We start from the raw sequence: 115,343 nt of genomic DNA on the forward strand, positions 1-115,343 counted from the left end.
GGGCGCGGGGAACGGCGCGAGACCCCACGACGCTCCCGCACCCGACCGCCGACCTGGCTGCCCCGCTTAGGGGCGCGGGGAACTGCGCGACAAACCACGACGTTCCCGCACCCGACCGCGGACCTGGCTGCCCCGCTTAGGGGCGCGGGGAACGGCGCGAGAACGCACGACGCTCCCGCACCCGACCGCGGACCTGACTGCCCCGCTAGGGGCGCGGGGAACTGCGCGAGAAACCACGACGCTCCCGCACCCGACTGCCGACCTGGCTGCCCCGCTTAGGGGCGCGGGGAACTGCGCGACAAGCCACGACGCTCCCGCAGCCGACGATGGACCTGTCACCCACCCATGACGATCGAACCCGCACCCCGGCGGAGCCGCTAGCGGATCACCACCACGCGCACCCCGATCGTCGCGAACTTCCACATCGCCTCGCCGTCCCGCCGCGTCTCCCGGATACCGCCCGTCTTCACGGAGGGATCCGGCACCGACGGCGAGTCCTTGACCGCGGCGCTGAAGCCGACGACCACGCCGCCCACAGCGGCGAACCGCACCACGTGCTCGACGAGCGCCCCGTCGGTCCCGGTGATCGCCTTCGACCGGGACGTCACCTCGTACGAGCCCGGCTTGGGGTCCACGGTGCCCGGCGTCACCGCGAACGTGTGCTGCACCCTGCCGTTCGCGCCGACCAGCCACACCCGGTCGTCGTCCACCGAGTACACGACCCGTTCACCCCTGCCGGAACCGGCGGGCAGCGCAGCGGGGTCCTTTCTGTCCCGGGGCGCCTTGCTGGCGGCCACCGAGGGCGACGCGCTCGCGCTGGGCCTGCCGCCGAGCCCGGGCGGTACGTTCGCGGAGGCCTGGTAGGCGAGGAAGCCGACCGTTCCCACGGCCACCGCGGTGAGCCCGGCCACGATCGACGAGCTGGTCCCTGCCACGTCTGCCCACCTCTGCTTCGCGCCATATGTCGTACTTCGTGCCGACCGTAGCAGTCAGTGACCGCCCTACCGGGGCGGGCGTGCACGGGGCCCGCGGAGCCGTAGGCTGTTCGCGTGCTCTTGCTCGCTCTGGATACCGCCACCCCCGCCGTCACCGTCGCGCTGCACGACGGCGACGCCGTCATCGCCTCCTCCAGCCAGGTCGACGCGCGCCGGCACGGCGAGCTGCTGCTGCCGGCCGTGGACCGTGTCCTCGCCGAGGCGGGGCTCCGGCTGGACGCCGTCACCGGGATCGTCGTCGGCACCGGCCCCGGCCCCTACACCGGGCTGCGCGTGGGCCTGATGACCGCCGACACCTTCGGCCTCGCCCTGGGCGTCCCCGTGCACGGCCTGTGCACCCTGGACGGCCTCGCCTACGCGGCCGACATCGAGAAGGGCCCCTTCGTCGTGGCGACCGACGCCCGGCGCAAGGAGGTCTACTGGGCGACGTACGCGGATTCGCGCACGCGGCTGACGGGCCCGGCCGTGGACCGGCCCGCGGACATCGCCGAGCGGGTGGCCGGGCTGCCCGCCGTCGGCGCGGGCGCGCTGCTGTACCCCGGCACCTTCCCGCAGGCCCACGAGCCCGAGCACGTCTCCGCCGCGGCCCTCGCCGCGCTGGCCGCCGAGCGGCTGGCCGCGGGCGAGCCGCTGCCCGATCCCCGCCCGCTCTACCTGCGCCGTCCCGACGCGCAGGTGCCCAAGAACTACAAGGTGGTCACCCCCAAGTGACCGAGTCCGTGAAGCCCGCGCTGCGCGAGATGCGCTGGTGGGACATCGATGCCGTCCTCGGCATGGAGAAGGACCTCTTCCCCGAGGACGCCTGGTCGCGCGGCATGTTCTGGTCCGAGCTGGCGCACGCCCGCGGCCCGGAGGCGACCCGGCGGTATGTGGTGGCCGTCGAGGGCGACCGGGTCGTCGGGTACGCGGGCCTGGCCGCCCAGGGCGAACTGGCCGACATCCAGACCATCGCCGTCGCCCGCGACCACTGGGGCACCGGGCTCGGCCGGCTGCTGCTGACCGAGCTGCTGCGGGCCGCCACCGCCTTCGACTGCGCCGAGGTGATGCTGGAGTGCCGCGTGGACAACGTCCGCGCACAGAAGCTGTACGAGCGCTTCGGCTTCGAACCGATCGGCTTCAGACGCGGCTACTACCAGCCGGGGAACGTGGACGCCCTGGTGATGCGCCTGACGGACCCGTCCGCATCCACTTCCGTACGAGGAACCGAGAACAATGGCTGACGAACCTCTGGTCCTGGGGATCGAGACCTCCTGCGACGAGACCGGCGTCGGCATCGTCCGCGGCACCACCCTGCTCGCGGACGCCGTCGCGTCCAGCGTGGACGAGCACGCACGCTTCGGCGGGGTGGTGCCGGAGGTGGCGTCCAGAGCGCACCTGGAGGCGATGGTCCCGACGATCCAGCGCGCCCTGAAGGACGCCGGCGTGCACGCGCGTGACCTCGACGGCATCGCGGTGACCGCGGGTCCCGGCCTGGCGGGCGCGCTGCTGGTCGGGGTCTCGGCGGCGAAGGCGTACGCCTACGCACTCGGTAAGCCCCTGTACGGCGTGAACCACCTCGCCTCGCACATCTGCGTGGACCAGCTGGAGCACGGCGCGCTGCCCGAGCCGACCATGGCCCTGCTGGTCAGCGGCGGACACTCGTCGCTGCTGCTGTCGACGGACATCACCTCGGACGTCCGGCCCATGGGCGCGACGATCGACGACGCGGCCGGCGAGGCATTCGACAAGATCGCCCGGGTGCTGGACCTCGGCTTCCCCGGCGGCCCGGTCATCGACCGGTACGCACGCGAGGGCGACCCGGAGGCGATCGCGTTCCCGCGTGGCCTGACGGGACCGCGTGATCCCGCGTACGACTTCTCCTTCTCCGGTCTGAAGACGGCGGTGGCCCGCTGGATCGAGGCCCGGCGGGCGGCCGGCGAGGAGGTCCCGGTGCGGGACGTCGCGGCGTCCTTCCAGGAGGCCGTGGTGGACGTGCTGACCCGCAAGGCCGTACGGGCCTGCAAGGACCAGGGCGTCGACCATCTGATGATCGGCGGCGGTGTCGCCGCCAACTCCCGGCTGCGTGCCCTGGCGCAGGAGCGCTGTGAGGCGGCGGGCATCCGGCTGCGGGTGCCGCGGCCCAAGCTGTGCACCGACAACGGCGCGATGGTGGCCGCCCTCGGCGCGGAGATGGTGGCGCGCAACCGGGCCGCCTCCGACTGGGAGCTGTCGGCCGACTCCTCCCTGCCCGTGACGGACCCGCACGTCCCGGGCGAGACCCCCGCCCGCGCCCGCACCCACGCCCACTCGCACGACCATGTGCACGAGATCAGCAAGGAGAACCTCTACTCGTGACGGTCGCGCTGATGTGGGAGGCGCGGGCGGCACAGGGCCGGGGCGGGGAACTCCTCGGCTGGGCCCGGGCGCAGCACCCGTCCGGGAGCCCGCTGCGCCGCGAGACCTTCCGCGCCCCGCAGGACCGGGTGCTGGTCATCACCTGGTGGGACGCACCGTACGACGCCGACCTCCCCGAACTCCCCGACCCCCCACCCGACCTGGTCTCCCGCCCGGTCCACCGCTGGCGCTTCGAGTCGGTCGCCGAGGACTGACCTCGCCCGCCGGCCCGGGGAAGTCCACGATCCGCCCGGACCGTCGTCGACCCGCCCCGCCGGCCGGTACGTCCAGGGCGCCCGAACCGGCCGTCCGCGGGCCCGGCGGCGGGTGGCATCCGGCTCGCCGTGATCCGCCCGTCGGTCACGACCGTGACGGTAGGTCCGGGGGCCGCCCCGGGTGTGACCTGGGAGCCCGGGTTCCGGCTGGCGGCCTTCCCCGACTGCTGGGCAGGGCGGAGGCGACTGCTGGGCAGGGCGGAGGCCCGGCGGGCCCTCGCCGGACCGCCGTTGCCGTGGCGTGAGGGGCCGGGTGTCAGTCGTGCTCTCGTGTCTCGCAGTGGAGGCGTCTGTCGGGGCCGAGGGCCCGTGCCGGGCCTGTCAGGGTCAGGTGGGCGGTGTGCCGGATGTCCGCGCTGGACGTGGCCAGGCGCAGTTCCAGTGCGCCCGGCTCGACCACCCGGATGCCCGCGCGGTCGGTGAAGGCGGAGAGGTCGGCGTGGAAGCGGAAGGTCACCCGGCGGGACTCGCCGGCGGCCAGGTCCAGCCGGTGGTAGCCGATCAGACGGACGTCGGGGCGGGTCACCGAGGCCACCGGGTCGTGCAGATACAGCTGGACGACCTCGGTGCCGTCCCGGTCGCCGGTGTTGCGGACGGTCACCGACACGTCGTACGCGCCGTCCGTGCCGATCTCCGCCTGCGGGCCGGTGAAGTCCTCCCAGGCGAACGTCGTGTACGAGCGGCCGTGGCCGAAGGCGTACAGCGGGGTCGGGTCCAGGCTGCTGACCTCGCCCGCCAGGCCCAGCGGCGGCTGGAGATAGGTCCACGGCTGACCGCCCGGGGTCCGCGGCACGCTCACCGGGAGCCGCCCTGACGGGTTCACCCGGCCGGACAGCACGCCCGCGACGGCCGGGCCGCCCTCCGCGCCCGGGAAGAACGCCTGCACCACCGCCCCGAGCCGGTCCCGCCAGCGGCCCAGCGCGTAGGGGCGGCCGGTCAGCAGCACCAGGACCACCGGGACGCCGGTGCCCACCAGCGCGTCGAGCAACGCGCCCTGGACGCCGGGCAGCCGCAGGTCGGCCACGTCGCAGCCCTCGCCCGAGGTGCCACGGCCGAACAGCCCGGCCCGGTCGCCCAGCACCGCCACGCACACGTCCGCCTCCGCGGTCCGTGCCACGGCCTCCTCGAAGCCGGCCGTGTCCGGGTCCGACACCCCGCACCCTTGCGTGAACGTCACCTTGGCGTCCGGGAGTTCGGCGCGCAGCGACTCCAGGACGCTGGGGATGTCGAGGCCCATCGGCACCTCGGGATGGTGCGGGAGCACATGGGACGGGAACGAGTAGCAGCCGAGCATCGCCAGCGCGTCCGCCGCGCGCGGCCCGACGACCGCGATCCGGGTGTCGGGGGCCAGCGGCAGCAGCCCGTCCGGGTTGTCCAGCAGCACCACCGACTCCTCGGCCAGCCGGCGGGCCAGGGCGCGGTTGGCCGCCGAGTCCAGGTCGACCGGCCCGGCCGGCTCCGGCCGCCAGTCCTCGTCCAGCAGCCCCAGCTCGCACTTCTGCAGCAGCACCCGGCGGGCCGCCCGGTCCACCAGCGACTCGGGGACCAGTCCCTCCCGCACGGCGGCCACCAGCGGCTTTCCGTAGCACTTCAGGGTGGGCAGCTCGACGTCGACGCCGGCCTCCAGCGCCGCGCGGGCCGCCTCCGCCGGGCTGCCGGCCACCCGGTGCAGCGTCTCAAGGAAGCCGATGCCGAAGTAGTCGGCCACCACCGTGCCGGTGAACCCCCACTCCTCGCGCAGGAGTCCGGTCAGCAGGTACGGGTCGGCCGACGCCGGGACGCCGTCGGTCTCGTTGTACGCCGCCATCACCGAGCGGGCGCCGCCCTCGCGCAGCGCCATCTCGAACGGCGGGAGCGTGACGTCCGCGAACTCCCGTACGCCCGCCCGCACCGGGGCCAGATTCCGGGCGCCCGCCGAGGACGCGTACCCGGCGAAGTGCTTGAGCGTGGCGATCACCCCGGCCGACTCCAGTCCGCGCACATAGGCCGTGCCGACCGTGCCGACCAGGTACGGGTCCTCGCCGATCGTCTCCTCCACCCGGCCCCAGCGCGGATCGCGGACCACGTCGAGGACGGGCGCGAGCCCCTGGTGGACGCCGACCGAGCGCAGGTCCTCGCCGATGCGCCGGCCCAGCTCCTCGACCAGGGCGGGATCGAAGGTCGCACCCCAGGCGAGCGGCACCGGGTAGGCGGTGGCGCCCCAGGTGGTGAAGCCGGCCAGGCACTCCTCGTGGGCGACGGCCGGGATGCCGAAGCGGCCCGCAGCGGCGATGCGCCGTTGCGCGCGGGCCAGCGCCTGCGCGCCCAGCGCCGGGTCGACGGGTGCCGTGCCGAAGGAACGGGTCAGCTGGCCGAGGCCCAGCGTGATCAGCTCGTCCCAGTCGTAGTCGGCGGTCATCTCGCGCTGGAGAGGGGCGACCCCGTCGCCGTCCGTGGCGGCGCCCACCCATACGCCGTACAGCTGGGCGGTCTTCTCCTCCAGCGTCATCCGGGAGAGCAGGTCGTCGACGCGGTCGGCGGCGGCCAGGGCGGTGTCCCGCCAGGGAGCGGTGGTCATGTAACTCCTGTCAGAAAGGGGGGAGAGGCTGCCGCGGGTCGGTCGTCCTCACTTGCCGCCCACGCCCATCAGGCCGCCCACCAGGGCGCGCCGGGCCACCAGATACACGGCGAAGATCGGGATGCCGGAGAGGACGACCGAGGCGAGCAGGGCGGGGATGTTCACGCCGAACTGGCTCACGTAGGTGAACAGGCCGAGGGTCAGCACGCGCGGGCCGTCGGACTGGGTGAAGATCAGCGGGAAGAGGAAGCCGTTCCATGCCTGGAGCGCGGAGTAGATCACCACGGTGCTGATGCCGCCCTTGGCCATCGGGACGACCAGCTGGAACAGCATCCGGGTGGCCGAGGCGCCGTCCAGGGCCATCGCCTCGTACAGCTCCTCGGAGATGTCCCGCAGCGTGCCGGTGAGGATCAGCACCGACACGGGCATCGCGAAGGCCGCGGTCGGCAGGATGATCGCGAGCAGGCTGTCGTACAGGTCGAGCTTCGCGATCATCAGATAGAGGGGCACCACGACGGCCTGCGCGGGGATGGCCACCCCGAGCAGGAACAGCCGGAAGGCCGCCGTCGACCATCGGCTCCGGGTGCGGACGGCCACATAGGCGAGCGGGACGCACAGCACGAGGACGATCACCACGACCGCCGCCGCGACGATCGCCGTGTTCGCCAGGAAGTGGCCGAAGCCGTTGTGCAGGACGGTGTTGTAGTTGTCCAGGGTCGGACGGGCGGGCGGCTTGAGGGCGTTGTTGCCGAGCGCCTGGTCCTGGTGGGTGAGCGAGGCCGAGATCATCGCGTAGATCGGGACGATCACGATCACCAGCCAGATCACCGAGCCGAGGCCGGCGAGCGGGTTGGGGCGCCTGCTCCAGTGCCGGCGGCGGCGTCCGGCGTCCGGCAGGGCCTGCGGCCGGTCGGTCCTCACGGGACGGGGCAGCGTATCGTGTGACACTCCGTCACATTCCTTCCCGGGTGCTGCGCATCGCGCCGAAGCCGGACAGCCGCACGAGCAGCAGGGACAGTGCGGTGGCGGCCACCACGAGGAACGTCGCGATGGCGCTCGCGTAGCCGAAGTCGTAGCTCTTGAAACCCGCCTCGTACATCAGGTACGGCAGGATCGCCGTGTCGGTGCCGGGGCCGCCCTGGGTGAGGATCAGCACGGTCTCGAAGTACGTCAGCGAGCCGACGACCATCAGCACGCCGGACGTCGTCGCCGTGTTGCGCAGCTGGGGCAGGGTGATCGAGAAGAACTGGCGGTAGCGGCCGGCGCCGTCGATCGCCGCCGCCTGGTACAGCACCTCGGGGATCTGCCGTGCCCCGCCCTGGTAGATCAGGGTGTGGAACGGGATGAACTGCCAGCCGCCGACGAACACGATGGCGAGGAAGGCGCCGCTGGTCGAGCCCAGGGTGTCCTTGCGGATGATGCCGAAGTTCGGGTCGAGCAGGGCGTAGAACAGCAGCGAGATCGCGGTCGAGGAGAGCAGGAACGGCACGAAGAAGACCGCGGAGAGGACCGCCCGGTTGCGCTGCCGGCCGGCCGCCCAGACGCCGAGCAGCAGGGAGATCGCCGTCTGGAAGACCCAGCTCGCCACGGTGAGCAGGACGGTGACCGTCAGGGACTGGGTGAGCCGGTCGTCGCCCAGCAGCTTGCGCCAGTTGGCGAGGCCCACCGGTTCCGGGTCGCCCAGGCCGTTCCATGTGGTGAAGGACAGGCAGAAGGCCAGCACCATGGGGACGACCGCGAAGAACGCGAAGAACAGCACGCCGGGCAGGGCCCAGGAGACGTGCGGGCGGCCCGCCCGCGTACCCGGGCCGCCCTTCGCCGTGCTCGTGCTCACTTCAGTCCCTTCAGCGCCGACACGAACTGGGCCGGCGAGGACTTCCCGACGAACAGCTTGTTGATCTCGGTGAGCATCGGCGTGGAGACGTTCGGGTCCACGGCCTGGTCCCAGCTCAGCGTGAACGCCGGGGCCTGCCGCACCATCTGGTACTGGAACTTCGCGAACTCCGGGTTCGGCGAGGCGTCCAGCAGTTTCTCCGCGTTCGCCGTGGCCGGGATGTCGCCGTTGGCGACCAGGTCCTTGGCGTAGGACTGCGAGGCGCACTCGCGCAGGAACGCGATCGCGGCGTCCTTGTTGGAGGTACGGGCGTTCACGGACCAGTAGTTGGTGGGGTTGCCGACGACGTTGCGGATGTCGCCGGCGCCGCCCTCGATCTTCGGGAAGGCGAACCAGCCCAGGTTCTTCCGGGCGAAGTCCGGGAACTTGCCGAGCTGCGTCGAGTACTCCCACGAGCCCATCAGATGCATCGCCGCCTTGCCCTTTGCGAACACCGCGGGCGCGCCGCCGTTGGTGTACGCCACCGAGCTGAAGCCCTTGCCGAAGGCCCCGTCGTCGATGAGCTGCTTGACCGTCTCGGCGGCCTTGAGGACGGCCGGATCGCCCCAGCCGGCCGCGTCGCCGTTCTTGACCCGGTCGAAGACCTCGGGGCCGCCGATGCGGTCGACCAGGTACTCCAGCCACATCAGCTCGGGCCAGATGTCCGCGCCGCCGAGCGCGAACGGGGTGATCCCGGCCTTCTTCAGCTTGGCGTTGATGTCGAGCAACTGGTCCCAGGTGGTGGGCGGCCGGAGCCTGTGCTCGGCGAAGACGGCCTTGTTGTAGAAGAGGATCACGGGCTGCATGCCGCGCATCGGTATGCCGTAGTCGCGTCCGTTCAGGCCGCCGGCCGCGAGGACCGAGGGCAGGAAGCCGTCCTTGAGGACCGCGTCGGACGCGATGGTGTCGGTCAGGTCGACCAGCTGGTCGGCCTCCTGGTACGCCTTGATCGAGCCGCCGCCCCAGTTGAAGAAGACGTCGGGGGCGTTCGGTGAGCCCATCGCGGTGCGCAGCTTGGCCGGATAGTCGGCGCCGGGCACCTTCTCCAGCTTGATCCTGCCCTTGGTCTGCTGGGCGGCGGCCGACGCGTTGAACCGGTCGACGGCCTTGGTCTGCACCTTGACCGCGTCGTCGCCGTACACGAATGCGGTGAGCGTGCCGCCGCCGCTGCCGGAGCCGCCGGAGGAGCCGCAGGCCGAGAGTCCGGCGGTGAGCAGGGTGGTGGCACCGGCGCCGAGCACCCAGCGCCTGCTGAAGGTACGCCCGCCGTTGGACGTCTGGGACTCCATCACAGCACCTCTCGTCCGAATGTTTCGAGTAAGGCATCGAATGTTCCGGGAAGGTATGGCCCGGCGGAGGCTTCGTCAAGAGGTTGCGCAGGGATTACGATCGCGGGCATGAAGCCTGGGAAGTCCGCAGAAACGCAGACGGCGACGCTCGCCGAGATCGCCCGCGAGGCGGGAGTTTCCGCTCCGACTGTTTCGAAGGTCCTCAACGGCCGCGCCGATGTCGCCCCGGCGACCCGGACCCGCGTGGAGGAACTGCTGCGCGCCTACGGCTACCGCCGCCGCCGGGCCGAGGCATCCCGCTCGCCCCTGATCGACCTGGTCTTCCACGAACTGGAGAGCGCCTGGGCCATGGAGGTCATCCGGGGCGTGGAGAACGTGGCCAGCAACGCCGGTCTGAGCGTCGTGCTCTCCGAGTCGGCCGGGCGGCTCACCCCCGGCCGGACCTGGGCCGACCAGGTCGCCGCGCGCCGCCCGCACGGCGTGGTCCTCGTGCTGTCCGGGCTCGACGAGTCGCAGCGCGCGCTGCTCACCAGCCGCTCGATCCCGTTCGTGGTGATGGATCCGGCGGGCGACCCGGGCGCCGACGTGCCGTCGATCGGCGCGACCAACTGGCAGGGCGGCCTGGCCGCCACCCGGCACCTCGTGGAACTCGGCCACACCCGCATCGGCGCGATCAGCGGGCCGTCCCGGATGATGTGCAGCCGGGCCAGGGTCGACGGCTACCGGGCCGCGCTGGAGACCGCGGGGCTGCCCGTCGACTCCTCGCTGATCGTCACCGGCGACTTCCACCACGAGGCGGGCTACCGGCTGGGCCTGGAACTGCTGCGCCGCCCGGACCGGCCCACCGCCGTCTTCGCCGGCAACGACCTCCAGGCGCTCGGACTGTACGAGGCCGCGCGGGAGCTGGGGCTGCGCATCCCGGAGGACCTGAGCGTGGTCGGCTTCGACGACCTGCCCGTGGCCCGCTGGGTGGGGCCGCCGCTGACCACCGTCCGCCAGCCCCTGACGGAGATGGCCGAGGCCGCGGCCCGGCTGGTCCTCGACCTCGGCCGCGAGGAGGAGTCCCCCGTGGCGACCCGCGTGGAACTGGCCACGACCTTGGTGACCCGCACCAGCACCGCCCCACCGGCGGCGCCTTAGCGTCGCTCGACCGCACCGACGGCGATGCCGAGCCCCCGACTCCGCAGGGGACTCGGGACCACGCACCCCGACCGCGTCTCCCTGCGAGACGCTGCCTGCGATCCCCCGCGACGACTCAGCCGCGGCAACGCGGAGGCGGGTCCACCCCGGGGACGAACCGCCCCGCACCACAGGAAGCCGAGCGCGCCCACCCGCGCGTACCCGGGGGCAGGAGCCGCGGGGACGGGGACCGGCGGGTGCGCCTGGTGTTGCGTCGACCGTTGGGGCGACTCGCCCATCGTCGCGGGGGAGTCGGTGGCGGACGCCTCGGGTGTACCGGGTTCCGAGGGGGTGCCGGCGAAGCCGCGGGGCGGGGCCGCCGCGGCCTGGACGGGGCGGGTGTGTCGTCGGTCCCGGGGTGGCGGTGCGGTCGGGGCCGTCGGGTGCCCCCTGGCGGTGCATCGAGGGTGGGTGCCAGCTGGTGGGTGCCGGATGTGTCCCGAGCGGGGGCGCGGCGGGGCTGCGGCCGTCGGGGGTGGCGGGCCGGCTGGGAACGCCGGGCGCTGCGCGGGGGCGAGCGCATCCTCGGGGCTTGGCCCGACCCCCTGCGGCGGGGCGCGGTGTCGCCTCTTCCGTGGGAGCCCCCGGTGGCCTGAGTTCTGGCGGCCGTCGCGACAGGGAGCCGGTGGTGGGCGTGTTGTTGTATTGACGGGGGTTCCCTCCGCCCGCACACTGCTCCGAAGCCAGTCGGTTATCGAACCGAAACTTTCGGAGGCACCCGCATGAGATCTCTGAGAACGGGCTTATCCCTGGGGTCGCTGCTCACCGGCGTCACGGCGCTCGGCGCCCTGCTGGTCGCGACCCCCGCCGCACACGCCGCCGACCCCCCGCTGCGCGACCTCGGCGCCGCGAAGGGCAAGGTCATCGGCACGGCGGTCACCGGCTCCAAGCTGACCGGCACCTACGCCGCCATCGCCGGGACACAGTTCGGCTCGCTCACCCCGGGCAACGCCATGAAGTGGGGATCCGTCGAGCCCACCCAGGGCACCTTCAACTGGGCCGAGGCCGACCAGATCGTCGCCTTCGCGCAGGCCCACGACCAGCAGGTACGCGGCCACACCCTGGTCTGGCACAGCCAGAACCCGAACTGGCTGACCAACGGCAGCTGGACGCCCGCCCAGCTCAGCGGCCTGCTGCAGAACCACATCAACACGGAGGTGGGACGCTACAAGGGCAAGATCGCCGCCTGGGACGTGGTCAACGAGCCCTTCAACGAGGACGGCACCTACCGCTCGACCCTCTGGTACAACGGCCTCGGCACCGACTACATCGCCAACGCCCTGACCTGGGCGCACGCCGCCGACCCGGCCGCCAAGCTGTACATCAACGACTACAACGTCGAGGGCGTCAACGCGAAGAGCACCGCCCTGTACAACCTGGTCAGGTCCCTGAAGCAGCGGGGCGTGCCGATCGACGGCGTCGGCCTCCAGGCCCATCTGATCCTCGGGCAGGTCCCGTCCACCCTCCAGCAGAACATCCAGCGCTTCGCCGACCTGGGCGTGGACGTGGCGATCACCGAACTGGACGTACGGATGGCACTGCCGGCCGACAGCGCCAAGCTGGCCCAGCAGGCCGCCGACTACAAGTCGGTCGTCGCGGCCTGCGCTGCGGTGACCCGCTGCGTCAACCTCACGGTCTGGGGCTTCACCGACTCCGACTCCTGGGTGGAGAGCACCTTCCCCGGCTACGGGGCGGCGACGCCGTACGACGCGAACTACGCGCCGAAACCGGCGTACTACGGCATCGCGCAGGCGCTCGGCGGCGGTGGCGGCCCGACCGAACCGCCGACCGGCGCGTGCACGGCGGGGTACGCGGTGACCAGCCAGTGGAACACCGGCTTCACCGGGCAGGTGACGATCTCCTGCTCCGGCGCAGCGCTGTCGTCCTGGAAGGCGACATGGGCGTTCGGCGCCGGCCAGCAGATCACCCAGGCGTGGAACGCCACCTGCACCCAGTCCGGTTCGGCGGTCACCTGCTCGAACGCGTCGTACAACGGATCGGTGCCGGACGGCGGTTCGGTGACGTTCGGCTTCAACGCCTCATGGAGCGGCAGCAATCCGCTCCCCACGGTCACATTGACGTGACCGATCGACGGTCCGGTGGACCGAGCCGGGGGCCGGAATCGTGAGATTTTCCCAAGAAATCGGTCTCGCGGCCCGTCCGCTAACAGTCCGCTAATAATTCGGACTTACGTTCTTCTTGTGACCGGACACGACGAGAACGGCGACGAGGACAGACACACGGGCCGGCGGTCGAGAGCGCTCAGGGCCGCCGGTCTCGCGCTCGCCGGCGCGCTGGTGCTGGGGATCGGGGCGGCGGGCTGGGTCTACTGGCACCTCGACCACAACATCAAGAGCGTCGACATCAACAGCGCGCTCGGCGACGACCGCCCGGCGAAGCCGCTCGTCACCCCGTCGGCGAGCGCCGAGCCGACCGCGTCACCGCTGCCCACCGAGGCGGTGAACATCCTCGTCCTGGGCTCGGACTCGCGCAGCGGCAAGGAGAACCGGGAACTCGGCGGCGGCGACAGCTCGGGTGCCCGCTCCGACACGGCGATGGTGGTGCACATCGACGCGGGCCGCACCCGGGCCACGGTCGTCAGCATCCCCCGCGACACGCTGGTGACCCGGCCGTCGTGCCCGCTGCCGTCCGGGGGTTCTACGGCGGTGGCGTACAACGCGATGTTCAACAGCGCCTACTCCGTGGGCGGTCCGGTGTGCGCCGTGAAGACGGTCGAGTCGCTGACGGACGTGCGCATGGACCACTACGTCGAGATCGACTTCTCGGGCTTCGCCAAGCTGGTCGACGCCCTCGGCGGCGTCGAGGTCACCACCGACGAGGACATCGACGACGACCAGAGCCATCTGCACCTGGACAAGGGCACCCATCACCTCGACGGCACCGAGGCGCTGGCCCTCGCCCGCACCCGGCACGGCATCGGCGACGGCAGCGACCTGGGCCGGATAGGTCTCCAGCAGAAGCTGGTGAAGGGCCTGCTGGAACAGATGGCCGCGACCAACCTGCTCGGCGACCCGACCCGGCTCTACCGGGTCGCCGACGCGGTCACCGCGAGTCTCACCACGGACACCGGGCTCGACTCCCTGCCCGAGCTGATGCGCCTCGGCCAGAGCCTGAAGGGGCTGACGGCGGACCGGGTGACGACGGTGATGATGCCGGTGGTGACGGCGCCGTACGACCGCAACCGGGTGGTGGCCCGCGAACCGGCCGCGACCGACCTGTGGGCGTCCCTGCGCTGAGCCCCCTGCGCTGAGCCCCCTGCGCTGAGCCCCCTGCGCTGAGCCCCCTGCGCTGGTGCCCCTCGTGCCGCCTCCTGCGCCGGCCTCCCAGCGCTCCCTGCGCCGAGCAGGGCCGCCGAGTGCGATCTCGTAACCTGAAATAACAACTCTGTTCATTCGCAACGGCGTTCACCCCGTACCGGTTGGGTACTACAGTTGCTCAGCCGCTGTGGAACGGCTGTGTGGTCGCCTGGGGGACAGACGCCGACCCGGCCGCGCGCGGCAACTCGACTGACATGTCATCCGACCGTGGGGGGTCGACAACTTGAGACTGTTCACGCGCCGCCGTGCCGCGGCGCTCGCGACCGCGGCGGTGCTCGCCGCGGTGGGCACCCTGGCGACCGCGCCGGGCGCCACCGCCGACGACGCGGGGCCCTGGCCCGGCACCGAAGGCAAGATCCTCGTCGACGGGGGCACCCTGATCGACCCGGCGACCGGCAAGACCACCCAGATCCCCAATGTGGGGGGCGACCACGCCGCCTGGGCACCGGACGGCAGCCGGCTGATCACCAGCTCGGGCCGGATCTCCAGCTTCCGCCCCAGCGGCTCCACCAAGATCACCCTGCCGTGGGCCGAAGGCGTGCGCTCCAGCGCCCCGTACGAGGACCTGGCCTTCGGCTGGAGCGGCGGATACGTCGTCTTCTCCACCGGCGGTCAGCTCGCCTACGGCCCCTCGGACGGGTCGTGGGCCCCGCAGCCGCTGCTGACCAACGCCCTGGAGCCGTCCACCGTCTGCGACACCCACCCGACGGTGAGCACGACGGGCCTGGTCGCCTTCCAGCGCAACACCAGCAACTGCCACGACAACGCCGGCGTCTACGTCTACGACGGGTCCGCGCGGACGGTCAAGCGCGTCCTCACCGACGCCCGGCAGCCCGACTACTCGCCCGACGGCACCAAGCTGGCCTTCGTCCGCCCGGACGCCGACGGCAACACCCAGATCTTCACGGCCGACGCCGACGGCACCGGCGTCAAGCAACTGACCACCGGCCCGCGGCAGTACGCCAACCCGTCCTGGTCGCCCACCGGCACCCGGATCGTCTTCGACGCCCACACCTCGCCGAACAGCGACGACGTGCACACCATCGAGTACGTCGACGTGGCCACCGGCGAGCTGACCAAGGTCGCGGGCGGTGCGGGCCTGCGTATCGGCGACAACCCCAGCTGGCAGCCGCTGCGCAAGAACACCACCGGCCGGGTCTGGGGCGCCGACTCCTACGCCACCAACGTCGCCTCCTCCCGCTGGAGCTGGAACACGGTCGGCACGAGCCGGCCCGGCCTGCTGGACGCGAAGTCCGCGGTGCTGGTCAACCGGGACGACTCGGCGTACTCGCTCGCCGCGCCCGCGCTGGCCGGCAAGAAGCAGGGCCCGGTGCTGATGACGCCGAAGACCGGGCTGTCGACGGCGGTGAAGAACGAGCTGAAGCGGGTGCTGAAGCCGGGCGCGAACGTCTGGATGCTGGGCGGCACCTCCGTCCTGTCCGGCGATGTCGCCGCCCAGTTGCGGACCCTCGGCTACGTCCCGAAGCGGATCTCCGCAGCGGACCGCTACGCGACCTCCGTCGCGGCGGCCAAGGTGGTGACCACCAGCCCGAAGTACGTCTTCCTGGCCAGCGGCACCGACTACAAGGCGGCCCTCCCGGCGGCCGCGGCGGCGGGCGCCGACGGCCCGAGCGCCGCGGGCAGTCTCGTCCTCACCAGCGGCAACACGCTGTCCTCGGCGGTGAAGTCGTACCTCAACGGCCTGAACCCCGACAAGACCATGATCATCCCGGTCGGCTCGGCGGCGAAGTACGCGGTGACGCACACGTCCTTCTCCAAGTGGCCGTCGACGTACTACTACTACCCGGTCACGGCGGGCAGCGCCGAGGCCCTTTCGGTGGCCCTCAGCAAGCTCTGGTGGACCACGCCGCGCACGGTCGCCGTCGCCTACACCGGCTCCTGGCGCGACGGGATGTCCGCGGGCGCGGCGATGAACGTGTACGGCCCCATCCTGTGGACCACACGGCCCGGCCTGTCCGACGACACGAAGAGCTATCTGCTGCGCCAGTCCGCGGGCACCCAGTCCGTCATCGCCTTCGGCGACACCGGCTCGGTCACCCTGGGCGGGCTGAACACGGCCGGCTCGTCGATCAGCGCCAGCGGGAACGACTTCGTGTACCGGCCGTTCTACAACGGCGTGGAAAGCGCGGGCACGCAGTCCTTCGCGCTGCGCGCCGGCGGCGACGGGCCCGCCGCCGCCCCGGCCAAGTCCGGCCGGCCGGACGCGGAGCCGAACCTGGACTCGCTCAGGACGGCCCGGCACCAGTAGCGGTCGCCGTCGCGGGGGCGCCGACCAGCATGGTCGGCGCCCCCGCGACACGCGTGAGGAACACCGTCGCCGCGTTCGGCCCCTGCGGCCTGACCTTCCTGCGCAGTTCCTCCGGCTCCACCGCCGACCCCCGCTTCTTCACCGTCAGCGTCCCGACCTGACGCTCCCGCAGCAGCGCCTTCAACTTCTTGACGTTGAAGGGGAGCCGGTCGGTGATCTCGTAGGCCGTGGCGTACGGCGTCGCCCGCAGTTCGTCCGCGGTCACATAGGCGATGGTCGCGTCGATCAGCCCGCCGCCCAGTTCGGCGGCGACCTCGGCCACCAGGTGCGCGCGGATGACGGCGCCGTCGGGTTCGTACAAGTACCGCCCCACGGACCGCACTTCGGGGTCCGGCAGGCCCCGGCCGAGCAGGGTGCGCGGACCGGGCAGCAGGGTGGCCCGCACGGCGCCCGGTGCCCCGGTGCCGAACCAGAGCACCGCCTCCTTCACCTCCCCGCCGTCCGAGATCCACTCGGCCTCCGCCCGGTCCGGGATCGCCTCGTGGGCGATCCCCGGCGCGATCTTCAGCGCGGCCGTGCGCGCCGCCGACGCCGCGCCCACCGCCCAGGACAGCGGTGGGGAGTAGCCCTCCGGGTCGAAGATCCGCCCACCCGCCGCCCGGCCGCCGCCCGTCGCCGACGCGCCCCGCGCGGCTCCTCCCGTCCGGCCGCCGCGCCGGGCCGGGTCGACGAACACGGCGTCCCAGCCGGAGGTGTCGACCTGGGTGACATCCGCCTCCCGCACCTCGATCAGCTCTTCCAGGCCCAGGGCCGCCGTGTTCGCGCGGGCGACCTCGACCGTCAGCGGATCCCGGTCCACGGCGAGCACCCGGATCCCGGCGCGGGCGAACGCGATCGCGTCGCCGCCGATGCCGCAGCACAGGTCGGCGACGGAGCCGACGCCCAGGTCGCGCAGGCGTGCCGCCCGGTACGTCGCCACGCTGGTCCGGGTCGCCTGCTCGACCCCGTCGGGCGTGAAGTACATCCGCCCCGCGTCCGCGGCCCCGAACTTCGCCGCCGCCCGCTGCCGCAGCCGGGCCTGGCCGAGGGCCGCCGAGACCAGTCCGGCCGGGTGTGTGCGGCGCAGGCGGGTGGCGACGGCGAGTTCGTCGCCGGGCCGCGTGTCGCGTACCTCGTCGAGGAGGGCACGGCCCTCGGGGGTGAGCAGTGAGCGGAAGGGGAGCAGGTCGTTCACCGGGTCATTGTGGGCCAGTCGGTGGATGCTGCGCCCGCGGCGGCGGTGTCGGACCGGATCTCCGGCCGGTGACTGCGAGGATCCGGCACCATGCGAGTAGTAGTACAAAATGACAAAAATAGTGCACATCGTGGCAGGTCGTCCGTCCGGGGCGGCATCGCCCTGCTCGCCGTCACCGCCGTCGTCTCCGGCTGCACGGCGCCCGGCGGTGACGCGGACGTCCGCCCCGCCTCGGGCCGGCAGCCGCACCAGGCGCCCCCCGCCCCCCGCCTGGACGACTACGACGCCCGGCGCGCCGCCGACCGTGCCACCCTGGCCGCCGCCGCCCGCCGCTGGGGCCTGGACGAGGTACCCCTGACGCCCCCGCGGCCCCCGGCGCACAAGCCGCGGATCACCGCCCGCGACGGCTTCGAGGTCGAGGGCCAGGAGGAACTGGGCCTGCCCCCGGTCTTCACCACGATCCCCACCCGGCAGAAGGTCGTCTTCCTCACCATCGACGACGGCGCCGAGAAGGACCCGGCGTTCCTGCGCATGATGGCCGACCTGAAGATCCCCTACACCGCCTTCCTCAGCGACTACCTGGCCAAGGACGACTACGGCTACTTCCGGACGATGCAGTCGCAGGGCGTCACGCTCAACAACCACACCCTCCACCACCCCTACCTGCCCGGCCTGTCCTACGAGGAGCAGCGGGACGAGATCTGCGGCATGCAGGACATCCTGGAGAAGCAGCTCGGCAAGCGCCCGGCCGTCTTCCGCCCGCCCTACGGCAACTACAACCGGGACACCCTGGTCGCCGCCAAGTCCTGCGGCATCAAGTACGCGCCGATCTGGGACGAGGAGGTCTTCGTCGACCACTGGGAGTACCGCGAGTGGGACCGCAGCCTGCACCCCGGGGACATCGTGCTCACCCACTTCCGGGGCCGCTCCGACTGGGACGGGTCCATGACCGACATGGTCAGACGGTTCCTGAACAAGGTCACCCGCGAGGGCTACGCGGTGGCACGCCTGGAGGACTACCTGTGAGGCGCCCGGGGCGGTCCACGGCGGCGGCACGGTGCAGGACGCCGGCCGCCGCCGCCCTGGCCTGCGTCCTGCTCCTGGCCGGCTGCGCCCAGTCCGTCGACCCCATCGAACGGCTCGGCAAGAAGGCCGCCCAGGGCGTGCGGTCGCACGGCCCGGCCACCCGGCAGCCCTACCGCCAATGGGGCCTGAGCGCCCCGCTCGCCCCGGCTCCTGAGCCCGCCGCGCGCCCCCTGCCGGCCGGCACCGCGGGCCGCTCCCTGCCCCCGGTCGTGGACCATGTGACGACCTCCGACCCGGTCGTCTTCCTCACCTACGACGACGGCGCCGAGCGGGACCCCCGGTTCATCGACATGGTCCGCGACCTGCGGCTCCCGGTCAGCTTCTTCCTCACCGACAGCGTCGTCGGCCCGGGCTACGGCCACTTCGCCCGCCTCCGCTCGGTCGGCGCCGACGTCCAGAACCACACCCTCGACCATCCCGCCCTGCGCGGACTGCCCTACGCGGGGCAGCGCGCCGAGATCTGCGGCCAGCAGGACAAGCTCAGGTCCCGCTTCGGCATCCGCCCCCGCCTCTTCCGCCCGCCCTACGGCACATACGACACGACGACCCTGACCGCGGCGGCCGACTGCGGCATCGCCGCGGTGGTCCTGTGGCGGGCCGCGATGGGCGCCGACACCCTCGACTACGTCCGGGGCGACAAGCGCCTGCGCCCCGGCGACATCATCCTGGTCGGCCCCGACGAGTCCACCGGACCCACCCTCAGGGAGCGCACGACGCGCCTGCTCCGGCGGGTCCAGTCCGCGGGTCTGACCGTGGGCCGCCTGGAGGACTACCTGTGAGCCGTCGGGGCCACCTCGGCGGACGCGCCGCCGCGGATTGGCACTCCGCTTGACCGAGTGCTAATCGCAGTCATAGTCTCGGCTCTGGCACTCCCCCATGGAGAGTGCCAACAACGCGACGGGCAGGTCCGGCACCCGCGACGACGGATCGACCTGGTCGCCACCTCAGACAGTTAACCCCGTGAGATCTCCGAAGGGGGAGGTCGGATCGTGACGACCGCCAGCTCCAAGGTTGCCATCAAGCCGCTTGAGGACCGCATCGTGGTCCAGCCGCTGGACGCCGAGCAGACCACGGCCTCGGGCCTGGTCATCCCGGACACCGCCAAGGAGAAGCCCCAGGAGGGCGTCGTCCTGGCCGTGGGCCCGGGCCGTTTCGAAGACGGCAACCGTCTTCCGCTCGACGTCAGCGTCGGCGACGTCGTGCTCTACAGCAAGTACGGCGGCACCGAGGTGAAGTACAACAACGAGGAGTACCTCGTTCTCTCGGCCCGCGACGTGCTCGCGATCATCGAGAAGTAATTCACCCCGAAGCACTCGTGCTGTGAGCTGCGCCCCTGGCCCCGCCATCAAGAAGCCGGGCGCCCGGGGCGCAGCGTCTTTATCACCAGATTTCCGAGAGGGCTCCCGCTGCCATGGCGAAGATCCTGAAGTTCGACGAGGACGCCCGTCGCGCCCTTGAGCGCGGCGTCAACAAGCTGGCCGACACGGTGAAGGTGACGATCGGCCCCAAGGGCCGCAACGTCGTCATCGACAAGAAGTTCGGCGCTCCCACCATCACCAACGACGGCGTCACCATCGCCCGTGAGGTAGAGATCGAGGACCCGTACGAGAACCTCGGCGCCCAGCTGGTCAAGGAGGTGGCGACCAAGACCAACGACATCGCGGGTGACGGCACCACCACCGCCACCGTGCTGGCCCAGGCCCTGGTGCGCGAGGGCCTGAAGAACGTCGCCGCCGGCGCCTCCCCGGCCGCCCTGAAGAAGGGCATCGACGCCGCCGTCAAGGCCGTCTCCGAGGACCTGCTCGGCTCGGCCCGGCCGATCGACGAGAAGTCCGACATCGCCGCCGTCGCCGCGCTGTCCGCCCAGGACCAGCAGGTCGGCGAGCTGATCGCCGAGGCGATGGACAAGGTCGGCAAGGACGGTGTCATCACCGTCGAGGAGTCCAACACCTTCGGCCTCGAACTGGACTTCACCGAGGGCATGGCCTTCGACAAGGGCTACCTGTCGCCGTACTTCGTGACGGACCAGGAGCGCATGGAGGCCGTCCTGGAGGACCCGTACATCCTCATCAACCAGGGCAAGATCTCCGCCATCGCGGACCTGCTGCCGCTGCTGGAGAAGGTCATCCAGGCGGGCTCCTCCAAGCCGCTGCTGATCATCGCCGAGGACGTCGAGGGCGAGGCCCTGTCGACCCTCGTCGTCAACAAGATCCGCGGCACCTTCAACGCCGTCGCGGTGAAGGCCCCGGGCTTCGGCGACCGCCGCAAGGCGATGCTGCAGGACATGGCGATCCTCACCGGCGCCACCGTCATCTCCGAAGAGGTCGGCCTCAAGCTGGACCAGGTCGGTCTCGACGTGCTCGGCACCGCCCGCCGCGTCACCGTCACCAAGGACGACACCACCCTCGTCGACGGTGCCGGCGACAAGTCGGACGTCGAGGGCCGCATCGCGCAGATCAAGGCCGAGATCGAGAACACCGACTCCGACTGGGACCGCGAGAAGCTTCAGGAGCGCCTTGCGAAGCTGGCCGGCGGCGTGTGCGTGATCAAGGTCGGCGCCGCCACCGAGGTGGAGCTGAAGGAGAAGAAGCACCGTCTGGAGGACGCCATCTCCGCGACCCGCGCCGCGGTCGAGGAGGGCATCGTCTCCGGTGGTGGCTCCGCGCTCGTCCACTCCTCCAAGGTCCTCGACGGCAACCTCGACAAGTCCGGCGACGAGGCCACCGGTGTCGCGGTCGTCCGCAACGCCGTCGTCGAGCCGCTGCGCTGGATCGCGGAGAACGCGGGCCTTGAGGGCTACGTGATCGTCTCCAAGGTCAAGGAGCTGGACAAGGGCAACGGCTACAACGCCGCCACCGGCGAGTACGGCGACCTGGTCAAGGCCGGCGTCATCGACCCGGTGAAGGTCACCCGCTCCGCCCTGGAGAACGCCGCCTCCATCGCCTCCCTCCTGCTGACGACCGAGACCCTGGTCGTCGAGAAGAAGGAAGAGGAAGAGCCGGCCGCCGCGGGCCACGGCCACGGCCACGCCCACTGACACCCGGCAGCGAAGGCCCGGCACCCGAAAGGGCGCCGGGCCTTCGCGTTGCCCGTCGCGGTCACTGCTCCAGCTGGTCGAGGGCGCCCAACTGCTGCATCAGCCCCAACTGGTCGTGCTGCCACCATGTCTCGGCGATCCGGCCGTTCGCGCCGAACCGGAAGACGGTGGTACCGGTCGTGGTCACCCGCCTGCCCGTGGCGGTGATCCCCAGGAACTCCCCCCGGTGCGTGGCGTTCCAGGTCCAGCGGGCACAGGCCCGGTCACCCTGGACGATCAGGTCCTCCACGGTGAAGGCGGCCTCGAAGGCGGCCCGCCACATCCGGTACTCGGCGCGAACCGAGTCCAGCCCGATCGTGTCCTGCGGATTGAGGGGATCGTGGCTGTGCACGTCCTCGTCGAGGAGATCGTTCAGCGGCCCCAGCTCACCCGGCGCCGCGAGCGTCGCGAAGAAGCGCCGCACCGTCTCCGCGCCCAGCGGCTCGTCGCGTACGACGTCCAGGTCGATGAACGTCGGCATCTCGTCGCACAGGGCCACCAGCTGCCGGTACACCTTGTCCGTCTCGGGAAGGTTCGAGTTCCGCATCGCGTCCGCGTACGAGGGGAACTCCACGATCTCGACGATGTGCGACGCGTCGGACCGGTCCTTGCCGACCAGGTCGTATGTCGCGGTCCGCTTCCCCTTGGTCTGCTGGACCCATGTGTCCAGCAGCCGGTTCATCTCGTCGAACCGGCTCGTCCTGCACTCGATGAGCTGTACGAACGTCATGACGCCGCCTCCGGCCCCCCTGGGTCCGGTTCCGTCCCGCCCATCCTCCCACCGGAGCGGCGCCCTCACCTTCGGCGCGCGAGGGTTCGCCGGGGGCTCAGCGCGGTCCGTACCTGCGCCCGGTCCGGGAGCTGATGCCGCCCACCAGTTTGCGCGGGGCCACCTTCGCCAGCCCCATCAGCGCCTTGTACCGCGGATCCGGAATGGACAGCGTCCTGCCGCGCGCCAGGTCCGCGAGCGCCGTCTCGACCAGCTTGTCCGCGTCCAGCCACATCCACCCGGGGATGTTGTCCGTGCCCATACCGGCCCGCTGGTGGAACTCGGTGCGCACGAACCCGGGGGCCAGCGCCATCAGCCGGACGCCCGTACCGGCCAGATCCCTCGCGACCCCCTGGGTGAACTGCACGACCCACGCCTTGGACGCCCCGTACGTGCCCCGCGGCACGAAGGCCGCCACCGAGGCCACGTTCACGATCCCGCCGCGCCCGCGCTCCCGCATCGCCTCGCTCGCCGCCGACGTCAGCCGCAGCACCGCCTCGACGTGCACCTTGAGCATCCGCAGCTCGTCGGCCAGCGGTACGTCCAGATAGCGGCCCTTGTTGCCGAAGCCGGCGTTGTTGATCAGCAGGTCGACGGGGTTCTTGCGGTCGCCGAGCCGGGCGGCGACCGCCTCGATGCCCTCGTCCCGAGCCAGGTCGGCCGTCAGCACCTCCGCCTCGATGCCGTGCCGGTCGTGCAGCTCGGTCGCCTGCTCGCGCAGCCGTCCGGTGTCCCGTGCGACCAGGACCAGGTCATGCCCGTCCGCCGCCAGCCGCCGCGCGAACGCGGCGCCGATCCCCGCCGTCGAACCCGTAATCAGAGCCGTTGTCATGGCCCAAGAGTAGTTACCCGCAGGGACGGCATCCGTTCCGTGCGCGCGGCCCTCCAGCCGGTGCGACGCCCGTTCGCGGGCCGACCATCGCGGCCGCTCACACGCCCTGGCCGCCGTGCTTCGCCACGTACGCGCGGGCCTCGGCCAGGGCCTCCGGGTGCAGGGCGCGGCCCGCCGCGAGGATGCGGGGCAGCAGCTCCCGCTCGGTGGTCTCCGCGCGGAACTGCACGGCGACCGTCACATCGTGGTCCGGCCGGTACACGATCCGCACCGGGTCGCCCGCCTTGATCTCACCCGGCTCGATCACCCGGAGGTAGGCACCGGGCGCACCCTTCCGCGTGAACCTCCGCACCCACCCCCGCTCGCCCAGGTGGGCCTGGAACGTCCGGCACGGGATGCGCCCGCAGGTGACTTCGAGCACGACGTCCGGGCCGATGCGCCAGCGCTCGCCGATCAGCGCGCCGGAGACGTCGAGACCGCGCGTCGTCAGGTTCTCCCCGAAGGCGCCGTCGGGGAGCGTCCGGCCCAGCTCGCCCTCCCAGTCGTCCAGGTCCTCGCGCGCGACCGCGTACACCGCCTGGTCGTCGCCGCCGTGGTGGCGCAGGTCACAGACCGCGTCCCCGGCGAGGCCGCTTCCGCCGCTGCCCTTCGGGCCCGGCGCGGCCACCCGCACCGGCCCGTCCACCGGACGCTTGTCGATGCCGGTCAGCCCGTCCGGCTGGTCCGTGTAGTCGACGGCCTTCGGGCGCCCCACATTCACCGAGAGAAGCTGCATGCCGGGCACCGTACGGCAGCGCGCTCAAAGCGTCGACGCAATATCGGGCGCTTCGCCCAAGGTCGGCTTATGCTCGAAGGGTGATCGAGGCCCGTCATCTGCGCGCCCTGCGCGCCGTCGCCACCACCGGCTCCTTCTCGGCGGCCGGCCGGGAACTGGGCTGCACCCAGCCGGCCGTCAGTCAGCAGATGAAGGCCCTGGAGACATCGGTCGGCACCCCGCTGCTGGTCCGCAGCGGTCGTGAGATGCGTCTGACGGAGGCGGGCGAGGCGCTGGTACGGCACGCGTCGGGAATCCTCGCCGGGCTGACCGCGGCCGAGGAGGAGGTCGCCGCGATCGCCGGGCTGCGGGCCGGCCGGGTCCGCCTGGTGTCCTTCCCGAGCGGCAGCTCCACCCTCGTCCCCACCGCCCTCGCCGCGCTGCGCGCCGCCCACCCCGGCACCCGCGTCTTCCTTGAGGAGGCGGAGCCCCCGCACTCGGTGGATCTGCTGCGCGCCGGCGACTGCGACGTGACCCTGGCGTTCCGGTACGCGGACGCGACGGGCGCCGAGGAATGGGACGACCTCGTCGTACGGCCGCTGCTGACGGACCGTCTGGTGGCGCTGGTGCCCGAGCGGCACCGGCTCGCGGGCGCGCGGTCCGTCGCCATCGGCGACCTCGCCGCGGAACCGTGGATCGCGGGCTGTCCGCGCTGCCGCGGTCAGCTGGTCGAGGTGTGCGAGGGCGCGGGCTTCACCCCCCGTATCGACTTCGCCACCGACGACTATCCGGCGGTGGTCGGCCTGGTCGGCGCCGGACTGGGGGTGGCTGTCCTGCCGCAGCTCGCGATCGAGTCGGTCCGCCCGCGGGGCGCGCGCACGGTGGCGCTGGAACCGGCGGTACGCCGGGAGATCGTCGCCCTCACGCTGCCGGACCTGGCCCAGGTCCCGGCGGTGGCGGCGACGCTGGAGCAGTTGGCGCGGGCCGCCCGCCGGCAGTGAGGGGTACGGGCGCGGGCAGGCGTGCGCGTGCCGCCACGCCCAGTAGGCGGGGCGCAGCGGTATGGGGTTGCAGAAACGTTCCTTCAGGTGTTGGGTGCGGTGTCCCCACTGGTCGACGAAGCCGACACCAGCCGGTTCCGCGCCCGTCCCATCAGCTCCTCGCGCTCGTCCTCGGTCAGGCCGCCCCACACGCCGTACGGTTCGCGTACTGCCAGCGCATGCGCCGCGCACTCCGCGCGGACCGGGCACCTCATGCAGACCTCCTTGGCCGAGTTCTCGCGAGCACTCCGAGCCGCCCCGCGCTCACCCTCCGGGTGGAAGAAGAGCGAACTGTCGACCCCACGGCAGGCAGCCAGCAACTGCCAGTCCCACAGGTCCGCGTTCGGTCCGGGAAGGCGGGAGAAATCTGCCATTACGTGACCCCTTGTCGCCGTTCTGGGCGGATACGGTGCCAACGACCGTACATGTCCGGTCTAAGAAGATGAAAATATGACTCATTGCGAATCTAGCCCCAGACACCGTGAAATGGGAAGAAAAGGGGCTAAATGGGGCATAGGTTGTGATGAAAACTTGAGAGTCTGTCGGGCATGTATGCACCGTGTGCGCGCCCTCACGTAGAGTGCCGAAGATTGCACGCAGCCCCGTAACTCTTTCGAGTGACCGTCGTTGAGAGTGCGGAGGCGGTTGAGAACACAAGCGCTCGGGCAGGCGTCCGAGACGGTCGACCGCACAGGTGACGATTCCGTACCAGCCTGGAGGCTCAAGGTGACGCGCATCAGCTGCGGAGGGCGGCCATGACATCCGTCCTCGTCTGCGACGACTCCCCGCTTGCCCGAGAAGCGCTCCGCCGCGCGGTCGCGACCGTGCCCGGCGTCGAGCGTGTGACGACGGCGGCCAACGGCGAGGAAGTCCTCCGCCGCTGGGGTGCCGACCGCTCGGACCTCATCCTCATGGACGTACGCATGCCCGGACTGGGCGGCGTCGAGACCGTGCGGCGGCTGCTGTCCGCCGACCCCGGGGCCCGCATCATCATGCTCACCGTCGCCGAGGACCTCGACGGCGTGGCGCTCGCGGTCGCCGCCGGCGCCCGCGGCTATCTGCACAAGGACGCCTCGCGCGCCGAGTTGCGCGCCACGGTGACGCAGGCCCTCGCCGACCCGACCTGGCGGCTCGCCCCGCGCCGGCTGCGCTCGGCGGAGATGGGCGCCGCGCCCACCCTCACCGCGCGCGAGATCCAGGTGCTCGAAGGCATGAGCCACGGACGCTCCAACGCCGAGATCGGCCGCGAGCTGTTCCTCTCCGAGGACACCGTGAAGACCCACGCCAGGCGCCTGTTCAAGAAGCTCGGCGCCTCGGACCGCGCACACGCGGTGGCGCTCGGCTTCCGCTGGGGACTGGTCCGCTAGTGCCGCGGCAGGCACCGTCTGCCCGTCAAGGAACGGCGTCCGGTGCGTGCTTTCGGCGTGCCGGACGGAAGTCCACCTACCGGGCGTACTGGACGTACGTGGGCTTTCGGCCGGTGCAGCGAGAATGCGTGCAGGGCGTCGCGACGGGGTGAACGTTGCCTGTCGCGGCACTGGACCCCGCCGCCGGGTGTGCGCACGCCCTGGTGGCCCAAGGGTCGCCCAGGTCTTCGCGGTCGGTGAACTGCGGGCCGTCCGTGGCTGGTCACGCGGTTCCCCGCGCCCCCTCGGGGGCGCGGACACCGGTCCGGGCGGCACCGTCCGGCGGGTGCCCGCTGCTCGTTTCGCCGCGGATGCCGCATCCTTGAGGTGTGGAGTCTCTCGGGGACGAGTCGGTCGAGCGGAAGGGGAGGGCGCAGGAGATGAGTGCCGGCGCACCTGCTCATAACGCTTCGGTGCACAACCATCAGCACGATGCGACGGACCGGACGGCCACAGGGCACCATGGTCCGATGCGCGACGACGAGGCGGGCACGGCCCATGGGGCGATCGGTGCGCTCGTGCATCGCGCCGTCGACGGGGACGAGCAGGCCACGCACGACCTGCTCGCCCATGTCCACCCACTGGCGCTGCGCTACTGCCGCACCCGGCTGTCCCGGCTCCCCGGCGACGCGCGTCACTTCGTCGAGGACCTGGCGCAGGAGGTCTGTGTCGCCGTCCTCCTCGCGCTGCCCCGCTACCGGGACACCGGCCGCCCCTTCGAGGCGTTCGTCTTCGCCATCGCCTCGCACAAGGTCGCCGACCTTCAGCGGGCCGCGATGCGCCACCCGGGCTCCACGGCCGTACCCTCCGACGAGATGCCCGAGCGCCCGGACGACTCCCTGGGCCCCGAGGAGCGGGCCCTGCTCAGCAGCGACGCCGAGTGGGCGAAGAAGCTGCTGGCCAACCTCCCGGAGAACCAGCGCGAGCTGCTGCTGCTGCGGATCGCGGTGGGCTTGACCGCGGAGGAGACCGGTCAGATGTTGGGAATGTCACCCGGTGCGGTACGGGTGGCGCAGCACAGGGCGCTCAGCCGCCTGCGGGCGCTGGCCGAGCAGTAGCCGGCGGCCGGGGGCCAGTGTCTGAACGGGCCGGACGCACGGTCCGTACGAACATACGAAGCCCGGGGCCGCCCCGGACCGTGGAAACCGTGGAATGGGACGGCCACGCTTCCCGTTAGCATGGACATCCGCACCGATCAAGGCCATTGGGGAAGGTGTCATGACTGCGAACGTCGACGGAGTGCCCGGTAAATTCGCGACACTCGGGCTGACCTACGACGACGTGCTGCTGCTGCCGGGCGCATCCGATGTACTCCCGGGCGCGGTCGACACCTCGTCCCGCATCTCCCGCAACGTCCGGGTCAACATCCCGCTGCTGTCGGCGGCGATGGACAAGGTGACCGAGTCCCGCATGGCGATCGCGATGGCCCGGCTCGGCGGCGTCGGCGTGCTGCACCGCAATCTCTCCGTCGAGGACCAGGTCAACCAGGTCGACCTGGTCAAGCGGTCCGAGTCCGGCATGGTCAGCGACCCGATCACGGTGCGCCCGGAGGCCACCCTCGCCGATGCCGACGCCCTGTGCGCCAAGTTCCGGATCAGCGGCGTCCCCGTCACCGACCCGCAGGGCCGGCTGCTCGGCATCGTCACCAACCGGGACATGGCCTTCGAGAGCGACCGCTCGCGTCGGGTCCGCGAGGTCATGACGCCGATGCCGCTGGTCACCGGCAGGGTCGGCATCTCCGGGGTCGAGGCGATGGCGCTGCTGCGCCAGCACAAGATCGAAAAGCTTCCGCTGGTCGATGACGAGGGCGTGCTCAAGGGCCTCATCACGGTCAAGGACTTCGTCAAGGCCGAGCAGTACCCGAACGCGGCCAAGGACGCCGAGGGGCGGCTGCTCGTCGGCGCCGCGGTCGGCGCCAGCCCCGAGGCCCTGGAGCGTGCCCAGGCACTCGCCGAGGTCGGCGTGGACTTCCTGGTCGTCGACACCTCGCACGGTCACAACAGCAACGCCCTCAGCTGGATGTCGAAGATCAAGTCGAGTGTTTCCGTCGACGTGGTGGGCGGCAACGTCGCCACCCGGGACGGCGCGCAGGCCCTCATCGACGCCGGTGTCGACGGGATCAAGGTGGGCGTGGGCCCCGGTTCGATCTGCACGACCCGCGTGGTGGCCGGCATCGGCGTGCCGCAGGTCACCGCCATCTACGAGGCGTCCCTCGCGGCCCGTCCGGCCGGTGTCCCGCTGATCGGCGACGGCGGTCTGCAGTACTCCGGCGACATCGGCAAGGCACTGGCCGCCGGCGCCGACACGGTGATGCTGGGCAGTCTCCTCGCGGGCTGCGAGGAGTCGCCCGGGGAGTTGCTGTTCATCAACGGCAAGCAGTTCAAGTCGTACCGCGGCATGGGTTCGCTGGGCGCCATGCAGTCCCGCGGCCAGGCCCGCTCGTACTCGAAGGACCGCTACTTCCAGGCCGACGTCGCCTCCGACGACAAGCTCGTGCCCGAGGGCGTCGAGGGCCAGGTCCCCTACCGCGGCCCGCTGGCCAATGTGCTGCACCAACTGGTCGGCGGCCTGCGCCAGACCATGGGCTATGTGGGCGCGGCCACCATCGAGGAGATGGAGTCCAAGGGCCGCTTCGTCCGGATCACCTCCGCGGGCCTCAAGGAGAGCCACCCGCACGACATCCAGATGACGGTCGAGGCGCCCAACTACAGCCAGCAGTGACCCACGCGCGCGTGCGCCGCGCGTGACGGACGTCCCGAGGGCGGCCCCGGATCTTCCGGGGCCGCCCTTGTCGTGCCTGGCCCCCGCCGTGTCCGGGAGCGGGCGGTGCCCGGCCACCTGAGCGGGGGCGGTGTGCGGCCCGTCGGCGATACTGGAAGACGCTGAACGCATCAGGGAAAGGCCACAGACGTGACTGAGATCGAGATCGGGCGCGGCAAGCGCGGCCGCCGGGCGTACGCCTTCGACGACATCGCCGTCGTACCGAGCCGCCGTACGCGGGACCCGAAGGAGGTCTCGATCGCCTGGCAGATCGACGCCTACCGCTTCGAGCTGCCCTTCCTGGCCGCCCCCATGGACTCCGTCGTCTCCCCGGCCACCGCGATCCGCATCGGCGAGTTGGGCGGCCTGGGCGTGCTGAACCTGGAGGGGCTGTGGACGCGGTACGAGGACCCGCAGCCGCTGCTGGACGAGATCGCCGCCCTGCCCGCCGAGGCGGCGACGCGGCGGCTCCAGGAGGTCTACGCGGCCCCCATCCAGGAGGAGCTGATCGGCGCGCGCATCAAGGAGGTGCGTGACTCGGGCGTGGTCACGGCCGCCGCGCTGTCCCCGCAGCGCACCGCCCAGTTCTCCAAGGCGGTGGTGGACGCGGGCGTCGACATCTTCGTCATCCGCGGTACGACGGTCTCCGCGGAGCATGTGTCCTCCTCGCACGAGCCGCTGAACCTGAAGCAGTTCATCTACGAGCTGGACGTCCCGGTGATCGTCGGCGGCTGTGCCACCTACACGGCGGCCCTGCATCTGATGCGCACCGGCGCGGCCGGTGTGCTGGTCGGCTTCGGCGGCGGCGCCGCGCACACCACGCGCAATGTGCTCGGCATCCAGGTGCCGATGGCCACGGCGGTCGCGGACGTGGCCGCCGCGCGCCGGGACTACATGGACGAGTCCGGCGGCCGGTATGTGCATGTGATCGCGGACGGCGGTGTCGGCTGGTCCGGGGACCTGCCCAAGGCGATCGCCTGCGGCGCGGACTCGGTGATGATGGGCTCCCCGCTGGCCCGCGCCACCGATGCCCCCGGCAGGGGCCACCACTGGGGCATGGAGGCGGTCAACGAGGAACTGCCGCGCGGCCAGAAGGTCGACCTCGGCACGGTGGGCACGATCGAGGAGATCCTCACCGGCCCGTCCCACAGCCCCGACGGTTCGATGAACTTCTTCGGCGCCCTGCGCCGGGCCATGGCGACCACCGGTTACAGCGAGCTGAAGGAGTTCCAGCGGGTGGAGGTCACCGTGGCGGACTCGCAGCACCGGCGGTGAGCTGACACCGCGCTCGACCTGAGGCGCCGGCAAGGGCTCGGCCGCTCCTAGTGGGGGTGGCCGAGCCCTTCTGTGTGCCCAAGTGGCTCGGCGGGGGCGCGCGTTGTGTGTGCGGGGCGCGCGGTTGCGTTCGGGGCGAATATGGGCTGAACGGGCGAACCGAGCAGGTAGCGTCAGTGATCGGCGACCCCGTTCTCTGGGGCGCCCCCTTCCAAGGACACGGTCCGGACCCCGCCCTCGGGGCCCGGCCCGAATTCCGACGGACCGCCCTACCGGGCCTCTGGGCGGCATCGTGGAAGGGGGCGCGCCCATGGGCCGTCACCGCAAGCCCACCCGCTGGGACCGCATTCGGCTTCGGCTGGTGAAGTTCCGGAGGAGGTGGATCTTGCGGATTTACGGCCGGTGAGCGGCCGCCCCCAGGAGAATTAGGGGCGGACACCCGTAAACCGGTCAGGAGCCCGCTGCAGTAGCCCTCTGCGGTGGGCTCCACCCTTTTGTACGGTACCGGATCCGCTGTGGGGCGGTCCGGTTCCGGAGGAGGTGGATCTTGCGGATTTACGGCCGGTGAGCGGCCGCCCCCATGAGGACTAGGGGCGGACACCCGTGAACCGGTCAGGAGCCCGCTGCAGTGGCCTCTGCGGTGGGCTCCACCCTTTACGACCGGGGTGAGCGGCCGCCCCCATGAGAGCTAGGGGCGGACACCCGTGAACCGGTCAGGAGCCCGCTGCAGTGCCCGCTGCGGTGGGCTTCACCCTTTACGACCGGGGTGAGCGGCCGCCCCCATGAGACGTAGGGGCGGACACCCGTGAACCGGTCAGGAGCCCGTTGCGGTTGGCCGCTACGGTGGGGCTCCACCCGATTTCGTACGCTACCCGTCGGCCGGCGCCCTGTGCCACCGGCTCTGGAGTGAGCCCCCGCCGCGTGCGCCCCCCTCACAACCGGTGCGCCGCTCCCGTGGGTGTGGCGCCCCGTGTGTCCAGCAGCAGTTGAGCCTTCACCGACAGGCCCTGCATGTCGTACGTGCGGTGCTGCTGGAGGAGGATCGTGAGGTCGGCGTCGGCCGCGGCCTCGTACAGGGAGTCGGCGCGCGGGACCGGGCGGTCCAGGACGCTCCAGGACGCGATGTGGGGGTCGTGGTAGCTGACGGAGGCGCCCAGTTCCATCAGCCGGATCGCGACCTCGTGGGCCGGGGTGCCCTGCTGGTCGGCGAGGTCGGCCTTGTAGGTGACGCCCAGCAGGAGCACGCGCGCGCCGCGTGCCGATTTGCCGTGCTCGTTGAGGAGGACGGCGGCTCGCTGGACGACGTACCGGGGCATGCGGCCGTTGACCTGCTGGGCCAGTTCGACCATGCGCAGCGGGCGGCCGGCGTGGCCGGTCAGGTCCTGCGGGACGCCGTGGCCGCCGACGCCGGGGCCGGGCCGGAACGCCTGGAAGCCGAACGGCTTGGTCTCCGCGCAGCGGATGACGTCCCACAGGTCCACGCCCAAGTCATGGCACACGACGGCCATTTCGTTGACCAGGGCGATGTTGACGTGCCGGAAGTTCGTCTCCAGCAGTTGCACCGTCTCCGCCTCGCGCGGTCCACGCGCGCGTACCACCTTGTCGGTCAGCCGTGCGTAGAACGCCGCGGCGGATTCGGTGCAGGCCGGGGTGAGGCCGCCGATGACCTTGGGCGTGTTGGCCGGGGTGTGGTCACGGTTGCCGGGGTCGACACGGCTGGGCGCGTAGGCGAGGTGGAAGTCGCGGCCCGCGCGCAGCCCCGAGCCCTTCTCAAGGAGGGGCCGCAGGAAGTCCTCGGTGGTGCCCGGGTGCACCGGCGACTCCAGGATCACCGTGGTGTGCGGGCGCAGCCGGGCCGCCAGGGTGCGGGCGGCGGACTCCACCTGGCTCAGGTCGAGCCCGCCGTCCACGCCCCGTGGGGTGGGCGCGCAGATCACCGCGGTGCGCACCCGGCCGAGCCCGGCCGGGTCGGTGGCGGGCCGGAAGCCCCCCGAGAGCATCCGGCGCAGTTCGGCGGGGCTGAGCGAGCCGGTCTCGGGCCCGGTGGCGTAGCCGAGCGTGGGGATGCCGGCGGCGACGGCTGCCTGGGCGAGGGGCAGGCCGTAGGGGCCGAGTCCGATGACGGCGAGGTCTGCGGGCATGCGTGGGCCGTCCTTCCCAGTAGCCGAAGCGGGACAGGTGCGCAAGCCCGGTGGACAGGACGGGCGAGCGCAATGTCACACTAGGAGTAAATATGACCGTGATGTGGGATTGTGTTCTTGTGTCTTGCGGTGGTCTTCCGCTGGCCACGCGGTCGTTGTCCACAGGCTGGGGGCGAGTGGTGGCTGAAGTCGGGCAAGCCGGTCAGAATTTGGGCATGAGGAGGGGACGAACCGGGCTTCGCCCACCGGGTGCGGCCGACGCGACCGACAGCGGGAGGCAGCGGTGAGGACAGCGGCACTGGGGCCGGCGCAGCGCGCGGAGTCACTGGCGCGCATGGCCGAGCGCGAGCTGGACATATTGGTGGTGGGCGGCGGAGTGGTGGGCGCGGGCACCGCGCTGGACGCGGTCACCCGCGGTCTGTCCACCGGCCTGGTCGAGGCGCGCGACTGGGCGTCGGGCACGTCCAGCAGGTCCAGCAAGCTGATCCACGGCGGCCTGCGCTATCTGGAGATGCTGGACTTCGCGCTCGTCCGCGAGGCGCTGAAGGAGCGCGGCCTGCTGCTGGAACGCCTCGCGCCGCACCTGGTCAAGCCCGTGCCGTTCCTCTACCCGCTCCAGCACAAGGGCTGGGAGCGGTTGTACGCCGGTTCGGGCGTCGCGCTCTACGACGCCATGTCGATGGCACGCGGCCACGGCCGTGGCCTGCCCATGCACCGGCACCTGAGCCGACGTCAGGCCCTGCGCGTCGCCCCCGCACTGCGCAAGGACGCCCTGGTCGGCGCCCTCCAGTACTACGACGCCCAGGTGGACGACGCCCGTTATGTCGCCACCCTCGTGCGGACCGCGGTGTCGTACGGCGCGCAGGCCGCCAACCGCGCGCGGGTGACCTCCTTCCTGCGCGAGGGCGAGCGGGTGGTCGGCGTCCGGGTGCAGGACGTGGAGGCGGGCGGGGAGTACGAGATCCACGCCAAGCAGGTCGTCAACGCCACCGGTGTGTGGACCGACGACACGCAGGCGATGGTGGGGGAGCGGGGACAGTTCCACGTCCGCGCATCCAAGGGCATCCACCTGGTCGTGCCCAAGGACCGCATCCACTCGACGACCGGGCTGATCCTGCGCACGGAGAAGTCCGTCCTGTTCGTCATACCGTGGGGGCGGCACTGGATCGTCGGCACGACCGACACCGACTGGGACCTGGACAAGGCCCACCCGGCCGCGTCCAGCGCGGACATCGACTACCTGCTGGAGCACGTCAACTCGGTGCTCTCGGTGCCGCTCTCCCGCGACGACGTCCAGGGCGTGTACGCGGGACTGCGCCCGCTGCTCGCCGGCGAGTCCGACGCGACCAGCAAGCTGTCGCGCGAGCACACGGTGGCGCACCCGGCGCCGGGACTCGTCGTGGTCGCCGGCGGCAAGTACACGACGTACCGGGTCATGGCGAAGGACGCGGTGGACGAGGCGGTGCACGGCCTGGACATGCGGGTCGCCGAGTGTGTCACCGAGGACGTCCCGCTGCTGGGCGCGGAGGGCTACGGGGCGAGGTGGAACGCGCGGGCGCGGATCGCCGCCCGCACCGGGCTGCACGTGGTGCGCGTGGAACACCTGCTCAACCGGTACGGCTCGATGGCGGAGGAGGTCCTGGACCTGGTCGCCGCCGACCCCTCGCTGGGCGACCCCCTGCAGGGCGCCGACGACTATCTGCGCGCCGAAGTCGTGTACGCCGCCACGCACGAGGGCGCGCGGCACCTGGACGATGTGCTGACCCGCCGGACCAGGATCTCCATCGAGACCTTCGACCGCGGTACGCGCAGCGCCCGTGAGGCCGCCGGACTCATGGCGGCGGTCCTCGGCTGGGACAAGGACCAGATCGAGCGTGAGGTCGAGCACTACGAGAAGCGGGTGGAGGCCGAGCGGGAGTCCCAGTTGCAGCCCGACGACCTCACCGCGGACGCGGCGCGGCTGGGGGCGCCGGACATCGTGCCGCTCTGAGCCGGCCGGGGCGACTTCACTCGAACGGGTGTGGTGAGCCGGGATCTCCGTGTGCGGCCCGTCCGTTTCAACAGGTGCGAGGGCGGAAGTCGGCCGGGAGCGGGGCGGGTTCGCGGCTCGGTTCCGCCGTCGCGCCCCGTCCCGGCGCGGAGGGCCGGGGGCATGGCGGCAGGGGGAGGAATCGCAAGGAACGGGAGGGAGGAGCGCGGGACCCGGGGCATCAGGAGGGGCACCCTGGGCGTCGGGCACTTGTCGGGTGAGGGACAATGGAGGCTCTGTCAGGGCGGGTTGCATGAGGGGACGCATGTCGGAGGCGGAGCGGGCGGGGACATCCCGTCAGGACAAGAGCGGACGTCTCCTCGCCGGGCGGTACCGGTTGGGAGAAGTGCTCGGCCGCGGCGGCATGGGTACGGTGTGGCGGGCCGAGGACGAGACCCTGGGCCGGACCGTCGCCGTCAAGGAGCTGCGGTTCCCGTCGAACATCGACGAGGAGGAGAAGCGGCGCCTGATCACGCGGACCCTGCGCGAGGCCAAGGCGATCGCACGGATCCGCAACAACAGCGCGGTCACCGTCTTCGACGTGGTCGACGAGGACGACCGGCCCTGGATCGTGATGGAACTGGTGGAGGGCAAGTCCCTCGCCGAGGTCATCCGGGAGGACGGCCTGCTGGAGCCCAAGCGTGCGGCGGAGGTCGGGCTCGCGATCCTCGACGTGCTGCGCTCGGCGCACCGCGAAGGCATCCTGCACCGCGATGTGAAGCCGTCCAACGTGCTGATCGCCGAGGACGGCCGGGTCGTGCTCACCGACTTCGGCATCGCCCAGGTCGAGGGCGACCCGTCCATCACCTCCACCGGCATGCTCGTCGGCGCGCCCTCCTACATCTCCCCTGAGCGGGCCCGCGGGCACAAGCCGGGCCCGGCGGCCGACCTGTGGTCGCTCGGCGGCCTGCTGTACGCGGCGGTGGAGGGCGTCCCGCCGTACGACAAGGGGTCGGCCATCGCGACGCTGACCGCGGTGATGACCGAGCCCCTGGAGGAGCCCAAGAACGCGGGACCCCTCAGGGACGTCATCCACGGGCTGCTCACCAAGGACGCCGCCCAGCGGCTGGACGACGCGGGTGCCCGGGCCATGCTCAACGCGGTGATCCACGCGCCCGAGCCGGAGGCGATGGACGCCACACGGGTCGTACCGCTGCCGGCGCAGCCCGGCGGGTCCGCGGACCGGGCCGCCGCGGGCGGTGGCAAGCGGGGCGAGGAGGCCGCGGAGAAGCTGCGCGGGGCGCTGCGTTCCGTGCGCAAGGCCGCGGGGGTGGCCACGGCCGGGGCGGCGAGCCGGACGGCCCCGAGCGCGGGCGGCACGGCGGCGGGCACGGGGGCGGGCGCGGGGGCGGGCGCGGGCGAGTCCCCGGCCTCCGGCGGTGCGGGTCCTGTTGGTGCGGGTGCCGTCGGTGCGGGCGCAAGCGGCAGCGGGGCTGTTGGTGCCGGCTCAGCGGGGGCGTCCGGGGCCGCTTCTCCGTCGGCCGCGGCCGGCGCGGCGGCTCCGGGGGCGGGCGCGCCGTCGGGTGCGGCGCAGTCGAGTGCGACCACGTCGGATGCGATCAAGTCGGGTGCGGCGAAGCCGAGTTCCGGGTGGCCCGTGGTGCCGCCGCCGGATCTGCCGCCGCGGCCCGCGCCCCGGGCGCCGCTCACGGACGTGGTGCCGAAGCGGACGCTGGTGATCATCGCGGTGGTCCTGGTGCTCGCGGTGGTCGGCACGGTGCTGGCCCTCACCCTCGGCGACGACAACGGCTCCAACGGCGCCGCGGACGGCGGCGGCAAGCCGGTGGCGAGCGCGGGCGCGAGCGCCGGCACCAAGCAGGACAAGGACGGCGGCACCCGCACGGACGGCGAGACCTCGGCCTCTTCCGGTACGGGCGCGGCGACGGACCCCGCGACGGGCTCCGCGTCCGGGGCGGGGAGCGAGCCCAGCGCGAGCGCGTCCGGCGACGGCGGCTCCGGCGAGTCGAACTCCAGTGGCAGCAGCGGTGCGCCCGCGGCGCAGACACACAAAGGGCGCCAGGGGTACTCGATCGGGCTGCCCGAGGGCTGGAAGTACGGGTCCTCGGACGCGGCGGGGGACCGGTTCACCGGGCCCGACGGGCAGAAGCTTCTCGTGGCCTGGACCAGCACGCCCAAGGACGACCCGGTGGCGGACTGGAAGAGCCAGGAGCGCTACATGGTGCGTCCGCAGTACCAGCGGATCCGGATAGAGCAGGTGGACTACCGCGGCTGGAACACGGCCGACTGGGAGTTCACCTACACCGACGGCGGCACGAAGTACCGGACCATCGACCGCGGCTTCGTCATCGACGGGCGGGTCGGTTACGCGCTGATGTACACCGCGAAGTCCGCGCAGTGGGACGGCGAGTTGCGCAAGGGCACCTGGAAGACGCTGACGCGGTCCTTCCAACCCAAGGCGTGAGGCAGCGGTCCGGGTTTCGGGGCGTGACAATACGGTCAAGCCCTCAATGCGGGTTGCCTCCGGCACGTATCGTGAGGGTTCGCGGACCGTACGCATCCAGGAACGCCTGCCGAACGGGCCGTAAGGCGAACCGAATTGACCGACAGGGCTGCCGGGGGAGGCAACGTGGACGACTATGCGGGTCGGGTGCTCGCCGACCGCTACCGCCTGCCGCTGCCGCCCTCCGACGAGTACGAACTCACCGAGACCCGCGCCTTCGACACCTACAGCGGGCAGGAAGTCCTCGTCAGGCAGGTGCCGTTGCCCGAGGTCGTCGAGGCGGAGGTGCTGGACGCGGACGGGCTGCCCGACGGTTTCACCGCCCGTGACCGCGGCTCGCGGCGGCCCCAGGCGGCCCGGTCGGCGACGCGGCGGCCCACGGATCCGGCGGTGCGACGTGCCGTCGAGGCGGCGCAGGCCGCCGCCCGCATACCCGACCATCCGCGGCTCGACCAGGTCTTCGACGTGTTCGCCGAGGGCGGTTCGCTGTGGATCGTCAGCGAGTGTGTGACGGCGCGCCCGCTGTCCGCGCTGCTGGCCGAGCATCCGCTGACGCCGTACCGGGCCGCCGAGGTCGCCTCCGACGTCCTGATGGCGCTGCGCGTGCTGCACGCGCACGGCTGGGTGCACCGCAACATCACCGCCCGCACGGTCCTCGTCTGCGACGACGGCCGTGTGATGCTGACCGGTCTCGCGGTCGGCGCGGCCGAGGAGGCACTGTCCGGATACGACCCGGTCCCGGCCCCGGAGGAGCCGGAGGGCGCCGGTCCGCAGGGTCTCGCCGGGCCCGTCGGGTCGGGTGGCGCCGCAGGCCCCGGCGGGCCGGGCGGGCCAGGGGGCCCCGTGGGTCCGGTCGGATCAGCGGCGCCCGGCGTGCCCGGCTACGGCGCCGGCCGGCCCGGTCGCCCCGGAGGCGTCGTGGGCGCGCCCGGTGACGGTGTCGGTGGTGGGGCGCCGGAGGGCGTGGACCCGGAGACAGCCCGGCGTGCCGCGATCCAGGCGCGGGCCGTGGGCGGCCGGCCGGTGCCCGGCGCGGAGGGCGCGGACGGAGCCGTGACGCCCGGGGCGCCGGGCCGCCCCGCGCTGGAGGGCGGCGGGGACGTCCGGGCCGCCCGCGCGGGGGCGATCGCCGCGTACCGGGCGGGCGCACGCGCCGCCGCCCGGGTGCAGGAGGCACAGCAGAACGGGCGGGCCGCGCTGCCCGGCGCCCGGCCGCCCACCGAGGCCGACCCCGGCGCCGCCGCCCGCGAAAGCGGCCCCGTTCCGGCGCCGTACGCGCCTGGCCCGGGCGCGGACCCACGCCCCGGCAGCACGCCCCCCGGACAGATAGCCGACCCCTACGGCGTGCGCGCCGCCCCCTGGCACGGGGCGTCCCCCAGGAGCGCACCGGGCGAGGACCGGCAGCGGACGGCGCTCCCCCCGGCCGGCGCCACCCGCGCGACCGCGCACGCCTCCGGCGCGCAGGTCGGCCCCGCCCCCGCGCTGCCGCCGGCCGCCGCCGACGGGCGCTCGCTCCCGGCCGCCACCGTGCCCCCGCAGGGCGGTCGTGCGCCGGTGCCTCCCGCCGGTGTGCCGCCCGTTGCCGACACCCCGCCGTCCGCCCGCTGGGGTGAGCCGGCCGCCGGTGCACCCGCCCGGCGGGGCCCCGCCACCGCGCTCGCCGCGGAACGGGCACGGCAGGTGCGGATGACCGTGGTGGGACCGGTGACCGAGCGCTGGGCACCCGAGCAGGCCGGGCCGGTGCACGAGAACTGGCAGCTGGCCGCCCCGATCGGTCCCGCGACCGACCTGTGGGCGCTCGGCGCGCTGCTGTTCAGGGCCGTACAGGGACATGCGCCCTATCCGGAGGAGTCCACCGCCGAACTGGTTCAGTTGGTGTGCGCGGAGCCGCCCGCCTTCGCGGAGGAGTGCGGGCCGCTGCGTCCGGTCGTCGAGTCGCTGCTGCGTCAGGACCCCACCGAGCGGCCGGACTTCGAGGAACTGCGCGGCTGGCTGCGCTCCCTGGTGCGGTCCGCGCCCGAGCCGGACGCCGGCACGCATGTGGTCGCCGCGCCGCCCGCCGACCCGAAGCGGCTGCCGATCGTGCGGCGCCGCGGCGAACTGGTGCGCAGACGGCGTGCCGGACTGCCCGCGACCAGCGCGCACGGGCGGCACAAGCGGGCCCGGCAGGAGACCGCCTCCCCACGCCGCCTGGGACGCACCCTGCTTCTGCTGATCCTGCTCCTGCTGGCGGGCACGATCGCGTACGCGGTGCTGTTCATGCCGAAGGCGGGCAGCACCGACGGGGCGGACGGCGAACGGACCGGGGCCGCCGGCCAGGTGAGCCAGGCACCCGCGCCCTCGGGCGGGACGAGCACCGCGCCCTCGACGGACGCGTCCGAGAAGACCTCGTCGGCGCCCTCCACCGAGACGCAGACCACCGAAGGACCCTCCGCCGCCAACGGCTTCACGCTGCGCAAGGACCCCGAGGGCTTCCGGATCGCCGTCGCCGACGGCTGGGACCGCACGCCCCGCAACGGCCTCGGGCAGGTGCTCTACACGCACGGCGACTTCCAGCTCGTCGTCGTGCCGGGCCGGGACAGCGCGGCCAAGTACGGCAGCGACCCGATGGTGTACCAGCGGGACAAGGAGAGCGAACTGCAGCCCTACCGCGACTCCAGCTGGGCCACCGCCGCCGGGCTGCGGACCATCGAGGTGGGCGGCCGGACCATGGCGGAGGGTCAGTTCACCTGGACCGACGACCAGGGGCGCGACCTGTTCGTACGCAATATCGCCCTGCTCCTCGACGGCCGCTACCACGTGGTGCAGGTGCGCGGCCCGGAGGCCGAACGGGACGAGGTGACACGGCTGTACGAGCAGGCGTCGCAGACGTACCAGTACACCCGCTGACGCCGCTTCGCGTTCGGTTCCCGCGGGCTTGCGGAAGCGAAAACCGTCACAGTGCGGTCTCCTTGGCACCCCGCCCGTTCCATGAACGACTGCCGGTCCCTAGTCTGACCCTGTCAAGAGCATTGCGGGGCAACGTGAATCAGATGCAGGGCCTGCTCGTGGCGGGCCGCTACCGGCTCGTCGACTCCATCGGCACCGGGGGCATGGGCCGAGTGTGGCGCGCACACGACGAGGTGCTGCACCGGGCGGTCGCCATCAAGGAGTTGACGGCGGCGTTCTACGTCTCCGACAGCGACCAGGCCGTGCTGCTCGCCCGCACCCGGGCCGAGGCCCGCGCGGCGGCCCGCATCAACCACTCCGCCGTCGTCACCGTGCACGACGTGCTGGAACACGACGGCCGCCCGTGGATCGTGATGGAGCTGGTCGAGGGCAGCTCGCTGGCCGACGCGGTCAAGGAGCGGGGCCGCATCGAGCCGCAGGAGGCCGCGCGCATCGGGTTGTGGGTGCTGCGGGCGCTGCGCGCCGCGCACACCGCCGGCGTCCTGCACCGTGACGTCAAGCCGGGCAACGTGCTGCTCGGGCGGGACGGCCGGGTCCTGCTCACCGACTTCGGCATCGCCCAGATAGAGGGCGACTCCACCATCACCCGCACCGGAGAGGTCGTCGGCTCGGTCGACTACCTCGCCCCGGAACGGGTGCGCGGCCACGACCCGGGCCCCGCCTCCGACCTGTGGGCGCTGGGTGCCACGCTGTACACGGCGGTGGAGGGCCGGTCGCCGTTCCGCCGCACCTCACCGCTGAGCACCATGCAGGCGGTCGTCGAGGACGAGGCCGAGGAGCCCGGGTCCGCCGGTCCGCTCGGCCCCGTCATCACCGCCCTGCTGCGCAAGGACCCCGCGGAGCGGCCGGACGCCGCGGAGACGGAGCAGCTGCTCGCGGAGGCGGCGGAGGGGCGGCGGCCCGGTGCGGCGCAGGCGTTCGTGCCGACACAGAACGTGGCGTCCCACCCGGCCGAGCCCACCGGGTACGGTCCGGCCGAGTCCACCGGGTACAGCCCGCCCGAGCCAAGCGGATACGGTCCGCCCGAGTCCACCGGGTACGGCTCCGCCACCGCCGCCCCGTACGGGACGCAGGTGACCTCGCCGGTGCCGTCCACGGCGCCGACGGCCCTCGCGCCGGCCGCGCCGCCCGCCCGGCCCCGGCGCCGCCGCCTGCGCACCTTCGCGGTCGTGATCGCGTTGGCCGCCGTCGTGGGCGGCGCCGCCGCGGTGGCACTGCAGGAGCTGGGCAGCGGACGGCAGAACGACGACGCGCACGTGACCACGCCCGACCCCACGGACTCGGCCACCACCCGAGCCACTGACCCGGCCACCGCCGGCCCCGGCGGCACGCCCACCGAGGACGCGACCGTGCCCTCCGACTGGCAGCGCGTCAACGACCCGCTGGGCTTCACCCTGTCCCTGCCCGAGGGCTGGAAGCGACAGGTGTACGGCATAGAGGGCGACCTGAAACAGGTCGACTACACACCCGACGGCGGCAAGCACTTCGTCCGCATCTCCATCGACGGCTCACCGGACTTCGCCGACCCCCACCAGCACCAGCAGGACCTGGAACAGCAGTTGCAGCGGCTGGTGGACTACGAGCGGGTGACGATGGAGGAGAACACCTACCGCGACCGCAAGGGCGCGCTGTGGGAGTACACCTGGACCGCGCTGGCCAAGGACCCGCCGTACGTCGCAGGTCCGCGCCGTGCCATCGAGGAGACGTACATCGGCCGTGACGGTGTCGAGTACGTGATCTACATGTCGTCGCCCGCCGAGGACTGGGCGACGGCGAGCCGGCAGTTCACCTGGGTGCTGCAGAGCTGGCAGCCGCCCGAGGGCTGACACGCTTGGCCGGTCGACGCCCCGGAAGCAGAGCGTCCGGGGCGGCATGATGGGCCCATGGGGACCGAGGGGGACGCCTTCCGTGTGATCGCGGGCCGTTACCGCCTGGAGGCCCGGCTCGGGCGCGGCGGGATGGGCGTGGTGTGGCGGGCGGCCGACCAACTGCTGGGACGCCGGGTCGCGGTCAAGGAACTCACCCAGGACGCCTCCCTCTCGGACGACGACGCCCGGCTGCACCGCGAGCGCACCCTGCGCGAGGCACGCGCGGTGGCGCAACTGCACCATCCGCACATCATCGTCGTGCACGACGTCGTGGAGGACGACGAACGCTCCTGCATCGTCATGGAGCTGATCGACGGCGACTCGCTCGCCGAGCGGATCGCGCGGTGCGGACCGGTCGACGCCGCCGAGGCCGCCCGCATCGGCATCGCCCTGCTCGGCGCGCTGCACACCGCGCACGCGGCCGGCGTGCTGCACCGCGACCTCAAACCCGCCAACGTGCTGATCGAGTCGGGCACCGACCGGGTCGTGCTCACCGACTTCGGCATCGCACAGGTCGCCGGCGCCACCACGCTCACCGAGACCGGCTCCTTCGTCGGTTCGCCCGAATACACCGCGCCCGAGCGGATGTCCGGGAACCGGGCCGGGCCCGCGTCCGATCTGTGGTCGCTGGGCGCGCTGCTGTGCGCGGTGCTCAGCGGCGAGTCGCCGTTCCGGCGCGACTCGCTCGGCGGCATCCTGCACGCCGTCGTCGCCGCCGAGATCCGGCCGCCCGCCGAGGCCGAGCCGCTGCTTCCGGTCATCCGGGGCCTGCTGGAACGCGACCCGGCCCGGCGGCTGGGGGCGGCCGAGGCGGAGCGGATGCTGCGCGCGTTCCTGGAGACCGGCCGTACGCCGCCGCCGGCCGAGGGGTCGCGGCAGGCCGGCCCGTATCCGCCGACCCAGCGGGACGTGCCGGGGCCGGTGCCGGCCGGCCGGACGCCGTTACGGCTGTCGCGGCGGCGCGTGCTGGTGGCGGCGCTGCTGGTCGCGGCGATGGCCGGGGCCGGCATCTCGGCGGCGGCACTGCTGATCAACCGTGACGGCGACGGCGGTGGCGCACCGACGCGTCCGGCGCCCGGCACGTCGGCGAGCACGGCACCGGGCACACCGGCGCCCGGCACACCGGCGCCCGGCACACCGGCGCCCGGCGCGTCGGCGCCCGGGACATCGGCGCCCGGGACGTCGGCGGGCGCGTCGCCTTCGCCTGGCGCGTCCACCGCCTTGGGCGCCCGCCCGGCACCCTCGGGCTATCGCACCGCCCGGGACCCCGCGGGCTTCTCCCTCGCCGTGCCCGAGGGTTTCACCCGCGATCCGCAGGACGAGCGTGTCTTCTATCTGTCGCCGGGGGCGACCTTCCGGCTCGGCATCAAGGTCACCGAACCCGGGCCGGGCGGCCCGCTCGGGGTGCTGCGCCGGGCGGCGGCCGAGGGTCCGCGCACCAACCCCGGGTACCGCGACGGCCGGGTGACCGAGGCCACGCACCGCGGACGACCGGCCGCGCTCTGGGAGTTCAGCTGGAGCGGCTTCAGCGCGGTGGAGGGGCCACGGCACACCTACGACCTGTGCTGGGAGGAGAACGGCCGGCTGTACGACGTATGGGTGTCGGCGCCGGTGGGCGAGACCCGCACGGCCCGCGCACACTTCGACGTGGCCCTCGACACCTTCGCACGCGACTGACGCCGGTCCCGACGCACGCCGTCCACCCATGCGTGGGGAGCCGGTGGGTCACGGGTCTGTGACCGGTTGGCGCCGAGTGTGGCTGTTTCGCCGCGTGGCGCGGTATGGATGGACGCATGAGCAGCAACGGGGGAGCCCATCAGCGCGCCGACGAGCCGACGAGTTTCGGTCTGCAACCGCCCAACCCGCCCGCCCACGTGCCGCATCCGGACAATCCGTATGCGGCGCCGGCCCAACTGGCGCCGCCATGGCCCGAATCGCCACGGCCCGAGTCGGCGCGGCCCGAGCCGCCACAGCCCGCGCGGGACCTCGGCGCGGGGCGTCTGATAGCCGGGCGCTACCGGCTGTTGTCGAAGCTCGGTGACGGCGGCATGGGCACGGTGTGGCGGGCCAAGGACGAGACGGTGGACCGTGAGGTCGCGGTGAAGGAGCCGCGGGTCGCGGAGCATCTTCCCGAACAGGAACGCGCGAACGCCTTCGAGCGGATGCGACGCGAGGCGCGCGCGGCGGCCCGTCTCGACCACCCGGCGGTGGTGAACGTCCATGACGTGGCGGTCGTCGACGGCCGGCCGTGGATCGTGATGGAGCTGGTGCGGGGGCGTTCGCTGGGCAGCGCGCTCCGGGAGGGCACCCTGGACACGCGGGAGGCGGCCCGGGTCGGCCTCCAGGTGCTCGGCGCGCTGGAGGCCGCCCACGCGGCGGGCGTGCTGCACCGTGACGTCAAGCCCGACAACGTCCTGCTCGGCCGGCACGACCGGGTCGTCCTCACCGACTTCGGCATCGCGCAGATCGAGGGCGAGACCAATCTGACCGACACGGGCGGCTTCGTCGGATCACCCGAGTACATCGCGCCGGAACGGGTGTTGGGCAGGCGCCCCGGGCCCGCCTCGGACCTGTGGTCCCTCGGCGTGGTCCTGTACGCGGCCACGGAGGGCGTCTCGCCCTTCCGCCGCAGCAACACCGCCGCCACGCTCCAGTCGGTACTCAACGCGACCCCCGCCCCGCCCGCCGCCGCGCACGGCCCGCTCGCCGAGGCCGTGAGCGGGCTGCTGGAGAAGGACCCCACGCGCCGTCCGGACGCGGCCCGGGTGCGCGCCCTGCTGGAGGCGGCCGCGCGTCCCCCGGCCGCGGTGCCCGCCGGGCCGCCCTCGGCCGCCGGCCCGGCCGGCCGCCGCTTCCGGCCGGGCCGCGGAACCTGGTGGGGTCTCGGCCCGGTTGTGGCCGCCGCGGCGGTGGCGGGGTATCTGCTGTTCGCCGACCCGTTCGGCGGCTCCCTCCCGGCGGACTGGGAGACGAGGGCGGAGAAGAACCTGGGCGCGACGCTGGCGGTGCCGGCGGCGTACAAGGCCGTTCACCCGGGCAGGAGCGACACCGACCAGAACTGGGTCACGTACTACGATCCGAGCGGCGCCGTCTGGATCGGGCTGAGCCTGTCCAGGAAGTCCGACGACTCCCTGCGTCAGATCAAGGGCTCCGCGGCCTCCCAGATGTACGCGGACAACGAGAAGTTCAAGGACGACGGCGACTACAACCTCTCCATGCCCGAGGGGCCGGCGACGAGACCGGACGACAACGCCGAGTTCCACGGCAGGCCGGCGGCCCAGAACACGGTCACCTACACGACGACCGACAGTCAGAACCCGCGCCCCCGCGAGCTGCGGGTCTTCTACTACCGGACCACGGCCGGGGACATGTACAAGCTCACCATCGGCTATCCGGGCAAGGGCGACTTCACGGCCCGGGGCCGCGAGGTGGCCGGCACGGCCGTCGCGCATCTGACCGTCGACAAGCCCTGAAACAGGGGGAGTTGAGGGATCCATCGCGGCGGGGTGGCGCGGTGGCCCGCGTCGACAAGGACGCCGCAGACGCGGTACTGATGGGGCATGAGTGAAGACGGTGCACCCGCGGCCGGCGGGCGCCTGATAGGCGGCCGGTACCGGCTGTCAGCGCGCCTCGGCGCCGATGCCACGGCCGACGGCGCCGCCACCGGACGGGTGTGGCGGGCCGTCGACGAGGCGACCGACCGTGAAGTCGCCGTCAAGCAACCGCTGTTGCTGCCGCCGTCGCAGCCGCCGGACCCGCGGGTCGCCCACCGCGTGCACCATGAGGCCCGGGCCGCAGCGCGCGTGGACCATCCGTCCGCCGTGACCGTCCTGGACGTGCTGCTCGATGACGGACTCCCGTGGATCGTCATGGAGTTGGTGCGCGGCGAGTCGCTGCGTACGGCGCTGCGCCGCGGGCCCGTCCCGCCCGCCGAAGCCGCCCGGATCGCTCTCGCCGTCCTCGGCGCGCTGCGTGCCGCGCACGCCGTCGGCATCGTGCACCGTGGCGTCAAGCCGGCCAACGTCCTGATCGAGTCCGGAACCGGCCGCGTCGTCGTCACCGACTTCGGCACCGGGCGCGGTGGCCCCGCGGATCCGCCCGGCCCGTCGGCAGGGCCGTCCGACCCCCTCGGCCCGCGTGACTTCCTCGCCCCCGAGCGGCTGTCCCGGCCGGGCGCAGGACCCGCCTCCGACCTGTGGTCCCTGGGTGTGCTGCTGTACGTCGCCGTCGAGGGCCACTCGCCCTTCGACCCCACACCGGCTCCCGCCTCCGGGGTCCCCGCGCCCGGCGCGCCCGTATCCGGTGCTCCCGTGCCCGGGGCGCCCGCCTCCGGGGCTCCCGTGCCCGGCGTGCCCGCATCCGGGGCTTTCGTATCCGGGGCTCCCGTGCCCGGCGTGCCCGCATCCGGTGCTCCCGCATCCGGTGCTCCCGCGCCCGGTGCTCCCGCATCCGGGGCCCCCGCGCCCGGCGCTCTCGCAATCGGCACCATTGCATCCAGCGCACCCAGCGCACCCAGGGCTCCCGCACCCGGCGCGGCCGTACCCGCGACTCCCCTGGCCGGGGCTCCCGCGCCCGGGGCTCCCGGCTATGACCGGGCCGGTCCGCTCGGCCCCCTGCTCACCCGGCTCCTGGTCGACGAACCGGCGGACCGGCCGGGGCCCGACGAGGTGGCCGCCGTGCTGCGCGCGGTCGCCGAAGGGGAGCGCGCGGGGCGGCGCGACGGGCAGGAGGTGAGGGCGACGCCGTCGCGCAGATCATCGGCCCCGCTCCTCGGACCGGCCCGGCGCCTGGGCACAACGCCCTGATCAGCACGTTCACCGCCAGTGTTCACTGGCGTCGTGTGAGCACTCGGTGAATCCCTGTTACCGACGGGTACCCAAAGTTTCCGCGCCGGAATACCCTGCCGCTCATGACCGACTCGCAGGCCCAGGAACAGGCTCCGGCACGGCCCACGGACGTGCCCGGCACCGGCACGAACCCGCTCGCCCCCGCTCCCGAGGGCGCGCGGACCGCCGCCGACGTGGTCACGCCGGAACTGGTCGCCCAGCTCACCAAGGGCGTCATCGGCTCTGGCCGCACCGCCAACCACACGCCGTTCACCGGCGAGAAGCTGGCCGACCTGCCGCAGTCCACGCCCGAGGACGTGCGCAAGGCGTTCCAGGCCGCCCGAGCCGCCCAGGCCGTATGGGAGCGGACCCCGGTGCGGCAGCGGGCCGCCGTGCTGCTGCGCTTCCACGACCTGCTGCTCGAACGGCAGGCCGAGGTCCTGGACCTGATCCAGCTGGAGACCGGCAAGGCGCGGCTGCACGCCCACGAGGAGGTCCAGGCCGTCGCCGTCGCCGCCCGCCACTACGGCCGCAAGGCGCCCGCCTACCTCAGGCCCAGGCGGCACACGGGCGCGGTGCCCACCCTGACCAAGGTCACCGAACTGCGCCACCCGCGCGGGGTCGTGGGCCAGATCGCCCCCTGGAACTATCCGCTGGAGCTGTCGGTCGGCGATGCGCTGCCCGCCCTCGTCGCCGGCAACGCGCTCGTGATGAAGCCGGACACCGAGACCTGCCTCACCGCCCTGTGGGCACGCGACCTGCTGATCGAGGCCGGGCTGCCCGCCGGTGCCTTCCAGGTGGTCCTCGGCGACGGCCCGGTCGTCGGCCCCGAGGTCGTCCGGCACGCCGACTACGTCTCCTTCACCGGCTCCACCCGCACCGGGCGCGAGGTGGCGCGGAGCGCCGCCGCCCGGCTGGTCGGCGTCTCCCTCGAACTCGGCGGCAAGAACGCCATGCTGGTGCTCGCCGACGCCGACATCGAGAAGGCCGCCGCCGGCGCCGTCCGCGCCTGCTTCTCCTCCGCCGGTCAACTCTGCGTATCCATCGAGCGGTTGTACGTCCATGAGTCGATCGCCGACGCCTTCCTCGACCGGTTCGCCGCCCGCACCAGGGCCATCCGGCTCGGCACCAGCCTCGCCTACGGCGCCGACATGGGCTCCCTGGCCGGGGAACGCCAGCTGGAGACCGTACGACGGCATGTGACGGAGGCCGTCGCCAAGGGCGCGAAGGTGATCGCCGGCGGTGTGGCCCGCCCGGACATCGGCCCGTACTTCTTCGAACCCACCATCCTCGACGGCGTCGAGGCGCCCATGGCCGTCTGCACCGAGGAGACCTTCGGACCGGTCGTGTCGGTGTACCGCTTCACGACCGAGGACGAGGCGGTCGAGCACGCCAACTCCACGCCCTACGGCCTGAACTCGTCGGTGTGGACGAAGGACGGCCGGCGCGGCAGGGCCGTCGCCGCACGTCTGCGCACGGGCACGGTCAACGTCAACGAGGGCTATGCGCCCGCGTACGGCAGCGTCCAGTCCCCGATGGGCGGCATGAAGGACTCCGGCCTCGGCCGTCGGCACGGCTCCGACGGCATCCTCAAGTACACCGAGGCCCAGACGGTGGCCCAGCAGCGGCTGCTCCCGATGGCCCCGTCGCTGGGGATGGACGACGAGAAGTACGCCAGGTTCATGAGCGGGAGCCTGCGGCTCATGAAGGCCCTCCGGCTCCGCTGAGCGCCCCGCCGGACCTGCCGCGATGTGCCGTCGGTCGTCTGCGGCACCGTCGTGGCCGGTCGCGCAGTCCCCCGCGCCCCTTTCAGGGCTCTGCCGAACCGCAACGGGCTTCGCCGGGTCTGCTGAGCCGACCTGATTTCTGGGCACGGGAGCCGCGCGAGCGGCCACCGAAGCCCGCACGCACCACTCGATGAGGAGAACCCGTGCCCCAGGACAGCTACGACTACGACGTCATCGTCGTCGGTTCCGGCTTCGGCGGTTCCGTGACCGCCCTGCGCCTGACCGAGAAGGGGTACCGCGTCGGCGTCCTCGAAGCCGGCCGCCGCTTCACCCGCGACACCCTCCCCGCGAACTCCTGGGACCTCAGGAACTACCTCTGGGCGCCCAGGCTCGGCATGTACGGCATCCAGCGCGTCCACCTGCTCGGCAATGTCATGGTGCTGGCCGGCGCGGGCGTCGGCGGCGGCTCCCTGAACTACGCCAACACCCTCTACGTACCGCCGAAGGCGTTCTTCGACGACCCGCAGTGGAAGGACATCACCGACTGGCAGGAGGAGTTGACGCCGTACTACGACCAGGCCCGGCGCATGCTCGGCGTACGGCTCAACCCGACCATGACACCCTCCGACGTGCACCTGAAGGCCGCGGCCCGGCGGATGGGCGTGGGCGACACCTTCCACCCGGCCCCCGTCGGGGTGTTCTTCGGCGACGGCGAGGACGCGGACGGCAAGGCGAAGGCACGCCCGGGGGAGCAGGTCGCGGACCCCTACTTCGGCGGCGCGGGACCGGCCCGCCGGGCCTGCACCGAGTGCGGCGAGTGCATGACGGGCTGCCGGCACGGCGCGAAGAACACCCTCAACGAGAACTACCTCCACCTCGCCGAACGGGCCGGCGCGGTGGTGCACCCGATGACGACGGTCGTGTCCGTCACCGACGACTCGCGGGGCGGCTACGCGGTGGCCACCCTGCCGACCGACCGCCGCGGAAAGCGCGCGGGCCGGACCTTCACGGCCCGCCGGGTGGTGCTGGCCGCCGGCACCTACGGCACCCAGACCCTGCTGCACCGCATGAAGGCCCACGGCCAACTCCCGTACCTCTCGGACCGGTTGGGCGAGCTGACCCGGACCAACTCCGAGTCGCTGGTGGGCGCGCAGACCGACGACCGCCGCTACCGCACGGCACACGGCATAGCGAAGACCGACTTCACCCGGGGCGTGGCGATCACGTCCTCGATCCACCCCGACGCCGACACCCATATCGAGCCGGTCCGCTACGGCAAGGGCTCGAACGCGATGGGCAGTCTGGCGATCCTCCAGGTCCCCTACGCCGAGGGCTCCTCACGCGTCCTGGCCTGGCTGGCCAACGCCGCCCGGCACCCGTGGCTGCTGGTCCGGTCCCTGTCCTACCGACGCTGGTCGGAGCGGACCATCATCGGCCTGGTGATGCAGTCCCTGGACAACTCCCTGACGACGTACCTGAAACCGGACGGCGTCGGCAAGGGGCTGCTCACCGCCCGGCAGGGGCACGGCGCGCCCAACCCCAAGCAGATCAAGGCGGCCTCGGAGGCCGCGTCCGCGCTGGCGGAGGAGATCAACGGCTTTCCAGGCAGCAACATCGGCGAGCTGATGGGCACCCCGCTCACCGCCCACTTCCTCGGCGGCTGCCCGATCGGCGACTCACGCGAGACGGGTGTCATCGACCCGTACCACCGGCTGTACGGGCACCCCGGCATCTCGGTGGTGGACGGCGCGGCGGTCTCGGCGAACCTCGGCGTCAACCCGTCCCTCACCATCACCGCGCAGGCCGAGCGGGCGATGGCGTACTGGCCCAACAAGGGCGAGAGCGACCCGCGTCCGGCGCAGGGTGCCGCGTACGAGCGGCTGGAGCCGGTGGCGCCGCGCAGTCCCGCGGTTCCCGCGGACGCCTTCGGTGCCCTGCGCCTGCCGTTCCTCGGGATGCCGGCGATGCCGCCCAGGCCGTAGACGGGAGTGGGCGGGGAAGACGAAAGAGAGGGACCTGCGCCCCCCTCCGAGCGCAGCTCCCTCTCTTTCGTCTTCCCGCGCGCCGGCCTTACGCGTTCGCGTCGGCCTTGCGGCGGCGCACCGCGAACACCGCACCCGCGCCGGCGACGACGGCGATACCGCCGACGAGGCCGATCATGGGCAGCGCGGAGTCGGAACCGGTGTCGGCGAGGTTGCCGGTCGGCACGGAGGAGAGGTCTCCCTGCGGCTTCTTCACCGAGCCCTTGCCGCCCTTGTCGCTCGGGGTGGCGGAACCGGGGTCGGGGTTCGGCGAACCGGCCTTCAGAACCTCGAAGTCGTACATCGCCCAGCCCTCGGCGACGCAGGACTCGCCGTCGACGTCGTCGAGGTAGGCGCCGGAGCCGAAGGAGTAGGCGTCGCCCGCGGGAGCCTTGGCGTCGATGCTGACGCGCAGGTCGATGGACTCGCTGGCGCCGGCCTTCAGCTGCTGCGCGCGGAAGAAGACGTCACCGGCCCAGTCCTCGTCGCCGATGCGGTCCCAGGAGCCGTCCACCGGGTTCTTGAACTGGAGGTTCACATACGGGCTCAGGTACTTCGCCTCGTCGTCGAACTCGTAGTTCTCGATCTCGGCGTAGAAGTAGACGTCCTCGACGTCGGCCTTGGAGTCGTTCGTGACGACCAGCTTGAACGGGTGGAAGCCGTCACCCGCGACGATCTTGCCGGGCAGGCCCTTGATGTCCGCGGACACCTTGGCGCCGTATGAGCCGTCGAGGTCTTCGCAGTACGGCGCCTCCGGGTCCGAGGGGGTCTCGGTCGGGCCGCCCGACTCGGAGGGCTCGGGCGAGGTCGACGGGCTCGTGCTGTCGCTCGGGGCGGGCGTCTCGCTCGGCGACGTGCTGTCGCTCGGCTCGGCGCTGTCCGACGGCAGCCCTGTGTCGGACGGCGAGGCGGAGTCGCTGGACGTCTCGGCGGGCTCGCTCGACACGCTCTCGGTGGGGCTCGGCGAGGTCGACTCCTCCGCGAACGCGGCGGGTGCGGACAGCAGGGCGAGCGGGGCTATGACGGCCGTCGCCGCCGCTGCCACCATGGCACGGCGAAGATTCATGAAGACCTCGTGGAGTCCGGGGTGCCGCTGGCGGGCGGCACCGTGTGGGTGGCGGGCTCCGCGTGTGGGGCGCGGGTTGGGTCCCTGGGTGTGCTGGTGTCGCTGGGTTTTGGTGAACTTTTTGATCTCGTCGGTGTCTGCTGGTTTGATCAGCGAGATCACCCAAAGGTTGCGCGCGCTCTCACAGAATTCTTATGTGTCCTGGGTCACACCGACCGAATCGCACCGGGAGCGCCCCCGATCCCCACGAGCCCGCCCGGCCCCCGCCCCCAACCGCTCCACTACCGGTGCCGTGGCCAACGGGCGCGCGCCGTGACCCACCGGGGCCGTGCGCCGACGATGCCCCGCACGAGCCCCGCGGGGGCGGCGCGAGCCGGGTTGGCTTGGGGCGTGGGCGGGGGATGTGCGCGGGTGGGCTTGGGGCGCGGGCCGCGTGCGGGTGATGTGACGTGGGCGGCGACGCAAGACCACTGCCCGCACCACGTCTGACGGGCGGCAGCGGCTCCCCGCCCGGGACAGACCCGCGGACGGTCGTGGATCACGCGCGGCGGCTGGTACGGGTCGGGGGCGGCGGTGTGATTCCTCACCGGTCGCAAGTAGGAAGAGGCGACGTGTTTCAGGGGGCGCGGGCTCACGGGAAAGGGCCCCGACGGGGCCCCTTCTGTCCGTACCGACGTCGGCCGCGTCGCTGCCTGGGAGCGGCGCCAGGGGGTTGCGCCGCCTGCCCTCCCGTCAGCCCCGCGCCCTCATGCTTTCGGTCGGCGCCCCGGCGCCCCGGCGCCCCGGCGCGCTCGGGGCGCGCATGGTCACGATCTGGCAGAGGGGTCGCGTGCCGCCGTGCGGTTGTCTGTTGGGGACCTGGGGGTTCCGCCGATCGGCTCCGGGCGTCCCCGGAGCCGACCGGTTCTCCTGGGTGACCGGGCCGCTGTCCCCTGCGGTCCGGTCACTTCCCTGGAGCGAGGTCCCACGACGCACGGCACGATCCGTACGCCTCATCGCTCCAGCGAGCCACGCGTGGTTCTTCGGCCCGCCCCTGGCTGGCACGGACACCGGGACCAACGAAGCGGTGCGGGCGGCGGTCACGCGCCGTACGAGTGAGAGGGGGACCGAACTCAGATGCGACCCCGGCACAGTTCGAGGAGCGTCATGGCGAGTGCGGTACCGGGCTTGCCCAGTTCCTGTCGGTAACGGCCGAGGATCTCCATCTCCCGGGAGAGGTTCACGCGCCGCCCGCCGGAGGCGATCCGCGCGTCCTGGATCACCGCGGACACGGCCATCCGCTCCTGGACGAGCCCGATGATCCGGTCGTCGAGCGCGTCGATGCGTTCGCGTGCGGTGGTGATGGTGTCGGCGGCCTCGGTCGTGCGGGCGCCGGTGTTCTCGGTGGTGGCGGTCATGTCGGGGCTCCTTGTCGGTGCGCCCCGGCCCGGCAGGCTCCGGAAACGCCAGGCGCCCCGGACCTTGTCGGCCCGGGGCGCCTGGGAAGTCGCTTGTCAGTTGCTCAAGCAGCACGACCATGGCAGCCGGCGGGCCGGATGCCATAGGTAAAGAGGAAGGTCGAGTGCGCGAACATGCCTCCAGTATGCCACGCCCCACCCACCCCCACCGCCCCGAAGACAGGCGCACGAACCGATGGGCGATCGGCGGACCGGGACGAGTGAGTGGGCGGGCGGCCGAGTGAGAGTGAGTGGGTGGGGCGGGCCGGGGCCGAGGGGGCGGGGTGGCGGGCCGCGGGCGGGCCTTCGGCGGTCGAGCGTAAGGCCGACGGGCGAACCGACGGCGGGCGCGCGGGCGAGCGGGCGAGCGGCGGTCGGTGGGGTGCGTGTGGGTGAGGCGGCGTGCGGGTGCGGGTCGGGGTGATCGGTCGGCGGGCCGGCGATCGAACGGTGGGGTGCGTGCGGGTAAGTGCGGGCCGGGGCGAGGGGGCCGAGGGCCGCGGACGGGCGGCGGGCGTGGTGGTGCGTGGGCCGTTGGCGGGCCGCCGCGGTCGGGCTGGCGGCCGGTGGGCCGCGGGCGGGCGGTCGAGTGAGTGAGGGGGTGGGGGCCGGGGCGAGCGGGCCGGGGTCGGCGAGCGGGCGGTGGGCGTGGTGGGTGCGTGCACCGTTGGCGGGCCCGCCGCGGTCGGGCGGTTGATGGGCCGCGGTCGAGCGGGCGGTCGGTCGGTGGGTGGGGTTGCGTGTGGGTGAGCGTGATGGTGAGGCGGCGTGTGGGTGCGGGCCGGGGGGCGGCGGGCGTGGTGGGTGCGTGGGCCGTTGGCGGGCCCGCCGCGGGTGGGGTGCGTGTGGGTGAGGGTGAGGCGGCGGGTGGGGGCGGGCCGGGGCTGGGGCAGGGGGCGCGAGGCTTGGGGGTGGGGGCTTGGACGCGGCGAGGTGTTCTGTGGGCCCCCGTTAGAATCGGTAACCACAGACCCCCGCCCGACCGCCGGAAGGCACCCCGTGTCATCAGCGACTCCCGCTGCCGCCACCCCCGACACCGTCCTGGTCGTCGACTTCGGCGCGCAGTACGCCCAGCTCATCGCCCGTCGTGTCCGCGAGGCGCGGGTCTACAGCGAGATCGTGCCGAGCACCATGCCGGCCGCCGAAATGCTCGCCAAGAACCCCGCGGCGATCATCCTCTCCGGCGGCCCCTCGTCCGTGTACGAGGAGGGCGCCCCGACCGTGGACCGCGCGCTGTTCGAGGCCGGCGTCCCGGTGTTCGGCATGTGCTACGGCTTCCAGTTGATGGCCCAGGCCCTCGGCGGCACGGTGGACAACACCGGCGCCCGTGAGTACGGCCGTACCGATCTGCATGTCTCCAAGCCGTCGTCCACCCTCTTCGAGGGCACCCCCGCCGAGCAGGCCGTGTGGATGTCGCACGGCGACGCCTGCTCCGCCGCCCCGGCGGGCTTCTCGGTCACGGCTTCCACGGACGTCGTCCCGGTGGCCGCCTTCGAGAACGACGAGAAGCGGCTGTACGGCGTCCAGCACCACCCCGAGGTGATGCACTCCACGTACGGCCAGCAGGTGCTGGAGCACTTCCTGTACCGCGGCGCGCGCCTCACCCCGTCCTGGACCACCGGCAATGTGATCGAGGAGCAGGTCGCCGCGATCCGTGAGCAGGTCGGCGACAAGCGGGCGATCTGCGGCCTGTCCGGCGGCGTGGACTCCGCGGTGGCCGCCGCGCTCGTCCAGCGGGCCATCGGCCCCCAGCTGACCTGCGTCTACGTCGACCACGGCCTGATGCGCAAGGGCGAGACGGAGCAGGTGGAGAAGGACTTCGTGGCCGCGACCGGCGTCCAGCTGAAGGTCGTCGACGCCGAGGAGCGCTTCCTCACCGCGCTCAAGGGGGTCTCCGACCCCGAGGAGAAGCGGAAGATCATCGGCCGTGAGTTCATCCGGGTCTTCGAGCAGGCCCAGGCGGAGATCATCGCCGATGAGGGCCCGGCCGTGGAGTTCCTGGTGCAGGGCACCCTGTACCCGGACGTGGTCGAGTCCGGCGGCGGCACCGGCACCGCCAACATCAAGTCCCACCACAACGTGGGCGGCCTCCCCGAGGACCTTGAGTTCCAGCTCATCGAGCCGCTGCGCAAGCTGTTCAAGGACGAGGTCCGGATGGTCGGCCAGGAACTGGGCCTGCCTGCGGAGATCGTCCAGCGTCAGCCCTTCCCGGGGCCCGGCCTCGGCATCCGTATCGTCGGCGAGGTCACCAAGGACCGCCTGGACCTGCTGCGCGAGGCCGACGCGATCGCCCGCGAGGAGCTGACCGCGGCCGGCCTCGACCGTGACATCTGGCAGTGCCCGGTGGTGCTGCTCGCGGACGTGCGCAGTGTCGGCGTCCAGGGCGACGGCCGCACCTACGGTCACCCGATCGTGCTGCGGCCGGTGTCCTCCGAGGACGCGATGACCGCCGACTGGTCGCGGCTGCCGTACGACGTCCTTGCAAGGATCTCGACCCGCATCACCAACGAGGTCCGTGACGTCAACCGGGTCGTGCTCGACGTGACCTCGAAGCCGCCGGGCACCATCGAGTGGGAGTGAGCCCCGCGCGGCGCGGGCAGCGCCCGAAGGGGCGCGGGGAACGGCGCGACCGGCCACGACGGAGCCGCAGCCGACCGACGGCGCGGCACGGCCCGTCCGGCGCAGCGTTCAGCGTCTGAGGGTGCGCAGCGGCCGGCCGGGCCGCCAGACCTCGGTGACCAGCCAGGTGTCGTCCTCGACGTAGGTCCGCACGACCTCGGTCAGCTCGGCGCGGAAGAGGTGGAACGGCTGCGGCGGTGCCACCTCTTTCACATACGCCCCCTTCAGCTCCGGGTCCTCGACCTCGACCGCGCGTCCGCCGATCCGGATGTCGCCGCCGCCCAGGTCCGTGCCGGAGCCGGGGTTGGCCTGCAGCGCGAAGCGCGGATCGCGGCGCAGGTCGAGGGCCTTGAGGGAGTGCGGCATCATGCCGAGCCACAGCTCGCCGTGCAGGAAGCGGACCTCAAGGCCGCTGGTGCGCGGGGAGCCGTCCTTGCGCAGGGTGGCGAGGACATGATGGCGGAACGCGCCGAAGCGCCGCTCGGCGGTCTGTGCGAGATCGGGTTCGGCGGTGCTGAGTGCTGCCCAGTTCATGGGCCCACTCTCACGGCGATACCCGACATCTCCTGTCGGGTTTCGCTTGCGGACGTCATCTTTGCGCACCTTCTCTGTTCTCCTGCGCTGCCCGACGGTAACTTCCGCCCCGTGACGCAACCCAGTGCTGGAGGACCTGTGCACGGGCCGACCCCCACCCCGCCATTGCCGCTGCCCACCGACCAGTTGAACTTCGCGATGCCGCCGATGCACGACTCGCTCGACGCCGAACGACGGCATCGAAAGGAACGGCTCGCCGGCGCACTGCGGATCTTCGGCCGGTCCGGCTTCGAGGACGGGGTGTCGGGACACATCACCGCGCGCGACCCGGAGTTCTCCGACTGCTTCTGGGTCAACCCGTTCGGGATGCCGTTCAAGCACGTCACGGTCAGCGATCTCGTCCTGGCCAACCAGGACGGGCAGGTCATCGAGGGCCGCTACCACGTCAACCAGGCCGCGTTCACCGTGCACGCCCAGGTGCACGCCGCCCGGCCCGACGTCGTCGCGGTCGCCCACTGCCACTCCGTGCACGGCCGGGCCCTGGCCGCGCTCGGCGACCTGCTCGACCCCATCACCCAGGAGAGCTGCGCCTTCTACGAGGACCACGCCCTGTACGACGCCTACACCGGCGTCGCCGTGGACGCCGAGGAGGGCCGCCGCATAGCGGCCGCGCTGGGCAGCCGCAAGGCGCTCGTGCTGCGCAACCACGGGCTGCTCACCGTCGGCGACTCGGTGGACGCGGCGGCCTGGTGGTTTCTGTCGATGGAGCGGTCCTGCCAGGTGCAGCTGACGGCGAAGGCGGCCGGCCGGCCCGTGCTGATCGACCACAAACTGGCGGCGGCGACCCGCGAGCAACTGGGCGGCGACCTGGTGGCCTGGATCAACTACCAGCCGCTGTGGCAGGACATCAGCCGCAGCGAGCCGGACCTGCTCAGTTAGCGCGAAGCAGCCGAACCGGGTCCGCTCGGCCCGGACCATGCCAAGCGCTCCGCTGGACATGCCGCGCCATGCCGTCGGTCGTCAGTTCCCCGCGCCCGTCCGGGGCGCTGTCGAACCGCGGCAGTTCCCCGCGCCCGTCCGGGGCGCTGTCGAACCGCGGCAGATTTCACTGGACCTGCTCAGAAACCGCGCAGCACGGCCGCCTTCGTCGGCCCTACGCACATTCTCGCAGCCGGGTCGGCACTCCGGTCCTTCCCTCACCCCCGGTGACCGCACCTGCCGACGGCTGCCCGGTCGGCATAGGGCACAATTCGCAGTCAATACAAGGGAGTTGCGCGGTGACGGCCGAGCCCCGAAAGGGGATGCCGGCCGTGCCGCGGGTCGCGGGGAAGGCGGGCATCGGGCGTGGCGGTGCAGGAGGCGGGGCAGGGCGCGGGTACGGCCGTCCACGTAGGCGGCTGCACCTGCGGGGACTGTCCGCACGGGGCGCGCGAGGGGCACCGCCGGGCGATCGCCGAATTCCTCCTCAAACGCGATGAGTTCGCGGCCGGCCGGGGCCTGCCGGTGGCGGTGGCGCACTCGGCGTCCGCCTCCCGCCAGTGGGTCTCCGAGGAGTTGACCCAGTCGGCACAGGCCGTGGCCGAGCGCGGCCGGGCGGAGGGCGCGGCCTGGCTGGCCCGGCTGTGGCGGCGCACGCTGTACGTCCTGTGGGCGGCCGTCGTCCTGCTGCTGCTCGTCCAGGCGCTGACGGCGATCGGCGCGGGCTGGACCGGCGCGCGCACCGCAGGGCTGCTCGCCGCGCTGATGGTGGCCTGCGCGCTGACCGCCGCCTCCTGGTTCCACCGGGCCCGGGGCGGCGCGCTGGCCCCGGTCATCGGCGAGGACAACCGGCTGTCCACCTCCCGTACCGTCGCGGCGGCCTGGGTGCTGTTCGTCGCGTACGCGGTCCTCGTCCTGGCGGGCCGGCTCGCCGCGGCCTCCGACCCCGCCGAGCGCGACGCGCTGATCTCGGGTCTCGAACTGGCCCGCGGGGCGGGCGTGGTGACCGTGCTCGCCGTGGTGTGCGGGATCGCCGTGCTCGTCCGGCGGGTGGTGGGGCTGCGGATCCTCGCCCAGCGGCTGCAGAAGGTCCCGGCGCACCGGCCGCGCGCGGCCGACCTGTTGACCGACGACGCGGGCCGGGGCACGTTCGCCGACATCCAGTACGTCGTGATCGGCGCGGTGGCGCTGGCGTTCGCCGCGGTACGGCTCGCCCGCCGCCCCGACCAACTGCCCGATCTGCCCTGGGGCCTGGCCGTGCTGGTCCTGGTGTCCGCCGCCACCTATCTGGCCGGCAAGTACGCGGAGGGCGGGCGCCCGCTGATCCTCTCCGTGGTCCGGGCCCGCGAGGCCGGCGATCTGGACGGGCCGATCCGTACGGGCGACGACATCGAGATCCGCGGTGCCGGTTTCGTCCCGCCCGGCGCCCAGGATGCCGACCGGCTGTCCCGCATGGTCGTGCGCATCGGCGCGGTCAACGTGCATGTGCCGCTGGTGCCCGTCGCCGGCGGGTTCAGCAATCCGACGGACGGGGTGCTGAGGGTTCCGGTGCCGGCGGAGGTGGAGCCGGGCTCGGTGGAGGTGCAGGTGGTCACCGCGGCGGGAGCGGCGACCAACCGCTGTGTGGTCGAGGTGACGGAGTGACGGAAGCGGCCTGAGTGGTCAGAGGGGTGTGGGTGGCCGGGGTGGTGCGGTACCGGTGTGCATGCGCCGAGTCGAACCCCGAAAATGGTCGGGAGGGGATTGAACGGTTCCCGTTTGTCATACGTATGGTCTGGTGGGGGTCGACACGCGGGTGAGAGGCGGCATTCTGTGATGAATCATGGCATTCGTTCGGACATGCACACGTCCTACCTCGGCCGCCGTCGTGACTGGCGGGAGACCGCCACCCACTACGCCCTGCTGCCCCTGCGCGTCTTCCTCGGCGTCACGTTCATCTACGCCGGCCTGAACAAGCTGACCGACAGCGCGTTCCTGAAGTCCGGCGGGTCCGGATCCATCGGTGACACCATGCGCGCGGTCCGCGACTCCGCGGCGATCCCCGCCCTGGTCGACCTGGCCCTGAAGAACCCCGTCGGCTTCGGCACCGCCATCGCCATCGGCGAAGTCGCCGTCGGCGCCGGCGTCCTCGTCGGCCTGCTCACCCGGCTGGCCGCGCTCGGCGGTGCGCTGATCTCGCTCAGCCTGTGGCTGACGGTCAGCTGGGCCACGACGCCGTACTACTACGGCAACGACCTCGCCTACCTGATGGCCTGGCTGCCCCTCGTCCTGGCCGGCGCGCCGTACCTCTCCCTGGACGCGGCACTACGTGATCGCCGCCGGTAGCTCCGCTGGGTTGGCCGGTGGGGGGTGCCTTGTGTGGTTGGTGCTGTGCGGCAGCGCTGTGGCTGGTCGCGCCCGCGCGGCGGAGCCGCAAATCGATACAGCCCCGCGCCCCTTTGGGGGCGCCTTCAGCTAGGTCGGTTTTTTGGTGGGGGGCTTTGGCGTCTGCCTCTCAGGGTTCGGGTCAGTACTGCTGTCGCGGCTGCCAGGGACAGGCCGCCCACGGTCAGGGGGATGGCCGCGAACCAGGGGGTCTGCCAGAGGCCGCCCGCGTCGCCGGCGTATGCCACGGCCGTCGCGGTGAGGAAGACGCCCGCGACCAGGCGGCCCGGCTGGAACTCATGACGCAGCACGGCTGACCTCCGCCTGTCCCATGCCGACCTGGAGGTCGACGTCGAGGGTGCCGCCTTCGCCGCGCTTGCCTGTCGTCGGCGGCAGCGTCACCGTCTTGTGCTTGCCGGGCGCCACGTCGACGTCCTTCTGGTCCTCGCCGGGCAGCTGGATGTCGCCCACCCCCACCTCGATGCTCAGCCGCACGGTCGCGTCGGCGGGCACGACGAGCCGCAGTTGGCCCACCCCCACCTGCGCACTGGTCGCCAGGGTCTGGCCGTCGGCGAGCCGGACCCCGGTCAGGTCCAGGGTGCCCACGCCGGTGCCGAGGTCGTACTTGGGCCGTACCTCCGCGACCGCGGCGGGCTGCCACGACGCCCGCTGCCAGTGGGTGCTGATGTCCTTGGGCAGCTGCGTCGAACCGGCGAGCAGCGCCGCCGTGACGACCGCCAGGAACACCGAACCGGCCCCCGTGCGCCCCAGGAAGGCGCTGACCGCGACGCCGAGTCCGAAGACGGCGAGCGCGCAGGACAGCCCGATCTGCAGGCTGGTGCCCAGCGGCTGCCGGTCCCACGACAGTCCGCCGCCCAGTCCGCCGGCCAGCAGCGCGAGCAGGAAGACCCAGCCGCCGATCCAGCGGGGGCCGCGCGGCCGGTGCGGCGCGGTGCGCGGGCCGCGCGCGTCGCCCCGGGGCTCACCGGGCCCGAAGCGGAGCGCCCCGGCCGGCTCGCCGTCGGCGGCGGTTTCGGGACCCCACAGATAGCCGGTGCCGCCCACGTGCGAGCCGTCCTTGACGATCGGGTCGCGCCACCAGGACGGGTACGCGGTGGGGGCGGGCGGCGCCTGGGGCTCCGGCGGCGCGTCGGCGACCGCCTGGGCGGCCAGCGGATCCGGGTCGTGGGCGCCGCGCCGCTGGGACCAGTGGCCGGCGCCCGCCAGCAGCAGGGAGAGGGCGACGCCGAAGGCGAGCACGTCGCCGTTCCTCAGCATCGTGAGGAGCACACCGCAGCCGACCAGCGCGAACAGCACGGCCGCGAGGGCCTGCCCGTCGACCCGGCCGGTCAGCAGCTTGCGGACCTCGTTCTCCTCCTCGTCGTCGTACGGCACGAACAGCCAGGCGAATCCGTAGAAGATGAGCCCGATGCCCCCGCTCGCGGCCAGCACCGCCAGGGTGATCCGGAAGATCACCGGGTCCATGTCGGTGTGCCGGCCGAGCCCGGAGCAGATCCCCGCCATCACCCTGTGCCGCCGGTCGCGCCGGAACGCGCGCAGGGGCTGGACGCCGTCCCCGACGAGGGGCCCGGCGCCCGTCGTGCCGTCGCCGCGGGGCGCGCCCGCGTCGCCGCGCCACCCCTTAGTGCCGGGCGCGCCGGTCGCGCCGGCCGCGCCGGGCGCGGCACCCGGCGGCCCGGAGCCCGGGTCCGGGCGGGGGCCGGGCCCGGGTCCCGGCCCCGTCGAGGCGTGCTCGTGATCCGTCATGCGTCCATGGTGACGGCACGGCCGCCGCGACGGCAGCCGGATCGACCCTGGCCGAACCCTGATATCGGCCCTGAGCCGGGCCCGGGGACGGGAGGCGCCGCGACCTGAGCTGTGAAGATCAGGGGCGTCTCCGGGTGGACCCTGATGACCCGCGCCCGCGGCCGTGTGACCATCGATGGCATGCCGGAAGCCGCAGCAGCGCCCCCCGTCGAACCGCGGCCGCCGCGCAAGCTCTACCGCAGCGGCGACGGCCGCTGGCTCGGTGGCGTCGCGCGGGGGCTCGCCGGGCACCTCGGGCTGCCCGTGGTCTGGGTGCGGCTCGTCTTCGTCGGCCTGCTCATGGCCGACGGCCTCGGCGCGCTGCTGTACGCCGCGTTCTGGTTCTTCGTGCCGCTCGGCGTCGGCGGCGTCGGCTGCCAGAAACCGCCGTCCCTGGTCGGCGCCGAGACCGCGCCGGACGGCCGCCGCAGGCTCGTGGCCCGCAAGCCGGACAAGGGCCAGATCGTCGCGCTGCTCCTCATGGTCGTCGTGGCGATGGTCTTCGTGAGCAACGTCAACCTGGGCGGCGGGGCCAAGGCATATCTCGTGCCCGCCGTCCTCGTCGCCGCGGGCGTCGCCCTCGTCTGGCGTCAGGCGGACAACGCCCGCCGGGCCCGCTGGGTCGAGGTCGGCAGCCGCCGGCGCACCCTCAGGCTGCTGCGCGGGGGCGCCGGTGTGCTCCTCGTCACCGCCGGCGTCTCCGGGATCTTCGTCCTGCAGGGCTCAGCCGCCCACCTCGGCTCCGTCCTACAGGCCGCGCTCGCCGTCCTCGTCGGCATCACCCTGCTCGCCGGCCCCTATCTGGTCCGCATGACCCAGGACCTGTCCGAGGAACGCCTGATGCGCATCCGCGCCCAGGAGCGCGCCGAGGTCGCCGCGCACGTCCACGACTCGGTGCTGCACACCCTCACCCTGATCCAGCGCAACGCGGAGAACGCCGGCGAGGTGCGCCGCCTCGCCCGCGCGCAGGAACGCGACCTGCGCACCTGGCTGTACAGGCCGGAGGGCACCGGCAAGGTGGAGGAGGACGAGCCTGCCACCCTCGCCGACGCGGTCCGGCGCAACGCCGCCGAGGTGGAGGACAAGCACGGCGTGCCCATCGAGGTCGTCGTGGTCGGCGACTGCCCGCTCGACGAGAAGACGGCGGCGCAGATGCAGGCCGCGCGCGAGGCGATGGTCAACGCGGCCAAGTACGGTGGCGAGGGCGGCGCCGTTCAGGTCTACGCCGAAGTGGAGGGCAGGACGGTCTTCGTGTCCGTCCGCGACCGCGGTCCGGGCTTCGACCTCGACTCGATACCCGCCGACCGCATGGGCGTCAGAGAATCGATCATCGGCCGCATGGAACGCAACGGCGGCACGGCGCGGCTGCGCGCGGTGCCGGGCGGCGGCACGGAGGTCGAGCTGGAGATGGAGAGGGCGGAGAAGACGTCATGAGCGACCCGACCGAGGCGAACGGTACGGCGGGGGCGGCGGAGCCGGCCGGCGGGGACGGGCCCGCCGACGGTGCGGGCGAGCGCCGCGTACGCGTGGTCCTCGTCGACGACCACCGTATGTTCCGCACCGGAGTACAGGCCGAGATCGGCCGGACCGAGCAGACCGGTGTCGAGGTCGTCGGCGAGGCCGCGGACGTGGACCAGGCGGTCACGGTGATCACCGCGACCCGGCCCGAGGTGGTGCTGCTCGACGTGCATCTGCCGGGCGGCGGCGGGGTCGAAGTGCTGCGCCGCTGCGCCGCGTTGATGGCCGACACCGAGCGGCCCGTGCGGTTCCTCGCGCTGTCCGTGTCGGACGCGGCGGAGGACGTGATCGGGGTGATCCGCGGCGGCGCCCGCGGCTACGTCACCAAGACGATCACCGGCGCGGACCTCGTCGACTCGATCTTCCGCGTCCAGGAGGGCGACGCGGTCTTCTCGCCGAGGCTGGCCGGCTTCGTCCTCGACGCCTTCGCCTCCACCGACGCCCCGCCCGTCGACGAAGACCTCGACCGGCTCACCCAGCGGGAACGGGAGGTGCTGCGGCTCATCGCCCGCGGCTACGCGTACAAGGAGATCGCCAAGCAGCTCTTCATCTCGGTGAAGACGGTCGAGTCCCATGTCTCGGCGGTGCTGCGCAAGCTCCAGCTGTCCAACCGCCACGAACTGACCCGCTGGGCCACGGCACGCCGACTGGTGTGAGCTTCTGGTAGGCGTGCCGACGATCACACCGTTAGGCTGTGCCCGATGGGAGGAGGGCTGTATGCTGCTGCGTTTCCGTACAGCGAACGTACGATCACTGCGCGATGAGCAGGAACTCTCCTTCGTCGTCCCACCCGGTGAGGAGTCAGACGGGGGGCGCACGGTCCGGCTCTCGGACGGCAAACTGCTGAAGATCTATCCAGTTCTCGGGGTCTTCGGGGCCAATGCCTCCGGCAAGTCGAATGTCATCACCGCGTTGAAGAAAATGAGAAGCGCGGTCCTGGACTCCTACGGGTTGTGGACCTCCTACACCGGCGTCCCCGAACGCGAGCCCTTCGCGCTTGACGCCGAATCGGCAGGAGAGAGCACTTTCTACGAGGTGGACTTCGTCCTGGACGATGGGGTGCGCTGGACCTACGGGTTCGAACTGGGAGACCGACGGGTCGAGTCGGAGTGGCTCCACGCCTACCCCAAGGGCCGCCGACAGGTCTGGCTGGACCGGGACGCCACCAGGGACAACCCCTACGACTTTCCAGGCGACAGGGTTCAGGACCGAGCCCGGCTGGCACGAACCACGCGCCCGAACGCCCTTCTCCTCAGCCGCGCCGCGAGTGACAATCACCCTCAACTCTCTCGCATCTACGACTGGTTCCGATCGAACCTGTGGGACATCACCCCTGAGACCGAGCTACGGGACCGCGAGAACTACACCGCTCAGCAACTCCTCGACGACCGGAACGGAGAACGTGTCCGGGAACTGCTGAGAGTGGCCGATCTGGGCATCCAGGGAGCCGAAGTGGAGCGTCAGCCGGGGGACAGACCCCCCACCGTCAGGCTCCTGCACGGAAGCAACCGCGACACCGCGGTGGCCCTTGACTGGGCGAAGGAGTCCTTCGGCACCCGTTCCTGGTTCGCTCTGCTTGGCCCGCTCCTGCTGGCTCTGGACACCGGCGCGGTGCTGCTGATCGACGAACTCGACGCGAGTCTGCACCCGAGGTTCGCGTCCGAGGTGGTCAGGCTGTTCCAGGCGCCCTGGTCCAACAAGAAGAACGCCCAACTGCTCTTCACATCGCACGATGCCTCTCTCCTGAAGAGCCCGAGAGGCGGCAGGCCGCTCGAACCAGGCCAGATCTGGCTGACGGAGAAGGACAAACGCGGGGCCACCGAGTTGTACCCGCTGAGCGACTTCGACCCCAAGCCTGAAGAAGATCTTGAGGACTCGTATCTGGCCGGTGCCTACGGTGCCGTACCGAATGTCGACCAGGGGCAGATCGGGCGCAAAGTGCTCGTGGCACTGGCAGGGGAGGCAGAGCGTTCCTGATGGCGAGGGACAAGGGACGGGACAATCCGGCACGCGTCAAACGACAGCGGAAGCTGCGTCGCGAGGTGTACGTCTTCACTGAGGGCGAGGTCACAGAACCCGGCTTCATCACCTTCGTGACGGAGCACGGCAGCCGCAAGGAGGCCGAGCACGAGATCGTCTGCAAGGTCGAGAACCGCAGTGCCCCGACCAAGCGCCGCAAGCCACTTCCCTTGGTGGAGGACGCCATCGCCAAGTGGCACGAGGTCCGGCGGGCGGCCAAGAAGGCCGGGATCAAGCCCGACGACTGGAACTGGCCGCAGGTGTGGTGCCTGTTCGACCGCGACCGGCACCGGGACATCCCCACGGCTTTCGCCAGGGCCAAGAGTGAGAACCTGCACATCGCCTACTCCCACCCGTGCTTCGAGCTGTGGCGGCTGCTGCACTACCAGAACTACACGAGCACCTTCGGCGGAGTGTGCGACAGCGCAGCGAACCGACTGAAGCAACAACCGGGATTCGCCCAGACCTATGGGCCCACGATTCGGTCCGTGTCGGAGGAGCAGGCCAAGCACGTCATGCCCGGACAGTTGGTCGGCCGGTACAAGACAGCGCAGCGCTATGCGGAGGGACTTGCTCGTCGTCACGCCGACCATACCGACCGGAGCGGCTGGGACCCGTACACGGACGTGTGGAAGTTTGTCGAGGACGGGTTGGACGTCTCCGACTACTGACCCTCACGACCGATCTGCTAGCCAAGGTCACCAGGGGAGAGTCGTACGTGGCCAAGCTCACGCTCGCGCAGCTGGAACGCCATCTCTTCGTGGCGGCCGACATCCTGCGTGGCACGATGGACGCTGCCGAGTACCGCGACTTCATCTTCGTGTTGCTGTTCCTGAAACGGGTCAACGACGAGTTTCCGAGCCTGGGCGCAGCCCGGTGAGACGTGTGAGGTGGTCTCAGGCCACCCGGGTCGCGCCCGCGAATGGCATCTGGTCGATCGGGGCCAGGCGCACCGGCGTGGACGGGTTCGGGGCGTGGATCATCTGCCCGTTGCCCACGTAGATGCCGACGTGACTGACGCCGGAGTAGAAGAACACCAGGTCGCCGGGGAGCAGTTGGGAGCGGGCGACGCGCCGGCCCGCGCCGATCTGGGCGTAGCTCGTGCGGGGCAGGGCGATGCCTGCCGAGCGGTAGGCGGCCTGGACGAGGCCCGAGCAGTCGAACGCGTGCGGGCCGGTCGCTCCCCACACATAGGGGCTGCCGAGCTTCTGGTAGGCGTACGCCACGGCGGTCGCCGCGCGGGAGCCGGGTGCCGCGGCCGGATCCGCGGCCGGCAGGGCGGTGCGCCCGTCCCCCGCGGCGCCGCGCGAGGCATGGCCGCCCGTGCCGCCGTCGGCCGTGACCCGGGCCCGCTCCGCGGGCGACAGGCGGTCCAGGAGCCGCCGGGCCTCGCCCAGCTTCTCCGTGATCGTCTCCTTGCGCCGCTTCAGCTCGGCCTGCCGGGACCGCAGCGAGGACAGCTCGATCCGGGTGGCGCCGCGCAGCCGCTCGATCTCCCCGAGCTGCCTGCGCACCCGTGCCACCGCCGCCGACTGGCGGTCGCCGGCCCGCTCGGCGAACGCGGTGCCCTCCAGGAACCGGTCCGGGTCGTCGGAGAGCGCCAGCTGGACGGCGGGGTCGACGCCGCCGCTGCGGTACTGCGCCGCCGCGACCTTGCCCAGCGCGTTCCGCGCCGAGTCGAGCCGTTCCTGTCTGCGGGCCGTCTCGTCCTGGAGGGACTTCAGCCGCCGCTGCGCCGTGTCCGCTTTCTCCTTCGCCCCGTTGTACTTCTCGGTGGCGACCTCCGCCTCCTGGTACAGCTTGTCGATCTTGGCCTCGACCTCGGTCGGTGTCAGCTCCGGCTCGGCGTGCCCGGTGCCGTCGAAGGCCGTCGCCGTCGCCGCGCCCGCCAGGGCCAGGGTGGCGGCCGTCCGGGCCGTGTTGCCGCCGAGCGGGCGGTGCCGGGGCTTGCGGTGCGCTGCCACCTCGACCGTCACGTCCTTTCCTGAGTGCGGTTGCCGCGTCCGGCACGGGGAGCCGGTCGCTGGGGGAGGACGCTAAGGCCGATGGTGACGAGTCGGTAACGGAATGTTCGGAACTGGCGGCGGCACAACGGCAGGTGACCGTATGTGACCGCGATCGCGGTGCGGAGTCGCCGCCTTCGCATGACGCGCTGACCGAAGCGGCACTTCCGCGGCGTGCGCGGCACCCGGGGTGCTATGGGGGCGCGGTCAGCCGGGGGCCGGTGGCCGTCGGGCGCGGGGCCCCTGATTAGGCTCCGGGGCCATGGACGTACTCACCCATCTCTTCGTCGGCCTGCACATCATCGGCATCGCCTGCCTCCTCGGCGGCTTCCTCACCCAGATGAAGGCGATGGGCCAGGGCACCGCCCGGTTCGTGCCCGCCATGCTGCACGGCGCGCTGACCATGCTGGTCACCGGGGCGATCCTGGTCGGCCTCAACCAGGCCGACGACCACCATGTCAACAACATCAAGATCGGCGTGAAGCTGGCCCTGCTGATCGTGATCCTGGGGCTGGTCTATGTGAAGCGGGACGAGGAGCGGGTCGACAAGAGCCTGTTCGGCGTGGTGGGCCTGCTGACCACGGCGAACGTCTTCATCGCCGTGCTGTGGACGTGACGTACGGCAGCGTCAGGCGCGGCCCGCCGCCCTGATCCCGGCGCGCGCCGTCACCACGGCGCCCGCGGCCACCGCCAGCCAGGCCGCGACGGCGACCCACAGCAGCACGTGCCCGAGGCCCCACAGCCACGGGGTGCCGACGGCCGACGCGCCCGCCAGCGAGGCCACCGCCGTCATCCCCATCGGGAACACCGTCGACCAGCGGCGCACGTCGAAGCATGGGCGGGGCCGGATCACCTCCGCGAGCAGCAGGACGACGTAGCAGGCCAGGTCGAGGGCGAGCAGCCCCACGGTCACGCTGTGCAGGACGTCCTGGTCGTCCTCGTTCCACAGGTACAGCGCCGGACCCCCTGCGGTGATCAGCTTCGCCCCGGCCAGCGCCGAGATGGCGAGCGCGCCGGCCAGCACCCAGTGGTCCCCGGCCCCGTCGAGCACCTGCCGGGCGTCGAACCGGGCCAGCGCGACCAGATACAGCGCCAGTCCCAGCCAGAACAGCACCAGTGCCGTGTGCGCGAGCCACGCGGTCGACTCCGCGACGGCGAGGGTGGCGCCGAGCACGGCGAGTCCCTGGGTGGACACGCAGAGCAGGAACACCGCCCCGGGCATCCGCCGCCGCAGGCCCGGTGCGACGAGGAACAGCAGCACAGGCCAGAGCACGGCGGCCAGCGCGAGCGACGCCGCGGCGAGGGTGTGCCCGCCGAGCGCGGAGATCCGGGTGCCGAGCACCGTCGTCGCGGCCACGGCGGTGAGCGCGCCCGGCGTCCGCGCCTCGGCCAGCCACCGCCGCCGGTCGCGCAGCATGCCCGCGGCGAAGTCCGCGGCGAGCGCCAGCCAGGCGACACAGCCCAGCGCCAGGGTGATCAGGGACAGGACCTCGTACCGGGTCAGATGCAGCCCCACCGAGACGATGCCGGTCGCCATCACGGCGGCCCCGGCCGCCGGCGGACGCCGCGCCCACCAGGCGCGAAGGGGTGAGGTGCCGGGCATGCGCCCGATGCTAGGGAGCACCGGGCGCACCGAGGGCGTGGCACGCGCGCGTACGTCGCAAAAACGCGCGGGCGCGGGACACGGCGGGATCGGGAACGCCGCCACGCGGGCGTGGACGCGGATCTCTGCCGGGTCAGGCCGGCCGTACCACGCTGTGGATGATCGAGTCCCCGGCGTAGTAGATCGACTCCTCGCGGACGTAGGCGCCCGGCTTCGGGGCGTGGATCATCATGCCGTTGCCGATGTAGAGACCCACGTGGCTGACGTCGTCGTAGAAGAAGACCAGGTCACCGGGTTGTGCGTTGGCGAGGGAGACCGTGGTGCCGGCCTCGACCTGGCTGTAGGTGGTGCGCGGCAGGCTGACGCCCGCGGCCTTCCAGGCGGCCTGGGTGAGCCCCGAGCAGTCGTAGGAGTCGGGTCCGGTGGCGCCCCAGACGTACGGCTTGCCGATCTGCGCGCGGGCGAACGCGATCGCCTTCTCGGCCTTGGTGGCGTAGCCGGAACCGGACGAAGACGAAGAAGACGAAGAAGACGAAGAAGACGAAGAAGACGATGAAGAGGAAGAAGACGACGGCGAGTCCGTGGAGTTCGACGCGTCGCTCTTCTGCCGTGCCGCCTCCTGCTCCGCCTGCTTCTTGGCCAGCTCGGCCGCCTTCCGCGCGGCCTCCTGCTGCTTGCGCTTCTCGATCGCCGCGAGCCGCGCCTTCTCCTCCGCCGTCAGCTTGGACAGCAACTGGCGCGCGGTGGAGAGCTTCTTCTGGACGGTGGCCTTGGCGGTGTGGAGTTCGTCCTGCGACTCGGTCAGTGTCTCCAGGCTCTTCGTGGCCTCCCGCCGCTTCTTCATGGTCGCCGACTGCTCGGTGACGTAGTCGTCGACCGCGGTCTTCTGGCGCGAGGTCAGCCGGCTCATCAGCTGGGTCCGGTCGAAGTAGTCCTGCGGGGTGTCCGCGAGCAGGAAGGTGGCGGTGTCGGGGGCGGCGGCCCCGGTCCGGTACTGCGCGGCGGCGAACGCCCCCAGTTCCTCACGGGCCTTGTTGAGCCGGTCCGTGCGCCGTGCGACATCGTCCAGGAGGGTGTCGACCTGCTTGCGCTGCTTGCCGGTCTTCTCCTTGGCCGCGTTGTACTTCTCCGTCGCCGACTCGGCCTGCCGGTACAGGTCGTCGACCTTCCTCTGCACCTCCTCCACGCTCGGCCGGTCGCCGTCGGGGGAGGGGGCGGCGTTCGCCGTCTGGGAGAGCAGGGCCACGGAGGTGAGGGCGGCGGTGGCCAGGGCGGGGGTCCGTATGCCGGCCGCGCGGGTACCCGCGGAGCGTGACTTGCGATGCGACGCCAAGGGAGGCGACTCCTTCCGTGTTCCGCCTACCGAGTTAGCTGTCGGGTTCGGGCGGGTGGTTCGGAAGGGTTGCCCTACGGCCCCTCCCCGCGCGGGGGTTGGGCCGATTCACCCCAAGGTCGGTGTGGGTCCCCGGCTCCGCGCACCATGCGGGCGCGCCGGACTCGGCGGAGGCCGTGCGGCCCGGCGACGTTCGCCGGTGGGGGTCGTACGGCCTGCCCGGCACGCTAGCCAACTCGTGTGGCCCCTGTGAAGGTTGATGGGTGATATGCCCGATACATTTTCGTGACCTGATGGAGGGATTCCGTCTGGGTGACAGGGTGATTCCGTACGGTGAACGGTCCGCGCGGCCCGCGCCCGGATCGGATCCGCCGCAGGAACCGGGCCGTCTTCCCGGGGCGGCGGCGGGTTGTCGGTGGCGCGGCCTAGACTCGGAGAGCGATGAGCAGCCTCTTTGACGACAGCTTCCTGGCGGACCTCCGAGCCCCCCGCGGGCAGGAGGAGGAACCCCCGCCACCGCCCGAGGACGATCACGCTCCGGAGCCGGTTCCGGACGATCTGTTCGGCGGGAAGTTCGACGTGCCCCCGGCCCGGGACTCCTACTACGGCAACGGCGCCCCACGGCCGGTCATCGACCCGGCCACGCTCCTGCACGGGCTGAACGACAACCAGCGCGCCGCCGTCGTGCACGCCGGCTCCCCGCTGCTCATCGTGGCCGGCGCGGGCTCCGGCAAGACCCGGGTGCTCACGCACCGCATCGCCCATCTGCTGGCGGAGCGCAAGGTGCACCCGGGGCAGATCCTCGCGATCACCTTCACCAACAAGGCCGCGGGCGAGATGAAGGAACGCGTCGAGCAGCTGGTCGGCCCGCGCGCCAACGCGATGTGGGTGATGACCTTCCACAGCGCCTGCGTGCGCATCCTGCGCCGGGAGAGCAAGCGCCTCGGCTTCACCTCGTCCTTCTCGATCTACGACGCCGCCGACTCCAAGCGTCTGATGGCCCTGGTCTGCCGCGACCTGGACCTCGATCCGAAGCGCTTCCCGCCCAAGTCCTTCAGCGCCAAGATCTCCAACCTGAAGAACGAGCTGATCGACGAGGAGGACTTCGCCGCCCAGGCGGCTGGGGGCACCTCCCAGACGGAGTCCGGGGGAGACTTCGAGAAGACCCTCGCCCAGGCGTACGCGCTGTACCAGTCCCGGCTGCGCGAGGCGAACGCGCTGGACTTCGACGACCTGATCATGACGACGGTCAATCTGCTGCGCGCCTTCCCGGACGTCGCCGAGCACTACCGCCGCCGCTTCCGCCATGTGCTCGTGGACGAGTATCAGGACACCAACCACGCCCAGTACGCCCTGGTGCGCGAACTCGTCGGAACCGCCGAGCACCCCGTGGACGTGCCGCCGGGCGAGCACGACCTGCCGCCCGCCGAACTGTGCGTCGTGGGCGACGCCGACCAGTCGATCTACGCCTTCCGCGGCGCGACCATCCGCAACATCCTCCAGTTCGAGGAGGACTACCCGGACGCGACGACGATCCTCCTGGAGCAGAACTACCGCTCCACGCAGACGATCCTGTCCGCAGCCAACGCCGTCATCGAGCGCAACGAGTCCCGCCGCCCCAAGAACCTGTGGACCAACGCGGGCGCGGGCGCCACCATCACCGGGTATGTCGCGGACACCGAGCACGACGAGGCACAGTTCGTCGCCGACGAGATAGACCGGCTGACCGACGCGGGCGAGGCCAAGGCCGGCGATATCGCCGTGTTCTACCGCACCAACGCCCAGTCCCGTGTCTTCGAAGAGGTCTTCATCCGCGTCGGCCTGCCCTACAAGGTCGTCGGCGGTGTCCGCTTCTACGAACGCAAGGAGGTCCGCGACGTCCTCGCCTATCTGCGGGTGCTCGCCAACCCCGAGGACTCGGTCCCGCTGCGCCGCATCCTGAACGTGCCCAAGCGCGGCATCGGCGAGCGCGCCGAGGCGATGATCGACGCACTCGCCCAGCGCGAGAAGATCAGCTTCGCGCAGGCGCTGCGCCGCGTGGACGAGGCGTACGGCATGGCCGCCCGGTCCACCAACGCCGTCCAGCGGTTCAACACGCTGATGGAGGAGCTGCGTACGATCGTCGAGTCCGGCGCGGGCCCGGCGACCGTCCTGGAGGCGGTGCTCGAACGCACCGGCTACCTCGCCGAGTTGCAGTCCTCGACCGACCCGCAGGACGAGACCCGGATCGAGAACCTTCAGGAACTCGCCTCCGTGGCCCTGGAGTTCGAGCAGGAACGCGGCGAGGGAGAGACGGCCGCGGGCGGCACGCTCGCCGACTTCCTGGAGCAGGTCGCGCTGGTCGCCGACTCCGACCAGATCCCGGACGAGGAGGAAGGCGACGGCGTCATCACGCTGATGACCCTGCACACCGCCAAGGGCCTGGAGTTCCCGGTGGTCTTCCTGACCGGCATGGAGGACGGCGTGTTCCCGCACATGCGTGCCCTCGGCCAGACCAAGGAACTGGAGGAGGAGCGCCGCCTGGCGTACGTCGGCATCACACGCGCGCGGGAGCGGCTGTACCTGACCCGGTCCGCCATGCGCAGCGCCTGGGGGCAGCCCTCGTACAACCCGCCGTCGCGGTTCCTGGAGGAGATCCCGGCCGCCCATCTGGAGTGGAAGCGGACGGGAGCCGCGGCCCCCGTGTCGTCCGGACCGGCCTCCGGCGTCGCGGCCTCGCTGTCGTCGTCCCGCTCCCGCTCCTCCGCGGCGGGCGCGTCCGGGTTCGCCACGCGCAGGACGTCGGAGAAGCCGGTGGTCTCCCTGGCCGTCGGCGACCGGGTCACGCACGACCAGTTCGGGCTCGGCACGGTCGTCGCCGTGGCGGGCACGGGGGACAAGGCCCAGGCGACGATCGACTTCGGAGACTCCAAGCCCAAGCGGCTGCTGCTGCGGTACGCGCCGGTGGAGAAGCTGTAGCCCCTTGAGCCGGGCCCCTGCCGAGCCTGCGGGGGCCCTGCGGGGGCCGTGAGCCGGTGGGCCGGCGGTGCTTACGTCGGGTCGAGTCCGTGACTGCGCAGCCACGGCAGCGGGTCGATCGCCGAGCCGCCCGCCGGGCGCACCTCGAAGTGCAGGTGCGGACCGGTGGAGTTGCCCGAGTTCCCGGAGTACGCGATCGGCTGCCCGGCCTTGACGGGCGTACCGGAGACGACCCGATAGCTGGAGAGGTGGCAGTACCACGTCTCCGTGCCGTCCTTCGCCGTCACGATCATCATGTTGCCGTAGGCGCTGTTCCACTCCGTGCGGACGGTGCCGTCCGTCGCGGCCATCACCGTCGTGCCGTACGAGACGGGGAAGTCGATGCCGGTGTGCACGGACATCCAGTTCACGCCGGCCTGGCCGAAGTAGGCGCTGAGCCCGTGCTGGGCGACCGGGATCGCGAACTTGGGGCGCAGCCGCTCCCTGAGCGCCGCCTCGGCCTGCGCCTTCTTCTTCTCGGCGTCCTGTTGGGCCTTGAGGTCGATGCGCTCCTGTGTGCGGCTGGCCCGGTCGGCGAAGTCGTCGGCGCCGGCGGAGAGGCTTTCCAGCTGGGTGTCCAGCTTGTTGTTGGCCGCGGACGGTTTCACCGGCGTCGCATCGGAGGCGGAGGCGGTGGTGTCCGTGCCGTCGTCGGTCAGACCGCCCACCGAGGCGGCGGCGATCCCCGCGACCCCCATCACACAGGCCGACGGCACGGCGATGGTCAGCAGCGCGGAGCGTTTGGCGGGCGGGCGGCGCCGGGAGCGGGCCGCGGCGCGTGAGCCCGTGCGCGATGCGGGCGCCGGGGTGACCTCTTCCTGGTCGTCGAGCAGTGGCATCGCCACGGGCAGTTCGCCGGTGGCTGCCGACTCGCCCTCTTCCGGGGCGCGTTCCTCGTAGGCGGCCTGCCCGGCGTCCTCGTATCCGGCTTCTTCGTAGCTGTTCTGCTCGTACGCGTTGTCCTCGTACGCGTTGTCCTCGTACGCGTTGTCCTCGTAGGAGTTCGCTTCGTAGCCGTTCGCGTCGTACGAGGTCTGCTCGAACGTGCCGGTCGCATGCTGGTCGAAGGACTCGCCCCGCTGCTCGGACCCGGTGCCGTCGGAGTTCCACTGCGTGGCGTCGTACGCGCCGGTGTCGAACGTCTGGGTGCCCCACTCCCACTGCTGGGTCGGGTCGGCACCGCCGGACTGGCCGGCCTGGAGCCAGGTATTGGCGTCCCACTGACCGCTGGTCTCCGGCGATGAGCCCTGCTGCGGCAGCGTCCATGCCGTGGCGTCGTAGGCACCGCTGTCGTACCCGGCCTGGTGCTGCGCCGCATACGGGTCGTAGTTCAGGGTGGCGTGGGCCCCCGTCGACCACTGTGTGCTGTCGTACGCGCCGGTGGCCCCGGCCTCTCCCGGGAGGTTGCCGAAGAGGGGGTCGGCCTCGAAGGCCGCGGTGGCCTGCGGGCCCGACGGAAATCCGTTGGCGTCGTAGCCGTTGTGCGTGGTGAAGTCGCCGTACTGGGCTTCCTGTGTGCCGTACGACGCGTAGTGCGCCGAGGCCGCTTCGGAAGCCGGAGCCGGGGTGGTCAGGGTCCCCGACGGGTGACGGTCGTTCACCAACTTCTCTTTCGCCTCGACAACAGGGGCTGCCAGAGCAGTGCGGCGACTGTACCCGGCGGTACGCGGGCGCGACAATCTTCCGCTGGTTTCGCGTCCGCAGGAAACGGGCATTCGGCCGTGTTTCGGGGGACCGTGGACCCGGGTTTGGCCTTGTGTTCGAAGAGTGTTCGACGGTCGAGGGGTGTCCGGGAGCGTGAGCACGGCCGCTGCGGGGCGCGCGGTCGCGTTGTGTGGTCGTGTTGTGTGCGTTGTGGCGGTCTTGTTGCAGCGGTCGTGTTGTGTGGTCGTGTCGGGGTGGTTCTGGCGGCCCGGGCCGGCGGTCCTGTCGGTTCGGCGGTCCCGTCGGGCCGGGCGGCCGAAGCCGGGGGTACCGAAGCCGGGCGGGAACGGGGCCGGGAGTCGGCCGGAGTCGGGCCGGAGCGGGGCCGGGAGTCGGCCGGAGTCGGGCGGGAACGGGGTCGGGAGTCGGCCGGAGTCGGGCGGGAACGGGGTCGGGAGTCGGGTTGGGTGCCTGTCGGTGCCTGTCGGGAGCCGGGTCAGGCGGTGGGTCGGGCGGCGGCAGGGCGGGTGTTCCGGGCCGTCCGCCGCCAGCTCTCAGCCCGCCGACGGCTCTGGCCCGCCGACGGCTCTCCGTTCCGTCGGCCGCTCTCCGTGGTCAGGCCACGGTCAGCCCGGCGGGACCCGAGACGACGCCCGTGTCCGTCGGCCCGGCGTCGAGCACCTGCCGTATGCGCGCCGCGACCGCGGGGTGCACCGGCAGGGCGAGGTGCCCTATCCCGGTCACCGGCACGTTCTCCGCCAGCAGGTCGGGGTGGTCGAGGCAGGCGCTCTCCAGCGGGTCCATCACCGAGTCGAGGTCGCTCCAGAAGCTGACGAACCGCGTACCGCAGTCCGGCGCGGGCAGGGCCAGCTCCTCGATGACGTCGGAGCCGGGCCGCATCTGGCGCACGATCGGGTGGGCGTTCGCGAGCGGCACGGCCCGGGTGCCGGAGTGCGGGGTGCCCAGCGTCACCAGGGTGCGGATCCGGTGGTGACCGCCCAGGCGCTGTACGTAGTAGCGCGCGATCAGCCCGCCCAGGCTGTGCCCCACGATGTCCACCTGCGCGCTGCCGGTGCGCGCGCAGATCTCCTCGATGTGCCTGCCGAGCAGTTCGGCCGCGGTGCGTATGTCGCAGGTCAGCGGAGAGTAGTTGAGTGATTGCACGTGGTGGCGGCCCTGCTGGGCGAGATGGCGGCGCAGCAGGACGAAGACAGATCGGTTGTCGATGAAACCGTGCAACAGCACGACCGGGAGTTCTGGCCGGGCCGGCAGCTGCGCGGCGCCGTTCGGCGGGGACGGGGCCTGGGAGCGGCGTTCCTGGATGATGCCGGTCGGATAGAGGAGGAGGTGTCCCGCGAGGATCGTGACCTCCAGGGCGGTCGCCTTGAGGAGGGTCACGGAGAGTCCCGCCAGTCTGGCCGGCAGGAGGAGCTGGTAGAGCGGACGAAGGGGCTGCACTGCCCTGGTGACCATCATGGCCGACCTCCTGTCGGCACACAGGAGGACGTCTCTGTCCCCCGTGTGCCCTTATGGGAAGCCGTGCGCAGGGTGATCGAGGGTGCGTGCCATGCACGCCGCGTGCCTTTCGTGTCCCTGCGGACCACGCTGCGGCTCCCGAACATGTCCCACTGTGTGATTTCCCCCTCGGTCGCCGCCGTAAAACTGCCGGTTGCGGGATGCTGGGGATAACGCCCGTTCACTTCGCGGCCGGTGGCGGACCACGCGGACTGTGCGGTACTTGTCGGTACGGATGGATCTAATCGCTTCATGGAGGCAGTGATGGGTGTGACAGCCGGTCCGATCCGCGTCGTGGTGGCCAAGCCGGGGCTCGACGGTCATGACCGCGGGGCCAAGGTCATCGCGCGGGCGCTGCGCGACGCCGGCATGGAGGTCATCTACACCGGGCTCCACCAGACGCCGGAGCAGATCGTCGACACGGCGATCCAGGAGGACGCGGACGCGATCGGCCTGTCCATCCTCTCCGGTGCGCACAACACCCTGTTCGCGGCCGTCATCGACCTCCTCAAGGAGCGCGACGCCGAGGACATCCTGGTCTTCGGCGGCGGCATCATCCCCGAGGCGGACATCGCCCCGCTCAAGGAGAAGGGCGTCGCGGAGATCTTCACTCCGGGCGCGACCACGGCGTCGATCGTGGACTGGGTCCGGGAGAACGTACGGCAGCCGGCTGCTTCCGGCGGCTGACGGACCGCTGCCGCGGCTTGGACCGTTGAGCGGCTTGGGCCGTTGGGCGGCTTGGGCTGCTCGCGGCCGCTTCAGCCGTTGCGTTCGCCTGCGTTGCCTGAGCCGGGGCGGCGGGATGAGCCGAACGAGGGAAGCGAGGGGCCCAACGCCCGGTGCCGTGAGGCGAGAAGACCTGGCACCCGATGCCGCGGCACAGGTGACTCAGGCACTCGGTGCCGCGCCATACGCGTCTGGCACCCGGTGCCGCGACACGGAAGCCCCCGGCACCAGGTGCCGCCCCGTCAGAAGCCAACGCAGGCCCGTCGCGACGGCCCCGGCGACGAGCCCGGCCATCTCCGCATCCCACGCTGTCGAAGCAATCCACCGTTCGGCCTACCCCGCAGAGCTACACGACAGCTTCCCGCCCGTCCCGCCTCACCGCGCACCCGAGACGAGGGCGGCTCGGTCCATACCCTCGCGGTCACCGAGGCGGGCGCTGTTCGTCCACGCCGGCGCGCGCCGGTACGGGTCCGCATTCGCTTCGGGCGTGGGGCGGGCGCGGTTCGGTCCGTGCCCTCGCGGTCCCGGAATCGGGCGCTGTTCGATCCGTGTCGTCGCCGTCCCGAAGTCGGGCGATGTTCTGCCCGCTCGCCGAAGTACCGAGGGTGGTCCGATCCTGGGGCGGGCGGGGTTCGGCCGTGCTGCGATGCGCCGGTACGGGTCCGTATTCGCTTCGCGCCTGCGGTGTTCGTTGCGTCGTGGTGGTGTCTGGCAGGGGTGGTCGGCTCGTCCCGGCGCGTCCGAGCGGCACCGTGGCGGCTGTGGCGGCGTACCCGTGCGGGTCGCGGTGGCGTTCCGTGCGGGTCGGGGGTGGCGGCGTGCTCGTCTGATGCCTCGGGCGGGAGCCACATGCGCTGGGCCTCAGGTGGCGGCCGGCGTCAGTTCCCTGGCCATGTCGGCGCGCAGCCGCAACGTGGTCACCAGCCGCTGGAACGCCTCCGCCCAGTAGCCGCCGGCGCCCGGTGACGCGTCCTCCCGCTCGTCCGGTACCGCCAGCAACCCGTCCAGCCGCGCGGCCTCCGCGGGATCGAGACACCGCTCGGCGAGTCCCATCACCCCGCTGAAGCTCCAGGGATAACTCCCCGCGTCCCGCGCGATGTCGAGCGCGTCCACCACCGCCCGCCCGAGCGGCGCCGCCCACGGCACGGCGCACACACCGAGCAGCTGGAACGCCTCGGACAAACCGTGCGTCGCGATGAACCCCGCCACCCAGTCGGCCCGTTCCGCCGCGCCGAGCGTGCCCAGCAGCTTCGCCCGCTCGGCGAGGGACACCGCTCCCGGCCCGCCCGCCTCGGGCACGGCGGGCGTCCCGAGCAGCGCCCGGGACCACTCCGGGTCCCGCTGCCGCACCGCCGCCCGGCACCAGGCCGCGTGCAACTCGCCCCGCCAGTCGTCCGTCACCGGCAGCTCCACGATCTCCCGGGGCGTGCGTCCGCCGAGCCGCCGCGGCCAGGTCCCGAGCGGTGCCGCCTCCACCAACTGGCCCAGCCACCAGGACCGTTTCCCTCGCCCCGCGGGGGGCTCGGCCACCACGCCGTCCCGCTCCATCGAGGCGTCGCACTCCAGCGGCGCCTCCACCACGATGCTCGGCGCGCCGCGCGTGTGGTCGACCGACACACAGGCACCGGCGCGGGCCGCCATCCGCCCCGCCAGCGCCGAACCGGGCAGCGCGGACAGCAACTCGGCGGCCGTCGCCCGCACATTGCGGCTCCGGTCGGCCAACGCCCGCTCCAGGAACGGCTCGTCATCGGCGGACAGCCCCGAACGCAGCGAGTCGAGGAACATCAGCCGGTCCTCCGCCCGCTCGGTCGCCCACGTCACCCCCAGCAACTCGCGTGCCGCCGCGGGCCGCACCGCCCGTATCGCGGCGAGCAGGGCGACCCGCTCCGCGAACAGCCCCTCCTCCCACAGCCGTTGCACACCGCCGGCGTCATCGAGGTCGGGCAGCGCCGCGCCGCCGCCCGGTGCCGCGCGCAGCGCGAACCGCCAGTCCGGATTCAGCCGGGCCAGCCACAGCCCCCGCGGCCCCGCGAACGCGAGCGCGGCGGGACGCAGGTCCGTGCGCCCCCGGGCCGCGTCCAGCAGTGCGGGCAGTGCCGTCGGCGGGGCCGCGTAACCGTGCGCGTTCGCCGCCGCCAGCCACTGGGGCAGCAGCTCCATCAGGTCCGGCGAGGCGCCCCGGCGCCCGCCGCCCGTGCCGGAACGGTCGGCCAGCAGCAGGGCGAGCCGCCGGGCCGCGGCGGCGGGCAGGGCCGGGCGTGGATCCTCGGCGGCCGGCTCGGGTCTGCGGGCCGCCGCGGCCGGACGCAGCCCGGCCCGCCGTCGTACGGTCGCCAGGGCCGCCGCGTCCAGCAGCGCCACCGGTGCCGCACGGTCCTGCCCGCCCCCGGCGAGCGGGCGCCGATCGGTGCCGAGCAGCGCCGTGGTGACCAGGTCCTCCCAGGAGCCGACGCCGAACACACCGCCCGCGGTGCCACTGCCGTCGGTGGTGCCACTGCCGTCCGCGGTGGCGCTGCCGTCGGTGGTGCCACTGCCTTCCACGGTGTCTTTGGCGTCGTTGGTGCCGCTGGCGTCCGCGGTGCCGCTGGCGTCGTTGGTGCCGCTGGCGTCCGCGGTGCCTCTGGCATCCGCGGCGGCTGTGGCGTCCCTGCGGTCGGTGGGGTCTTGGACGATGCGGCCCCTGGTATCCGTGGTCTCCACGGCGTCCGTCGCCTCCGGCAGAGCGGCCGCACCCCGCACCGCAGCGCTGCTCCCGTTCATACGACTCCTTCTGATCGGGTCTCCCGTGGTCTCCGGTCGGTTCAGCACAGGGCCACCGCCTCCCCGGCGCCCTCCGGCCAGGCCGTCAGCGGGGTGAAGCCCCGGTGGCCGCACTCGCCGAACACCCTGACCGGGGCGCCCCCGGACAGGGCGACCAGCCGCCACAGCCCGGGCCGGGAACGGGCGGCCGGGGCCAGCGGCAGCGCCCCGTCCCCGTCGGCGTCCGCCAACTGCCAGGAGTCCCCGTCCGGCGTGGGGACGACCCGGTTCAGCGTCACCGGCACCGCGTCCAGCCACGGGTCGTCCCGCAGCGCCTCGCCGTACCGGGCGATCGCACGCGCCGTCGTCTCGCCCGGCGGCCGTATCGCGGCGGGTGCGGGCGGGGCGAACCGCTCTCCGAGCGCCGCCCGCGGCTGCCCGGCGCCCGGGTAGACGGACACCTCCGCCTCCAGGGTCAGCCCGACCGGCAGGGCCTGCTCGGGGGCCCGGCCCGCCGCACCGTAGGAGAGGAGCAGGCAGGTGCGGCCCGATCCTTCGCCGTACAGCCAGATGCGACGCGTCGTCAGCTTGGCGTCCGTTGTGTCGTACTGGGCGAGGACCAGCCAGCGGTCGCGGGTCGACGGGCCGTCCGGCGCGGCGGGCAGGCCGACACGGGACCGGACGGTCGCCGCGAGGTCGTCCGGCAGCCGGTCACGGCGCAGCCAGCCCTGGTCGAGGAGGTGCAGCAGCGCGCACTCCTCCAGCAGCCGCACCGGCCAGCCCGGCCCTGACGCCGGTATGGCACCCAACTCCCGCACCCGGGCCGCCAGTCCGGGCGCCTGCGCGTCGACCATGCGGGCCGCCGTCTCCTCCCACAGGCCGTAACCCGCCTGTTCCGCCGAGGCCAGGCCGCCGCGCAGCAGGTCGGCGAGGCGCTGTTCCAGTTCCGCGGCGCCGGCGGTGACCCGCTCGGCCCTGCGCTCCGCCCGGCGCCGGGCCGCCTCGGGATCACCGGATCCGGCGGCGGAACCGGCCGTGGTCTCGGGCCGCTTGTCCTGCGCGCGTTTCTTCCGCCCCGCTATCCACTGCTCCGCCCAGTCCGGGACCCGCCCCGTCGGCACCGCGGCGTCCCCGCCCGCCCAGAGCAGCAGCAGCCCCAGCGCGTGTTTGCACGGGAACTTGCGGCTCGGACAACTGCATGTGTATGCGGGCCCGGACGCGCCCGCGATGTCCACCACTGTTTGATACGGCTTGCTGCCACTGCCCTTGCACAGTCCCCACACCGTCCCCTCGTCGGAACTCCCCGCCTCGGACCACGGTCCGGCCGCGCCGAGTTTGCTTCCCGCTTTGCGTGATGCGGCGTCAGGCGCCAGTGCCAGCACCTGGTCCGCGGTCCAGCGCACCCCCTGCTGAGTCATGCCATCGAAGGTAGATCCCCCCACTGACAATCGGCCCTGCCAGCCCGTTTCCGCAGGTCAGAGCGATTGTCAGTGGCGTGGTGCACGGTGGACACAGATCCGAACCGGCCGAGCTGGAGGGGGCCTCAGCCATGTCTGTGTCCGTGGAACCTACGTCCGTCGAACCGAGCCAGAACCACTCCGCGCCCGTGAACGCGGCGCAGCCGCTGCGCCCGCATGCCGAGGACGCGTTCGCCACCGAACTCGCCGCGCTGGCCGCGCAGGACGACCGTCCGCGCCCGGCCCGCTGGAAGCTGTCGCCGTGGGCGGTCGCCACCTATGTGCTCGGCGGCACCCTGCCGGACGGCACGGTGATCACACCGAAATACGTGGGTCCGCGCCGCATCGTCGAGGTCGCCGTCACCACGCTCGCCACCGACCGCGCCCTGCTCCTGCTCGGCGTGCCGGGCACGGCGAAGACCTGGGTGTCCGAGCATCTCGCCGCCGCGGTCAGCGGTGACTCGACCCTGCTGGTGCAGGGCACGGCGGGCACACCCGAGGAGGCCATCCGCTACGGCTGGAACTACGCGCAGTTGCTCGCCCACGGCCCGAGCCGGGACGCCCTCGTGCCCAGCCCGGTGATGCGGGCCATGGCGGAGGGCATGACGGCCCGGGTGGAGGAGCTGACCCGTATCCCGGCAGACGTGCAGGACACGCTGATCACGATCCTGTCGGAGAAGACGCTGCCGATACCGGAGCTGGGCCAGGAGGTGCAGGCGGTCCGCGGCTTCAACCTGATCGCCACGGCCAACGACCGTGACCGCGGCGTCAACGACCTGTCCAGCGCGCTGCGCCGCCGCTTCAACACGGTGGTGCTGCCCCTGCCCGCCGACGCCGACGCCGAGGTCGACATCGTCTCCCGTCGCGTCGACCAGATCGGCCGCTCCCTCGACCTGCCCACGGCGCCCGACGGCATCGACGAGATCCGCCGCGTCGTGACCGTCTTCCGCGAACTGCGCGACGGCATCACCGCCGACGGCCGTACGAAGCTGAAGTCGCCGAGCGGCACGCTGTCCACCGCGGAGGCGATCTCCGTCGTCACCAACGGGCTCGCCCTGGCTGCCCACTTCGGCGACGGAGTGCTGCGGCCCGGCGATGTCGCCGCGGGCATCCTGGGCGCCGTCGTCCGCGACCCGGCGGCCGACCGAGTCATCTGGCAGGAGTACCTGGAGACGGTCGTGCGCGAGCGCGACGGCTGGAAGGACTTCTACCGGGCCTGCCGGGAGGTGAGCGCGTGAGTGACGCCCGACCCCTGCTGCTCGGCGTGCGGCATCACGGTCCGGGGTCGGCGCGGGCGGTGCGGGCCGCGCTGGACGCCGCCGCGCCCGAAGTGGTGCTGATCGAGGGCCCGCCCGAGGCCGACGCGGTCCTGCCGCTCGCCGCCGACCCGGGGATGCGGCCCCCGGTCGCGCTCCTCGCCCACGCCGTGGACGAGCCCGGCCGCTCGGCGTTCTGGCCGCTGGCCGAGTTCTCCCCGGAGTGGGTGGCCGTCCGCTGGGCCCTGGAGCACGAGGTGCCGGCCCGCTTCATCGACCTGCCCGCCACTCACACGCTGGCGTGGCGCAAGGAGGAGGAAGAACGAGGCGAAGAAGAAGAGGAGAAGGGTGAAGAGGGCAAGGGCGAAGAGGGCGAGGGCGTAGAAGAAAAAGGGGAAGAAGGGGATGCGCCTGCCGGCTCCGTGGACGGCGCCGACGGCCCGCCCGGCCGCTCCGCCGGGCACACCCTTCGTCTCGACCCGCTGGCCGTGCTCGCCGAGACCGCCGGATACGACGACCCCGAGCGCTGGTGGGAGGACGTCATCGAGCACCGGGGCGCCGGGGTCCCGGGGGAGGCGACCCGGGACCATGAGGCCGCGCTCGCGCCGTTCGCCGCGCTGGAGGAGGCGATGACCGCGCTGCGGGAGACGTACGGCGCGGGCGGGCACGACCGGGACCTGGTGCGGGAGGCGTATATGCGGCTCCAACTACGGGCCGCGCAGCGGGAGTCCGACGGGCGCGTGGCCGTGGTGTGCGGAGCGTGGCACGTGCCCGCGCTGCGCCGCAAGAGCGCCGTCGCCGCCGACCGGGCCCTGCTGAAGGGGCTGCCCAAGGTCAAGGTGGACATGACGTGGGTGCCGTGGACGCACCGCAGGCTGTCCCGGGTCAGCGGCTACGGGGCGGGCATCGACTCGCCGGGCTGGTACGGGCATCTGTTCGGCGCCCCGGACCGGCCGGTCGAGCGGTGGCTGACCAAGGTGGCGGGCCTGCTGCGCGAGGAGGACCACATCGTCTCGTCCGCGCATGTCATCGAGGCGGTCCGGCTGGCCGGGACCCTCGCCGCGATGCGCGGACGGCCGCTGCCGGGGCTGACCGAGACGACCGACGCGGTGCGCGCGGTGATGTGCGACGGCTCGGACGTGCCGCTGGCGCTCGTGCACGACCGGCTGGTGGTCGGCGATGTGCTGGGGGAGGTGCCGGACACGGCGCCCGCCGTGCCCCTGCAACGGGACCTGACCGCGCTGCAACGGCGGCTGCGGCTCAAACCCGAGGCGCTGGAACGGGAGTTGGAGCTGGACCTGCGCAAGGAGACCGACGCCGGGCGCAGTCGGCTGCTGCACCGGCTGCGGCTGCTGGGCATCGGCTGGGGCGAGCCGGCCCGGTCACGGGGCAGCACGGGCACGTTCCGGGAGACGTGGCGGCTGCGCTGGGAGCCGGAGCTGTCCGTGCGGGTCGCCGAGGCCGGGGTGTGGGGCACGACGGTGCTCGCCGCCGCGACCGCCAAGGCCGAGGCGGACGCCACGGCCGCGCAGGCCCTCGCCGAGGTGACCGCGCTGGCCGAGCACTGCCTGCTGGCCGGACTGCGCGACGCGCTCCCGACGGTGATGCGGGTGCTCGCCGACCGGGCCGCGCTCGACGCCGACGTCGGCCATCTCGCGCAGGCACTGCCCGCCCTGGTCCGCTCGCTGCGCTACGGCGACGTGCGAGGCACGGACACCAAGGCGCTCGCCGAGGTCGCCGCGGGCCTCGCCGAGCGGATCTTCGTCGGGCTGCCGCCGGCCTGCACCGCCCTCGACGCGGACGCGGCCGAGCAGATGCGCGGCCATGTGGACGCGGTGCACGGCGCGGTGGGCCTCCTCACCGAGAGCCCCGCCGCGGGCCACGGCGACCTGCGGGCCCGCTGGCGCTCGGTGCTGCGGTCGCTGTCCGGCCGGGACACCGTGCCCGGGGTCATCCGCGGCCGGGCCGTGCGGCTCCTGCTGGACGAGGGCGAGGTGGGGCAGGACGAGGCGGCCCGGCTGATGGGGCTCGTGCTCTCGCCGGGCACCCCGCCGCAGGACGCCGCCGCCTGGATCGAGGGCTTCGTGGGCGGCGGGGGCGGCATGCTGCTCGTGCACGACGAACGGCTGCTGGGGCTGGTCGACGCATGGCTGACCGGGGTGCCTGCGGATGCGTTCACGGATGTCCTGCCTTTGCTGCGGCGGACGTTCTCGGCCTACGAGCCGGGCGTGCGGCGGACCCTCGGCGAGCTGGTGCGGCGCGGCCCGGGAGCACGGGACGGCGCGTCAGCAGGCCGGACGGCGGGCATACCCGGGTTCGCGCCCGACCCCGACACCGAGCGCGCGGAAGCCGTACTGCCGCTGGTGCGGCTGCTGCTCGGACTGGACACCGCTGACAAGAATCTGGCGAAAGTGGGCACATGACGACCACGCAGACCATGACGGGGCCGGCCGCCGGCAGCTTGGCCGAGCCGGGCGCCGCCGGGGAGCGGCTGCGGCGCTGGCGGCTGGTGCTCGGCGGCGACAGCGCCGACGGGACCGGCTGCACGCTGCGCGGACAGGACGCGGCGATGGACGGCGCGCTCGCGGCGCTCTACGGAAAGGGGGACAGACCGCAGTCGGGGCGGGAGCGTTCGGCGGGGCTCGGGGCGTCCGCCCCGTCCGTGGCCCGCTGGCTCGGCGACATCCGGACCTACTTCCCCTCGTCCGTGGTCCAGGTCATGCAACGGGACGCCATCGACCGGCTCGGTCTCGACTCCCTGCTGCTGGAGCCTGAGATGCTGGAGGCGGTGGAGGCCGACGTGCACCTCGTCGGCACACTGCTCTCCCTCAACAAGGCGATGCCGGAGACCACGAAGGAGACCGCACGGGCGGTCGTGCGCAAGGTCGTCGAGGACCTGGAGAAGCGGCTCGCCACCCGGACCCGGGCCACGCTCACCGGCGCCCTCGACCGCAGCGCCCGCATCAACCGGCCGCGCCACCACGACATCGACTGGAACCGCACGATCGCGGCCAACCTCAAGCACTATCTGCCCGAGTACCGCACGATCGTGCCGGAACGGCTCATCGGCTACGGTCGCGCCGCCCAATCCGTGAAGAAGGAGGTCGTCCTCTGCATCGACCAGTCGGGATCGATGGCGGCGTCCGTCGTCTACGCCTCCGTGTTCGGGGCGGTGCTGGCGTCCATGCGGTCCATCGACACCCGGCTCGTCGTCTTCGACACGGCCGTCGTCGACCTCACCGACCAGCTGGACGACCCCGTCGACGTGCTGTTCGGCACCCAGCTCGGCGGCGGCACCGACATCAACCGGGCGCTCGCCTACTGCCAATCGCAGATCACCCGGCCCACCGAAACGGTGGTGGTGCTCATCAGCGACCTGTACGAGGGCGGCATACGCGACGAGATGCTCAAGCGGGTCGCGGCGATGAAGGCGTCCGGGGTGCGGTTCGTGACGCTGCTCGCGCTGTCGGACGAGGGGGCGCCCGCCTACGACCGTGAACACGCCGCCGCGCTGGCCGCATTGGGTGCGCCCGCCTTCGCCTGCACCCCCGATCTGTTCCCCGAGGTCATGGCGGCGGCCATCGAGAAGCGCCCGCTGCCGATACCGGACGGCATGTGAGGTCCGGGGCGGAAAGGGACATCACCGGCCATCGGTAAGGGGGCTTGCGCACCCTCGGGCGCGCCGTGCGAGGATCGGTGCCCGCGTTGCGCCGACCCGTCACTCGTTCCGCCGCACGGGAGGACCCACCCGCTCTTGGCCTCAGCAGCAGCTCTGTCCGGTGCCGCTGTGCGCGTTCGCCGCACGGCGGGCGGCCGGCGTGCGCTGCGACTGGCGGTACTGGTGGGCGCCCTGATCACACTCGGTCTCCTCCACACCCAACGAGCACACGCAGCCGACGACCCCTCACCGCCACCTCCAGCGGGTTCGGCCACGAACCCGAGTGCGGCGGTGTCCCTCCCGTCCCCGGCCTCGGCGGGTTCGGCTGCGGATCCGATTTCGGCGGCGTCGGTCCCCTCCCGGCTCCCGGCCGTAACGGCCCCGCGTCTGACGTCGGCCGTATCGGCTTCGTCCGTGGTGTCCCCGGCGGGGTACGGGGCGCGGGCCCTCGCGGGCTTCGGGCCGCGGACTCCCGTGGGGGATGTGGTGCGGGCCCTCGCGGGCGACAGGCCGAAGGCCCCCGTGACGGACGCGGCGCCGGCCCTCACGGGCGCTGCGCCGCACACCCCGGCCCGACAACCGGCCGACTTCCCTGGCCGACCCGCACCCGTGGCCACGCAGGCACCCGCCACCGCGTCCGGCCCGACGCCCGCCCCTGGCCCCGCACCGGCATCCGCCCCCGCACCGGCATCCGCCCCCGCACCGGCATCCGCGCCCGGACCGGTAACCGTGCCCGCGTCCGTCCCCGCGCCGGCACTCGTGCCTGTCCCCGCGTCGATTGCTGCCGCCGGACCCGTTTCTGCCGTCGTAGGGGAGCCGGTGGTCGGGTCCGTGGGCGGGGCGGGGGTCGTGGCTGGGGTTGGGGGCCGGGGGGTGGTGGGTTCCGTTGTCGGTGGGGTCGTGGGAACCGTGCGTGACGTGGTCGGGGCGGTGACCCAAACCCTGGACGAGGCAGGGACGGCGCTGCCCACGCTGCCCGATGCCCCCGCCAGGCCCGCCTGGCCCGCGCTGCCTACGTTGCCCGCGCTGCCCGAAGCGCCCGCGGTGCCGGCGTTGCCCGGGGAGACGGTGACCCCGTTGCCGTTGCCGTTGTTGCCCGGGGTTTCCGAGGTGCCGGGGTGGCTGCTGCCCGTGCCGGTCACCGCCGGTCCCGTGCCGCAGGCGGCCCCCGAAGCGGCACCGCGTACCGGTGAGCGGGCCGCCGGGCAGCGGACGTCGAACGGCGCCGCTCTCGGCCCGTTCGGCACCGCCCCCGTTTCGAGGGCCGCGGCGCAAAGCGGCGGCCATCGCGCCGTAGCCGCCGTGGACGGCCCGTCACGCCCCGCCCCCGCCGGCGACCCGGACGGCATGGTGGGCAAGTCGGCCCTCGACGGCGGCACTTCGCGCCATGCCGACTTGTATGCCTTCACCCCGCAGCACCGGGCGCCGCTGCGGCTCGTGCCCGGTGCCGCCGTGTGTGTCGCCGCGCCCGGGACCCGGGACAGTCACCAGGACATCCCGGTCTTCCCCGGCTAGCGCGGGTGCGGTCGGCTCCCGCCCGGACCGCCACCCACCTCCCCCGGATGCGCCCGTATCCGCCGCACTCGCCGCACCTGCGCACAGGCGGTCGACGGCCTCTGCCGACTGCCCCGCGCGCCCGATGCGACCAGTGGGGCCGACGAGACGGGCATGGACGCATGCGGCCGATGGGACGGGCGTGACCGTGTGGCCGGTGAGCCGCCCACCTCCACCGACTCCGTGGGGGAGTCGGGGTCGGACGGCCGAATGCCGTCGGCGCGTCCGGCCCGCACCCCACGGGTGGGGCGGGCAGGTCCCCATTGGGGTGGGGATCAACCGCCCCGGGCCTTCGGGCCCTTCCAGGGGCCTCACCGGGTCAACCCCAGCCCGGTGAGGCCCCGCCCCCTGCGGCACGGCGTGCCAGCACACCAGGCATCATGTGACAGGTATCACCGCTCAGGTGTGACCCGCGATTTAGAGGCCCCCCGGATGCAGCGATAACCTGCGAGACGGACATGCCGCGCGCTCGGACACCGTGTGCGCATCCCTTGTGACACATGCGGACGTCACGTTGCCCTTCGCGGCACGCCCACGCATCCAACGAACCGCGAGATCACTGATAGGGACGGAAGCGCGTGGACCTGTTCGAGTACCAGGCGAGGGACCTCTTCGCCAAGCACGATGTACCGGTGCTGGCCGGTGAAGTCATCGACACGCCTGAGGCGGCGCGCGAGATCACCGAGCGGCTGGGCGGCAAGTCCGTCGTCAAGGCGCAGGTGAAGGTCGGTGGTCGCGGCAAGGCCGGTGGCGTGAAGCTGGCCGCTTCCGCGGACGAGGCCGTCGCCCGTGCGACGGACATCCTCGGCATGGACATCAAGGGCCACACGGTCCACAAGGTCATGATCGCCGAGACCGCCCCGGAGATCGTCGAGGAGTACTACGTCTCCTTCCTCCTCGACCGCGCCAACCGCACCTTCCTCTCCATCGCCTCCGTCGAGGGCGGCATGGAGATCGAGGAGGTGGCGGCCACCCGCCCGGACGCCGTCGCCCAGACCCCGATCGACGCCATCGACGGGGTGACGCCGGAGAAGGCCCGCGAGATCGTCGCGGCCGCCAAGTTCCCGGCCGAGGTCGCGGACAAGGTCGCCGACGTCCTCGTCAAGCTGTGGGACACCTTCATCAAGGAGGACGCCCTCCTGGTCGAGGTGAACCCGCTGGCCAAGGTCGCCTCCGGTGAGGTCATCGCCCTCGACGGCAAGGTGTCCCTGGACGACAACGCGGAGTTCCGTCACCCGGAGTTCGAGGAACTGCACGACAAGGCCGCGGCCAACCCGCTGGAGGCCGCCGCCAAGGAGAAGAACCTCAACTACGTCAAGCTCGACGGCGAGGTCGGCATCATCGGCAACGGCGCCGGCCTGGTCATGTCGACCCTGGACGTGGTCGCGTACGCCGGTGAGAAGCACGGCGGCGTCAAGCCCGCCAACTTCCTCGACATCGGCGGCGGCGCCTCCGCGCAGGTCATGGCCAACGGCCTGGAGATCATCCTGGGCGACCCGGACGTGCGCTCGGTGTTCGTCAACGTCTTCGGCGGCATCACCGCCTGCGACGAGGTCGCCAACGGCATCGTGCAGGCCCTGAAGCTGCTGGAGGACAAGGGCGAGGAGGTCACCAAGCCGCTCGTCGTCCGCCTCGACGGCAACAACGCCGAGCTGGGCCGCAAGATCCTCTCCGACGCCGCCCACCCGCTGGTGCAGCGCGTCGACACCATGGACGGCGCGGCCGACAAGGCCGCCGAGCTGGCCGCCGCCAAGTAAGCACTCAGGACGAGGACACCAACACACCATGGCTATCTGGCTCAACAAGGACAGCAAGGTCATCGTCCAGGGCATGACCGGCGCCACGGGCATGAAGCACACCAGGCTCATGCTCGGTGACGGCACCAACGTCGTGGGCGGCGTGAACCCGCGCAAGGCGGGTCAGACCGTCGACTTCGACGGCACCGAGGTACCGGTCTTCGGCACCGTCAAGGAGGCCATCGAGAAGACCGGCGCCGACGTCTCCGTCATCTTCGTGCCGGAGAAGTTCACCAAGGACGCGGTCGTCGAGGCCATCGACGCCGAGATTCCGCTGGCCGTCGTGATCACCGAGGGCATCGCCGTGCACGACACGGCTGCCTTCTGGGCGTACGCCGGCAAGAAGGGCAACAAGACCCGCATCATCGGCCCGAACTGCCCCGGCATCATCACCCCGGGCCAGTCGAACGTCGGCATCATCCCGGGCGACATCACCAAGCCGGGCCGCATCGGCCTGGTCTCCAAGTCCGGCACGCTGACCTACCAGATGATGTACGAGCTGCGGGACATCGGCTTCTCGACGGCCGTCGGCATCGGTGGTGACCCGATCATCGGCACCACGCACATCGACGCCCTGGCCGCCTTCCAGGACGACCCCGACACCGACCTGATCGTGATGATCGGTGAGATCGGCGGCGACGCCGAGGAGCGGGCCGCGGCCTTCATCAAGGAGAACGTGACCAAGCCGGTCGTCGGCTATGTCGCGGGCTTCACCGCCCCCGAGGGCAAGACCATGGGCCACGCCGGCGCCATCGTCTCCGGTTCGTCCGGCACCGCCCAGGCGAAGAAGGAGGCCCTGGAGGCCGCCGGCGTCAAGGTCGGCAAGACGCCGACCGAGACGGCCAAGCTGGCCCGCGGCATCCTCGGCAGCTGAGTCACCGGGCCCGGCCCCGCGGCGCAAGCGGGGGCCGGTCCTGCGGTCGACGAAGGGGTCCGCATCCCGTCGGGATGCGGACCCCTTCGCGCCTGTTCGGTGGGAGAACCCGCTCAGCGGGTGAGCGGTACCAGCCGTTCCGGCCCGTTCGCGGTCTCCGTGCGCAGCTTGGCCCGCAGTTGCTGCTCCGTGTGCGACAGCGGGCCCAGCGCGGGCTTCGGTGGAACGCCCCGTACCGCCTGCGCCGGGGCGAGCGGGGGTTCGTAGTGCGTCGGCGCGGTGCGCAGCGTGAGGGCCGTCGAACCGATGATCGCGACGGTGAAGGCGATGGCGGCCCGGGTCCAGAAGCGGTTGCGGCGCTCGCCGTGGGTGCGTACCGGCTCCGGCTTCTGCGCCCGCAGCCGTTCCGTCGAGGCCAGCTCGGCCAGCCGCCGGTGCAGCACCGCGGGGTCGGCCAGCTCCGGGACGCGCGCGGCCAGTTCGGCGCGGGCGTGTGTGAGCCGGCTCGCCGCCGCCGGGGTGCTCGCCTCCGTCTCGGCCGCGGTCTCGGGCAGGTTGAGCCCGACGCCGTCGTACAGCACGAGGGTGCGGCGGTACGACGGCGGCAGGCCGAGGAGCGCCTTCAGCAGCGCACGGTCGCCGGGGTCGGCGGGCGGTGGCTCGGGGTACCGGTGGCGCGGTCGGAAGCGGTGCCAGGGCGACAGGGCGCACTCGTACGCCGTCGCCCGCACCCAGCCGGCGGGGTCCCGGTCCTGGGCCACCTCCGGCCACTTCTGCCAGGCCAGTTGGAAGGCCCGCTCCACGGACTCGCGGGCGAGTTCGCGGCGCCCGGTGAGCAGATAGGTCTGCCGTACGAGGGCGGGGGCGCAGAACGCGTAGAGGGCATCGAACGCCTGAGCGGGCGTCAGGGTGGAACTCTGCGTCACTGTACGCCCTTTCGTGTGATAAAGAACATAAACATATATTGAGCGACACTTCGGTGGTTCGCCCGTTACAGCCGGACGGCGCGTGTCGTTGGGAGCATGGCGCTCGTGACGCAGATGACCGCTCGCCGACCGTCGTTGTCGTCCCTGCCGACCCGGCTGCGCGACCGCTCGCCCGGCTGGGGCACCAGCCTCGTGGGCGGCGTGATCGCGGCCGGCCTCGGGCTCGGCTCGTCCGCCGTGCTCGTGCTGGTGCTGTGGATCAGTTCGCCGTACCCCGACAGCGGTCCGGGCGGCGCGCTGCACCTCGCCGCCACGCTGTGGCTGCTGGCGCACGGGGTCGAACTGATCCGCACCGACACGCTGTCCGGTGCCCCCGCGCCCATGGGCATCACCCCGCTGCTGCTGCTTGTGCCGCCGGTGTGGGCGCTGTACCGGGCGGCACGGGACGCGGTGGACGCGCCGGACGACCCCGACGGGCCGCCGCCGGTCGCCGCGGGCACGGCGTGGGCCGGCGTCGTCCTCGGCTATCTCGCCGTCGCGGGCCCCGCCACCCTGTATGCCCGGGGCGGCGAGGTGCGGCCGGAGTGGCACTGGGTCGCCGTGTGCGTGCCGCTGATCGCCGCGGGCGCGGCGGGCGTCGGCGTGTGGACGGCGTACGGCCGGCCATCGGGGTCGCCGACGTCGCTTCCGGGCCTCGCGGCGCTGTGGCCCGAACGCCTGCGCCGCCCGGCACCCGGGCCGCGCGGCGCGACCGGACCGGGCTCGGCCCTCGGTACGGCCGCGCGGGCCGCCGGGGCCGGGGCGGCGGTGCTCGTCGGGGGCGGCGCGCTGCTGCTCGCGGCGTCCCTCGTGGCGCACGGCGGGGCGGCCTACGAGTCCTTCCTCCAGCTGACGGACGGCTGGTCCGGGCGGTTCGCGGTGCTGCTGCTGTGCGTGGGGCTGGTGCCGAACGCGGCCGTCTGGTCGGCCGCCTACGGTCTCGGGCCCGGGTTCGTCCTCGGCACCGGGCATGTGGTGTCCCCGCTGTCCTCCGATCCCGCGCCGCTGCTGCCGCCGTTTCCGCTGCTGGCGGCGGTCCCGGACGCGGGGACAGGGGGGCCGTACCACTGGGCGGCCGGGGCGGTTCCGGTGGCGGCGGGGCTGACCGTGGCCTGGTTCGCGGTCGCGGGGGCGGTGGGACGGCGGGGCGCGCGCCCGGGTGCGGACGCGGACACGGGCGCCGGCAAGGACGCGGCGGCGGTGGCGGCCGGGCGGTCCGCGTGGTCCGCCGCACGGACCGCGGGGGTGGTGGTGCTGGCCGCGGGGATGTGCGCGGCGGTGTGCGCGGTGCTCGCCGAGGCGGCGGGCGGGCCGCTCGGGACCTCGGCGCTGGCCCGGTTCGGCCCTGTGTGGTGGCAGACGGGCGGCGCTGCGGGAGCGTGGATCGCGGGCGTGGCCGGCCCGGTGGCGTTGCTGGTACGGGCCTGGCGACTGCGGACCTGGCGGGTGCGCAAGTGGCTGTCGCGGGCGAGGGGTTGGCTGACGCGGGGGTGGCGGAGGACTGCGGCCGGGCCCCGGCCGAAGCCGGAGCCGGTGTCCGAGCGGAAGCCGCAGCCGAAGCCGGAGCGGAAGGCGGAGGGCGTTCGGGTGGCGCAGGGCGCGGAGTGGGGTGGAGGTTCGGCGGGTTCCGACGCGTACGACTTGCTGCCTGCCGACGATCCCTTGGGGCCGGGGTGGCACGACGAGACGTCCCGGGAGGCCCGCCCCCACCCCCTCGCCCAGCCGCCGTCCGACTCGCTCGGCTGAAGAAGGGCCGCCGGCTGAACGGGGCTGGTGGTCAGGTGTTGGTGCCCAGGAGGGTCCGGAGTTCCTGGGGGAGCAGATGGTCGCAGGACTGCTTGGCCTCGTTGGTCAGGGCGTCGTTCACGCAGGTGTAGTAGTCGCGGTAGACCAGCTGGGCCGTGAACGTCGCGCCGACGAGGCTGAGGGCCAGCGCCGCGGTCACCAGGCCGCTGACCGCCGCCGCGGTCTGCGGTCGGCCGGTCTGCGGGCGGCCGGCCTGCGCGGGCGCGGGCTCGTCCGGGTCCGGGACGCGCGGCTTGGCGCGCAGCGCGGTGATGCCCCAGTACAGGGCGAGCGCACCCAGCAGCAGGGCCACGTACGGCCAGCTGAACAGGGCGAAGAAGAAGGCCCACATTCCGCACAGCAGGGCGTAGCGGGCGCGGCGCTGGGCCGGGTCCGTGGGGTCCCAGCGCATGCCGGGGCCGGGGGCGCCGCCACCCGGGCCCTGCGGACCGGCGCCGGGGCGCTCGCCGAAGCCGCCGGAGGAGCGGCCCGGCTGCCGGTCGCTCCACTGGCTGCCCCAGGGGGAGGGCTGCTGCGGGGTGCCGTTCTCGTCGGAGGAGGAGTCGTCGTCCCCGCCCTTGGGCCGCCGCGGCTGCCACGGTCGGTCCGGCGTGCCCTCCGGCGGCGGCGCGAACGGGTTGTCGTCCTGCGCTGCGCCGCCCCGCTCGTCCCCGTTCTGTCCGCCCGAGGGTGCGTCGGGCGGTGAGGCCGGGCGCTCCCGCACCAGCACGGCACCACGCTCCCCTCCCTGCACCGACTGCGGGGGGAACGTGAGGAGTCGCAGACTGCGGTCCGGCATCAACTGAGCGTCTTCCCCTAGGTGATCACAGCTGTCTCATGTGAGCTGACACTTCGGCAACGCACCGCACGACGACAGCGTTCCCGAACCGCTCCCTCCCAGACGCTACCTTCCGGCCACGCCCCCGTCCCGTGGGGGCCTTCCCGTATGCCGGTATCGTTGCTGACGGCCGACTGCTTCGTAGAGTTCCCCGTATCCAGGGGCGCGAAGCACTCGTACGAATGTACAAAGCGTCGTACGGGTGCGGCCGTCGTACCGAAGCCATTCCCCGAGAAAGGGCCCCACCGTGGCCGCCAAGCCCGAGGTCAAGCGCCTCGTCGTGCTGGTCTCCGGATCCGGCAGCAATCTGCAGGCGCTCCTCGACGAGATCGCGTCCAAGGGCGCCGACGCGTACGGCGCGCGGATCGTGGCCGTCGGCGCCGACCGTGACGGCATCGAGGGGCTGGCCCGGGCCGAGCGCGCCGGGGTACCGACCTTCGTGCGGCGGGTCAGGGACTACGCCACCCGCGAGGAGTGGGACGCCGCGCTCGCCGAGGCCGTCGCCGCCCACCGGCCCGATCTCGTCGTCTCCGCCGGGTTCATGAAGATCGTCGGCAAGGAGTTCCTGGCGCGGTACGGCGGACGCTTCGTCAACACGCACCCCGCCCTGCTGCCCAGCTTTCCCGGGGCCCACGGCGTGCGGGAAGCGCTCGCGTACGGCGTCAAGGTCACCGGTTGCACCGTCCACTTCGTCGACGACGGCGTCGACACCGGGCCGATCATCGCTCAGGGCGTGGTGGAGGTCCGGGACGAGGACGACGAAGGCGCGCTGCACGAGCGCATCAAGGAAGTCGAGCGAAGGCTGCTCGTCGAGGTCGTCGGCCGGCTCGCCCGCCACGGCCACCGCATTGAGGGACGAAAGGTAGTTATCCAGTGACCGCCGAGAGCATCGAGAGCGGTAAGCGGCCGATCCGGCGCGCGCTCGTCAGCGTCTACGACAAGACCGGGCTCGAAGAGCTCGCGCGCGGGCTGCACCAGGCCGGCGTCGAACTCGTCTCCACCGGCTCCACCGCCGGGCGGATCGCCGCGGCCGGCGTGCCCGTCACCAAGGTCGAGGACCTGACCGGATTCCCCGAGTGCCTGGACGGCCGGGTCAAGACCCTGCACCCCAGGGTCCACGCGGGCATCCTCGCCGACCTGCGGCTGGACAGTCACCGGGAGCAGCTGGCCGAGCTGGGCGTCGAACCGTTCGACCTCGTCGTGGTCAACCTGTACCCGTTCCGCGAGACCGTCGCCTCCGGGGCCTCGCCCGACGAGTGCGTCGAGCAGATCGACATCGGCGGGCCGTCCATGGTGCGGGCCGCCGCCAAGAACCACCCGTCCGTGGCCGTCGTCACCAGCCCCGAGCGGTACGCCGACGTCCTCGCCGCCGTGCGGGACGGGGGCTTCGACCTCGCGGCCCGCAAGCGGCTCGCCGCGGAGGCGTTCCAGCACACGGCGGCCTACGACGTGGCGGTCGCGAGCTGGTTCGCGGGCGAGTACGCGCCGGTCGACGCGTCGGGCTTCCCCGATTTCCTCGGCGCCACCTGGGAGCGCGCCGACACCCTGCGCTACGGCGAGAACCCGCACCAGCCCGCCGCCCTCTACGTCGACGGCACCGGCGGCGGCCTGGCGCGTGCTGAGCAACTGCACGGCAAGGAGATGTCGTACAACAACTACACGGACACGGACGCCGCCCGCCGTGCCGCGTACGACCACGACGAGCCGTGCGTCGCGATCATCAAGCACGCCAACCCGTGCGGCATCGCGATCGGCGCGGACGTCGCCGAGGCGCACCGCAAGGCGCACGCCTGCGACCCGCTGTCCGCGTTCGGTGGTGTGATCGCCGTGAACCGGCCGGTCAGCAAGGAGATGGCGGAGCAGGTCGCCGAGATCTTCACCGAGGTCATCGTCGCGCCCGACTACGAGGAGGGGGCCCTGGAGGCCCTTGCCAAGAAGAAGAACATCCGGGTGCTCAAGGCCGCGGACGGCCCGTGCAACCGGGTGGAGGCCAAGCCGGTCGACGGCGGTGTCCTGCTCCAGGCCACCGACCGGCTCCAGGCCGAGGGCGACGACCCGGCCAACTGGACGCTGGCGACCGGCGAGGCCCTCGGCGCCGGGGAACTGCGGGAACTGGCCTTCGCCTGGAAGGCATGCCGGGCGGTGAAGTCCAACGCCATCCTGCTCGCCAAGGACGGGGCCTCGGTGGGCGTCGGCATGGGGCAGGTCAACCGGGTCGACTCGGCGAAGCTGGCCGTCGAGCGGGCCGGCGCCGAGCGCGCCCAGGGCTCGTACGCCGCCTCCGACGCGTTCTTCCCCTTCCCGGACGGCCTGGAGATCCTTACCGCGGCCGGTGTCCGGGCGGTCGTCCAGCCCGGCGGCTCGGTCCGCGACGAACTGGTCGTGGAGGCCGCGAAGAAGGCGGGCATCACCATGTACTTCACCGGAACCCGCCACTTCTTCCACTGACGGTCGGGGCAGCAGGCCGTAGGGGCGGGTTGCGGTTCGTCGGCGGGTGCGGCTCGTGGGGGTCGTTCGCGCAGTTCCCCGCGCCCCTGAGGTGGGACCGGCTGGGTCCCTTCGACCGGTGCCGGTTTCCGCGAGGTGGGTTGCCGTTCGTAGGCGGGTGCGGCTTGTGGGGGTTGTTCGCGCAGTTCCCCGCGCCCCTGAGGTGCCTGGTGGTGAAGTTGCGGTCCCGTGGCAGTGGGACGCAGCAGGGCCGTGTCTCCCTGTCCGGGGGACACGGCCCTTGGCTGTGGTCGCGGCGGGGACGCGGGGCGCGTCCCGGTGGGTCAGTTCTGGACGACCATCGTGCTCGCGGCCTTGTCGTGCCAGCCCTGCTGGCGGCCGGACTTGTCCCAGAACGGGGACAGGTACACGATCAGTTGGCCGATGCCGCAGACGAAGCCGCCGACCATCGGGATGATCCAGCGGATGAACGCCGAGCCGAGGCCGGGCTTCTGGCCGGTGTCGGCCTTCACCACGCGCAGGCCGACGGCGAGCTTGCCGAGGGTCGCGCCCACCAGGCCGGTCATCAGCCACTCGTAGAGCAGACCGGCGATGGCCAGGACGCCGATGACGGCGCCGAAGGTGGCCGCGAAGTCCGAGCCCGCGTCATTGATGCAGCTGTTGTAGTTCGAAGCGTTCGGGTCGCAGTCCTTCACCGAGCCGAGGGAGCCGGCGACGCCGATGGCGGCGAAGACGAAGTAGATGATGAAAAGGATCACGAAGTCGATCACGCGGGCACCGAACCGGCGGCCCATCGACGCGACGCGCGGTCCCGCGCCACCGCCCGGGTAGCCGGGCTGCTGAGGGTAGCCGTAGCCCTGCTGCGGCGGGATGCCCGGGGCCTGCGGGTAGCCGTAGCCGGGCTGACCGGGCGGGCCCGGCTGCTGCGGGTAGCCGTAGCCCTGCTGCGGATCCTGCGGCGAGCCGTAGGGGTTTTGGGGCGAGCCGAAACTCATGGCGGGATTTCCTCCGTTGTACTGCGGGGACGACGCGGATGGCGCGGAGGAACGTCAGAGCATGAGCGGTTTGCCCCCCAACACGGACCGCGATACTGCGCCGTTCATCGTTATGGCTGGGACAAGCCCTTGTCCAGCCGCATTCGCCAGGCGTTGTGCAAGTGCAACATCTGCGATCTTGGACGAACCGGAACCCAGACAAGCGGGCGGCCCCGGATTGGAACCAGGGGCCGGTCATCCGGGAGGATGGGGTCATGACCGCCCAGATTCTCGATGGCAAGGCCACCGCAGCCGAGATCAAGTCCGATCTGACCGCCCGCGTGGCGGCGCTCAAGGAGAAGGGCATCACGCCCGGCCTCGGCACGATCCTGGTCGGGGACGACCCCGGCAGCCAGAAGTACGTCGCCGGCAAGCACCGGGACTGCGCCCAGGTGGGCATCGCCTCCATCCAGCGCGAGCTGCCGGGCACCGCGACGCAGGAGGAGATCGAGGCGGTGGTCCGCGAGCTGAACGAGGACCCCGCCTGCACCGGCTACATCGTCCAGCTGCCGCTGCCCAAGGGCATCGACGAGAACCGCGTCCTGGAGCTGATGGACCCGGACAAGGACGCGGACGGACTGCACCCGATGAACCTGGGCCGTCTCGTCCTGAACGAGCCCGCCCCGCTGCCCTGCACACCCAACGGCGTGCTGACCCTGCTGCGCCGACACGGCGTGGAGATCAAGGGCGCCGAGGTGGTGGTCGTCGGCCGCGGCGTGACCATCGGCCGTCCGATGCCGCTGCTGCTCACCCGGCGCAGCGAGAATGCCACGGTCACCCAGTGCCACACCGGTACCCGTGATCTTTCGTCCCACCTCCGGCGCGCGGACATCATCGTCGCGGCGGCCGGTTCCGCCCATCTGATCCGGCCCGAGGACGTCAAGCCGGGCGCCGCGGTCCTGGACGTGGGCGTCTCGCGCAGCGCCGACGGCAAGATCGTCGGCGATGTCCACCCCGATGTCGCCGAGGTCGCCGGGTGGATCTCCCCGAACCCGGGCGGTGTGGGCCCGATGACCCGCGCGCAGCTGCTCGTCAACGTGGTCGAGGCGGCGGAGCGCAGTGCCGGCTGAGAACACCCACCCGGACGCGGAGACGACGGTCCGCGACGCGATCAGCGCGCCCGACGCCGACGGGCGCCCCAAGCGGGCCACGCGCCGCTTCCCGCTGTTCACCAGGGACACCGCGCGCCCCGAGGGCGGCGGCCGGGCCGCGTCCGGCGATCTGCCGGCGCCGGCCCGCCAGTGGCCGTTGCTCGTCGTGCTGTCCGCGGTCGCCCTGGGCCTGCTGCTGACCGCTCTGGACGTGGTCCGGTACGGGACGCTGCTGATCGGGGCGGCCCTGCTGGCCGGGGCGGTGCTGCGCTGGGTGCTGCCCGGTGTCGGCATGCTCGCCGTGCGCTCGCGCTTCACGGACATCGCCACCTATGGCGTGCTGGGGCTGGCGATCGTCCTGCTGGCGATGATGGCCCAGCCCAGGCCGTGGCTGGAGATCCCGTTCCTGAAGGACACCCTGCACTTCACGCTGAACCAGTAGGCCCGACGCACCGGAAGGGGCACGTCCACCGGGCCGGTCCGCCCGGCCGGGCCGGTGCCCGCACGGGAGACGCGCCCGGCCGGGCCTGCGCCCGCACGGGAGGGGACGGCGGCCCGTCCCCTCCCCCGAGGGGAGACGGGCCGCCGTCGTGTCTCCACCCTCCCGTGCCACGCGTGGCCTGTTCAACGCCTGTCCGGACGCTGTGGCACGGAAGTGACCATTCCGGTACGGTGTCCGCGCCCTGCGACAAGGAGGGGCCCGCGGGCACCCAGGCCGCCCCCGTGACATGCGAGGTCACCACCGCGTGACCAGTGTGCCGATGTCCCGACAAGTTCGGGGATACCTCGGAAAGCACCCGCACAGCCGGGCTAACGTGGCCAATCGCGACGCTCCGGTGGACCGGGTGCCGGGCGGCGTGCAACGGTGCATCCCCAACGGGTCCGATGCTCCCGTGCGCCCCCTCCCACGGAACTGCGATCCTTAGGGGACGCATCCCCGTGGGTAGCCAGAACCGGGGACTGGCGACGGGGTGCCACGCGGGGGAAGCGCGGGGTGACGCCGGGACCACAACAGCACTGACCGGGGGGAAGAGGGGGAGACCCATGCCTCGTTGGAAAGCCTTGCCCGATGAACTCGATCCGCAGATCAAGGAGTTCGCGAGCCAGCTGCGGCGGCTCGTGGACCGCAGCGGGCTGAGCGTCGCGGCGCTGGCCGACCGCACGGGCTACAGCAAGACGTCCTGGGAGCGTTACCTCAACGGACGGCTCCTCGCACCGAAGGGCGCGATCGTCGCGCTCGCCGAGGTCACCGGCACCAATCCCCTCCACCTCACCACCATGTGGGAGCTGGCCGAACGCGCCTGGAGCCGTTCGGAGATGCGGCACGACATGACCATGGAGGCGATACGCATCTCCCAGGCGCGCGCCGCGCTCGGGGAGTTCGGCGGGCCTCAGCCGGGCGGGAAGGGGAGCGGCCCGGCCCGCAAGGGCGGCAGCGCGACGGCGATGCCGGGGGTCGCGGGCCCCACGGGCGTGTCCCCGACGGTCCCGCCCCAGCCGTCGGCGTCCGACGCCGACGCGCGCGAGGGGGCCGGGCGGACCTCCGGAACGGGCGTCAACTCCTGGAAGCTGGCCGGGTACCAGGGTCCCTCGCGGGCGGGCGGCCGTCCGCCCGCGTCGTCCGCACCGCCCGCTTCCGCCGCCCCCTCTCCCGGCGCGTCCCCGCACTCCGCGCCCCTTGCCGGTGCGGCCCCGAACGGTGCCGGCCGGTCCGCGGGCGCTGCGGGTCCGTACGGGCAGCCCCCGCAGGGGCCGGGCGGCGGCGCCCCCGCGCCCCGGGGAGCGGGCGGCAAGCGGCGGGCGGCCCTGTTCCTCGCGGGACTCGTCGGAGTGCTCGTCGTCATCGCGGCCGTCTTCTTCCTGACCGACGGCGGCGGTGGGAAGCAGAACGAGGGCACGGAGAAGTCGCCCTCCCCGTCCGCCAGCACCGTGGCCGACCTGCCGCCCGGGGTCAAGTGCGTGGGCAGCGGCTGCACGGGCAAGGACGCCGAGACCATGGGGTGCAGCGGCGACCTGGTGACCACCGCCAAGACCGCCGCCGTCGGCCCCACCACCGTCGAGGTCCGCTACAGCAAGACCTGCGGCGCGGCGTGGGGGCGGATCACCGGCGCCGGGCAGGGCGACGAGGTCCGCATCGCCGCCGGCACCACCAGCCGCACCGGCGGGGTCACCGAGACCGGCGACACCATCGCGTACACGCCGATGGTGGCCGTGCGGACCGCCGCGGAGGCCAGGGCCTGCGCGACCCTGTCCACGGGCCAGACGGGCTGCACGCCGTAGCGACGACGGGGCGACGGGGGACGTCGGGAGCGGCGAGGGCCGTCGGGGCGGTGAGGGTGGCGAGCCCGGCCGCCAGGGTTCCGCGGGGGCGGTGAGGGTCGTCGGGCGCGGCGAGCCCTGCCGCCAGGGTTCCGTGGGGCCGTCGGGGGCGGTGAGGGTGGCGAGCCCTGCCGCCGGGGTTCCGTGGGGCCGGTGAGGGCCGTTGGGGGTGGCGAGCCTGGCCGCCGGGGTTCCGCGGGGCCGGCGACGCACCCGCCGCGAGGAATCGCCGTCGGACGCGCATGGTCCGCGTCATCGTGGGCACGCGAACCGTACCCCCACGGGATCCGGATTCCGGACTCCCCGAGCGGCGGCCGCCCTTGTCCCAGCTCTCCCGGACGGGCGGCCGCCTCTTCCGTGCGGTCTGTGGGGTGGGCCACACGGGGCGGGCAGTCCGGGATACCGGATGCGCGATAGCCTGACCGCTGGATCTCTCTTGACGCCAAGAGATCGATCAACCGAACCGTGATCGATCATCGCGGCGGGCGCCGGTCACAAGCCGGGCGGGATCCCGTACCCCCGGGGCAGGGACGCCCCACCGCCAGCTGTCATACGGAGAACGCCATGACCCGCACTCCCGTGAACGTCACCGTCACCGGCGCGGCCGGCCAGATCGGTTACGCCCTGCTCTTCCGCATCGCCTCCGGCCAGCTGCTCGGCGCGGACGTGCCGGTCAAACTGCGCCTCCTGGAGATCACCCCGGCGCTGAAGGCGGCCGAGGGCACGGCCATGGAGCTGGACGACTGCGCGTTCCCGCTGCTGCAGGGCATCGACATCACGGACGACCCGAACGTGGCCTTCGACGGCGCGAACGTCGCCCTCCTCGTCGGCGCCCGGCCGCGCACCAAGGGCATGGAACGCGGTGACCTCCTGGAGGCCAACGGCGGCATCTTCAAGCCGCAGGGCAAGGCCATCAACGACCACGCCGCGGACGACATCAAGGTCCTCGTCGTCGGCAACCCGGCCAACACCAACGCGCTCATCGCGCAGGCCGCCGCCCCGGACGTGCCGGCCGAGCGGTTCACCGCGATGACCCGCCTCGACCACAACCGCGCGCTGACCCAGCTCGCCAAGAAGACGGGCTCGACGGTCGCCGACATCAAGCGCCTGACCATCTGGGGCAACCACTCCGCCACCCAGTACCCGGACATCTTCCACGCCACCGTCGCCGGCAAGAACGCCGCCGAGGTCGTGAGCGACGAGAAGTGGCTGGCCGAGGAGTTCATTCCGACCGTCGCCAAGCGCGGCGCCGCGATCATCGAGGCCAGGGGCGCATCCTCCGCGGCCTCCGCCGCCAACGCCGCCGTCGACCACATCCACACCTGGGTCAACGGCACCGCCGAGGGCGACTGGACCTCCATGGGCATTCCGTCGGACGGTTCCTACGGCGTCCCGCAGGGCCTGATCTCCTCCTTCCCGGTCACCGCGAAGGACGGCCGCTACGAGATCGTCCAGGGCCTGGAGATCAACGACTTCTCCCGCGCCCGCATCGACGCCTCCGTCAAGGAACTCCAGGAGGAGCGCGAGGCGGTCCGCGCCCTCGGCCTCGTCTGACCCCCACACCGACACCCCCGTCGGCACACCTGGGGCCCGCGTGACGGCGGCCCGTACGACCCCCTTGGGGTGGTACGGGCCGTTGTCGTGTCCGGGGTGCGGGGCTGGTGTCGCTGCGCGGCGCCGGTGCCCTTGCCCCAGGGCGTCCGGGCACCCCGGAGCGGGGTCCGCGCGGGGTCGGCGCCATGGCCCGGAGGTTTCCGGCCACCCCGGAGCGGGGCCCGCGTATGTCCTCGGCGCCGTTCGCCTCCGTCCGATTCCGCGTCCCGGGGCCGGTCAGGACGCGGGGGTGTCCGGCAGTCGCTTCTCGAACCAGTGGCCGGCGTAGACGTGGTCGGGTGGCACCGAGCCGTTGATCTACGAGGCGCGGATCATCACCGGTTCGGCGAGGGCCGGGTCGCCCAGCCCCCGCTTGGCGGCGGACAGCGCGGACATGGCCGCGCCGACCGCCGGGTCGAGCACCCGCGTACGGTTCACGCGTACTGCCCCGGCTGGTAGTGGCCGGGCGTCATCCGCGTGCTCACCCCGAACCGGTTCCAGGCGTTGATCACCGTGATCGCGGCGATCAGCTGCGCCAGCTCGGCCTCCTCGGAGAGCTTGGCGGCCTTGTCGTAGACCTCGTCGGGCACGAAGCCGTCGGTGAGGACCGTGATCGCCTCCGTCAGCTCGATCGCCGCCAGTTCCTTCTCCGTGTAGAAGTGCCGCGACTCCTCCCACGCGCTCAGCTGCACGATCCGCTCGACGCTCTCGCCGGCCGCGAGGGCGTCCTTGGTGTGCATGTCGAGACAGAACGCGCAGTGGTTGATCTGCGAGGCCCGGATCTTCACCAGCTCGTACAGCGTGGGGTCAAGACCCTGCTTGGCCGCGGTGTCCAGTCGGATCATCGCCTTGTACACGTCCGGGGCGAGCTCGGCCATGCGCAGGCGGGGTGCGATTTCGGGTGCGTACTGAACGCTTTCCTGTGCGGTCATGTCCTCGACCCTAGAAGCCGGGCGGCCCAGGAGTATGGTCCATTTCCATGGCGGAATCCTGGGCCACTTTGGGCATCGACCTGCATCTGGAACCGACCGGGTCGCACGGCCTGCGGCGCGGCCTCACCGACGCGCTGCGGGACGCCGTCCGCACCGGCCGCCTCGCCCCTGGCACCCGGCTGCCCTCCTCCCGCAGCCTCGCCGCCGACCTCGGCATCGCCCGCAACACCGTCGCCGACGCCTACGCCGACCTGGTCGCCGAGGGCTGGCTCACCGCCCGCCAGGGCTCGGGCACCCGGGTGGCCACGGGGATGGCCTCCCCGGCCGGGCCGGCCGTACCGGCGGCCGGCCGGGCGCCCCGCCGCCGTGCCGTCGACCGGCCCACCCACAACCTCACCCCCGGCACCCCCGACCTGTCCGCCTTCCCGCGCACCGCGTGGCTCAAGGCCGCCCGCCGCGCCCTGACCACCGCCCCCAACGACGCCCTCGGCTACGGCGACCCCCGCGGCCGGCCCGAACTGCGCACCGCCCTCGCCGGCTACCTCGCCCGCTCCCGCGGCGTCCGCGCCGACCCCGAGAACATCCTGGTGTGCGCCGGGTTCGCGCAGGGCCTGAAGATCTTCACCGCGGTGCTGCGCTCCCGCGGCGTCCACACGGTCGCCGTCGAGTCCTACGGCCTCTTCGTCCACTGGGACCTGCTGGCCGCCGGCCGTCTGACCACACGCCCGCTGCCGTACGACGACCTGGGCACCGACACCCGCGCCCTCGCGGATGCGGGCGCGGGCGCCGTGCTGCTCACGCCCGCCCACCAGTTCCCGATGGGCACGGCCCTGCACCCCGACCGGCGGGCCGGCGCGGTGGACTGGGCGCGGCGTACCGGCGGCCTGGTCCTGGAGGACGACTACGACGGCGAGTTCCGCTACGACCGCCAGCCCGTCGGCGCGCTCCAGGGACTGGCCCTCGACCACGTCGTCCACCTCGGCACCGCCAGCAAGTCCCTCGCCCCGGGCCTGCGGCTCGGCTGGATGGTGCTGCCGCCGTCCCTCGTCGACGAGTGCACCGCAGCCAAGGGCCACAGCGACAGCTGCGGGGTGCTGGACCAGCTCACCCTGGCCGAGTTCATCACCTCCGGCGCCTACGACCGCCATGTACGCGCCGCCCGGCTGCGCTACCGGCGCCGCCGCGACACCCTCGTCGCGGCCCTCGCCGCCCGCGCCCCCGACGTCCGGGTCACCGGCATCGCGGCCGGCCTGCACGCCGTCCTGCGCCTGCCGCCCGGCACCGAGCAGTCGGTGGTCCAGGCCGCCGCCTGGCAGGGACTGGCCCTGCACGGCCTGGCCACCTACCGCCACGAACACTCCGTCACCGCGCCCCTGGACGCCCTGGTCGTCGGCTACGGAACCCCACCGGACCACGCCTGGACAACAGCCCTTGACTCCCTGTGCCGCGTCCTGCCGTAACCTCCGCCCGGCCCCCTGCGGGGCTTTGCGGGGCGTGAGGCCGTGTCGGTCTCGTCTGCGTGCTGTCCGGGGCTTGGGAACGCAGAGCCGGGGGTCGTGCTGTCGCGGGGCGCGCGGGGCCCGCGGGATGTGCTGGGCTTCGGCCGGGGGTGTTGGGGGTTTGCGGTTGCGCGGTCCGATGCCGTTCCCTGCGGGGCTTTGCGGGGTGGGTGGGGTGCACTGGGCTTCGGCCCGGCGGGATGTGTCGGGTGTCTGCCGGGTGGGGGTTCGGGGATTGCGGTCGCAGGGCTCGGGCCGGTTCCCTGCGGGGCTTTGCGGGGTGTGGGGGCGCGCGGTGGGCTCGGCTGGGTGGGGGGCCGGGACTGATGGTGGCGAACGTCCCGAGCCGCGGAATGCGCTAGGGCGTTGCCGGGTGGGGGTCCGGTACCGGGGGCTCTCCGAAGCGGGCCAGGGTCAACGCTCCGGTGACCGCCACCGCGAAGCCCAGCACCGCGAGCCAGGTCAGGCCCTCCCGGGTGCGATCGCCCAGCCACACCACGCCCACCGCCGCCGGGCCGATCGTCTCGCCGATCACCATCCCGGCGGTGGCCGTGGTCACCGAGCCGCGCTGGAGAGCCGAGGTCAGCAGCAAGAACGCGGCCACCCCGCCGAGCAGCAGGGCATAGGCGGCCGGATCGGTGAACAGGGCCGCCGGCGCCAGATCGTCGATCAGCCGCACCGCCACCTCCACCACCCCGAACCCGAAACCCGCCCCCAGACCGAGCAACAGCGCCCGGCCCCGCCCCCGCAACCGCCCGCCGACCGCCCCCAGCAGCAGCACCGCCACGGCCGCCGCAGGCATCGCGTACCGCAACGCCGCCGAGCCGTTCCGGCGGCCCTCCGCCCCGGAGGCCAGCCCCAGCATCACCAGCCCGGCGCACACCACCGCCACCGCGACCCACTCCGCCCGGCTCAGCCGCACCCGCAGCAGCCGTGCCGCGACCACCGCGGTCACCGCCAGACTCGACGCCAGCGCCGCGCCGACCGCATAGATCGGGAGGGACCGCAGCGCCGCGATCTGCAACAGGAAGCCGAGACCGTCCAGCCCCAGACCGACCAGATACCGCCACTGCCGCAGCGCCCGCAGCAGCAGCGCCGCGTCCCCGCCCACACCGGTGTCCGCGGCCCGGCGCGCGGCCATCGCCTGCAACACGGTCGCCGTCCCGAAACAGACCGCCGCGCCCAGGGCGCACACCATTCCGAAGAGCACGAAGCGACTGTAGGGGAGCCGGCGGACCCGAGGCCCGACCCAAGCCCGCCTCTCACCGGACTCTCGCCTCGGAAAACCGGTCCGCGGCGTATTCAGCGGAGCGCTCAGGGGGTGACAACCGCTCGCAACTGATCGAGCCCCCAGTCCAGATCCTCCTTCTCGATCACCAGGGGCGGCGCGATCCGGATCGTCGGGCCGTGTGCGTCTTTCACCAGCACGCCACGGTCCATCAGCCGCTCCGAGACCTGCCGTCCCGTGCCGAGCGCCGGCGCCACATCGACCCCCGCCCACAGTCCGCGCCCGCGCACCGCCGTCACCGCGCCGGTGCCGAGCAGCGCGCCCAGTTCACGGTGCAGATGCCCGCCCAGCTCCGCCGCGCGCGCCTGGTACTCGCCCGACCGCAGCATCGCGATCACCTCCAGCGCCACCGCGCAGGCCAGCGGATTACCGCCGAACGTCGACCCGTGCTGACCCGGCCGGAACACCCCCAGCACCTCCGCGCCCGACACCACCGCCGACACCGGCACGATCCCGCCGCCCAGCGCCTTCCCCAGCAGATACACATCCGGCATCACCCCCTCGTGCTCGCACGCGAAGGTCCGCCCGGTCCGGCCCAGCCCCGACTGGATCTCATCCGCGATGAACAGCACGTTCCGCTCCCGGGTCAGCTCCCGCACCGCCGGCAGATAACCGGCCGGCGGCACGATCACACCCGCCTCGCCCTGGATCGGCTCCAGCAGCACCCCGACCGTGTTCTCGGTGAGCGCCGCCCGCATCGCGGTCAGGTCCCCGTACGGCACGATCTCGAAGCCCGGCGTGTACGGCCCGAAGTCCGCCCGTGCCTCCGGTTCCGTGGAGAAGCTGATGACCGTCGTCGTACGGCCGTGGAAGTTGCCCCCCGCGACCACGATCTTCGCCATCTCGGCGGGCACCCCCTTCACCCGGTAGCCCCACTTGCGGGCCGTCTTCACCGCGGTTTCCACCGCCTCCACTCCGGTGTTCATCGGCAGCACCAGCTCCATGCCGCACAGCTCGGCCAGCTCGGCGCAGAACGCGGCGAACCGGTCGTGGTGGAACGCCCGCGACGTCAGCGTCACCCGGTCCAGCTGGGCCTTGGCCGCCGCCACCAGCCGCCGGTGACCGTGCCCGAAGTTCAGCGCGGAGTAGCCGGCCAGCAGATCGAGATAACGCCGGCCCTCGACATCCGTCATCCAGGCCCCGTCCGCGGTGGCCACGACCACCGGCAGCGGGCGGTAGGTGTGCGCACTGTGGGCGTCGGCGGCGGCGATGAGCCGCTCCGTAGCGTTCACGGGAACTCCAGTGGGCCAGAGTGTCGGATTCGTCCCCCTCTTCCATCCTCGCGCCCGGGGCGCTCCCGGAGCCGTCAGCAACATGCGACCACCGCCACGCGTGCCCGTCCGACGCGCCCGGTAGGCTGACGGCGGGCCGTGACTGGCGCGCTGGGATGGGATGGACCATCGGGGAGCGGCCCAGCCACTTCGAGTGCCGTGCGCCTGGGCCGAGCCGTGAACGCTGTACGTACGCCGTCCGGAGGTCCCCATGCCAGAGCAGCCCCTGTCCCCCCTCTCCTCTGCCTCCTCTTCCTCCTCTTCTCTCTCTTCGTCTCTCTCCGCCGAGTCCACCGCCTTCCGTGCCGCCCTCGATGTCATCCGTGCCGTCGAACCGCGCGTGGCCGACGCCATCGGCCAGGAGGTCACCGACCAGCGCGAGATGCTGAAGCTGATCGCCTCCGAGAACTACGCCTCCCCGGCCACCCTCCTGGCGATGGGCAACTGGCTCAGCGACAAGTACGCCGAGGGCACCATCGGCCGCCGCTTCTACGCCGGCTGCCGCAATGTCGACACCGTGGAGTCGATCGCCGCGGAGCACGCCAAGGAGCTGTTCGGCGCCCGTCACGCCTATGTCCAGCCGCACTCCGGCATCGACGCCAACCTCGTCGCCTTCTGGGCCGTCCTGGCACAGCGCGTCGAGGCACCCGCCCTGGAGAAGGCCGGCGTCCGCCAGATCAACGACCTCTCCGAGGCGGACTGGGCCGAACTCCGTCAGTCCTTCGGCAACCAGCGCATGCTCGGCATGTCCCTGGACGCCGGTGGCCACCTCACCCACGGCTTCCGCCCGAACATCTCCGGCAAGATGTTCGACCAGCGTTCCTACGGCACCGACCCGGCCACCGGCCTCATCGACTACGAGGCCCTACGCGCCTCCGCCCGCGAGTTCAAGCCGCTGATCATCGTCGCCGGATACTCCGCCTACCCCCGTCTCGTGAACTTCCGGATCATGCGGGAGATCGCCGACGAGGTCGGTGCCACGCTCATGGTGGACATGGCCCACTTCGCCGGTCTCGTCGCCGGCAAGGTCCTCACCGGGGACTTCGATCCGGTCCCGCACGCCCAGATCGTCACCACCACCACGCACAAGTCGCTGCGCGGGCCGCGCGGCGGCATGGTCCTGTGCGACGACTCCCTCAAGGACCAGGTCGACCGCGGCTGCCCGATGGTGCTCGGCGGCCCCCTGCCGCATGTCATGGCGGCCAAGGCCGTGGCCCTCGCCGAGGCCCGCCGGCCCTCCTTCCGGGACTACGCCCAGCGGATCGTCGACAACTCCCGGGCGCTGGCCGAGGGCCTGATGAGCCGGGGCGCCACCCTGGTCACCGGCGGCAGCGACAACCATCTCAACCTGATCGACGTCGCCGCCTCCTACGGCCTCACCGGCCGCCAGGCCGAGGCCGCACTGCTGGAGTCCGGCATCGTCACCAACCGCAACGCGATCCCGGCCGACCCCAACGGCGCCTGGTACACCTCCGGCATCCGCATCGGTACCCCCGCCCTGACCACGCGTGGCCTGGGCACCGCCGAGATGGACGAGGTCGCCGGCCTCATCGACCGCGTTCTGACCACCGCCGAACCCGGCACCACGAGCAAGGGCACCCCGTCCAAGGCCCAGCACGTCCTCGACCCGAAGATCGCGGACGAGATCTCGCACCGCGCCTCCGACCTCGTGGCCGGGTTCCCGCTGTACCCGCAGGTCGACCTCGGCTGACCTCCGCCCGAGAACCGGGCGCCGGGAGTCCCCATGCCGGCCGGGAGTCTCCTGTCGCCCGGGGGCCGATCAGCTCCCTTCGTGGTTCCTCCCACGGCGGTCCGGCCCGGCGCCGGGCCGCCGGACGGCGGTATGGGGAGCTGGCGCCGCGACCGGTCCGGGGCCGTGCCCGCGTGCGCTTTCACATGTCCCGCAGTTCCTGCCTGGGTCCCGGCTCCCGGTCACCGCGCCGCAGGGCCGGTGCCAGCCGTGGCACCAGGGACCGCAGCACCAGTGCAAGAGCGGCACCCCCAGCCGCGCCCGGTATCGCCCACCACCAATCCGTGCCGTCCTCCCCGGTGTTGATCGAGACCGTGGTGGTCGACTCCTCGGTCCGGTCCGCCGTGCCGGGGCTCTCCGACTCCCATGGGCCCGGGAAGATGCCGGTGTAGCCCGCCTGGCTGTTCTTGTTGCTCAGCACGCCCAACTTCCCGAGCAGGGCGCGCAGTTGGCCGGGGTGTTCGGCGCGGTGCCAGTAGCCGTTCAGCGATTTGGACACATTGGCGGCCGTGTGGATCCAGACCGTCCCCGACTTGGAGTCCGTGGGGAAGACCCGGTCCATGCGCCAGGGCCATATGTCGTGCGCCAGCCAGGTCACATTGATCTGACGGCCGGAGTCCGGCTCCGCCTCCGGCGGTGTCTCGCGCGATCCCCGGTTCTCCGGGCCCAGCAGCCGCTGGAGTTGTCCGTATTCCTCGTCCGAGAAGTACCGCGCGGCGGTTTCCCCGCTCTGGGGCGAGGTCACCAGCACGCTGGTCGGACCGCCCGCCGCCGCGGTCGACGCTCCCCACAACAACAGCCCGAGCAGGACGGCCACCATCCCGCTCAGCGCCGTCAGTTCACGAACCCTGCCTCTCGCCATCCGATCCCCCTGCCGGTCAAAGCCCTGCGGCCCGCCCGCGAGCCGCGTGTCACTACTGGTACACCGCCCGACCCGCCGGGGTTCCCCTTCCGCACGCACTATTTCGAGGATCCCGATGCCGAGGGCGCCGCGGAGCCCTCGGACTCGCGCGGCTCGACCTGCCCGGCCGACAGCCCGGACATCGGCACGAGCGACCTCGCGATCCGCACCGCCCTCGCCCGCGACTCCACGCCCTCCAGACGCAGCGTCACCGCCCCGTCCCGCGCGCCACCTGCCCCGCCCTCGGCCCCGTCGGCCCCGCCCCCGCCCTCGGCCCCGCCGGGGCCCGTCCCGGCGTCCGCCCCCGCGTGGTGGATCCACAGCAGGGTCGGCCCCGCCGTGCGCACCTGACGCCGATAGCGGTCGCCATCGGCGTCCACCAGCCAGAACTTCAGCAGATGCGGCAGCGGGAACCACAGCGCGTAGTCGGGCATGTCCTGCGCCGACGAAGCCGGACGCAGATCGATCCACTCCGGTCGCTCGCGCACGGTCTTGGAGAAGCCGGCGTCCAGGCTCGCCGGGAACGCGTCGAGCCGGACGACATGACCCCGCTCACGCCAGCACATGCCGAGCACCGGCCGCCGGCCCGGCCCGCCGGTCACGGTCACCGAGTCCGGCACCCCGAGCGCACTGGGCACCAGCGGCTCGAACCCGGCCCGCTGCCTCGCCTGCCCGAGAGACAGGGAGCGGCCGCAGCCCGGCACCTCGGAACCGGGGGAGGGCACCGCCGACGGGTCGTAGCGCACCTCGACGCCGCCGAAGCCGAACCAGTCGTAGACCGCCGCCCGCACCGGGGGCGTGAGCGCGAGCACCGCCAGCAGACCGCACAGCGCCGCCGTCAGCGAACGCCACCGCAGCCGCGTCCAGCGCCGGACCGCGCGCAGCCGCCCCCTCGCACCCGCGGGCTCGGCCACCGGGACCGGCAGCCGCTCGGCCAGTATCTGCCCGAGCACCCGCTCGGCCATCGTCTCGGAGTCGATCGTCCCCGCGGCACCGTCACCGCCGTCGCCGCCGGGCGCGCCCAGTGACCGGCCCAGTGCCCGCAGCTCCTTCGGCAGCCGGGCGGCGGCCGACCCGCCGGACCGTCCGCGGTCCCGCCCACGCGGGTCCCGGCCACGCGGACCCCTCCCGCGCAGGCCCCGGCCCCGGGCGTCCCCGAAGGCTCGCCCGTCCTCGCCGTCGTACCGCTCAGTCACGCTCCTCCCCCCCTTCCCCGGGCTCGCATTCCGGCAGCAGCCGGCCCAGCTTCCGCAGGGCGCGGTTCAGCCGGGACTTCACCGTCCCCCGGGGCCAGCCGAGGGCCTGGGCGGTCTCCGACTCGTCCATTTCCAGGAGATAGCGGTAGGTGACGACCAGACGGTGCTCCTCGCTCAGCTGGTCCAGGGCGGCCAGGAGCGCCGCCCGGCGCTCCGTGCGGAGCGTGGCGACCGCCGGGTCAGCCGTCTCCGGTATCAGCGGCTCGGCCTCCACGAAGGCCGCCTCCCGGCCGGCGAGCGTGCGCTGCCGCGCCGCCGCCCGCACTGTGTTCCTCGTCTCATTCGCCACGATCGACAGCAGCCAGGGCCTGAACGCCGCGCCGTCCTTGAAACGGCCCAGCGCGCAGTACGCCTTGACGAACGCCTGCTGCACCACGTCCTCCGCGTCCGCACCCGCCCCGAGTGCCGCCGCCGCCCGCAGGGCGATGCCCGTGTGGGCCCGCACCAGCTCCGCGTACGCCTCCGGCTCTCCGGCGCGTACACGTGCGATCACCGCGGCCTCATCGACGATGCGGCCCCCCTCCCGCGTCCTCACGCTCTTGATACACCGCCGGAGACGAATCGGTTCCCACCCGTTTCCGATCGGTTCGGGATCGGGCCGCGACACCTGAGAGAATGGTGAACATGGCTTCAGACAGTCCCCGCGTGCTCTCCGGAATCCAGCCCACCGCAGGCTCGTTCCACCTCGGCAACTACCTCGGCGCCGTTCGTCAGTGGGTGGCCCTGCAGGAGTCCCACGACGCGTTCTACATGGTTGTCGACCTGCACGCGATCACGGTCCCGCAGGACCCGAAGGAGCTGCGCGCGAACACCCGGCTCGCCACCGCCCAGCTCCTCGCGGCCGGCCTCGACCCGGAGCGCTGCACGCTCTTCGTCCAGAGCCACGTCCCCGAGCACGCCCAGCTCGCGTGGGTCATGAACTGCCTCACCGGCTTCGGCGAGGCATCCCGCATGACCCAGTTCAAGGACAAGTCCGCCAGGCACGGTGCCGACCGCGCCTCCGTCGGCCTGTTCACCTACCCGATCCTCCAGGTCGCCGACATCCTGCTCTACCAGGCCAACGAGGTCCCGGTCGGCGAGGACCAGCGCCAGCACGTCGAGCTGACCCGTGACCTCGCCACGCGTTTCAACGGCCGTTTCGGGGAGACCTTCACCGTGCCGAAGCCGTACATCCTGAAGGAGACGGCGAAGATCTACGACCTTCAGGAACCGTCCGTCAAGATGAGCAAGTCGGCCTCCACACCGAAGGGCCTCATCAACCTCCTCGACGATCCCAAGGCCACCGCCAAGAAGGTCAAGAGCGCGGTCACCGACACCGGCACGGTCGTCCGCTACGACGTCGAGAACAAGCCGGGCGTGAGCAACCTGCTCACGATCTACTCGACGCTCACCGGCACGGGCGTGGCCGAGCTGGAGGCGAAGTACGAGGGCAAGGGGTACGGGGCGCTCAAGACCGACCTCGCCGAGGTCATGGTGGAGTTCGTGACGCCGTTCAGGGAGCGCACCCAGCAGTACCTGGACGACCCCGAGACGCTTGACTCCATCCTTGCCAAGGGCGCGGAGAAGGCGCGCGCCGTCGCCGCGGAGACCCTGGCCCGCGCCTACGACCGGGTGGGCTTCCTGCCCGCGAAGCACTGAGGCGCACCACCGCACACGGGCCTTCGGGCAGAGCGCCGCACATCACTTCGGCTGCGCCTGCCCAGGGCACAGCCGTGGCCGTACAGTCGATAGCCGGACGGCTGAGTACGAATCCGGCAACCCAGCCGAGACGACGACAGGAGACGACGTGGGGACCGTAACGATCGGCGTGTCGATCGCGGTCCCGGAGCCTCACGGCAGCCTGCTCCAGGAGCGGCGCGCGGGCTTCGGCGACGCCGCGGCTCACGGCATCCCCACGCACGTCACGCTGCTGCCGCCGACGGAGGTGGACGAGTTCGCGCTGCCGGCCGTCGAGGCGCATCTGACGCGGGTCGCCGCGGCCGGCCGGCCGTTCCCGATGCGGCTGTCCGGCACCGGCACGTTCCGGCCGCTGTCGCCGGTGGTCTACGTCCAGGTCGTCCAGGGCGCGGAGTCCTGTTCCTGGCTGCAGAAGCGGGTGCGCGACGGGTCGGGGCCGCTGGCCCGCGAACTCCAGTTCCCGTACCACCCGCACGTCACCGTGGCGCACGGCATCGACGACGCGGCGATGGACCGGGCGTTCCGGGAGCTGGCCGGGTTCGAGGCGGAGTGGCCCTGCACCGGGTTCGCGCTCTACGAGCAGGGGGTGGACGGTGTGTGGCGGAAGCTGCGGGAGTTCACCTTCGGGGGGACTGTGGTGCCGCCGCAGGCGGGGCATGCGGCGTGGGGGACTATCGTCCGGCGGTGACCTTTGCTCCGCGGTTCGGCTGGGTTGGGCTGGGGTTTCTTTTGGCTGCGGCCGGGGTGTGGCTGGGCTTTCGGGTTGGTGGTTGGGTGCGGGTTCGTGGGGGCTTGGCGCGCAGTTCCCCGCGCCCCTTTCGGGGCGGTGGTGTGGGCGTCGGCTTTTGAGGGGCGGTTGGGGGTGGTGGTCGTCTGCGGCACCATCGTGGCTTGTCGCGCAGTTCCTCGCGCCCCTTTTGGGGCGGTGGTGTGGGCGTCGGCTTGCGAGTGGGGGCTTGTCAGAGGGGGAGGCGGCGGAACAGGGGGCGGGGGGTGTGGCGTAGGGCTGTCATGATGAGGCGGAGCCGACCCGGGACCCAGAGGGTTTCCGTGCGGCGGCGCAGGCCCAGTTCGATGGCCGTGGCCACGGCCTCCGGTGTGGTCGCCAGGGGCGCCTCGTCGAGGCCGGCCGTCATCCGGGACCGTACGAATCCGGGACGTACGACCATGACGTGCACGCCCGTGCCGTACAGCGCGTCGCCGAGTCCCTGGGCGAAGGCGTCCAGACCGGCCTTGCTTGAGCCGTAGATGAAGTTGGAGCGGCGGGCCCGCTCGCCGGCGACCGAGGAGAGGACCACCAGGGAGCCGTGGCCCTGCGTCTGGAGCGCGGCGGCCGCCACCAGGCCCGCCGAGACCGCGCCCGTGTAGTTGGTCTGCGCGACCCGGACCGCGCTCACCGGTGCCCGCTCGTCGTGCGCCTGGTCGCCGAGGATCCCGAAGGCGAGCAGCACCATGTCGACGTCGCCCTCCGCGAAGACCTTGCCGAGCACCGCCTCGTGCGACTCGGGTTCGAGCGCGTCGAAGGCGACGGTGCGGGCGTCGGCGCCCAGGCCGCGCAGCTCCTCGGCGGCCTTGTCCAGGGCGGGCGACGGACGGCCCGCGAGCCACACGGTGCGGGTGCGGCGGGCGATCAGCCGGCGCGCGGTGGCCAGCGCGATGTCCGACGTACCGCCGAGGACGAGCAGGGACTGGGGGAGGCCGAAGGCGTCCTTCACTACAGCTCCTTGGAGGTCGGTGCTTCTCAGAGGTCCAGGCGGCGGGCGAGGTCCGAGACGAACACCCCGCGCGGGTCGAGTTCCGCGCGCAGCGCCCGGAAGTCGGCGAGCCGGGGGTACATCGGGGCGAGCAGGTCCGGGCGCAGCCGGGAGTCCTTGGCGAGGTAGACGCGTCCGCCGGCGGCGGCGACCTCCTCGTCCAGCTCGTCGAGGAAGGCGCCGAGCCGGGGCAGGTTCGCCGGGATGTCCAGGGCGAGCGTCCAGCCGGGCACCGGGAAGGAGAGCCAGCCGGGGTCCGCCTCGCCGAAGCGCTTGAGTACGGCCAGGAAGGACGGGAACCGGCGCCCGGAGATGCGGCGCACGATCCGGTGCAGGGCGTCCTCCTGACCGTGTCCGACGACGAACTGGTACTGGACGAAGCCGCCGCGGCCGTAGATCCGGTTCCAGTGGGGCACGCCGTCCAGGGGATGGAAGAAGGCGGGGATCCGCTGGAGTTCGCCGGTACGCGCGCGTGGCGCCCTGCGGTACCAGATCTCGTTGAACAGCCCCACGCCGGCCCGGCTGAGCAGGCCCTCCGGGACGAAGGCCGGGGCGGGCGGGAACTGCCGGGGGCGGAAGGACAGCGGGCGCCGCCACGCGCGCGTGCCCTCGCGCAGCGCCTCCAGGGGCGCGTGGTCGCCGCGGGTGAGCACGGCGCGGCCGGTGGCGGCGCCCCGGGCCAGCAGGTCGATCCAGGCGACCGAGTAGCGGTAGCGGTGGTCGGTGGCCGTCAGGCGGGCCATCAGATCGTCCAGGTCGGTGGCGCGCTCGGTGTCGACCGACATGTACGAGGTCTCCACCGGCAGCAGCCGCACGGTGGCGGTGAGGATCACCCCGGTCAGGCCCATTCCGCCGGTGGTCGCGTCGAACAGGGGGGTGCCGCGGCCGACCGCGCGGATCTCGCCGTCGGCGGTGAGCAGTTCCAGCGCGAGCACATGGCGCGAGAAGGAGCCGGAGACGTGGTGGTTCTTGCCGTGGATGTCGGCGCCGATCGCCCCGCCGACCGTCACCTGGCGGGTGCCCGGCGTCACCGGCACGAACCAGC

Annotated in this window: 89 protein-coding genes and 2 riboswitches (1 of these 91 running past the window's edge); of the genes, 55 read left to right on the plus strand and 34 right to left on the minus strand. The window is 72.6% G+C overall.

The genetic code is table 11. The annotated features are described in order from the left end of the window. Positions 1 to 377: 377 nt before the first annotated feature. Entirely contained in the window at positions 378 to 935 is a 558-nt protein-coding gene (locus AC27LF_RS18070; protein WP_479657035.1) for a hypothetical protein, read from the minus strand. 114 nt (positions 936 to 1,049) lie between these two features. Between AC27LF_RS18070 and tsaB the strand changes: the two genes are divergently transcribed. The 4 genes from tsaB to AC27LF_RS18090 are packed head-to-tail and all read left to right on the plus strand — an operon-like array spanning position 1,050 to position 3,583. Further along, complete coding sequence (tsaB, locus tag AC27LF_RS18075) at positions 1,050 to 1,706, plus strand: tRNA (adenosine(37)-N6)-threonylcarbamoyltransferase complex dimerization subunit type 1 TsaB (protein WP_479657036.1); 657 nt, start codon at positions 1,050 to 1,052, stop codon at positions 1,704 to 1,706. Beyond that, on the plus strand, positions 1,703 to 2,215 hold the full coding sequence (gene rimI, locus AC27LF_RS18080) for a ribosomal protein S18-alanine N-acetyltransferase (protein WP_479657037.1): 513 nt from the start codon (positions 1,703 to 1,705) through the stop codon (positions 2,213 to 2,215). Before tsaB ends, rimI begins: the two co-directional genes overlap by 4 nt. Further along, the gene (gene tsaD, locus AC27LF_RS18085) at positions 2,208 to 3,329 is read left to right on the plus strand and encodes a tRNA (adenosine(37)-N6)-threonylcarbamoyltransferase complex transferase subunit TsaD (protein ID WP_479657038.1); all 1,122 of its coding nucleotides are present in this window, start codon (positions 2,208 to 2,210) and stop codon (positions 3,327 to 3,329) included. The genes rimI and tsaD overlap by 8 nt, the downstream gene beginning before the upstream one ends. Then, positions 3,326 to 3,583, plus strand: a complete 258-nt coding sequence (locus tag AC27LF_RS18090) for a hypothetical protein (protein WP_479657039.1) — start codon at positions 3,326 to 3,328, stop codon at positions 3,581 to 3,583. The genes tsaD and AC27LF_RS18090 overlap by 4 nt, the downstream gene beginning before the upstream one ends. 316 nt (positions 3,584 to 3,899) lie before the next feature. Here the strand turns inward: AC27LF_RS18090 and AC27LF_RS18095 are convergent, their stop codons facing one another. From AC27LF_RS18095 to AC27LF_RS18110, 4 genes are read right to left on the minus strand one after another with little or no spacing between them, the layout of a single operon-like run. Next, positions 3,900 to 6,200, minus strand: coding sequence for a beta-xylosidase/alpha-l-arabinosidase (locus tag AC27LF_RS18095; RefSeq protein ID WP_479657040.1), 2,301 nt, complete (start codon positions 6,198 to 6,200; stop codon positions 3,900 to 3,902). Positions 6,201 to 6,248: 48 nt separating this feature from the next. Further along, the gene (locus tag AC27LF_RS18100; RefSeq protein ID WP_479657041.1) at positions 6,249 to 7,148 is read right to left on the minus strand and encodes a carbohydrate ABC transporter permease; all 900 of its coding nucleotides are present in this window, start codon (positions 7,146 to 7,148) and stop codon (positions 6,249 to 6,251) included. Between the two features lie 4 nt (positions 7,149 to 7,152). Then, entirely contained in the window at positions 7,153 to 8,034 is an 882-nt protein-coding gene (locus tag AC27LF_RS18105) for a carbohydrate ABC transporter permease (protein WP_479657042.1), read from the minus strand. Next, entirely contained in the window at positions 8,031 to 9,362 is a 1,332-nt protein-coding gene (locus tag AC27LF_RS18110; protein ID WP_479657043.1) for an ABC transporter substrate-binding protein, read from the minus strand. The genes AC27LF_RS18105 and AC27LF_RS18110 overlap by 4 nt, the downstream gene beginning before the upstream one ends. A gap of 108 nt (positions 9,363 to 9,470) precedes the next feature. Between AC27LF_RS18110 and AC27LF_RS18115 the strand changes: the two genes are divergently transcribed. From AC27LF_RS18115 to AC27LF_RS18130, 4 genes are all read left to right on the plus strand, one after another. Continuing rightward, positions 9,471 to 10,502, plus strand: a complete 1,032-nt coding sequence (locus tag AC27LF_RS18115) for a LacI family DNA-binding transcriptional regulator (protein ID WP_479657044.1) — start codon at positions 9,471 to 9,473, stop codon at positions 10,500 to 10,502. Positions 10,503 to 11,263: 761 nt separating this feature from the next. Next, positions 11,264 to 12,625, plus strand: coding sequence for an endo-1,4-beta-xylanase (locus tag AC27LF_RS18120; protein WP_479657045.1), 1,362 nt, complete (start codon positions 11,264 to 11,266; stop codon positions 12,623 to 12,625). 117 nt (positions 12,626 to 12,742) lie between these two features. Next, entirely contained in the window at positions 12,743 to 13,798 is a 1,056-nt protein-coding gene (locus tag AC27LF_RS18125) for an LCP family protein (RefSeq protein WP_479657046.1), read from the plus strand. Positions 13,799 to 14,102: 304 nt separating this feature from the next. Next, complete coding sequence (locus AC27LF_RS18130) at positions 14,103 to 16,148, plus strand: cell wall-binding repeat-containing protein (protein ID WP_479657047.1); 2,046 nt, start codon at positions 14,103 to 14,105, stop codon at positions 16,146 to 16,148. On the opposite strand, the gene AC27LF_RS18135 is transcribed toward AC27LF_RS18130, so the two are convergent. Continuing rightward, the gene (locus AC27LF_RS18135) at positions 16,126 to 17,382 is read right to left on the minus strand and encodes a THUMP-like domain-containing protein (RefSeq protein ID WP_479657048.1); all 1,257 of its coding nucleotides are present in this window, start codon (positions 17,380 to 17,382) and stop codon (positions 16,126 to 16,128) included. The genes AC27LF_RS18130 and AC27LF_RS18135 overlap by 23 nt on opposite strands. A 90-nt stretch (positions 17,383 to 17,472) precedes the next feature. Here AC27LF_RS18135 and AC27LF_RS18140 point away from each other — a divergent pair, with 90 nt between their 5' ends. The 4 genes from AC27LF_RS18140 to groL all read left to right on the plus strand — a co-directional run bounded on the left by AC27LF_RS18140 (position 17,473) and on the right by groL (position 21,505). Continuing rightward, positions 17,473 to 18,408: a polysaccharide deacetylase family protein gene (locus AC27LF_RS18140; protein ID WP_479657049.1), complete on the plus strand. Its 936-nt coding sequence runs from the start codon at positions 17,473 to 17,475 to the stop codon at positions 18,406 to 18,408. Then, positions 18,405 to 19,247 (plus strand): polysaccharide deacetylase family protein, encoded by an 843-nt coding sequence (locus AC27LF_RS18145; protein ID WP_479657050.1) that lies wholly within the window; start codon positions 18,405 to 18,407, stop codon positions 19,245 to 19,247. Before AC27LF_RS18140 ends, AC27LF_RS18145 begins: the two co-directional genes overlap by 4 nt. 210 nt (positions 19,248 to 19,457) lie before the next feature. Further along, positions 19,458 to 19,766 (plus strand): co-chaperone GroES, encoded by a 309-nt coding sequence (groES, locus tag AC27LF_RS18150; protein WP_132856129.1) that lies wholly within the window; start codon positions 19,458 to 19,460, stop codon positions 19,764 to 19,766. A 113-nt stretch (positions 19,767 to 19,879) separates the two neighbouring features. Continuing rightward, positions 19,880 to 21,505 (plus strand): chaperonin GroEL, encoded by a 1,626-nt coding sequence (gene groL / locus AC27LF_RS18155; protein ID WP_404023510.1) that lies wholly within the window; start codon positions 19,880 to 19,882, stop codon positions 21,503 to 21,505. A gap of 61 nt (positions 21,506 to 21,566) precedes the next feature. Here groL and AC27LF_RS18160 read toward each other — a convergent pair whose 3' ends face one another. The 3 genes from AC27LF_RS18160 to AC27LF_RS18170 form a co-directional block, all read right to left on the minus strand. Continuing rightward, positions 21,567 to 22,274 (minus strand): ester cyclase, encoded by a 708-nt coding sequence (locus AC27LF_RS18160; protein WP_479657051.1) that lies wholly within the window; start codon positions 22,272 to 22,274, stop codon positions 21,567 to 21,569. A 97-nt stretch (positions 22,275 to 22,371) separates the two neighbouring features. Next, on the minus strand, positions 22,372 to 23,145 hold the full coding sequence (locus AC27LF_RS18165; protein WP_479657052.1) for an SDR family NAD(P)-dependent oxidoreductase: 774 nt from the start codon (positions 23,143 to 23,145) through the stop codon (positions 22,372 to 22,374). Between the two features lie 97 nt (positions 23,146 to 23,242). Beyond that, a complete protein-coding gene (locus AC27LF_RS18170; RefSeq protein ID WP_479657053.1) occupies positions 23,243 to 23,920 on the minus strand; it encodes an MOSC domain-containing protein in 678 nt (225 codons plus the stop codon). Between the two features lie 80 nt (positions 23,921 to 24,000). On the opposite strand from AC27LF_RS18170, the gene AC27LF_RS18175 reads away from it, so the two are divergent. Beyond that, entirely contained in the window at positions 24,001 to 24,900 is a 900-nt protein-coding gene (locus tag AC27LF_RS18175) for a LysR family transcriptional regulator (RefSeq protein ID WP_479657054.1), read from the plus strand. An 83-nt stretch (positions 24,901 to 24,983) separates the two neighbouring features. Here the strand turns inward: AC27LF_RS18175 and AC27LF_RS18180 are convergent, their stop codons facing one another. Next, positions 24,984 to 25,313 (minus strand): WhiB family transcriptional regulator, encoded by a 330-nt coding sequence (locus AC27LF_RS18180; RefSeq protein WP_404023505.1) that lies wholly within the window; start codon positions 25,311 to 25,313, stop codon positions 24,984 to 24,986. 381 nt (positions 25,314 to 25,694) lie between these two features. On the opposite strand from AC27LF_RS18180, the gene AC27LF_RS18185 reads away from it, so the two are divergent. The 4 genes from AC27LF_RS18185 (at position 25,695) to AC27LF_RS18200 (ending at position 30,380) form a co-directional block, all read left to right on the plus strand. Further along, the gene (locus AC27LF_RS18185) at positions 25,695 to 26,306 is read left to right on the plus strand and encodes a response regulator transcription factor (RefSeq protein WP_003948568.1); all 612 of its coding nucleotides are present in this window, start codon (positions 25,695 to 25,697) and stop codon (positions 26,304 to 26,306) included. 509 nt (positions 26,307 to 26,815) lie between these two features. Beyond that, complete coding sequence (locus AC27LF_RS18190; protein ID WP_030641278.1) at positions 26,816 to 27,403, plus strand: sigma-70 family RNA polymerase sigma factor; 588 nt, start codon at positions 26,816 to 26,818, stop codon at positions 27,401 to 27,403. 160 nt (positions 27,404 to 27,563) lie between these two features. Then, entirely contained in the window at positions 27,564 to 29,066 is a 1,503-nt protein-coding gene (gene guaB / locus AC27LF_RS18195; RefSeq protein ID WP_479657055.1) for an IMP dehydrogenase, read from the plus strand. A gap of 189 nt (positions 29,067 to 29,255) precedes the next feature. Beyond that, positions 29,256 to 30,380, plus strand: coding sequence for a GuaB3 family IMP dehydrogenase-related protein (locus AC27LF_RS18200; protein WP_479657056.1), 1,125 nt, complete (start codon positions 29,256 to 29,258; stop codon positions 30,378 to 30,380). 932 nt (positions 30,381 to 31,312) lie between these two features. On the opposite strand, the gene AC27LF_RS18205 is transcribed toward AC27LF_RS18200, so the two are convergent. Further along, positions 31,313 to 32,521: a nucleotide sugar dehydrogenase gene (locus AC27LF_RS18205; RefSeq protein WP_479657057.1), complete on the minus strand. Its 1,209-nt coding sequence runs from the start codon at positions 32,519 to 32,521 to the stop codon at positions 31,313 to 31,315. A gap of 283 nt (positions 32,522 to 32,804) precedes the next feature. On the opposite strand from AC27LF_RS18205, the gene AC27LF_RS18210 reads away from it, so the two are divergent. The 9 genes from AC27LF_RS18210 (at position 32,805) to AC27LF_RS18250 (ending at position 50,363) form a co-directional block, all read left to right on the plus strand. Next, the gene (locus AC27LF_RS18210; RefSeq protein WP_479657058.1) at positions 32,805 to 34,511 is read left to right on the plus strand and encodes a glycerol-3-phosphate dehydrogenase/oxidase; all 1,707 of its coding nucleotides are present in this window, start codon (positions 32,805 to 32,807) and stop codon (positions 34,509 to 34,511) included. A gap of 304 nt (positions 34,512 to 34,815) precedes the next feature. Beyond that, on the plus strand, positions 34,816 to 36,972 hold the full coding sequence (locus AC27LF_RS18215; protein ID WP_479657192.1) for a serine/threonine-protein kinase: 2,157 nt from the start codon (positions 34,816 to 34,818) through the stop codon (positions 36,970 to 36,972). A 165-nt stretch (positions 36,973 to 37,137) separates the two neighbouring features. Continuing rightward, positions 37,138 to 39,900 carry a protein kinase gene (locus tag AC27LF_RS18220; protein ID WP_479657059.1) on the plus strand — a complete coding sequence of 921 codons (2,763 nt, stop codon included), beginning with the start codon at positions 37,138 to 37,140 and terminating at the stop codon, positions 39,898 to 39,900. Positions 39,901 to 40,043: 143 nt separating this feature from the next. Beyond that, entirely contained in the window at positions 40,044 to 41,786 is a 1,743-nt protein-coding gene (locus AC27LF_RS18225) for a serine/threonine-protein kinase (RefSeq protein ID WP_479657193.1), read from the plus strand. Positions 41,787 to 41,843: 57 nt separating this feature from the next. Continuing rightward, on the plus strand, positions 41,844 to 43,505 hold the full coding sequence (locus AC27LF_RS18230) for a serine/threonine-protein kinase (protein ID WP_479657060.1): 1,662 nt from the start codon (positions 41,844 to 41,846) through the stop codon (positions 43,503 to 43,505). Positions 43,506 to 43,621: 116 nt separating this feature from the next. After that, a complete protein-coding gene (locus AC27LF_RS18235) occupies positions 43,622 to 45,301 on the plus strand; it encodes a serine/threonine-protein kinase (protein ID WP_479657061.1) in 1,680 nt (559 codons plus the stop codon). 87 nt (positions 45,302 to 45,388) lie between these two features. Next, the gene (locus tag AC27LF_RS18240; protein WP_479657062.1) at positions 45,389 to 46,633 is read left to right on the plus strand and encodes a serine/threonine-protein kinase; all 1,245 of its coding nucleotides are present in this window, start codon (positions 45,389 to 45,391) and stop codon (positions 46,631 to 46,633) included. A gap of 104 nt (positions 46,634 to 46,737) precedes the next feature. Beyond that, entirely contained in the window at positions 46,738 to 48,381 is a 1,644-nt protein-coding gene (locus tag AC27LF_RS18245; protein ID WP_479657063.1) for a succinic semialdehyde dehydrogenase, read from the plus strand. Positions 48,382 to 48,584: 203 nt separating this feature from the next. Then, positions 48,585 to 50,363: a GMC family oxidoreductase N-terminal domain-containing protein gene (locus AC27LF_RS18250; protein ID WP_479657064.1), complete on the plus strand. Its 1,779-nt coding sequence runs from the start codon at positions 48,585 to 48,587 to the stop codon at positions 50,361 to 50,363. A gap of 88 nt (positions 50,364 to 50,451) precedes the next feature. On the opposite strand, the gene AC27LF_RS18255 is transcribed toward AC27LF_RS18250, so the two are convergent. After that, a complete protein-coding gene (locus AC27LF_RS18255) occupies positions 50,452 to 51,468 on the minus strand; it encodes an LAETG motif-containing sortase-dependent surface protein (protein WP_479657065.1) in 1,017 nt (338 codons plus the stop codon). A gap of 1,112 nt (positions 51,469 to 52,580) precedes the next feature. After that, complete coding sequence (locus AC27LF_RS18260) at positions 52,581 to 52,865, minus strand: chorismate mutase (protein ID WP_479657066.1); 285 nt, start codon at positions 52,863 to 52,865, stop codon at positions 52,581 to 52,583. Positions 52,866 to 53,903: 1,038 nt separating this feature from the next. On the opposite strand from AC27LF_RS18260, the gene guaA reads away from it, so the two are divergent. Further along, entirely contained in the window at positions 53,904 to 55,484 is a 1,581-nt protein-coding gene (gene guaA / locus AC27LF_RS18265; protein ID WP_479657067.1) for a glutamine-hydrolyzing GMP synthase, read from the plus strand. A 108-nt stretch (positions 55,485 to 55,592) separates the two neighbouring features. Here the strand turns inward: guaA and AC27LF_RS18270 are convergent, their stop codons facing one another. Next, positions 55,593 to 56,057, minus strand: a complete 465-nt coding sequence (locus AC27LF_RS18270) for a pyridoxamine 5'-phosphate oxidase family protein (protein ID WP_479657068.1) — start codon at positions 56,055 to 56,057, stop codon at positions 55,593 to 55,595. A gap of 138 nt (positions 56,058 to 56,195) precedes the next feature. Between AC27LF_RS18270 and AC27LF_RS18275 the strand changes: the two genes are divergently transcribed. The 3 genes from AC27LF_RS18275 (at position 56,196) to AC27LF_RS18285 (ending at position 59,360) form a co-directional block, all read left to right on the plus strand. After that, positions 56,196 to 56,996 (plus strand): class II aldolase/adducin family protein, encoded by an 801-nt coding sequence (locus AC27LF_RS18275; RefSeq protein WP_479657069.1) that lies wholly within the window; start codon positions 56,196 to 56,198, stop codon positions 56,994 to 56,996. A 405-nt stretch (positions 56,997 to 57,401) separates the two neighbouring features. Further along, the gene (locus AC27LF_RS18280) at positions 57,402 to 58,679 is read left to right on the plus strand and encodes a hypothetical protein (RefSeq protein ID WP_479657070.1); all 1,278 of its coding nucleotides are present in this window, start codon (positions 57,402 to 57,404) and stop codon (positions 58,677 to 58,679) included. 171 nt (positions 58,680 to 58,850) lie between these two features. After that, a complete protein-coding gene (locus AC27LF_RS18285; RefSeq protein ID WP_479657071.1) occupies positions 58,851 to 59,360 on the plus strand; it encodes a DoxX family protein in 510 nt (169 codons plus the stop codon). A 125-nt stretch (positions 59,361 to 59,485) separates the two neighbouring features. Here the strand turns inward: AC27LF_RS18285 and AC27LF_RS18290 are convergent, their stop codons facing one another. Further along, entirely contained in the window at positions 59,486 to 59,710 is a 225-nt protein-coding gene (locus AC27LF_RS18290) for a hypothetical protein (protein ID WP_479657072.1), read from the minus strand. After that, complete coding sequence (locus AC27LF_RS18295) at positions 59,697 to 61,166, minus strand: PspC domain-containing protein (RefSeq protein ID WP_479657073.1); 1,470 nt, start codon at positions 61,164 to 61,166, stop codon at positions 59,697 to 59,699. Before AC27LF_RS18295 ends, AC27LF_RS18290 begins: the two co-directional genes overlap by 14 nt. Positions 61,167 to 61,346: 180 nt before the next feature. On the opposite strand from AC27LF_RS18295, the gene AC27LF_RS18300 reads away from it, so the two are divergent. The 5 genes from AC27LF_RS18300 to AC27LF_RS18320 all read left to right on the plus strand — a co-directional run bounded on the left by AC27LF_RS18300 (position 61,347) and on the right by AC27LF_RS18320 (position 65,622). Next, positions 61,347 to 62,639 carry an ATP-binding protein gene (locus AC27LF_RS18300; RefSeq protein ID WP_479657074.1) on the plus strand — a complete coding sequence of 431 codons (1,293 nt, stop codon included), beginning with the start codon at positions 61,347 to 61,349 and terminating at the stop codon, positions 62,637 to 62,639. Further along, positions 62,636 to 63,379 (plus strand): LuxR C-terminal-related transcriptional regulator, encoded by a 744-nt coding sequence (locus AC27LF_RS18305; protein ID WP_479657075.1) that lies wholly within the window; start codon positions 62,636 to 62,638, stop codon positions 63,377 to 63,379. The genes AC27LF_RS18300 and AC27LF_RS18305 overlap by 4 nt, the downstream gene beginning before the upstream one ends. A 61-nt stretch (positions 63,380 to 63,440) precedes the next feature. Then, on the plus strand, positions 63,441 to 64,700 hold the full coding sequence (locus tag AC27LF_RS18310; RefSeq protein WP_479657076.1) for an AAA family ATPase: 1,260 nt from the start codon (positions 63,441 to 63,443) through the stop codon (positions 64,698 to 64,700). Continuing rightward, positions 64,700 to 65,413 carry an RloB family protein gene (locus AC27LF_RS18315; RefSeq protein WP_479657077.1) on the plus strand — a complete coding sequence of 238 codons (714 nt, stop codon included), beginning with the start codon at positions 64,700 to 64,702 and terminating at the stop codon, positions 65,411 to 65,413. The genes AC27LF_RS18310 and AC27LF_RS18315 overlap by 1 nt, the downstream gene beginning before the upstream one ends. A 47-nt stretch (positions 65,414 to 65,460) precedes the next feature. Continuing rightward, the gene (locus tag AC27LF_RS18320) at positions 65,461 to 65,622 is read left to right on the plus strand and encodes a type I restriction-modification system subunit M N-terminal domain-containing protein (RefSeq protein WP_479657078.1); all 162 of its coding nucleotides are present in this window, start codon (positions 65,461 to 65,463) and stop codon (positions 65,620 to 65,622) included. Positions 65,623 to 65,638: 16 nt separating this feature from the next. Here the strand turns inward: AC27LF_RS18320 and AC27LF_RS18325 are convergent, their stop codons facing one another. Beyond that, complete coding sequence (locus AC27LF_RS18325; RefSeq protein ID WP_479657194.1) at positions 65,639 to 66,706, minus strand: C40 family peptidase; 1,068 nt, start codon at positions 66,704 to 66,706, stop codon at positions 65,639 to 65,641. A gap of 301 nt (positions 66,707 to 67,007) precedes the next feature. Between AC27LF_RS18325 and AC27LF_RS18330 the strand changes: the two genes are divergently transcribed. Further along, a complete protein-coding gene (locus AC27LF_RS18330) occupies positions 67,008 to 67,361 on the plus strand; it encodes a hypothetical protein (protein WP_479657079.1) in 354 nt (117 codons plus the stop codon). 12 nt (positions 67,362 to 67,373) lie between these two features. Here the strand turns inward: AC27LF_RS18330 and AC27LF_RS18335 are convergent, their stop codons facing one another. Together AC27LF_RS18335 and AC27LF_RS18340 are read right to left on the minus strand one after the other, a co-directional pair. After that, a complete protein-coding gene (locus AC27LF_RS18335; protein ID WP_479657080.1) occupies positions 67,374 to 68,348 on the minus strand; it encodes a tellurite resistance/C4-dicarboxylate transporter family protein in 975 nt (324 codons plus the stop codon). Between the two features lie 133 nt (positions 68,349 to 68,481). Continuing rightward, the gene (locus AC27LF_RS18340; protein ID WP_479657081.1) at positions 68,482 to 69,681 is read right to left on the minus strand and encodes a C40 family peptidase; all 1,200 of its coding nucleotides are present in this window, start codon (positions 69,679 to 69,681) and stop codon (positions 68,482 to 68,484) included. An 8-nt stretch (positions 69,682 to 69,689) separates the two neighbouring features. Next, positions 69,690 to 69,861, minus strand: a riboswitch (cyclic di-AMP (ydaO/yuaA leader). 261 nt (positions 69,862 to 70,122) lie between these two features. On the opposite strand from AC27LF_RS18340, the gene pcrA reads away from it, so the two are divergent. Then, positions 70,123 to 72,639, plus strand: coding sequence for a DNA helicase PcrA (gene pcrA / locus AC27LF_RS18345; protein ID WP_479657082.1), 2,517 nt, complete (start codon positions 70,123 to 70,125; stop codon positions 72,637 to 72,639). 71 nt (positions 72,640 to 72,710) lie between these two features. Here the strand turns inward: pcrA and AC27LF_RS18350 are convergent, their stop codons facing one another. Continuing rightward, positions 72,711 to 74,393: a M23 family metallopeptidase gene (locus AC27LF_RS18350; RefSeq protein WP_479657083.1), complete on the minus strand. Its 1,683-nt coding sequence runs from the start codon at positions 74,391 to 74,393 to the stop codon at positions 72,711 to 72,713. 544 nt (positions 74,394 to 74,937) lie between these two features. Beyond that, positions 74,938 to 75,798, minus strand: coding sequence for an esterase/lipase family protein (locus AC27LF_RS18355; RefSeq protein ID WP_479657084.1), 861 nt, complete (start codon positions 75,796 to 75,798; stop codon positions 74,938 to 74,940). A 303-nt stretch (positions 75,799 to 76,101) separates the two neighbouring features. Here AC27LF_RS18355 and icmB point away from each other — a divergent pair, with 303 nt between their 5' ends. Continuing rightward, the gene (gene icmB / locus AC27LF_RS18360; RefSeq protein WP_351743576.1) at positions 76,102 to 76,524 is read left to right on the plus strand and encodes a coenzyme B12-dependent isobutyryl CoA mutase small subunit; all 423 of its coding nucleotides are present in this window, start codon (positions 76,102 to 76,104) and stop codon (positions 76,522 to 76,524) included. A 900-nt stretch (positions 76,525 to 77,424) separates the two neighbouring features. On the opposite strand, the gene AC27LF_RS18365 is transcribed toward icmB, so the two are convergent. Further along, the gene (locus AC27LF_RS18365) at positions 77,425 to 79,323 is read right to left on the minus strand and encodes a DUF5691 domain-containing protein (RefSeq protein WP_479657085.1); all 1,899 of its coding nucleotides are present in this window, start codon (positions 79,321 to 79,323) and stop codon (positions 77,425 to 77,427) included. A gap of 41 nt (positions 79,324 to 79,364) precedes the next feature. Then, entirely contained in the window at positions 79,365 to 80,720 is a 1,356-nt protein-coding gene (locus tag AC27LF_RS18370) for an SWIM zinc finger family protein (RefSeq protein WP_479657086.1), read from the minus strand. A gap of 131 nt (positions 80,721 to 80,851) precedes the next feature. Here AC27LF_RS18370 and AC27LF_RS18375 point away from each other — a divergent pair, with 131 nt between their 5' ends. The 6 genes from AC27LF_RS18375 (at position 80,852) to sucD (ending at position 89,897) form a co-directional block, all read left to right on the plus strand. Then, positions 80,852 to 81,997 (plus strand): ATP-binding protein, encoded by a 1,146-nt coding sequence (locus tag AC27LF_RS18375; protein WP_479657087.1) that lies wholly within the window; start codon positions 80,852 to 80,854, stop codon positions 81,995 to 81,997. Then, positions 81,994 to 84,438 carry a DUF5682 family protein gene (locus AC27LF_RS18380; RefSeq protein ID WP_479657088.1) on the plus strand — a complete coding sequence of 815 codons (2,445 nt, stop codon included), beginning with the start codon at positions 81,994 to 81,996 and terminating at the stop codon, positions 84,436 to 84,438. The genes AC27LF_RS18375 and AC27LF_RS18380 overlap by 4 nt, the downstream gene beginning before the upstream one ends. Next, positions 84,435 to 85,634: a VWA domain-containing protein gene (locus tag AC27LF_RS18385; protein WP_479657089.1), complete on the plus strand. Its 1,200-nt coding sequence runs from the start codon at positions 84,435 to 84,437 to the stop codon at positions 85,632 to 85,634. The genes AC27LF_RS18380 and AC27LF_RS18385 overlap by 4 nt, the downstream gene beginning before the upstream one ends. 939 nt (positions 85,635 to 86,573) lie before the next feature. Then, entirely contained in the window at positions 86,574 to 87,188 is a 615-nt protein-coding gene (locus AC27LF_RS18390; RefSeq protein ID WP_479657090.1) for a hypothetical protein, read from the plus strand. A 617-nt stretch (positions 87,189 to 87,805) separates the two neighbouring features. Continuing rightward, the gene (sucC, locus tag AC27LF_RS18395) at positions 87,806 to 88,984 is read left to right on the plus strand and encodes an ADP-forming succinate--CoA ligase subunit beta (protein WP_479657091.1); all 1,179 of its coding nucleotides are present in this window, start codon (positions 87,806 to 87,808) and stop codon (positions 88,982 to 88,984) included. A gap of 28 nt (positions 88,985 to 89,012) precedes the next feature. Next, positions 89,013 to 89,897, plus strand: coding sequence for a succinate--CoA ligase subunit alpha (gene sucD, locus AC27LF_RS18400; RefSeq protein WP_479657092.1), 885 nt, complete (start codon positions 89,013 to 89,015; stop codon positions 89,895 to 89,897). A 113-nt stretch (positions 89,898 to 90,010) separates the two neighbouring features. Here sucD and AC27LF_RS18405 read toward each other — a convergent pair whose 3' ends face one another. Further along, the gene (locus AC27LF_RS18405; RefSeq protein ID WP_479657195.1) at positions 90,011 to 90,862 is read right to left on the minus strand and encodes a sigma factor-like helix-turn-helix DNA-binding protein; all 852 of its coding nucleotides are present in this window, start codon (positions 90,860 to 90,862) and stop codon (positions 90,011 to 90,013) included. Between the two features lie 57 nt (positions 90,863 to 90,919). On the opposite strand from AC27LF_RS18405, the gene AC27LF_RS18410 reads away from it, so the two are divergent. Then, entirely contained in the window at positions 90,920 to 92,608 is a 1,689-nt protein-coding gene (locus tag AC27LF_RS18410; protein ID WP_479657093.1) for a cell division protein PerM, read from the plus strand. 31 nt (positions 92,609 to 92,639) lie between these two features. Here AC27LF_RS18410 and AC27LF_RS18415 read toward each other — a convergent pair whose 3' ends face one another. Further along, on the minus strand, positions 92,640 to 93,446 hold the full coding sequence (locus AC27LF_RS18415; protein WP_479657094.1) for a hypothetical protein: 807 nt from the start codon (positions 93,444 to 93,446) through the stop codon (positions 92,640 to 92,642). Positions 93,447 to 93,732: 286 nt separating this feature from the next. On the opposite strand from AC27LF_RS18415, the gene purN reads away from it, so the two are divergent. After that, positions 93,733 to 94,362 (plus strand): phosphoribosylglycinamide formyltransferase, encoded by a 630-nt coding sequence (gene purN / locus AC27LF_RS18420; protein WP_479657095.1) that lies wholly within the window; start codon positions 93,733 to 93,735, stop codon positions 94,360 to 94,362. Next, a complete protein-coding gene (purH, locus tag AC27LF_RS18425; RefSeq protein WP_479657096.1) occupies positions 94,359 to 95,933 on the plus strand; it encodes a bifunctional phosphoribosylaminoimidazolecarboxamide formyltransferase/IMP cyclohydrolase in 1,575 nt (524 codons plus the stop codon). The genes purN and purH overlap by 4 nt, the downstream gene beginning before the upstream one ends. Before the next feature lie 323 nt (positions 95,934 to 96,256). On the opposite strand, the gene AC27LF_RS18430 is transcribed toward purH, so the two are convergent. Next, complete coding sequence (locus AC27LF_RS18430; RefSeq protein ID WP_479657097.1) at positions 96,257 to 96,928, minus strand: RDD family protein; 672 nt, start codon at positions 96,926 to 96,928, stop codon at positions 96,257 to 96,259. 254 nt (positions 96,929 to 97,182) lie between these two features. On the opposite strand from AC27LF_RS18430, the gene AC27LF_RS18435 reads away from it, so the two are divergent. The 4 genes from AC27LF_RS18435 to AC27LF_RS18450 all read left to right on the plus strand — a co-directional run bounded on the left by AC27LF_RS18435 (position 97,183) and on the right by AC27LF_RS18450 (position 101,931). Next, positions 97,183 to 98,037, plus strand: coding sequence for a bifunctional methylenetetrahydrofolate dehydrogenase/methenyltetrahydrofolate cyclohydrolase (locus AC27LF_RS18435; RefSeq protein ID WP_479657098.1), 855 nt, complete (start codon positions 97,183 to 97,185; stop codon positions 98,035 to 98,037). Then, positions 98,027 to 98,500, plus strand: a complete 474-nt coding sequence (locus tag AC27LF_RS18440; protein ID WP_479657099.1) for a DUF3017 domain-containing protein — start codon at positions 98,027 to 98,029, stop codon at positions 98,498 to 98,500. The genes AC27LF_RS18435 and AC27LF_RS18440 overlap by 11 nt, the downstream gene beginning before the upstream one ends. Positions 98,501 to 99,102: 602 nt before the next feature. Further along, complete coding sequence (locus AC27LF_RS18445; RefSeq protein WP_479657100.1) at positions 99,103 to 100,338, plus strand: helix-turn-helix domain-containing protein; 1,236 nt, start codon at positions 99,103 to 99,105, stop codon at positions 100,336 to 100,338. Between the two features lie 603 nt (positions 100,339 to 100,941). Then, positions 100,942 to 101,931: a malate dehydrogenase gene (locus tag AC27LF_RS18450; RefSeq protein WP_479657101.1), complete on the plus strand. Its 990-nt coding sequence runs from the start codon at positions 100,942 to 100,944 to the stop codon at positions 101,929 to 101,931. Between the two features lie 473 nt (positions 101,932 to 102,404). Here AC27LF_RS18450 and AC27LF_RS18455 read toward each other — a convergent pair whose 3' ends face one another. Further along, the gene (locus AC27LF_RS18455; protein ID WP_479657102.1) at positions 102,405 to 102,902 is read right to left on the minus strand and encodes a carboxymuconolactone decarboxylase family protein; all 498 of its coding nucleotides are present in this window, start codon (positions 102,900 to 102,902) and stop codon (positions 102,405 to 102,407) included. A 47-nt stretch (positions 102,903 to 102,949) separates the two neighbouring features. On the opposite strand from AC27LF_RS18455, the gene pdxR reads away from it, so the two are divergent. Continuing rightward, positions 102,950 to 104,362 carry a MocR-like pyridoxine biosynthesis transcription factor PdxR gene (gene pdxR / locus AC27LF_RS18460; protein WP_479657103.1) on the plus strand — a complete coding sequence of 471 codons (1,413 nt, stop codon included), beginning with the start codon at positions 102,950 to 102,952 and terminating at the stop codon, positions 104,360 to 104,362. 397 nt (positions 104,363 to 104,759) lie between these two features. On the opposite strand, the gene AC27LF_RS18465 is transcribed toward pdxR, so the two are convergent. Both AC27LF_RS18465 and rocD read right to left on the minus strand, forming a co-directional pair. Then, positions 104,760 to 105,599: a DMT family transporter gene (locus tag AC27LF_RS18465; protein ID WP_479657196.1), complete on the minus strand. Its 840-nt coding sequence runs from the start codon at positions 105,597 to 105,599 to the stop codon at positions 104,760 to 104,762. A gap of 116 nt (positions 105,600 to 105,715) precedes the next feature. Further along, the gene (gene rocD / locus AC27LF_RS18470) at positions 105,716 to 106,921 is read right to left on the minus strand and encodes an ornithine--oxo-acid transaminase (RefSeq protein WP_479657104.1); all 1,206 of its coding nucleotides are present in this window, start codon (positions 106,919 to 106,921) and stop codon (positions 105,716 to 105,718) included. Positions 106,922 to 107,049: 128 nt separating this feature from the next. After that, positions 107,050 to 107,138, plus strand: a riboswitch (ZMP/ZTP riboswitch). Between the two features lie 33 nt (positions 107,139 to 107,171). On the opposite strand from rocD, the gene AC27LF_RS18475 reads away from it, so the two are divergent. Further along, the gene (locus AC27LF_RS18475; RefSeq protein ID WP_479657105.1) at positions 107,172 to 108,671 is read left to right on the plus strand and encodes a glycine hydroxymethyltransferase; all 1,500 of its coding nucleotides are present in this window, start codon (positions 107,172 to 107,174) and stop codon (positions 108,669 to 108,671) included. 181 nt (positions 108,672 to 108,852) lie between these two features. Here AC27LF_RS18475 and AC27LF_RS18480 read toward each other — a convergent pair whose 3' ends face one another. The 3 genes from AC27LF_RS18480 to AC27LF_RS18490 form a co-directional block, all read right to left on the minus strand. Further along, a complete protein-coding gene (locus AC27LF_RS18480) occupies positions 108,853 to 109,572 on the minus strand; it encodes a hypothetical protein (protein ID WP_479657106.1) in 720 nt (239 codons plus the stop codon). A 98-nt stretch (positions 109,573 to 109,670) separates the two neighbouring features. Further along, positions 109,671 to 110,747, minus strand: a complete 1,077-nt coding sequence (locus AC27LF_RS18485) for a hypothetical protein (protein ID WP_479657197.1) — start codon at positions 110,745 to 110,747, stop codon at positions 109,671 to 109,673. 52 nt (positions 110,748 to 110,799) lie between these two features. Continuing rightward, positions 110,800 to 111,360, minus strand: coding sequence for an RNA polymerase sigma factor (locus AC27LF_RS18490; RefSeq protein WP_479657107.1), 561 nt, complete (start codon positions 111,358 to 111,360; stop codon positions 110,800 to 110,802). A 131-nt stretch (positions 111,361 to 111,491) separates the two neighbouring features. Here AC27LF_RS18490 and trpS point away from each other — a divergent pair, with 131 nt between their 5' ends. Beyond that, positions 111,492 to 112,505: a tryptophan--tRNA ligase gene (gene trpS, locus AC27LF_RS18495; protein ID WP_479657108.1), complete on the plus strand. Its 1,014-nt coding sequence runs from the start codon at positions 111,492 to 111,494 to the stop codon at positions 112,503 to 112,505. 148 nt (positions 112,506 to 112,653) lie between these two features. Beyond that, positions 112,654 to 113,232: a 2'-5' RNA ligase family protein gene (locus tag AC27LF_RS18500; protein WP_479657109.1), complete on the plus strand. Its 579-nt coding sequence runs from the start codon at positions 112,654 to 112,656 to the stop codon at positions 113,230 to 113,232. Positions 113,233 to 113,503: 271 nt separating this feature from the next. Here the strand turns inward: AC27LF_RS18500 and dprE2 are convergent, their stop codons facing one another. Together dprE2 and dprE1 are read right to left on the minus strand one after the other, a co-directional pair. Continuing rightward, positions 113,504 to 114,259: a decaprenylphospho-beta-D-erythro-pentofuranosid-2-ulose 2-reductase gene (gene dprE2 / locus AC27LF_RS18505; RefSeq protein ID WP_404023423.1), complete on the minus strand. Its 756-nt coding sequence runs from the start codon at positions 114,257 to 114,259 to the stop codon at positions 113,504 to 113,506. A 26-nt stretch (positions 114,260 to 114,285) separates the two neighbouring features. Continuing rightward, positions 114,286 to 115,343, minus strand: the 3' portion of a protein-coding gene (dprE1, locus tag AC27LF_RS18510) for a decaprenylphosphoryl-beta-D-ribose oxidase (protein WP_479657110.1). It continues 298 nt past the right edge of the window; 1,058 of the gene's 1,356 nt are visible here — the last part of the coding sequence; its start codon lies beyond the right edge, outside the window; it ends in the stop codon at positions 114,286 to 114,288.

The organism is Streptomyces diversicolor, from assembly GCF_057537855.1.

Excerpts from the sequence above, each read along its gene's own strand:
- tsaD (WP_479657038.1), top strand. The coding sequence starts at position 2,208 with ATGGCTGACGAACCTCTGGTCCTGGGGATCGAGACCTCCTGCGACGAG.
- AC27LF_RS18095 (WP_479657040.1), bottom strand. The coding sequence starts at position 6,200 with ATGACCACCGCTCCCTGGCGGGACACCGCCCTGGCCGCCGCCGACCGC.
- AC27LF_RS18110 (WP_479657043.1), bottom strand. The coding sequence starts at position 9,362 with ATGGAGTCCCAGACGTCCAACGGCGGGCGTACCTTCAGCAGGCGCTGG.
- AC27LF_RS18115 (WP_479657044.1), top strand. The coding sequence starts at position 9,471 with ATGAAGCCTGGGAAGTCCGCAGAAACGCAGACGGCGACGCTCGCCGAG.
- AC27LF_RS18120 (WP_479657045.1), top strand. The coding sequence starts at position 11,264 with ATGAGATCTCTGAGAACGGGCTTATCCCTGGGGTCGCTGCTCACCGGC.
- AC27LF_RS18140 (WP_479657049.1), top strand. The coding sequence starts at position 17,473 with ATGCGAGTAGTAGTACAAAATGACAAAAATAGTGCACATCGTGGCAGG.
- groL (WP_404023510.1), top strand. The coding sequence starts at position 19,880 with ATGGCGAAGATCCTGAAGTTCGACGAGGACGCCCGTCGCGCCCTTGAG.
- AC27LF_RS18160 (WP_479657051.1), bottom strand. The coding sequence starts at position 22,274 with ATGACGTTCGTACAGCTCATCGAGTGCAGGACGAGCCGGTTCGACGAG.
- AC27LF_RS18165 (WP_479657052.1), bottom strand. The coding sequence starts at position 23,145 with ATGACAACGGCTCTGATTACGGGTTCGACGGCGGGGATCGGCGCCGCG.
- AC27LF_RS18170 (WP_479657053.1), bottom strand. The coding sequence starts at position 23,920 with ATGCAGCTTCTCTCGGTGAATGTGGGGCGCCCGAAGGCCGTCGACTAC.
- AC27LF_RS18180 (WP_404023505.1), bottom strand. The coding sequence starts at position 25,313 with ATGGCAGATTTCTCCCGCCTTCCCGGACCGAACGCGGACCTGTGGGAC.
- AC27LF_RS18185 (WP_003948568.1), top strand. The coding sequence starts at position 25,695 with ATGACATCCGTCCTCGTCTGCGACGACTCCCCGCTTGCCCGAGAAGCG.
- AC27LF_RS18190 (WP_030641278.1), top strand. The coding sequence starts at position 26,816 with ATGCGCGACGACGAGGCGGGCACGGCCCATGGGGCGATCGGTGCGCTC.
- guaB (WP_479657055.1), top strand. The coding sequence starts at position 27,564 with ATGACTGCGAACGTCGACGGAGTGCCCGGTAAATTCGCGACACTCGGG.
- AC27LF_RS18205 (WP_479657057.1), bottom strand. The coding sequence starts at position 32,521 with ATGCCCGCAGACCTCGCCGTCATCGGACTCGGCCCCTACGGCCTGCCC.
- AC27LF_RS18215 (WP_479657192.1), top strand. The coding sequence starts at position 34,816 with ATGTCGGAGGCGGAGCGGGCGGGGACATCCCGTCAGGACAAGAGCGGA.
- AC27LF_RS18225 (WP_479657193.1), top strand. The coding sequence starts at position 40,044 with ATGCAGGGCCTGCTCGTGGCGGGCCGCTACCGGCTCGTCGACTCCATC.
- AC27LF_RS18230 (WP_479657060.1), top strand. The coding sequence starts at position 41,844 with ATGGGGACCGAGGGGGACGCCTTCCGTGTGATCGCGGGCCGTTACCGC.
- AC27LF_RS18235 (WP_479657061.1), top strand. The coding sequence starts at position 43,622 with ATGAGCAGCAACGGGGGAGCCCATCAGCGCGCCGACGAGCCGACGAGT.
- AC27LF_RS18240 (WP_479657062.1), top strand. The coding sequence starts at position 45,389 with ATGAGTGAAGACGGTGCACCCGCGGCCGGCGGGCGCCTGATAGGCGGC.
- AC27LF_RS18245 (WP_479657063.1), top strand. The coding sequence starts at position 46,738 with ATGACCGACTCGCAGGCCCAGGAACAGGCTCCGGCACGGCCCACGGAC.
- AC27LF_RS18255 (WP_479657065.1), bottom strand. The coding sequence starts at position 51,468 with ATGAATCTTCGCCGTGCCATGGTGGCAGCGGCGGCGACGGCCGTCATA.
- AC27LF_RS18260 (WP_479657066.1), bottom strand. The coding sequence starts at position 52,865 with ATGACCGCCACCACCGAGAACACCGGCGCCCGCACGACCGAGGCCGCC.
- AC27LF_RS18270 (WP_479657068.1), bottom strand. The coding sequence starts at position 56,057 with ATGAACTGGGCAGCACTCAGCACCGCCGAACCCGATCTCGCACAGACC.
- AC27LF_RS18285 (WP_479657071.1), top strand. The coding sequence starts at position 58,851 with ATGAATCATGGCATTCGTTCGGACATGCACACGTCCTACCTCGGCCGC.
- AC27LF_RS18295 (WP_479657073.1), bottom strand. The coding sequence starts at position 61,166 with ATGACGGATCACGAGCACGCCTCGACGGGGCCGGGACCCGGGCCCGGC.
- AC27LF_RS18300 (WP_479657074.1), top strand. The coding sequence starts at position 61,347 with ATGCCGGAAGCCGCAGCAGCGCCCCCCGTCGAACCGCGGCCGCCGCGC.
- AC27LF_RS18305 (WP_479657075.1), top strand. The coding sequence starts at position 62,636 with ATGAGCGACCCGACCGAGGCGAACGGTACGGCGGGGGCGGCGGAGCCG.
- AC27LF_RS18310 (WP_479657076.1), top strand. The coding sequence starts at position 63,441 with ATGCTGCTGCGTTTCCGTACAGCGAACGTACGATCACTGCGCGATGAG.
- AC27LF_RS18315 (WP_479657077.1), top strand. The coding sequence starts at position 64,700 with ATGGCGAGGGACAAGGGACGGGACAATCCGGCACGCGTCAAACGACAG.
- AC27LF_RS18330 (WP_479657079.1), top strand. The coding sequence starts at position 67,008 with ATGGACGTACTCACCCATCTCTTCGTCGGCCTGCACATCATCGGCATC.
- AC27LF_RS18335 (WP_479657080.1), bottom strand. The coding sequence starts at position 68,348 with ATGCCCGGCACCTCACCCCTTCGCGCCTGGTGGGCGCGGCGTCCGCCG.
- pcrA (WP_479657082.1), top strand. The coding sequence starts at position 70,123 with ATGAGCAGCCTCTTTGACGACAGCTTCCTGGCGGACCTCCGAGCCCCC.
- AC27LF_RS18350 (WP_479657083.1), bottom strand. The coding sequence starts at position 74,393 with ATGCCCGTTTCCTGCGGACGCGAAACCAGCGGAAGATTGTCGCGCCCG.
- AC27LF_RS18355 (WP_479657084.1), bottom strand. The coding sequence starts at position 75,798 with ATGATGGTCACCAGGGCAGTGCAGCCCCTTCGTCCGCTCTACCAGCTC.
- icmB (WP_351743576.1), top strand. The coding sequence starts at position 76,102 with ATGGGTGTGACAGCCGGTCCGATCCGCGTCGTGGTGGCCAAGCCGGGG.
- AC27LF_RS18365 (WP_479657085.1), bottom strand. The coding sequence starts at position 79,323 with ATGAACGGGAGCAGCGCTGCGGTGCGGGGTGCGGCCGCTCTGCCGGAG.
- AC27LF_RS18370 (WP_479657086.1), bottom strand. The coding sequence starts at position 80,720 with ATGACTCAGCAGGGGGTGCGCTGGACCGCGGACCAGGTGCTGGCACTG.
- AC27LF_RS18375 (WP_479657087.1), top strand. The coding sequence starts at position 80,852 with ATGTCTGTGTCCGTGGAACCTACGTCCGTCGAACCGAGCCAGAACCAC.
- AC27LF_RS18385 (WP_479657089.1), top strand. The coding sequence starts at position 84,435 with ATGACGACCACGCAGACCATGACGGGGCCGGCCGCCGGCAGCTTGGCC.
- sucD (WP_479657092.1), top strand. The coding sequence starts at position 89,013 with ATGGCTATCTGGCTCAACAAGGACAGCAAGGTCATCGTCCAGGGCATG.
- AC27LF_RS18410 (WP_479657093.1), top strand. The coding sequence starts at position 90,920 with ATGGCGCTCGTGACGCAGATGACCGCTCGCCGACCGTCGTTGTCGTCC.
- AC27LF_RS18415 (WP_479657094.1), bottom strand. The coding sequence starts at position 93,446 with ATGCCGGACCGCAGTCTGCGACTCCTCACGTTCCCCCCGCAGTCGGTG.
- AC27LF_RS18430 (WP_479657097.1), bottom strand. The coding sequence starts at position 96,928 with ATGAGTTTCGGCTCGCCCCAAAACCCCTACGGCTCGCCGCAGGATCCG.
- AC27LF_RS18435 (WP_479657098.1), top strand. The coding sequence starts at position 97,183 with ATGACCGCCCAGATTCTCGATGGCAAGGCCACCGCAGCCGAGATCAAG.
- AC27LF_RS18445 (WP_479657100.1), top strand. The coding sequence starts at position 99,103 with ATGCCTCGTTGGAAAGCCTTGCCCGATGAACTCGATCCGCAGATCAAG.
- AC27LF_RS18450 (WP_479657101.1), top strand. The coding sequence starts at position 100,942 with ATGACCCGCACTCCCGTGAACGTCACCGTCACCGGCGCGGCCGGCCAG.
- AC27LF_RS18455 (WP_479657102.1), bottom strand. The coding sequence starts at position 102,902 with ATGACCGCACAGGAAAGCGTTCAGTACGCACCCGAAATCGCACCCCGC.
- pdxR (WP_479657103.1), top strand. The coding sequence starts at position 102,950 with ATGGCGGAATCCTGGGCCACTTTGGGCATCGACCTGCATCTGGAACCG.
- AC27LF_RS18465 (WP_479657196.1), bottom strand. The coding sequence starts at position 105,599 with ATGGTGTGCGCCCTGGGCGCGGCGGTCTGTTTCGGGACGGCGACCGTG.
- AC27LF_RS18475 (WP_479657105.1), top strand. The coding sequence starts at position 107,172 with ATGCCAGAGCAGCCCCTGTCCCCCCTCTCCTCTGCCTCCTCTTCCTCC.
- AC27LF_RS18480 (WP_479657106.1), bottom strand. The coding sequence starts at position 109,572 with ATGGCGAGAGGCAGGGTTCGTGAACTGACGGCGCTGAGCGGGATGGTG.
- trpS (WP_479657108.1), top strand. The coding sequence starts at position 111,492 with ATGGCTTCAGACAGTCCCCGCGTGCTCTCCGGAATCCAGCCCACCGCA.